We start from the raw sequence: 114,194 nt of genomic DNA, 5'->3' as shown, positions 1-114,194 counted from the left end.
GGCGACGGCTACCGGCTCGAACGTCGGCGCTTCTGGGACATACCGCCCGCGACAACGTCGGATCGGGAGCCCTGAACCCCGGTCAGGGGATGTTGTGTGGATGGTGCGCAAAACCGGCCAGTCGGTTCGGGGGGATCGAGAGCGGCCACCACGGGCCCCCGGTTCGCCTGCAAGCAGGTTCCTACCCCGCCCGCCGCTGTCCGCGATAGACTGCGCGGATGAATCCGTTTGCCTCCGACACCATCCGTCCCGTCCGTTTCACCGATGACCGCCTGTGGCTGCTGGATCAGCGCCGGCTGCCGGACGAGGAGACCTTTCTGCCGCTGGACGATGCCCCGGCAGTGGCCGAGGCGATCCGGGCCATGGTGGTGCGCGGGGCCCCGGCCATTGGCATTACCGCGGCGTTCGGGGTGGTGCTGGCCTGCCGGCAGGCGCTGGAGGCCGGGGACTGGCGCGAGCGCGTGGCCGCGGATATCGCCACCCTGCGGGCGTCGCGCCCCACGGCCGTGAATCTGTTCTGGGCTCTGGATCGCATGCAGGCGCGGGTGGACGCCGCCGCGGATGCGCACGCGGCGCTGGAGACCACACGCGACGCCGCGCGGGCGATGCTGGAGGCCGACATCGCCGGCAATCGCGATCTGGGCGCGCATGGCGCCGCCCTGATCGAACCGGGACGGGCGGTGCTGACCCACTGCAATACCGGCTCGCTGGCGACCGGAGGCTACGGGACCGCGCTGGGGGTGATCCGGGCGGCGTGGGATCGCGGCCGGATCACCGGGGTGTACGCGGACGAGACCCGTCCCTGGCTGCAGGGCAGTCGCCTGACGGCGTGGGAACTGGTGCATGACGGGATCCCGGTCACGCTGCTGTGCGAGGGTGCCGCGGCCCGGCTGCTGCAGAGCGGCGCAGTGAGCTGGGTGGTGGTGGGTGCGGACCGCATCGCCGCGAACGGCGACACCGCGAACAAGATCGGCACCTATGGCCTGGCGCTGATGGCACGCGCCCATGGCGTGCGTTTCATGGTCGCGGCCCCCGTGGCAACCATCGATTTCGCGACCCCCGCCGGCGACGCCATCCCGATCGAGGAGCGCGACGCGGCCGAGGTCCTGACTCTGGGCGGGCAGGCGGTGGCCGCCGCCGGTGCCGGGGCCTACAACCCTGCTTTCGACGTGACCCCGGCCGGGCTGATCGACGCCATCGTGACGGAGCGCGGGGTGGTCGAAAACCCCGATACCGAGCGCCTTGCGGCGTGGCGGCCGGAGGGCGGCACCAACACCGGAACGGCGGGGATCCGCGCCGGATCGTGAGCCTTCCGGAGGGGCCTCTCCGGCGGGTGGATATGCTATGATCGCGGGCTTGTTCTAACGGACGGCGTGACCCATCGATGGCTGAATTCGCCAAGGAAATCTTCCCGGTCAATCTCGAAGACGAGATGCAGCAGTCCTACCTCGATTACGCGATGAGCGTGATCGTGGGACGTGCGCTCCCCGACGTGCGTGACGGTCTCAAGCCGGTCCATCGCCGCGTGCTCTACGCGATGCGCGAGCTGGGCAACGACTGGAACAAGCCGTACAAGAAATCGGCCCGCGTGGTCGGTGACGTGATCGGTAAATACCACCCGCACGGCGACTCGGCCGTCTACGACGCCATCGTCCGCATGGCGCAGTCGTTCTCGATGCGCTACATGCTGGCCGACGGGCAGGGCAACTTCGGCTCGATCGACGGCGACTCGCCGGCCGCGATGCGCTACACCGAAGTGCGCATGGCGCGCATCGCCACCGAGCTGCTGGCCGATATCGACAAGGAAACCGTCGATTTCATCGACAACTACGACGGTTCCGAACAGGAACCCTCGGTCCTGCCCGCGAAGTTCCCCAATCTGCTGGTCAACGGCTCTTCCGGGATCGCCGTCGGCATGGCGACCAACATCCCGCCGCACAACCTGCGCGAGGTCATCAATGCCTGCGTGGCGCTGATCGACCATCCCGACATCGATGTCGACGGCCTGATGCAATACCTGCCGGGCCCGGACTTCCCCACCGCCGGGATCATCAACGGTGTCGAGGGGATCCGCGAGGCCTATCGCACCGGGCGCGGGCGGGCGGTGATCCGCGCGCGCTCGCATGTGGAGCCGCTGGAAGGCGGGCAGCGAGAGGCCATCGTGGTCACCGAGCTGCCGTACCAGGTGAACAAGGCACGCCTGACCGAGAAGATTGCCGATCTGGTCAAGGAAAAGCGCATCGAGGGCATCTCCGAGCTGCGCGACGAGTCCGACAAGGACGGCATGCGCCTGGTCATCGAGCTCAAGCGCGGGGAGATGAGCGAGGTGGTGCTCAACCACCTGTACATGCACACCCAGATGCAGAACGTGTTCGGCATCAATCTCGTGGCGCTGGTCGACGGCCAGCCGAAGGTGCTGGATCTGCGCCAGATCCTCGAGGCGTTCCTGCGCCACCGCCGCGAGGTGGTGACCCGCCGGACCATCTATGACCTGCGCAAGGCGCGCGAACGGGCCCATGTGCTGGAAGGGCTGGCGATCGCGCTGGCCAACATCGACCCGGTGATCGAACTGATCCGCAACGCGCCCAATCCGGCCGAAGCGAAGGCCGAGCTGCTGGCGCGTCGCTGGCCGCCCGGCATGGTCTCGGGGATGCTCGAGCGTGCCGGCGCCGCGGCGTCGCGCCCGGAGGATCTTGGCGCGGAGTTCGGTCTGGGCGAGGACGGCTACCGCCTGTCCGAGACCCAGGCCCAGGCGATCCTCGACCTGCGCCTGCACCGCCTGACCGGGCTGGAACAGGACAAGATCGTCGACGAATACCGTCAGTTGCTGGACACCATCGAGGACCTGCTGGACATCCTCGGTTCGCCCGAGCGCCTGCAGCAGGAGATCCGCGGCGAGCTGCTGGGCGTGGCCGAGCGCTTCGGCGACGACCGCATGAGCGAGATCCGCGAGCAGCAGGCCAACCTGACGCTGGAGGACCTGATCGGCGAAGAAGACGTGGTCGTCACGCTGTCGCATGCCGGCTACGTGAAGTACCAGCCGGTGGCCGACTACCGCGCACAGCGCCGCGGCGGCCGCGGCAAGGCGGCGGCCAGCTTCAAGGAAGAGGACTTCATCGACCGCCTGCTGGTGGCCAACACTCACGACACCGTGCTGTGTTTCTCCAGCCGCGGTCGGGTGTACTGGCTGAAGGTCTACGAGCTGCCGCAGGGCTCGCGCGCCTCGCGCGGCAAGCCCATCGTCAATTTGCTGCCTCTGGAGGCGGACGAGCGGATCAATGCGATCCTTCCGGTGCGCAGCTACGATCCGGATTACTACGTGTTCATGGTTACCGCCCAGGGCACGGTCAAGAAGACCCCGCTGACCGACTTCTCGCGGCGGCGTTCCAGCGGCATCATCGCCGTGGACCTGCGCGAGGGCGACCACCTGGTGGACGTGTCGCTGACCGATGGCAGCCAGGACGTGATGCTGGTGACCACCGCGGGCAAGGCGGTGCGCTTCTCGGAGACCGACGTGCGCGCCATGGGACGCACGGCCTGCGGGGTGCGTGGCGTGCGCATGGAAGACGACCAGCGGGTGATCGCGCTGCTTAACGTGGACGAAGGCGCAGCCCTGTTTGCCACCGGGAACGGCTATGGCAAACGCACCCGGTTCGACGAGTTCCCGGTGCACCGGCGCGGTGGCCAGGGCGTGATCGCGATCCAGACCGAGGGCCGCAACGGCGCGCTGGTCGGTGCCGCTCGGGTGCAGGAAGACGACGAGGCGATGCTGATCACCAACGGCGGGACGCTGGTGCGTACGCCGGTGGAAGAGATCCCGCTGATCGGCCGCAACACCCAGGGCGTGCGCCTGATCCGTCTGGATGCGGGCGAACAGCTGGTGGAACTGGCGCGGGTGGCGCAGTTCGCCGGTGATGAGGAAGAAGGCGACGCCGATCCGGAAACGGAGGCACAGGATGACCGGGCGGGCGCCCCCGAAAACGGCGGGGACGACCGCGAACCCAGCGACAAGGGAGATCAAGAATGAGCCGAATCTGGAACTTCAGCGCGGGTCCGGCGGCACTGCCGCAGGCGGTGCTGGAACGGGCCCGCGACGAGATGCTGGACTTCCACGGTGCCGGCATGTCGGTGATGGAGATGAGCCATCGCGGCAAGCCCTTCATGGAAGTAGCGGAAAAGGCCGAGGCCGATCTGCGCAAGCTGATGGGTATCCCCGACGATTACGCGGTGCTGTTCCTGCAGGGCGGGGCCACCGGCCAGTTCTCCGCGATCCCGATGAACCTGCAGACCGGCGGCCAGCCGATGGACTACATCGACACCGGCGCCTGGTCGGGCAAGGCCATCAAGGAGGCGCAGAAAATCGGTCCGGTGAACATCGTCGCCAGTTCGCAGGCCGATGGCTATGCCTCCATTCCCGAGCGCTCGACCTGGAAACTCGATCCGAACGCCGCCTATGTGCACTACACCCCGAACGAGACCATCGGCGGGGTGGAATTCCACGAGGTTCCCGACGTGGGCGACAAGCCGCTGGTCGCGGACATGTCTTCCACCATCCTGTCGCGGCCGATCGACGTGTCGAAGTTCGGCGTGATCTACGCCGGAGCGCAGAAGAACATCGGCCCGGCAGGTGTGACCGTCGTCATCGTGCGCAAGGATCTGCTGGATCGCGAGAAGAGCGCGGTGCCCGCCGTGCTGGACTGGAAGCTGCAGGCCGACAACGACTCGATGTACAACACCCCGCCGACCTTCGGCTGGTACTTCGCCGGGCTGGTGTTCGAATGGCTGCTGGAGCAGGGCGGTCTGGAGAAGATGGCCGAGATCAACCAGCGCAAGGCGGAGAAGCTCTATCGCTTCATCGACAACTCCGCGTTCTACCGCAATCCGGTCGATCCGAGCGCGCGTTCGTGGATGAACGTGCCGTTCATCCTGGCCGACGATGCGCTGGACGGTCCGTTCCTGAAGGAGGCCGAGGCCGCCGGCCTGTCCTCGCTGAAGGGACACCGTTCGGTGGGCGGCATGCGTGCCAGCATCTACAACGCGGTGCCGGAAGAGGCCGTCGACGCCCTGATCGAATTCATGGCGGACTTCGAGGAACGCCACGCCTGAAAAGGAGGTCGTGATGTACCGCGTCAAGACCTATAACAATATCGCCCTGCGCGGGCTGGAACGCTTCCCGCGCGACAGTTACGAGGTCGCCTCGGGTCTGGAAGACCCGGATGCCATCATGCTGCGCTCGCATGACCTGCACGGTGAGACCATCCCGGATTCGGTGCTGGCCGTCGGGCGCGCCGGCAGCGGGGTGAACAACATCCCGGTGCAGGATCTTACCGAGCGCGGGGTTGCGGTGTTCAATGCCCCCGGGGCCAACGCCAACGCGGTCAAGGAGCTGGTGATCGCGGGGCTGCTGCTGGGGGCGCGCAACCTGGTGCCGGCCGCAGGTTACGTGCAGTCGCTGGACCCGGACGACTCCAGCTTCACCGAGGCGGTGGAGCAGGGCAAGAAACGCTTCAGCGGCTTCGAACTGCCCGGGCGGCGGCTGGCCGTGCTCGGGCTGGGCGCGATCGGGGTCAAGGTCGCCAACGCCGCCCGGTCGATGGGCATGGAGGTGGTCGGCTTCGATCCCAAGATCACGGTCGAGAGTGCCTGGCAGATGGCCTCGGACATCGAGCGGGCGCGTTCGGTGGATGCGGCGCTGGAAGGCGCCGATGCGGTGACCGTGCATGTCCCGCTGACGGAGAACACGCAGAACCTGGTGAACGCCGAACGCATCCGTTCGATGAGCCCCGGTGCGATGGTGCTGAACATGGCCCGTGACGGGATCGTGGACGACGACGCGGTAGGCGAGGCCCTGAACGAGGGACATCTGCACGCGTACGTGACCGACTTCCCGGTACCGGGGCTGCTGGATCATCCGCGGGTGATCACGCTGCCGCATCTGGGGGCCTCGACCACCGAGTCGGAAGAGAACTGCGCGGTGATGATCGCGGACCAGCTGCGCGACTATCTGGAGAACGGCAACGTCGTCAATTCGGTGAACCTGCCGACTCTGGTGCTGGAGCGCAAGGGCCAGGCACGCATTGCGGTGGTCAACCGCAACCTGCCGGACCGGGTGGCGCAGATCTCGCACGTGATCGGTGAATCGGACATCAATATCCTCCATCTGATGAACGATTCGCGAGGTGAGATCGCCTACACCATGCTCGACGTGGACGGGCACCCCAGTTCGACCACGCTGGATGCGCTGTATCGCATCGATGGTGTACTGCGGGCGCGGGTGCTCTAGGCCGTGAGCGAAGGGGAGTCCCTCGCGTCGCTGCGCGCGCGGATCGATGCCATTGACGGGGAACTGCTCGCCCTGCTGAGCGAGCGGGCGCGCTGCGCCGAGTCGGTCGCACGAGTCAAGCGCGAGAACGGGGAAGAGCCTGTCTTCTATCGGCCGGAGCGCGAGGCCGAGATCCTGCGCAGGGTTCGGGCGGAGAACCCGGGGCCGCTGGACGACGATGTGGTGGTGCGGCTGTTCCGCGAGATCATGTCCGAATGCCTGGCCCTGGAGCATCCGCTGACGGTGGCCTATCTTGGACCGGAGGGGACCTTTACCCATCTGGCCGCGCGCAAGCATTTCGGTCATGCGGTCACGACCACGCCGCTGGCCTCCATCGACGCCGTGTTCGGTGCGGTGGAGACCGGGCGCGCGCAGTTTGGTGTGGTTCCCATCGAAAACAGCTCCGAAGGGGTAGTGACTCATACGGTGGACTGCTTCATGGACTCGTCGCTGCAGATCTGCGGCGAGGTCGTGATGCCGGTGCACCACCACCTGCTTTCGCATACTGGCGAGCTCGGCAGCATCCGCCGGGTGCTGGCCCATACCCAGGCGCTGGCGCAGTGCCGCGAATGGCTGGACACCTGGCTGCCGGACGCCGAGCGTCATCCGGTGGCCAGCAACGCGCGTGCGGCGGAACTGGCGTCCGGCGATGCCAGCGTGGCCGCGATCGCGTCGCGGGTGGCTGCGGAGCATTTCGAGGTGCCGATCCAGGTGGAGCACGTGGAAGACCGCGCGGACAACACCACGCGCTTCATGATCATCGGCACCACGGCCGCGGGGCCCAGCGGGGAGGACCGGACCTCGATCATGCTGAGCACGGCCAACCGGCCGGGGTCGCTGTATGCGCTGCTGAAACCGATCGCGGAGGCCGGCATCAGCCTCACGCGCATCGAATCGCGCCCCTCGCGCTGTGTGCAGTGGACCTATGTTTTCTTCCTCGATCTCCTCGGGCACCAGGAAGACCCGGAAATCGCCGGGTGTCTGGAGCAGCTGAGAGAGACCGCCGACACAGTGAAGGTCCTGGGCAGTTATCCCCGCGCCGCAACCTGAAGAGGCATCCATGGCAACCAATCCTTCCGTAACTCCGGCCAGCGCTGCGGGTCCGGCGGACCGGGCCGTATCCGGCGTGCAGGGGCTGCAGCCCTATCAGCCGGGCAAGCCGGTGGCCGAACTGGAGCGCGAGCTGGGCATCCGCGAGGCGACCAAGCTCGCGTCCAACGAGAACCCGCTGGGGCCTTCGCCGCGTGCGGTGGAGGCCGCACGGAACATGCTGGGCGAGGCCCATGTTTATCCCGACGGCAACGGGTTCGAGCTGAAGGCGGCCCTGGCCGCCCGACACGGCGTGGATCCGGCACAGATCACCCTGGGCAATGGCTCCAACGAGGTGCTGGAGCTAATCGCGCGGACCTGGCTGGCGCCGGGGCGGGCCTCGGTATTTTCGGCCCATGCCTTCGCGGTTTATCCGCTGGTGACGCAGGCCACCGGGGCCGAGGCGCGCGTGGTGCCGGCCCTGGCAGCGGATGATGCCCGCCAGCCGTTCGGCCATGACCTGGACGCGATGCGCGCCCGGGTGGATGACGACACCGCGGTGGTGTTCGTGGCGAACCCCAACAATCCGACCGGCACCTGGGTGGATGCACAGGCACTGGAGGCCTTCGTCGCGGCGATGCCGCCGCAGACCCTGGTGGTGATCGACGAGGCCTACGCCGAGTACGTGGAAGAAGACGGCTATCCGGATGCCACGCACTGGCTGGAACGCTACCCCAACGTCGTCGTGACCCGGACCTTTTCCAAGATCCAGGGGCTGGCCGGGCTGCGTCTGGGCTATGCGGTGAGTTCGGCGCCGGTGGCCGACATGCTCAACCGCGTGCGCCAGCCGTTCAACACGAATGCCGTAGCCCAGGCGGCCGGTCTGGCGGCCTTGCAGGACGAGGCGCATATCCGGCGCTCGGTGGCGGTCAACCGCGAGGGTCTGGTGCAGCTGGACCGGGAGCTGAGAGCCATGGGCCTGCGGGTGATCCCGTCGGTCGGCAATTTCGTCACCTTCGATACCGGAACGGACGTCCATGCGGTGCATGACCGGCTGCAACGCCAGGGCGTGATCGCCCGCCCGGTGGAGAACTATGGCCTGCCGCGCCACCTGCGGGTGACGGTTTCCACCACGGAGGACAACGACCGCTTCCTGGCGGCCCTGCGCGAGGCGCTGGCGTGATTGACCGGCTGGTCATCTTCGGGGTGGGCCTGATCGGCGGGTCGCTGGCCCTGGCCCTGCGCGAGGCCGGGGTGGTCGGGCGCATCGTCGGCTGCTCGCGCAACGCCGACAACCTGCGCGAGGCCGAGCAGCTGGGCGTGATCGACGAATGGACCACCGATCCGGCCGAGGCCGCCTGCGGCGCGGACATGGGGGTGCTGGCCGTGCCGCTGGGGGCGATGGAGGGTCTGGCCGCGTCGCTCGCCGATGTCTGGCCGGAGGATGCGCCGCTGACCGATGTGGGAAGCAGCAAGCAGGCGGTGCTGGACGCGCTGACGCGGGGCATCGGCGAGGTGCCGCGGCAGTTCGTGCCCGGCCACCCGATTGCCGGCACCGAGCAGAGCGGGGTGGCGGCGGCCTTTCCCTCGCTGTTTCGCGAACGGCTGGTGATCCTGACGCCAGCGGATGCCACCAGCGTGATGGCCACCAACCGGGTTACGGAGATGTGGCAGGCCACCGGCGCGCGCGTGGAGTTCATGACGCCGGCGCACCACGATCACGTGCTGGCCGCGACCAGCCATCTGCCGCATGTGCTGGCATTCTCGCTGGTGGCCTCGCTGTCGAAGATGAGCGACCGCGACGAGATCTTTCATTATGCCGCCGGCGGCTTTCGTGACTTCACCCGTATCGCGTCCAGCGACCCGGTGGTCTGGCGCGACATTTGTCTCGCCAACGGCCCGGCGATCCTGGAGGTGATCGAGCGCTATCAGACCGATCTGGAGGCCCTGCGCCGGGCGATCGAACAGGGCGATGCACAGGCCCTGGAACGCGAATTCACCCATGCCAAGACCACGAGGGATCGTTTCTGTGATCCCGCCAGAGCTCAACTGGATACCTGAACCCATGGATACCCTGACCGTTCAACCCGGTGGCGTCCTCAGCGGGACCCTGCGCGTGGCCGGCGACAAGTCGATCTCGCATCGGGCGATCATGCTGGGGGCGCTGGCCGAGGGCACGACCCACGTGACCGGCTTTCTCGAAGGCGAGGACTGCCTGGCGACCCTGGAGGCGTTCCGCGCGATGGGGGTTCCCATTCGTCGCGAAGGCCCCGGCGAGGTGGTCATCGAGGGCGTCGGCATGCACGGGCTGCGCGCCCCGGAGGGCCCGCTGGACATGGGCAACTCGGGTACCGCGATGCGCCTGCTGTGCGGGGTGCTCGCGGGCCAGGCATTCGACAGCGAACTGACCGGCGATGCGTCGCTGTCCCGCCGGCCGATGCGCCGGGTGACCGAGCCGCTCGCGCGCATGGGTGCGCGGATCGACACCGCCGAGGGTGGCACCCCGCCCCTGCGGGTGCGCGGCGGGCAGCCGCTGCAGGGCACGCAATACGCGCTGGAGGTGGCCTCCGCCCAGGTCAAGTCCGCACTGCTGCTGGCCGGCCTGTGGGCCGAGGGACAGACCTGCGTGACCGAACCTGCACCCACGCGCGACCACACCGAGCGCATGCTGGAGGGCTTCGGCCTGCAGGTGGAGCGCGACGGGGCCACGGCCTGCGTGGCGGGCGGCGGACAGCTGAACGGCGGGCGCGTGGACGTCCCGGCGGACATCTCGTCGGCGGCCTTCTTCATGGTGGGCGCGTCCATCGCCCCGGGTTCCCACGTGGTCCTGCGGCATGTGGGGGTCAATCCGACCCGGACCGGCGTGATCGAGATCCTGCGCCGCATGGGCGCGGATATCCGTCTGCTGGACCTGCGCGAGGTCAGTGGCGAGCCGGTGGCCGATGTCGAGGTGCTTTCGCACGAACTGCGCGGCATCGAGATCCCGGAGGATCTGGTGCCGCTGGCGATCGACGAGTTTCCGGCGATCTTCATCGCGGCCGCCTGCGCCCACGGCGAGACCGTTCTGACCGGGGCCGAGGAGCTGCGGGTCAAGGAGAGCGACCGCATCCAGGTGATGGCCGACGGCCTCCAGGCGCTGGGCGTCGAATGCGAGGTACGCCCCGACGGGATCCGCATCCAGGGAGGCGACGGCTTCCATGGCGGCGAGATCCAGAGTCACGGGGATCATCGCATCGCGATGGCCTTCGCCATGGCGGGGCTGCGCGCCGATGCACCCGTCACCATTCACGACTGCCGTAACGTAGCGACCTCGTTCCCCGATTTCGCCGACCTCGCACGGCAGAACGGACTGCAGCTGGAGGCCCGATGACCCCGGTACTGACGATCGACGGGCCGGGCGGTGCCGGCAAGGGCACGGTCTGCATGCGGATCGCCGCGGCCATGGGCTGGCACCTGCTGGACAGCGGCGCGCTGTATCGCCTGGTCGGTCTGGCCGCCCGTAAGCAGGGCGTGGAACCCGATGACGCCGCGGCCGTGCCGGCCCTGGCCGAGGCCCTGGACGTACGCTTCGAGGTGGATCGCGACGCGACCCGCGTCACCACGCTGCTGGATGGCGAAGTGGTAAACGAGGCCCTGCGCACCGAACAGGCGGGCAACGATGCCTCGCGCGCCGCCGCGATACCGGCGGTGCGCAACGCGCTGCTGCAGCGCCAGCGCGATTTCGCGGTACCGCCGGGGCTGGTCGCCGACGGCCGCGACATGGGTACCGTGGTGTTTCCCGACGCGGACCTCAAGATCTTCCTCGACGCCAGCGCCGCGGAGCGCGCGCGCCGGCGTCAACTGCAGTTGCTGGAACAAGGACTTAGTGCTAACCTTGACGACCTTCGGGAAGAGATGGAAGAACGCGACCGCCGCGACCGCGAACGCAGTGTGGCGCCGCTCAAGCCGGCCGAGGATGCCTGGGTCCTGGATACGACGGATCTGGACATCGTCACCGTGGTCGATCTCATCCTGGAGCGCCTCCGGGACGTACTCCCGGAAGACCGCCCCCCTGCCGACGAAACCCCGGGCAGCGGGATCGAAAACACTTGAAACCGGTTTCAGGAACTTTCTGTAACCGCATTTAATTTAACAGGTTTTTAAATCCATGAGTGAAAGTTTCGCGCAACTGCTCGAAGAGAGCATGGCCTACACCCAGATGCAGCCGGGTGCCATCCTCAGTGCCACCGTCATTGAGGTGAACCCGGAAGTCGTCGTGGTGAACGCGGGCCTGAAGTCCGAGGGGGTCATCCCCACCGAGCAGTTCATGAACGACGAAGGGGAACTGGAGGTCGCCGTCGGCGATGTCGTGGAAGTTGCCCTGGAAACCCCGGAAGACGGCTTCGGCGAGACCCGCATGTCTCGCGAGAAGGCCAAGCGTGCCAAGGCCTGGGATCGCCTCGAACGGGCGATGGAAGACGAGGAATACGTCACCGGCAAGATTTCCGGCAAGGTCAAGGGCGGCTACACCGTCGAACTGGGCGACATCCGTGCGTTCCTGCCAGGTTCACTCGTGGATGTCCGTCCGGTGCGCGATACCGCGTATCTGGAAGGCAAGGAACTGGAATTCAAGCTGATCAAGCTGGATCGCCGCCGCAACAACGTCGTTGTCTCGCGCCGCGCCGTGGTCGAGCAGGAATACAGCGCCGAGCGCGAAGAACTGCTGAAGAACCTGCAGGAAGGCGCGGTCGTGAAGGGTATCGTCAAGAACCTGACCGACTACGGTGCGTTCCTGGATCTGGGCGGCATCGACGGCCTGCTGCACATCACCGACATGGCCTGGAAGCGCGTCAAGCATCCGTCCGATGTCGTTGAAATCGGCCAGGAAGTCGAAGTCAAGGTGCTCAAGTTCGACCGCGAGCGCATGCGTGTCTCGCTGGGCCTGAAGCAGCTGGGCGAGGATCCGTGGGAGAACATCACCCGCCGTTACCCGACCGGCACCCGCATCTTCGGCAAGGTCACCAACATCACCGACTACGGCTGCTTCGTCGAGATCGAAGACGGCGTGGAAGGTCTGGTGCACGTCTCCGAAATGGACTGGACCAACAAGAACGTGAACCCGGGCAAGGTCGTGGCCATCGGCGACGAGGTCGAGGTGATGATCCTGGACTTGGACGAAGAGCGCCGCCGCATCTCGCTGGGCATGAAGCAGTGCCAGTCCAACCCGTGGGACGACTTCGCCGCCAACCACAACCGTGGCGAGAAGGTCCGTGGCCAGATCAAGTCGATCACCGATTTCGGCGTGTTCGTGGGCCTGGAAGGCGGCATCGACGGCCTGATCCACCTGTCGGATCTGTCCTGGAGCGAGTCGGGCGAAGAGGCCATCCGCAACTTCAAGAAGGGTGACGAGGTCGAGGCCGTGGTCCTGTCCGTGGATCCGGAGCGCGAGCGCATCTCCCTGGGCCTGAAGCAGCTGGACCGCGACCCGTTCGCCAACTTCGTGGCCGAGCACAGCAAGGGCAGCATCGTGAAGGGCACGGTCAAGGAGGTCGACGCCAAGGCCGCGGTGATCGAGCTGGCCGACGGCATCGACGGCATTCTGCGGGCCGCCGACATCTCGCAGGATCGCGTGGAAGACGCGCGCACCGTGCTCAACGTGGGCGACGAGGTCGAGGCCAAGTTCATGGGCGTGGACAAGAAGACCCGCGCGATCAGCCTGTCGATCAAGGCCAAGGACCGCGCCGAGGAGGCCGAAGCCGTGTCCGAGTACGGGCAGGGTGGCGGTGCCACCACTTCGTTGGGCGATCTGCTGAAGGAACAGATGGGCAAGAACGACTAAGCCCCGTTCCATCGCCCGCATCCGCGGATTCGCTGCGGGTGCGGGCCTTTTTTTGTCTTTTCACCCCCTGTCCGCGAGTGCCAGATGACCAAATCGGAATTGATCGAAAGTCTTGCCCGCAAGTCGCCGCACCTGCCGCCGCGTGACGTGGAACTGAGCGTCAAGGCGCTGCTGGAGCGGATGAGCCAGGCTCTGGCGAGCGGGGAACGGGTGGAGATACGGGGTTTCGGCAGTTTTGCGCTGCATTTTCGTCCGCCGCGCATGGGGCGCAATCCGAAGACCGGTGAGGGCGTGGCCCTGCCCGGCAAGTACGTCCCCCACTTCAAGCCCGGCAAGGAACTGCGGGAACGCGTCAACGACGGCGCAGAGCGGGAATCCTGAGGCGGAGGCGACCATATGGCCGAGCGCGGAAAGTCCCGGCTGCGGCACTGGGTCGCATTCACGATCCTGATCGTGGTGTCTTCCATGGTCGGGATCCTGGTGGTGTTCAACGAGGGCGCCGCCACCCTTCATCTTCCTGGCCTCACGATCGAGGCCCCCCTGATTGTGCTGCTGGGTATCAGCGCCCTGATGGGCGTGCTCCTGGCGGCACTGATCTTCATGCTGCGCCTGCGGCGGCTTCAGCAAAAGATTGATCGGTTGCGCGAAGAGAATCGTTCGCTGCGCGTCGAGGTCGAACAGATGCGGACCGCACCCATGCGGGACTTCTACTGAACCGGAATGATTGAGGACTGGTTCTGGCTGCTGTTGCCGGTCGCTGCTGCCAGTGGGTGGTGGGCCGCGCGACGCGGCATCCCCGAAGAAGAAGAGACCCGTGAGCCGGCCCTGGATCGTTATCTCCAGGGGGTGCGCTATCTGCTGGACGATCGTACCGACGACGCCCTGCAGACCTTTATCGAGATGGTGGAGGTCGATCACGAGACCTTCGAGACCCACGTGATACTCGGGCGCCTGTTCCGGCGGCGGGGCGAGGTGGAACGGGCGATCCGCATCCACCAGAATCTGGTCGCGCGCCCGGCTCTGACCGACGGGCAACGGGCCCAGGCGCTGTGCGAGCTGGGACAGGACTTCCTCCAGGCGGGCGTTCTGGACCGTGCCGAGGGTGTCTTCCGCGAGCTGATGGGCTCGTCCAGCCAGGCCCCGATCGCGCTGGAAGGCCTGCGCCACGTCTACGAGACGCAGCGGGAATGGGAAAAGGCGATCGAGGTTGGCAATCGTCTGCGAGCCGAAGGCTCGCCGCAGGAACCGCTGCGGGTCGCGCACTATCACTGCGAACTCGCCACCGAAGCACTGGAGCGCGATGATGTCGCCGAGGCGTCGGATCGTGCGGCGCAGGCCGAGGCCCTGGTCCCGGGACTGTCGCGCGCCCTGCTTCTGAAATCCGAGGTCGCCGCGCACGAAGGTCGTATCCGTGAGGCCATCGATTACGGGGCCGACGCCGTCGCCCGCACCCCGCGGCTGGCGCCTCTGCTGGTGCCACGGCTGGAACGGCTGCATCAGCAATTGCCTGGCGATCATCGGCTGGAGCAGCTTGAACGGATACTGTCCCGCCTGGCCGAAGATCATGCCGTGACCATGGCGCGCATCGCCCTGATGCGGCTGTACCGGCGTACCGGGCGCATGGACCGGGCGCTGAACGAACTCGGGGCGATCCTGGCGCAGCGACCGGTACCCACCTCCGGCCTTCTGGAGGCGGTGCGCTGGATGAAGGTCCTGCCCGCAGTGCAAAGCTACGTCAGCGAGTTCACCGCCTTCGAGAAGGCCCTGTCGGATCAGCTGCGCGGCCAGCATCTCTATCAGTGCACCAACTGCGGCTATCAGGGGCGCGGGCATGTCTGGCAGTGCCCAAGCTGCCGCCGCTGGGATACCCTGCGCGGGCTGGATTTCGACATCGATCAGACCACAGAGGATGCCGAATCGGCCCTCATTCGCGAGGAGAACGCCTGAATGCAACGCCCCATCGACGATACCCGTCAGGCCCCGGAGCCACGTCTGATCGTGGCCCTGGACTTCGATTCCGGCGATGCCGCGCTGGCCTTTGCGCGCGAACTGGATCCGGCGCAATGCGCGGTCAAGGTGGGATTCGAGCTGTTCGTGGTGGCGGGTCCGGGTCTGGTCGAACGCCTGCATGCACTGGGGTTCCGCGTTTTCCTGGATCTCAAGTTCCACGACATCCCCAACACCGTGGCCGCTGCCTGCCGCGCGGCCGCACGCATGGACGTGTGGCTGGTGAATCTGCATGCCAGCGGGGGGCTGGCGATGATGCGCGCCGCGCATGATGCCGTGCGCGAGACGAACGAACGCACCGCACTGCTGGCCGTCACCGTGCTGACCTCCAGTGACCAGAACACGCTGGAGGAGACCGGGGTGCAGGATTCCCCGGATGGTCAGGTGCGGCGCCTGGGGCGTCTTGCGGTGCAGCAGGCGGGGCTGGACGGGCTGGTCTGTTCGGCGCGCGAGGCGGAGATGCTGCGTGGCGAACTGGGGCCGCAGCCTCGACTCGTGACGCCGGGCATTCGCCTGGAGACCGACGGAGGGGATGATCAGAAACGGGTGATGACACCGGAGCGGGCCCTCCGGGCGGGGGCCAGCGCGATCGTGGTGGGTCGCCCGATCACGCGGGCTGCCGACCCGACGCAGGCGATGCGCACCATTGTCGCGAGGATGGAGGGGGTTTCCCCGTCGGAGGGATCGGGCTAGGATCCGGGGTGGGCGTAGGGATTACGTCCGTCACCATTGAAATGACAAGGAGGTTCACCATGATCCGTATTGCATCCATGCTGCGTCCCACCCGTGTGCTGCTGCCCGCAGCGGCGCTGGGCCTGACCCTGGCCCTGCCGGCCGCGGCCGAACAAACGACGATGGTCAACATCAACTCGGCGGCTGCGGAGGAGCTGATGGCCCTGACCAACATCGGTGAAGTGACGGCCCGGGCGATCGTGGAGCATCGCGAGGAACACGGTGAGTTTGCGTCCGTGCAGGCGCTCACCGAGGTCTCGGGCATCGGCGAACGCACGGTGGAGATGAATCTGAATCGGATCGAACTGGAATAGGGAGGGAGGCCGGGGCGGTCCGCGATCGGTGCGGACCGCCTCAAGGCCCGGAGGACACATGAGCGACAACAAGAAGCGCATTCGTACCGCAGTATTTCCGGTGGCCGGCATGGGGACCCGTTTCCTGCCGGCGACCAAGGCCAACCCGAAAGAGATGCTGCCGGTAGTGGACAAGCCGCTGATCCAGTATGCGGCCGAAGAGGCGGTGGCGGCGGGGGTCGATACCCTGGTGTTCGTGACCGGCCGCAACAAGCGCTCCATCCCGGACCATTTCGACAAGGCCTACGAGCTCGAAAGCGAACTCGAGGAACGGGGCAAGACCGAGCTGCTGGAGCAGATCCGCAATATCGTGCCTCCCCGCGTCACCTGCGTCTATGTTCGTCAGGCCGAAGCCCTGGGCCTGGGGCACGCCGTCGCCTGCGCGCGTCCGGTGGTGCGCGACGAGCCGTTCGCGGTGATCCTCGCCGATGACCTGATCGAGGCCGTGGACGGCGGTGCCACCGCGCAGATGGTGGCGCAGTTCGACCAGCACCAGTGCAGTGTGCTGGGCGTGGAAGAGGTCCCCGAGGAGCGTACGCATCAGTACGGGATCATCGACCCGGACCGTACCGGGCCACGCAGCTGGGACGTGAAGGGCATCGTGGAGAAGCCGGATCCGGCGACGGCCCCGTCGAACGTGGCGGTGGTCGGGCGCTATGTCCTGACGCCGCGGATCTTCGAGTTGCTGGAAGAGCAGGAGCCGGGGGCGGGCGGGGAGATCCAGCTGACCGATGCGATCGACCGCCTGCGGCAGGAAGAGCGGGTCACGGCCTGGGAGTTCTCCGGGCGGCGCTTCGATTGCGGCAGCAAGCTGGGCTATCTCGAGGCGACGGTGGAGTTTGCTCTCAACCACCCCGAACTGAAAGACGATTTCCGCGAATACCTGCGCACGCGGAAGGATGCCTGACGCGTCCAGGCCCGGCGGTTACCACCACAGCCTGCGGTGGCGGGGGCGGATCGGCAAGCGCCCGCGCCAGTACTGAATCATCAATAGACCCACCACCATGCCGCCCAGGTGGGCGAAATGGGCGATCCCCGACATGGTCCCGGACACCCCCAGATACAGCTCCAGGATGCCGTAGCCGATCACGAAATACTTGGCCTTGATCGGGATCGGCAGGAAGATCAGGAACAGGCGCTGGTTGGGGAACATCATCCCGAACGCCAGCAGGACCCCGAAGACCCCGCCTGAGGCCCCCACCGTGGGGTAGATCGCATCCCCGTTGCCGCCTGCGGTGACCACCAGCTGCACCAGCCCGGCGCCGATCACGCAGATCAGGAAGTAGGTCGCGAACATCCGCGACCCCCACGCGTTCTCGACCTGCACCCCCAGCATCCACACCACGAACATGTTCACGAACAGGTGGAGCGGGCCACCGTGCAGGAAACCGTAGGTCACCAGCTGCCACAGCTGGAAATCAGGTACCCGCACCATGGAGCCGTCCTGGATCATGGTGGAAGGGGTGCCGATCGGCCACAGCGCGAAATGCGCCATCAGCCAGTTGCCCAGCGCGGGCAGTGCCAGGAACAGCAGGACGTTGGTGACCAGCAGAAAGCCGATCACCGGGGGCATCATGCTGAAGCGCGGCGAACGCGGATCGGGGTGTGTCATGTGGAGGGTATGCCGGACCGATTCAGAAGTCGTCGGTGACGGCACCGCGGCTGGCCGAGCCCACCGTGCGCGCGTATTTGCCGAGCACCCCGCGGGCCACCGGCGGCTCCGGGGCATGCCACGCTGCCCGCCGACGTTCCAGTTCCCCGGGGGCAATGTCGAGATCCAGCTGGTTATGGTCGGCATCGATCACGATCGAGTCACCTTCCTCCACCAGGGCAATCGGGCCACCCGCAGCCGCCTCGGGCGCGACATGACCCACGACCATCCCGTAGGTGCCGCCGGAGAACCGTCCGTCCGTGACGAGGCCCACCGCATCACCCAGACCGGCACCGATCAATGCCGCGGTCGGGGCCAGCATCTCGCGCATCCCGGGCCCGCCGCGCGGACCTTCGTGACGAATGACGATCACGTCCCCTTCACGGATCGAGCCCGCGAGAATCGCGTCCAGGCAGTCCTCCTCGGAGTCGAAGACCCGGGCGGGCCCGCGAATGCTGCGCCGCTTGAGGCCGGTCACCTTGGCCACGCTCCCCTCGGGGGCAAGGCTGCCCTTGAGGATTGCCAGGTGGCCCTGGGGATAAATCGGGTTGCCCGGGGTGCGGACCATTTCGGCGGCTTCCGCCGGCGGGGCGGCGGGCGCATCGCGGAGGGTTTCAGCCAGGGTTTCGCCGGTGATCGTCAGGCAGTCCCCGTGCAGGAGGCCGGCATCCAGCAGCAGGCGCATCACGAGCGGGGTGCCGCCGGCCTGGTGGAAGGCGGTGGTCACGTAACGACCGGAGGGCTTGAGATCGCACAGGACGGGGGTCCGGCGGCGAATCCGTTCCACGTCGTCCAGATCCAGGGGCACCTCGGCCGCATGCGCAATCGCCAGCAGGTGCAGCACCGCGTTGGTGGAACCACCCAGGGCCATGACCACCGCGAGGGCGTTCTCGAAGGCCGGTCGCGTGAGGATGTCGCGTGGCTTGCGATCGGCATGGATCGCGTCCAGAAGGACCTCGCCGGAGCGCGCCGCGGAGTCAGCCTTTTCGGTGTCCTCGGCGGCCTGGGTCGAAGATCCCGGCAGGCTCATTCCGAGTGCCTCGAACGCCGAGGACATGGTGTTGGCCGTGTACATGCCGCCGCAGGAACCGGCACCGGGACAGGCGTTGCGTTCCACCCCGCGCAGATCCTCGTCGGACAGTCGACCGGCGCCGTGCTGACCCACGGCCTCGAAGGCACTGACGATGGTCAGTTCCTGGCCCTTGTAGTGGCCGGGCTTGATCGTGCCGCCATAGACGAAGATCGCCGGCACGTTAAGGCGGGCGAGGGCGATCATCGCCCCGGGCATGTTCTTGTCGCAGCCTCCGGTGGCCAGCACGCCGTCCATGCTCTGGCCGTTGACCACCGTTTCGATCGCGTCGGCGATCACCTCGCGCGAGACCAGCGAGTATTTCATCCCCGGCGTGCCCATGGAGATGCCGTCGGAGATCGTGATAGTGCCGAAGGTCTGGGGCATGCCGCCGCCCTGACGCACCGCCTGTTCAGCGCGTTCGGCAAGCGGGCCAATGCCCATGTTGCAGGGGGTGATCGTGCTGTGCGCGTTGGCGATCCCGACGATCGGACGCTGGAAGTCGTCGTCGCCGAACCCGACGGCGCGCAGCATGGCTCGATTGGGTGTGCGGCGCGGACCTTCGGTGACCGCGCGCGAGCGGCGATTGTCCTGGCTCATGGTGTCCTCAGTGTGTCCGGGTCTGGTTCTCGCGACTGTACCGCCCGTTCATGAAGCGGTCGAAGAACTTGCCCAGCTCCGGGTGTTCAATCTGTTCGCCCGAGGTGTCGCTCTCCAGATGGCGCTCGGCCACGTAGGTGCTGTGGCTGTATCCGTCCACCAGTACGTGGTACCAGGGCTGGTCCTTGGGTGGCCGGCTCTTGGCGACGGTCTCGTACCATTCGTCCGAGCCGTTATAGACCGGATCGACGTCCACGATGACGCCGCGGTAGTCGAACTTGACGTGGTGGACGACCTCGCCCACCGAGAAACGGGTGCCGCTGGCCATGATGAAATCTCTCCTCGCAGGGGTAAAAACAAATTCAAGGGGCGTCCGGTCGCTGCCCGGAGGCGGTCCTGGCCGCCCCGCTGCGCGGACCGTAATGGCGAAACGCTTCGAGGACTCGCTGCATTTCCTCGGCGTCCAGCAGGGTGGGGCCGCCCAGCGAGAGGCTCAGTACGTACTGCCGGGCCAGCAGTTCCACCTCCTCGGTGAGCCACAACGCCCGCGCCAGATCCGGCCCGGTGGCGATCATCCCGTGGTTTGCCAGCAAGCAGGCATAGCGCCCGTCCAGCGCCGCCAGTGCGTTGTGTGACAGCGCCTCGGTGCCGAAGGTGGCATAGGGGGCACAGCGGATCGAGTCCCCGCCGGCCGCCGCGATCATGTAATGCAGCGGCGGGATGTCGTGCCGCTGGATCGCCACTACGCTAGCGTAAACCGAATGCACATGTATCACGGCATGGATGTCATCGCGTTCGCGCAGGATCGCGCGGTGGAAATGCCATTCGCTGGAAGGCTTCTGGTGTGCCGGCCAGCGACCGTCAGCATCCATGTACACCAGATCGTCTGGCGCCAGATCCTCGTAGGCCATACCGGAGGGCGTGATCAGCAGGCCCTCGCCGCAGCGAACGCTGACATTGCCCGAGGTCCCCTGATTGAGCCCGCGCCGGTTGGTTTCCAGCGCCGTCTCGATCACGGCCTCACGCAGCGGTTGCTCGTTCATGCGCCTGCCTTCTTCGCCTCGCTCTCGCCACATTCTGCCTGACGGGGGCACGCGGGGCATACGGCCGCACCGGCTACGTGGTGGCCGAAAAGACCAGCGCGAGTGCCAGCAGCAGGATCATCGTGGTAGCCGTGCGCCCGATTACCGGCCAGCGATGCAGCTGGCGTTCGGTCAGTGCCCACCAGTGGGCCAGCCGGGCCATACCGGGCAGGGGGCGCGGCGCGCCTCGGGTGGGGTGGGATTGCCGCGCCGGGGCCACGCCGACCCCTGGCCACCGGGATCGCAGCCACCATGCCCCGCCCGCCAGCACCCCGGCCAGCACTAGCGGCCAGAGGCCGTCCCCGATGGCCGATGCGGTCAGGGCGGATTCGCGCAGGGAGGTATCCGCCAGCCACCAGGGCAGCAGCAGACCCGGGGTGAGGGTCAGCCACCAGAGACTCATGCCCCGGGTGCCGCCGGTGTCCCCGTTTTGCCCGGTCATTGGCTCTGTTGGGCGGCTGGCCGCGCGCTGCAGGAAATGCAGCATCAGCAGGGCGGTAGCGGTGCCGGTCAGCCCCGCCAGCCAGCCGGGGATTCCGCTCGTAAGGGCGGCCTTGGTCAGGGCGCCGCCCGAGAGCGGGGCGGCCGCGAGCGCGGCCCCGGCAAGCGCCAGACCCATCAGCAAAGTCCTCCGGGTGAAGCGATCCGCGGTCGTGGCCAGCAGCCCGGTTCCGAGGAACAATGCACCCTTGGCCAGACCGTGATGGGCCAGCATCACCGCCAGACCCGCCCAGACCGCAGCCGGCGGCGCTCCCGCCGACGTCCCGGCTGCGGCCATCCCGAGCAGGGCGACCATCAGGCCCATCTGACTGACGCTGGACCAGGCGAGGATGGTCTTGGGTTCGGGCTGACGCAACCCTGCGGCCACGGCATAGAAGGTGCCAGTGAGGCCCAGCGCGGTCAGGATCAGGGCGCCGTGCCCCGGCACTTCAAGACCACCCTCCAGCAGCCGCCAGCCCCCCAGGGCGCCGACCTTGATCATCACCCCGCTCAGTACCGCGCTGGCCGGCACCGGCGCCACCGCGTGGGCCCGGGGCAGCCAGGCATGCAGCCCCGGTGCGCCGAGCTTCAGGCCGAACCCGATCGCGAACAGGAGGGCGGCGGCCGGTTCCATGTCCGCACCCAGCCCGGCGAGGTCCGGCGAATGGCCCGGACCGGCCAGCATGGTGGTCCAGGCCACGGCAGTGAACAGCGCGACCTCGCCGATCAGCATCAGGCCGAGGTAGAGCCGTCCGGCGCTCAGGGCGGTCGCGGATCCGGTGTGGGTGACCAGACCGTAGGCCGCGAAGGTCATCAGCGCGAAGCCGGCATAGAAGGTCAGCAGATCCGCCGCCAGCACCAGCAGCAGGTAGCCGGCCAGGGTCAGCAGCCAGAACACGGCAAACCGCAACGCGTGTGCCAGCAGGTGTCGATGGGCGTACGCCCCGGCAAGCAGCCACAACAGCGCGCCGGGCAACAGAAAGGCACGGGCGGTGCCATCCAGCGCCAGACGGGTCTGATCCAGCAGCCCCGGCAGCACGATCCCGGCATCGGGGTCGGGGCCTGCGAGGGCCAGCAAGAGCGCCGGCAGGGCCGCCAGCGGCAGCAGGAGGGTGGCCCGGCGACGCAGGGCGGGGAGCGCGAGCGCGGTCAGGGCCAGCCATGGCGCCAGCACGGCCAGCAGCAGTGCGAGCTGCGTGGCGTTCATCCGGCCAGCCCCCCGGCCGCAAAGGCCGAGCGCAGCGCCGTGGCGAACAGGCCGCTCGCGATCGCCGCCAGCGCCAGCAGCAGTGCGGCCCAGGGCATGGCGAGCGGAATGGGTAGCGGTGGCCCCTGCGCGGGCACCACGGCCGAGTCAACACTTGTCGCCCGCAATGGATCCCGCAGGATGCGCCACAGGTATCCGGCGGTGATGAACGTCCCGAGCACGATCACTGCCGCCCAGGGCCAGGCGCGCGCGGCCAGCGCGGATTCCAGCAGCCACCACTTGGCGACGAAGCCCCCGCTTGGCGGCAGACCCACCAGACTGGCCGCCGCCAGCGCGATCGCGATCCAGGCCGGCAGGCTGCCGCCGGCCATCGGCGGGCCGATGCGGCGCAGATGGTCGCTGCCCCATTGCCACGCCAGGCAGCCCGCCGCCAGGAACAGGCTGCCCTTGGCCAGGCCATGGGCCAGCAGCAGCATCAGCATGCCCGCGTGGGCCTGATCGGGCAGGGCGTCGGCGGCGGCCAGCGGAAACACCAGCAGGGCGAATCCCAGCTGCGAGACGGTCGAATACGCGATCACCATCTTCAGATGGCGCTGCAGCAGGGCCAGCACGCCGCCCCAGAGCACGGCCGCCGCCCCCAGCAGGCCCAGCAGCTGTGCCGGCAGCCCCGGAAGCATCCCGGCAAACGGGCCGAACCACAGGCGCAGCAGCAGGTAGAACGCCGCGGTCACCACCACCGCCGAGAGCACCGCGCTGACCGCCGCATGGGCCCGGCCATGGGCCGGGGGCAGCCAGAAATGCAGCGGGAAGATCGCCCCCTTCAGCAGCAGCCCCAGGGTGATCATCACTGCGGCCGCCAGCGTGACCAGTTCCTCCTCGGCGCGGCCGGATAGCAGGGAGACATCCAGCGCGCCGTACTGGCCGTAGAGCAGGGCCACCCCCAGCAGATAGAGAGTGGATCCCAGCAGCGTTGCGAGGAAGTAGCGCCATGCCGCGGCCAGCGCCGGCCCGCCGGCGGCGGCGATCAGCGCCACGGCTGCCAGGGACACCATCTCCAGGATCACGTAGAGATTGAACAGATCGGCGGACAGGAACAGCGCATTCAGCCCGCCCCACAGGAACAGCCACAGCGGCCAGAAATACCTTCGGTAGCGGCTGTCTCGGGTCAGGCGTCCTTCCGCCACGCGATAGACCGCCGCGGCCAGCGCCACCAGCGTGGTCAGTGCGAGCAGGGTGAGGGCGAGGGCATCGACCTGCCAGCCGATCCCCAGCGGCGCGGTCCAGCCCCCCAGGTTATGGCGCCAGGGCCCGGTACGCAGGGCTTCCAGGACCAGCACTGCCAAAACCGGCAACAGCAGCAACCCGGTTCCCAGTGCTGCCATGCGGCCCACTCGCGGATGCGCGAAGGCGACGGCCGCCGCCGTCAGTGGCAGTCCCGCCACCAAGGCCGTGGCCAGTGTGATATTCACGAGTTACGCGAGTCCCGGTCCCGGCCGCTCACCGGCCCGCCACGGCGTTCCAGCAGACGGACCATCAGGCCCAGGGCCACCGCGGTGGTGGACACCGTCACCACGATGCCCGTCAGCACCATGGCGTGAGGCACGGGATCCAGTACCTCGGCGGCCTGCGCCAGCACGACCAGCAGCAGGAAGACCGCAGTGGTCAGGACATTCAGCGCGAGGATCTTGCGCATCAGCTGCGCACAGACGAACAGCCCGTGCAGGCCGATGATCAGCAGTGCGACGGCCAGCAACAGGTACAGGGTCATGCCGGCCTCCGGGTTTCCCAGTCGGCCGGAGGTTCACCGCCCAGATACAGCGCGAACAGCAGCAGTGCGATCGACAGCCCCGCAGCCAGTTCCAGCAGCAGGATCAGCCGCCCGGCCAGCTCGACCGGATACTCGAAGAAACCGTGTCCCCCGGTCATCACCGCGAAGGCCACCCCCAGCATCGCGACCATCCCCAGCGCGAGTGCCCAGCGCCACGGGCCGTGTACGTCCCCTGACAGCCAGGGCCGGGCGCCGGCCATCAGCATCAGCACCCCGCCCGCGCCCATGACCGCGCCCGCCGGGAAGGCGCCTCCCGGCGCGTGGCTGCCGCGCCACAGCAGATAGGCCGAGACCAGCACGAATGCCGGGAACAGCACGCGCCCGAGCATCGGCAGGGCGGGCGACACCAGTTCGGGCGAGGAGGGCCAGGGTGTGGGGCCCAGCGACCACAGCGCGACCACGCCCAGCAGCAGGATCGCGATCTCCAGCAGCGTGTCCCAGGCGCGGAAGTTAAGCAGTACGGCGGTGACCGGGTTTTCCACCCCGGAGCGCCCGAGTTCCGCGGCCACCGGTTCGCCCAGCCCCGGGGCCGGGAGCAGCCACGCCGCCCCGCCCAGACCGGCCAGCAGCAACAGGCCCGTCGGCACCCAGAACGCCCGGTCGCGTCCGCGCAGACACTCATCCGTCGCGCGCCCCGCCTCCCAGTCCAGCCGCCCCAGCGCGGACAGCAGCAGCGCACCGGTGATCCCGGCGCCGATCGCCGCCTCGGCCAGAGCGATGTCCGGGGCCTCCAGGCGCACCCAGGCCAGCGCCATCAGCAACCCGAACACCATGAAACTGACCACCGCGCGGAACAGCCCCGCCGCGTGGATCGCCTGCCAGGCGGTCCACAGCAGGGCCGCGCCCAGAATCCCGTCGAATGCCAGCCCCGGGGCGCCCATTCACAGACCCCAAGGCCGAATGCCGCGGCGCAGGGCGGCGCGCGCGATCAGACCCGCCCCCACCGCCGTGGCGACCAGCATCAGCAGCCACACCAGCAGCAGTTTCAGGGTCAGCGACAGACTGCCCGAATACACCCCCAGCCCCAGGCAGATCATGCCCAGCCCGATGTTGTCGGCCTTGGGCTGGGCGTGCAGACGGGTATACACATCCGGGAAACGCAGCAGTCCCAGTGTGCCCAGCAGCAGGAAGAGCACGCCGCCCACCGTCAGGATGCCCCCGATCACGCCCGTCAGGCTCACGGCCGGTCCTCCCCGTCGCTGGACCGGACGCGGCCGGACCAGGCACGGTTCACGAAGGTGACCACCGCCAGCGCCGACAGCAGTGCAAACACCAGTGCCAGGTCCACCAGCGCCTCGCGCTGCGTCAGCACCGCCAGCAGCAGCGCGATGGCGATGGCCGAGGTTGCGAACATTTCCGCGGCCAGCATGCGGTCGGCGGCCGTCGGCCCGCGCAGCACCCGCATCAGCCCCACCACGATGTTGAGCATCAAAAGGATCATCAGGAGCGGGAACAGATCAGTCATTGGGCGCTTCCGGCTGAAACATGTTCATCACATGCCCCTCCAGACGCTCCAGGGTGTCCTGGGTACGGCCGGGACGGGCCAGCACATGCAGCGTAATCGCCTGTTCCGAGATGCGCACGCACAGTGTCCCGGGCATCAGATTCACAAGATTGCCGAACAGCAGGCGCGGGGTCCCCTCCGGCAGTGCCCAGGGATAATCCAGCAGGGCCGGTTCCAGCGGGCAACGGGGATGCACCGCGCGCCAGGCCACATCCAGCGCGCTGCGAAGCGAAAAGAACAGAAACACTGGCACGAAGGCGATGATTCCGCGGATCCGCCAGCCACTCGTCCATCCCGGCGCGAAGGGATTGAACCACGCCGCCGCCAGGATCGCCGGCAGGCCCCACCACCAGGCGCCCGGGTCGCCTTCGGTCAGGATCCACCAGATCCCGGCGTAGCCTGTCAGGCGCAGCACCCGGCCCGACCAGCGCGCACGGGCCACCCCCGCACGGTTTCCCCGCAGCCCGCCGCCGGATCCGTTCATGTTCCATCCCCGCACCACAGTCGCCAGTGCCCGCCAGTTTCCCCCACCCGGGCCGGATCGTGCCAGCGGGAAGGGGTGGACGCCTTGCAGGCGAACAGGTCCGGTCGGCCGGTTACTGCTCCACAGCCCGGGCGTCCACGACACTTCGGCGAGCTCCCGATGCGCCTGGCCGCAACCGTGTGAATCGCAACTTTGAACAGGTGCTTTCCGCCCACAAAAAAGGGCCTGCACGCATGCAGGCCCTCAAGAAATCCTGGCTCCCCGGGACGGGCTCGAACCGCCGACCTAGTGATTAACAGTCACCCGCTCTACCGACTGAGCTACCGGGGAATTAGCCGCGTATCGTATAGCCCGACCCGGGGTCCGTCAAGCGCTGCGGGCGGCGAACTCGCGCAGGCGTTCCAGTGCCTTGTCGAGCATCTCGAGACTGGTGGCGAAGGACACGCGCAGGTGCCCCGGGGCCCCGAACGCGCTGCCGGGAACGAGGGCAACACCGGCCTCGTCGAGGAGGCGTTCGCCGAGGGTCACGTCGCTGTCGATGCCGGCGCGCTGCATCAAGTCGGTGACGCGCGGGAAGCAGTAGAAGGTCCCGTCGGGCATGCGGCATTCGATGCCGTCGATGGCGTTGAGGCCTTCCACCACGTGCCGGGCGCGCTGGCCGAACGCTGAGCACATCTGGCGCACGCAGGTCTGGTCGCCGTTGAGGGCGGCCTCGGCGGCCGCCTGAGCGATGGAGGTGGGGTTGGAGGTACTCTGCGACTGGATCTTCTTCATCGCGCCGATCAGCTCGGCCGGGCCGCCGGCGTAGCCGATGCGCCAGCCGGTCATCGCGTAGGCCTTGGACACGCCGTTGAGCACGACGCTGCGTTCGGCAAGATCCGGTGCGGCGTTGACGATGTTGACGAACTCGGTCTCGTCGAAGCGGATGTGTTCGTACATGTCGTCGGTGGCGATGACGATCTGCGGGTGACGCCGCAGGACCTCGGCGAGGGCCTCCAGTTCACCGCGCGAGTAGGCCGCGCCGGTGGGGTTGGAGGGGCTGTTGAGGAAGATCAGGCGGGTGCGTTCGCTGATGGCCTCCTCGAGTGCACCGGGGCGCAACTTGAAGCCCTGTTCCTGCGAGGCGCTCACGATGACGGGGCGGGCGCCGGCCAGCAGGGCGATGTCCGGGTAGGAGACCCAGTAGGGCGCCGGGACGATCACCTCGTCGCCGGGGTTGAGCAGGGCCTGGCAGAGGTTGAAGATGCTCTGCTTGCCGCCGGAGGAGACCAGGATCTGGCCGGGAGTGAACGTGAGGTCGTTGTCGCGCTCAAACTTGCGGATGATGGCGTCCTTGAGGCCCGCCGTGCCGTCCACGGCAGTGTACTTGGTATCGCCACGGGCAAGGGCATCGATCGCCGCCTGCTTGATATGCTCGGGCGTATCGAAGTCCGGTTCGCCGGCCCCCAGACCCACGATGTCGCGGCCTTCGGCCCGCAGTCGGGCGGCCAGCGCCGTCACGGCCAGGGTGGGGGAGGGCTGGATGCTCTGCACGCGGTCGGATAGCTGGATTTCCAAGGGACTGCCTCGATGTGGATGGGGTCGCGCGGTCGGGCGGGCCGGCCGCATCGCGGCCCGAAATGATACTGAAATCGGACGCGGAGGATAAGCGTTTGGCGGAACATGAAGACCGGGCATTCCGGGTGGTGTCGCAGTACCAGCCGGCGGGTGACCAGCCGCAGGCGATCCGCGAGCTCACTCGGGGCATCGAGGACGGCCTGGCGCATCAGGTGCTGCTGGGGGTGACCGGGTCGGGCAAGACCTTCACCATCGCCAACGTGGTGGAGAACCTGCAGCGCCCGACCATCGTGCTGGCGCCCAACAAGACCCTGGCCGCGCAGCTCTACGGCGAGTTCAAGGAGTTCTTCCCCGACAACGCGGTGGAGTACTTCGTCTCCTACTACGACTACTACCAGCCGGAGGCCTACGTCCCGTCTTCGGATACGTATATCGAGAAGGACGCGTCGATCAACGACCACATCGAGCAGATGCGCCTGTCGGCCACGCGCGCGCTGCTGGAACGGCGCGATGCGATCATCGTCGCCTCGGTCTCGGCGATCTACGGTCTGGGCGACCCGCGCAAGTATCTGTCGATGGTGCTGCACCTCAAGCGGGGCGAGCGCATCGACCAGCGCGATCTGCTGCGCCGCCTGGCGGAGCTGCAGTACACCCGCAACGATACCGAGCTGCGCCGCGCGACCTACCGCGTGCGCGGCGAGGTGATCGACATCCATCCGGCGGAATCCGAGCGCGAGGCGGTGCGGGTCGAGCTGTTCGACGACGAGATCGAGCGGCTGTCGTACTTCGACCCGCTGACCGGCGAGGTGCTGAACACGGTGCCGCGCCTGACGATCTATCCCAAGACCCACTACGTGACCCCGCGCGAGACCCTGCTGGAGGCGGTGGACCAGATCCGCGACGAGCTGAAGGAACGGCTGGACTTCCTGCGCCAGGAGAACCGCCTGGTGGAGGCGCAGCGGCTGGAGCAGCGCACCCAGTTCGATCTGGAGATGATCCTGGAGATCGGCTACTGCAACGGCATCGAGAACTACTCGCGCTATCTTTCCGGACGTGCGCCGGGCGAACCGCCGCCGACGTTTTTCGACTACCTGCCGGAGGATGCGTTGCTGGTGATCGACGAGTCCCACGTGTCGGTGCCGCAGGTGGGCGGGATGTTCAAGGGCGACCGTTCGCGCAAGGAGACCCTGGTGGAGTACGGCTTCCGCCTGCCGTCGGCGCTGGACAACCGCCCGCTGCGCTTCGAGGAATTCGAACAGCTGATGCCGCAGACCATCCACGTCTCGGCCACGCCGGGGCCGTACGAGCGCGAACACGCCGGCGCCATCATCGACCAGGTGGTGCGGCCCACCGGGCTGCTGGATCCGGAACTGGAGGTACGCCCGGTGGCTTCCCAGGTGGACGACTGCCTGTCCGAAATCCGCGACCGGGTGGAGCGCGACGAACGGACCCTGATCACCACGCTGACCAAGCGCATGGCCGAGGACCTGACCGACTACCTGTCGGAACACGGCGTGCGCGTGCGCTACCTGCACTCGGATATCGATACGGTCGAGCGTATGGAGATCATCCGCGACCTGCGTCTGGGCGAATTCGACGTGCTGGTGGGGATCAACCTGCTGCGCGAGGGCCTGGACATGCCCGAGGTCTCGCTGGTGGCGATCTTCGACGCCGACAAGGAGGGCTTCCTGCGTTCCGACCGCTCGCTGATCCAGACCATCGGCCGCGCGGCGCGCAACGTTCGCGGCAAGGCGATCCTGTACGCGGACACCATCACCGGCTCGATGCGCCGCGCGATCGACGAGACCGAGCGCCGCCGTGCCCGGCAGATCGAGCACAACGAGGCTCACGGGATCACCCCCGAGGGCATCCGCAAGAGCGTCGCCGATATCCTGGAGGCGGGTCAGGCCGCGCCCGGCACCCGGCGCAAGTCCGGCGGGCGCAAGGATGCGGACAGGAAGGTGGCCGAGGAGGCCGCCGATTACGTGGATGCGCCGGAGAATGCCGCCCGCGAGATTGAACGCCTGGAACAGGAGATGTTCCAGAAGGCGCGCGATCTGGAGTTCGAGGAGGCCGCGCGCCTGCGCGACCGCATCGAGAAGCTCAAGGCGCTCGCCTTTCTGCCCGAGGCTTCGCTATCCTGACGCGCCTCTGACACCTCTCTGACAAGGGACTGCCCCCTTCATGCGTTACCAGCCCGACCCTCGTCCGCCCGGTCCGGTCATACTCGACGTGACCGGCCCCGAACTGAGCGCGGAAGACCGCGAACGTCTGCAACACCCCGCGACCGGCGGGGTCATCCTGTTCGATCGCAACGTGACCGGCCCCGAACAGGTCGAGGCTCTGACCGCGGACATGCGTCGCCTGCGCCCGGAGCTGCTGATCGCTGTGGATCAGGAAGGGGGGCGGGTGCAGCGCCTGCGCGAGGGCTTCACGCGCTTCCCGCCGATGCGCAGCCTCGGGCACCTGCACGATCAGGTGCCGTCGCGGGCACGCGAGCTGGCGCGCGGGGCGGGCGAGTTGATGGCGCTGGAGCTGCAGGCGGTGGGGATCGATTTCAGCTTCGCCCCGGTCCTCGACCGCGATCTCGAGATCAGCGAGGTGATTGGCGATCGGGCGTTTCATTACGATCCCGCGGTGATCGCCGATCTGGGGCTTGCGTTCGTGCGCGGCCTGACGGTGGCCGGCATGGCCTCGGTGGGCAAGCATTTCCCCGGCCACGGGGCGGTCGCGGCCGATTCGCACGTTGCGGTGCCCGAGGATCCGCGCCCGCTGGCCGAGATCGAGGCCAGCGACATCGAGGCGTTCCGCCCGCTGGCCGGCCATCTCGAGGGCATGATGCCGGCGCACGTGGTGTATCCCGCGGTGGACGACCGACCGGCCGGCTTCTCGCGCATCTGGCTGCAGGACATCCTGCGCGGCCGGATCGGCTTTCAGGGCGCAATCTTTTCCGACGACCTGGCCATGGCCGGTGCCGAACAGATGGGTTCGCCCGCGGAGCGGGCCGACGCGGCGCTGGAGGCCGGCTGTGACATGATCCTGATCTGCAATCGGCCGGAGGAGGCGGACGTCATCCTCGATCATCTCGCCGACTACCGCCAGGACGCCGAAACCCGGGCGCGCCTGCGCCGCATGCACGCGCGTGCGGTATCGGACGACGGGCAGCACCGCACGGCCCTGCATGCCCAGTTGCATGCCTGGCTCAAGGCGGGCAGTGGCGGGACGTGAAGCCCTTCGCAACCCTTTGCCGTGAGCGTCGTTGGCGCCGCGCTTCCGACCCGCCTATAATGCGCCACCGGTTCGACACTGAGCTGCTTAATAATATAGTTATTCAATCCCCCAAAGATGGAGAATCGTCATGGCCGATAAGCTCATGATCGTCATGGTCAACACCGACCCGAACAATCCGTCCGAACTCGGCGCCCCGTTCTTCCAGGCGACCGTGGCCGCCGCCATGGAATACGACGTCGAAGTCGTGATGACCGGCCGGGCCGGTGAACTGGCCAAGAAGGGCGTGGCCGAGAACCTGTTCGTGCAGGAAGGCAGCAGCAAGAGCGTCTACGACTTCATGAAGGACGCCCACGAAGCCGGTGTCGTGATGAAGGTCTGCACGCCGACCCTGGACCTCTGGGGCAACGACCTGATCGAAGAGATCGACGAGACCGTGGGTGGCGCCTACGTGATCTCCGAGGCGATGGACGACGACACCGTCACCTTCACCTACTGAGGCGAAGCGACGGTATCCGTCGATGACCGGCCGGCCATTGTGCCGGCCGGTTCTGTTTTCGGGGCGGGGCAACGGGCCTCGCCCGCGGACCGGGGCCCGTGCCCCGTTTCCGGATGGACCGGGGGAACCGCATGAATCCCGAGAAGGCACGTGCCACGCTCCGCGACGCGGACTGTCTGTTCAGCCGCGATGCGGTGGAAACCGCCATCGACCGCCTCGCCGAACGCACCGCGCGCGAGCTCGCGGACGAGAATCCGCTGGTACTGGGCGTGATGAACGGGGGCGTGGTCCTGCTGGGCGGGCTGCTGACCCGCTGGTCATTCCCCATGCAGGTGGACTACCTGCACGCCACCCGCTATCGCGGGGCGACCCGCGGCGAGGAGCAGTTGCACTGGCTCTCGTTGCCGCACCAGTCCATGCAGGGCCGCACCGTGGTGATCGTGGATGACATCCTCGACGGTGGCATCACCCTGTCCGGCATTCAGGGCTTCTGCCGGGAGCAGGGCGCGCGTCGCGTCGTCACCATCGTGCTGGTGGACAAGGCCAACCCCGAGCGGGACCCCTCGATCACCGTGGACCATGCCGCACTGGAAGCGCCGAACCGCTACCTGTTCGGCTATGGCATGGATTTTCAGGACTATCTGCGCAACGCGCCCGGCATCTTTGCCGTGGCCGACCACTGAGGGAACCGCGCATGAGTACCCCCCGACTGGCGATCATCGGCGGCACCGGCCTGACCCGCCTGAAGGACCTGGAGATCACCCATCGGCGGGTGATGCATACGCCGTACGGCGAACCATCCGGACCGCTGGTGTTCGGGCGGCTCAATGGCATCGAGACCGTCTTTCTCCCGCGCCACGGGGCGCGCCATACCATCCCGCCGCATCAGGTGAACTACCGCGCGAACATCTGGGCGCTGAAAAATACCGGCGTGGAGACCGCGATCGCGGTGGCGGCGGTGGGCGGCATCACCGAATGCATGCAGCCCGGACGGCTGGCCGTTCCGGACCAGATCATCGACTACACCTGGTCGCGCGCGAACACCTATTTTGAGGGCGGGCATCTGGAAGAGGTCACCCACGTGGACATGACCTGGCCATATTGCCCGGAGGTGCGCCAGAAGATCCTCAACGCGGCCCACGAACTGGATCTGCCGATTTGTGAGCAGGGTACCTACGGTGCCACCCAGGGGCCGCGCCTGGAGACCGCCGCGGAGATCGACCGGCTGGAACGCGACGGCTGCGACATTGTAGGCATGACCGGGATGCCGGAAACCGCGCTGGCGCGCGAACTGGGACTCAACTATGCCGCCTGCGCGGTGGTCGCGAATCGCGCCGCCGGCCGCAGTGAGGGCGAGATCACCATGGACGAGATCGCGCGCAATCTGGAAACGGGGATGGAGCAGGTCAAACGCTTGCTGGCGAGGGTGATCGCGACCATTGGGTGAGGTCGCGGTCCAGTGTCGGACCCATGCTTACCCCTTTCCACTATTTAACATAATATTCATTATGCGACGTTATATGGGCAGAGGAACGGACCGGCTGACGTCGGGATACGTTGACGCGATTCGCTGATTGCGCGCCGCGTCGTCAGTCGCGGGTCGCGATGTCGATGCCCTCGGCCATGACTTCCGCGAGGAAGTCGATCTGGTCCTCGGTGATCACGTATGGCGGCATGAGGTAGGAAACGTTGCCCAGCGGGCGTAGCAGCGCCCCGCGGGTCAGACCGTGGCGGTAGATATCCAGACCCCGCCGTTCCTGCCACGGGTACGGGGTCCGGCTGGCCTTGTCCTGCACCAGCTCGACCGCGGCGATCATGCCGTGCTGGCGCACGTCGGCCACGTGCGGGTGATCATTCAGCGGCTCCAGGCGCCGTGCAATGTGCGCGGCCAGCTCGCGATTGCGTTCCAGCACCGGTTCGGAGTCGAAGATGTCCAGCGTCGCCAGCGCGGCCCTGCACGCCAGCGGGTTCCCGGTGTAGGAATGCGAGTGCAGGAACATGTTGAGCTTTTCGTAATCGTCGTAGAACGCCTGATAGACCGTATCGGTGGTCAGCAGCGCCGCCATCGGCAGATAACCGCCGGTCAGGCCCTTGGACAGGCACAGGAAGTCGGGCGTGATCGGCCCCTGCTCACAGGCGAACAGGGTCCCGGTACGGCCGAAGCCCACCGCGATCTCGTCGGCGATCAGGTGCACGCCATGGCGGTCGCAGGCCTCGCGCAGCAGGCGCAGGTATTCCGGGTCGAACATGCGCATGTGACCGGCGCACTGCACCAGCGGCTCGATGATGACCGCAGCCACTTCGTGGGCGTGGCGTTCCAGGGCCCGTTCCATGTGCGCGAACTGGCGGCGGGCCACATCGGCGCAGTCCTCGCCCGGCTCGCGGTGGAAGCAGTCGGGCCCCGGGACATTGATCACGTCCAGCATCAGCGGCTCGTAGGTGTGCCGGTACAGCGGCACGTCACTGACCGAAAGGGCCCCGATGGTCTCTCCGTGATAGGCGTTGGAGACCCCGATGAAGCGGGTCTTCTGCGGCTGGCCGACATTGCGCCAGTAGTGGAAGCTCATCTTGAGCGCGGCTTCCACGCCGGCCGAGCCGTTGTCGGCCAGAAACACCCGGTCGAGCCCTGCCGGCGTGATGTCGATCAGGCGTTCGCTCAGCTCCACCACCGGCTCATGGGTGCAGCCGGCCAGGATCACGTGCTCCAGGCGGCCGACCTGCTCCTTGAGCGCGTCGTTGATGCGCGGATTGGCGTGACCGAACAGGTTCACCCACCAGGAGCTGATCGCGTCGAGGTAACGATTGCCGTCGAAGTCGTACAGCCATACACCCTCACCCCGCTCGATCGGCAGCAGGGGCAGCGTGCCCTCCTCCCCGTAATCCTTCATTTGGGTACAGGGATGCCACAGGGCCCGCAGGTCGCGCCGGCGTACGTCTTCGTTGCTCATGGGTCAGACCCCGTGGCCGGCCTTCATCGCCTCGAATTCGTCCTCGAAGAAGAACTTCTCCTCGCCGAAAGCCGGTTTCAGCTGGTTCAGCCAGGTGGCGTTCTCGTCGCAACGGGCGAAGAACGGGCGCTGCACCCAGTCCGGGTTGCGGCCCTGGATGAAGCGCAGCACGAAGACCTTCTCCCCGTGGATCTCGGTCACGCCCTGGATCTCCACCTTGCCCGGATCGGCGCTCATGGACGGCCCGCGCGCGGTGCGCGCCAGCCCCGATACCTGCTGCATCGCCTCGCGGTAGATCTCCCAGGCGCGCGCCAGCGGCACCTCGAAGTAGCGCCGGGCGCCGGTGTCGCGCTCCACGAACATGTAGTACGGGATGATCCCGAGGCGCACCTGCTCGCGCCACAGATCGGCCCAGGCCTGCGGGTCGTCGTTGATGTGGCGAAGCAGCGGCCCCTGGGCGCGGATCTCGGCGCCGGTGTCACGCACCCGGCGGATCGCCTCGCGGGCGATCGGGGTGCGCAGCTCGTTCGGGTGGTTGTAATGCGCCATCAGGGCCACGTGCTTGCCGCCCTCGACCAGCTGTTCCAGCAACCGCAGCAGGTCATCGGCATCGCCCTCCGTCACGAAACGGTACGGCCAGAAGGACAGCGCCTTGGTTCCGATCCGCACGGTCTGCACATGCTCCAGTCCGGGTTCCAGCAGACCCTCCAGATAGCCACGCAGGTTCCTGGTTTTCATGACCATCGGATCCCCGCCGGTCATGAGCAGATCCGATATAGCGGGATGTTCACGCAGGTACTGATGCAGCAGGCCCGCATCGGTGGAGGCGATGCGCAGATCCTTGTCGCCCACGAACTGCGCCCAGCGGAAGCAGAACGTGCAGTAGGAGTGGCAGGTCTGGCCCTGACTGGGGAAGAACAGGAGGGTCTCGCGATACTTGTGCTGCAGACCGTTGATGACCTCGCCGTCGTCCTCGCTGGGGCGGTTCAGTTCCATCTGGCCGGCAGGGTGCGGGTTCAGCTCCTCGCGCAGTTCCTTCGCCAGCGCGGCGATCTCCCTGCGGTCGGCACCCCGTCGATGCAGCTCGGCCATTCGCTCGAAGGCCTCCGGCGAAAGCATCTCCCGCTGCGGGAAGGTCAGCTGGAACATCGGATCCTGCGGGATGTTGTCCCAATCGATCAATTCGTCGATTACGTATTCATTGACGCGGAAAGGCAGCACGCTGGCCACCACGCGCATGTCAAAACGCATGTCTTCGGGGACACGCTCCAGGGCCTCGATGCGATCCAGGTTGCGATCGTTGTAGACCTGGAACTCGCGCGGCTCGATCGAGCCCGCCTCCGGGTCCTGGTAGAACTTGAGAACGGAGTTCATCCGTACCTCCTGTCGACGGTCGGAACGTCCGCGATGGCCGCTTTCAGCCGTCGCGATCGTCGAAATCATGGTGGCTCCGGCACCGGGTCGGTCGCGCGGCGGGCCTTCGGGGCGAGGGCTGCCCCATCGGGGAAACAGCGATGCGTACGTTATCAAGCGGTTTGCGGGGGAACAAGGGATGGCCCGCGACCACTCAAGTTACCATTTTGCCAGCCCGCTGGGTTACCCTCGCCCCTACTTGCAAGGAGGGCATCATGAATTCGGAGTTTCCCCACGACGACATCATCCACCTGAACCACGCGGCAGTCGGGCCCTGGCCCCGGCGTACCGTCGAAGCGGTGGAGGCCTTCGCGCGCGAGAACCTGCATCGCGGGTCACGGGGCTATGGCCGCTGGCTGGAGACCATCGCGGCTACACGCGAACTGGCGCGCCAGCTGATCGGAGCCCCGGCGGCGGAGGACGTGGCGTTCGTGAAGAACACGTCCGAGGCACTGTCGATGGTGGCGTTCGGACTGCCCTGGAAGGCGGGCCAGAACATCGTGATCCCCGCGGGCGAATTTCCCTCGAACCGCGTGGTGTGGCACGCGGCCGCGGAACGTTTCAACCTGGAAGTGCGCGAGGTCACGGTCGGCGAGGAACCGGAACTCGATCTGCTGCGCGCCTGTGATGGCGACACCGCCCTGCTCTCCACCAGCGCGGTACGCTACGACACCGGCCTGCGCCTGGATGTGCAGTTTCTCGGCAACGAACTGCACAAGCGCGGAGTCCTGTTCTGCGTCGACGCGATCCAGCATCTCGGCGCCCTGCCCTTTGATGCCCCCGGCTGTCAGGCCGATTTCGTGATGGCCGATGCGCACAAATGGATGCTCGCGCCGGAAGGCATCGGCCTGTTCTACGTCGATCCGCAGGCGCGGGATCGGCTGACGCTGAACGAATACGGCTGGCACATGCTGGAACACGCCGGGGATTTCGACAATCCGTCACTGGCGCCCTCGCCCACCGCGCGGCGTTTCGAGCCCGGCAGCCCGAACATGCTGGGGATCCATGCACTGCACGGCAGTCTGTCGCTGCTGCTGGAGACCGGCATGGACCGGGTGGATGAAGAGATTCGGGAACACTGGCTGCACCTGGAAGACCGTCTGCGCTCGCTGGGCTGCGAGATCCTCAGCCCGCGCCAGCGTCGTGCCGGCATCCTGACCTTCCGGCCGTCCCCCGACCTGCTTGACGGGATCTCTCTTGAGGAGGTCTACAAGCGCCTGCAGGAGGCCGGGGTGCTGTGCGCCATGCGCGGTGGAGGCATCCGCTTCTCGCCGCATTTCTACCACGCCACGGCGGACCTGGATCGCGCCGTGGAGCACCTCAGCGAGATTCTGCCGGGCGCCTGACTACCGCTCCGGGGGCCGGAATCAGAAGGTATGCGTCTTGCGATCCGAGTTGAGCATGCCGCCGAGGTGATCCTCGATCCGCCGCCGGGTCTGACCCTTGTCGGAGGAGTTGAACTGCACGCCGATCCCGCGCAGACGGTTGCCCTGGGCCCGCGGCGGCGTGATCCAGATGACCGTGCAGGGCGTTGGCAGGCGGTCGCCATCGTCCAGAAGGGAGAGCAGGAGAAACACCTGGTCCCCCATCTTGTAGGATTTGTCGGTGGGGATGAACAGCCCGCCGTTTTTTACAAAGGGCATGTACGCCGCGTACAGCGCGGGTTTTTCCTTGATTGCCAAGGTCAGCATCCCTTGCCCGGCCATGGGCCCTCCCGGTTCCGATAAAGGTCTTGTGGACGGCGCTCAGTATGCCCCGGAGCGATCCCCGTACGCCACCCGCTGCGGGGTGGTCAGCGGCAGCATCGCCGCGGCCATGTCTTCCATGCGCAATTGCGGGTTCAGCGTGGTACGCAGCTGCCGCTGCCACTGGCGGGACTGCTGTACCAGCGAGGCCATGCCACGGGCTCCCCGCTCGCGCGCGAAGCGCTGCAGGTCTTCGCGCGGGAACTGCGCACCGAACCGGTCCATCTCCCCACTGGCCAGCCAGCGCTGCGCGGACAGCAGCAGCGCCTGCAAGCGCGGGACCAGGGTTTCCGGGTCGCAGCGCATGAGCGCGGGTACCACCGAATGGAGGTCGGTCGCCCGCAACAGCCCAGTCAGGGCATCGCGGTCGCGTTCCCAGGCGGCCTGGCGATCGGGATCGGCGAGCAGCTCGGCCGCGGTCATCGGTCGCCCCAGCGCCGCCGCCCAGGCCGCCTCCACAGCGCCCGGGTCGTCCGTCATGCCGGCCAGCCAGGCACGCGCCTGATCCAGGCTCGGGGTTGCGAGGTGCAGATTCTGGCAGCGGCTGCGGATCGTGGCCGGCAGCGCCGACGGACGGGCGCTTTCAAGGATCGCCAGGGCACCGGAGGGCGGCTCCTCCAGGGTCTTGAGCAGCGCATTCGCAGCACTGGCATTCATCGCCTCGGCAGGATGCAGCCGCAGTACACGCCACGTGGCGGACCCGCTCAGGCCGAGGAATTCGCTGGCCGTGCGGATCGCATCCACCGGGATCTCCTTGCCCGGCTCCGGGGGCATCACCTCGTGCACTTCCGGATGCACCCCGCCCGCAAGGCTGCGACAGCCCCCGCAGTCGCCGCAGGCCGGCTGCAACCCGCTCGCGCGGTCGCAGTACAACCGTTGCAGAAAGGCGGTGACCAGCCAGCCCTTGCCGGTTCCTTCGGCCCCGGTCACCAGCAGCCCGCCGGGGAGCCGGCCCGCCGCCGCCCGCTCCAGCAGCGTCTGCCATGGGCCGAGCAGCCACGGCGCGGGACCGGTGCTCATCGCTGCCGTGTTCACGACATGGCTCCCGTCAAACCGCGCTGCGCGAGACCCGTGCGGATGCGTTGTGCCACCGTGTCGGGATCGGCGGTGGCATCGACCAGCAGATAACGCTCCGGATCCGCTTCCGCCCGGCGGCGATAGGCCTCGCGTGCACGTTGGAAGAAATCCATCGCCTCGCGTTCGATGCGGTCCCGGCGGCCCCGCTGCACAGCGCGCTGCAAGCCCGTCTCCGGGTCGATGTCGAGCAGGATGACCAGATCCGGGCGCAGCTCGCCCTGGACCCATGCCTCCAGCGCGGCGACCCGGGCATCGCCCAGGCCGCGGCCCCCGCCCTGGTAGGCAAAGCTGGCATCCGTGAAGCGGTCGCTGATCACCCACGCTCCGGCATCCAGGGCCGGTTCGATGACCTCGGCGATGTGCTGCGCGCGTGCCGCGAACATCAGCAGTAGCTCGACCTCCGGGATCATCGGCGGCAGGTCCGGGTCCAGCAGCAGTCCGCGCAGGCGTTCCCCGAGACCGGTGCCACCGGGCTCGCGAGTCGTCCGGACCCGGTGGCCGGCGCCCTCCACCTCCGCGACCAGGGCCTCCATCTGGGTGGATTTGCCCGCGCCCTCGATGCCCTCCAGGGTCAGGAAACGTCCGCGCATCAGCGTCCCCTCCGGCCGTAGCGGCTGGCATCGCCATCCAGTTGATAACGAATCACCGCCTCGCGGTGTTCGCGATAGGTCTCGGAAAAATGGTGGCTGCCGTCGTTGCGTGACACGAAATAGAAGTCGCGTGTGTCCGCCGGGCGCGCGGCGGCCTCGATCGCGGCCCGTCCCGGCAGCGCGATGGGCGTCGGCGGGAGCCCGGCACGCGTGTAGGTGTTGTACGGATGGTCGCGTTCCAGCTCCGCGCCGGTCAGCCGCTGTACCCCGGTCTCCTGCACGTACAGCAGTGTGGGGTCGGTCTGCAGGCGCATCCCCTCGCGCAGGCGGTTCACGAACACCGCGGCCACCCGGTCGCGTTCGTCACCGCGGCCGGTCTCGCGTTCCACGATGGAGGCCAGGATCAGCAGCTCGTACGGATCCTCCAGCGGCAGGTCATCGGCACGTCCGGCCCAGGCTGCCTCCAGCGTCGCCTGCATTGCGCGGTGGGCGCGCCGCAGCACATCCAGCGCATCCGTGCCGGAGCCGAAGAAATAGGTGTCCGGCAGGAACCAGCCCTCCGGATGTTCGATTCCCTCCAGTCCCAGCACTTCGACCAGATTGTTCACGCCCACCGACTCCGGCGGCGGTTCCAGTTCGTCGTGGTTGCGCACTGCGTCCAGCGCGTGCCGCGCGGTCCAGCCCTCCGGCAGCGTCAGGCGATGCTGTACCACATCCCCGCTTGCCATGGCCTGCACCAGATCCGCCGGCGTCATCCCGGCATCCACGGCGTACTCGCCGGCCTGCAGTCGGCCCGCGAGCCCCTTGCGCCGAGCGTACACCTCGATCACCCGTGCCGACTCCACCCAGCCACGGCGTTCGAACTCGCGCGCCAGACTGCGCAGGCCGGTACCCGATTCCAGCTCGAAGCGCTGCGGCTCCTCCAGCGCCAGCGGCCGTTCGAGCTGCCCGCGGTACCAGTCCGCCAGCCACAGTGCCCCGGCCGTCGCCAGCAGCAGCCCCGCCAGCCCGGTCACCATCAGGATCTTCCTAATCCGCTTCATGCAATGCCCTCCTGAGCGCCTGCAGTGGCGCCGGCTCGTCGGCCATGATCCCGTTCTCGCCCGGGACGGCGGGCATGAGCCCCAGTCGCGCGTTGCTCACGTACAACCCCTCGGCGGCCTGCAGCCGTTCGAGTGACGGCCATTCGACGACCACACGGACGCCGAATTCCATGGCACGCTCCAGGATCCAGGCCCGCCGGGTCCCGGCTACCCCGGCGGACTCCACCGGCGGCGTCAGCAGCTGCATACCCTCGCGCAGCCACAGGTTGCCCTGGGTGGCACAGGTGATCCGCCCGTTCGCATCCCGCAGGATCGCCTCGTCCTCACCGGCGCGCCAGTGCATGCGTGCCAGAACATGATCCAGCCGCCCCAGGTGCTTGATCCCGGCCAGCGCGGGATTGACGCTGACCGGGATGTCCGCGAACCCGACCCGCAGCGGAACGACCTCGTCCGGCGCCGGCCGCGACAGGGCCGGCCCGGTACTGACGATCCGGGTCACGGCAGGGTGTTCTGGCGGGGCATAGCCGCGCGGTCCGGAACCCCGGGTCAGGGTCAGACGCACCAGCCGCTCCCCGGAGCCGCCTGCCGTTTCCACCTCTGCGCGCAGGTCCTCCATATCCTGCGTCGGGAAGCCGAGGCGTTCCAGCCCGTGCTCCAGGCGTGCCCGGTGCCACGGCCACAGGCAGGCATGACCTTCGCGCACCAGCACGGTCTCGAACAGTCCGTCGCCCAGCAACAGCCCGCGATCATCCGCCGTCACCTGCTCCCGCGGCTCGCCGTTCACCCGGATCATCCGTGCGGCTCCGCGTTGACTCCCAGCGCATCCAGCAAGCCACGGGCCTTGTGGCGGGTCTCGGCCAGTTCCTGATCGGGGTCCGAATCGGCCACGATGCCGGCCCCGGCCCGGAACCGCAGTTCGCGGTCCCGCACCACCAGGGTCCGGATCAGGATGTTGGTGTCCATCCGCCCATGGTCACTGACATAGCCGCAGGAGCCGGTATAGGCGCCACGCGGTACCCGCCCCTCCAGCTCCTGGATCACCTGCATCGAGCGAATCTTGGGGCAGCCGGTGATCGTCCCGCCGGGGAAGGTCGCACGCAGCAGTTCGCGGGCGGGGGTGCCCGGCCGCAGATGCGCGGTGATGCTGGAGACGATGTGATGGACCCGACGATAGCTTTCGATGGTCATGAGCTCCGACACGCGCACGCTGCCGGTACGCGCGACCCGGCCCAGATCGTTGCGCTCCAGGTCCACCAGCATCACGTGCTCGGCCCGTTCCTTGCGGTTGACCTCCAGTTCCCCCGAGAGCCGGCGATCGGCATCCGCGTCGATATCGCGCCGACGGGTGCCGGCGATCGGCCGGGTCTCGGCCACGCCGTCCTGCGCCGAGACCAGGCGTTCCGGCGATGAACTGATGACCTCGCCTCCCGGCAGCCGCAACCAGGCGGCGAACGGTGCGGCATTGGCGCGGCGCAGGCGCCGGTAAAGCTCCGCCGTGTCCAGTGGTGACTGCGCCTGTCCGTGCCATTCCCGCGACAGATTGGCCTGAAACGTGTCGCCGGCCCGGATATATTCCAGCGCGCCCCGCACGGCCCGCCGGTAGTAGTCCGGATCGTCTTCCTGCAGGACCAGGCCGGGCAGAAGACCATCACGGGCCTGCTGCGCCCTCGGCGGGTGTTCCCGCAACCCGGCGAGATCGGTGAACAGGCATTCGCGCCGCGCGGGATCCCCTTCGGCGTCCACCCACCAGGTCACGCCTTCATGGTGGTCATGGATCACCGCGGCGGGGAACCGGGTCGCGAGCGCCGTGGGCAGCCACGGATCCGGCGCGAACTCGCCCAGCGCCGGTTCCAGGTGCCAGGCGAATTCGTAGCCCACGTACAGGAACCAGCCGCCGAGGAACGGCAGATGGGCATGTTCGGGCGCCGGTTGCAACCCGGGCGGCGGTGACGCCAGATCGACATCCGGGGCCGCGAGCAGCGATTCGGGCTCGCTGGCGTCCAGGGTGCGCCCGGGAAAGGCGAAAAGGATGGAGAAACGCGCCGGGGCCTGTCCAATCAGGGCCGACTCCAGCAGATGGGGGTAACGTTCCGGGAAACGCCCCGCCAGGGTCGCAAGATCGACCCCGGAGGGCAGCCTCTCGACGGCCATGCGCCCGCGCGAGGCCGGTATCAGATGGCGCGGAACACCAAGGTTCCGTTGGTGCCGCCAAAGCCGAAGGAGTTGGACAGCGCCACCCGGGCCGTCATGTCGCGCGCCTCGTTGGGCACGTAATCCAGATCACAGCCCTCGCCCGGGTTCTCCAGGTTGATCGTCGGCGGCGAGACCTGGTCACGCAGGGCGAGTGCGGTGAACACGCCCTCGATGCCTCCGGCCGCCCCCAGCAGGTGACCGGTCATGGATTTGGTGGAATTGACCAGGAGCTTCTTCGCATGGTCGCCAAAGGTCCGCTTGAGCCCTTCGGTTTCAGCCAGGTCCCCGGCCGGGGTCGAGGTCCCGTGAGCGTTCACGTAGCTGACTTCTTCCGGCTGCACGCCCGCATCCTTCATGGCCCGGATCATGCACTTGGAGGCACCGCTGCCGTCCTCGACCGGCTGGGTCATGTGGTGGGCATCGGAGTTCCAGGCAAAGCCGGCGATCTCGCAGTAGATCTTCGCGCCGCGGGCCTTCGCGTGCTCGTACTCCTCGAGTACCATGACCCCGGCCCCGTCGCTGAGTACGAAGCCGTCGCGGTCCGCGTCCCAGGGGCGCGAGGCCCGTGCGGGATCGTCGTTGCGCGTGGACAGGGCACGCGCCGCGGCGAAGCCGCCGATTCCCAGCGGAGTGGTGGCCATCTCAGCCCCGCCCGCGACCATCGCGTCGACGTCACCGTAGGCGATCATGCGCGCCGCATCGCCTATGTTGTGGGTGCCGGTCGCGCAGGCGGATACGATCGAGATGTTCGGCCCTTCCAGCCCGCGCATGATGGAAAGATTCCCCGAGACCATGTTGATGATGGCGCTGGGGACGAAGAACGGCGAGATCTTGCGGGCACCACCCTTGAGATAGGCACCGTAGGAGCGCTCGATGTACGGCAGGCCTCCGATACCGGAACCGATCGCGACTCCGATCCGTTCGGGGTCCGAAGTGTCTGCGGACAGACCGGAATCATCCAGCGCTTGCAACCCCGCGGCCAGACCGTAGATGACGAAGGTGTCCATCTTTTTCTGGTCCTTGACGGGGACATAGTCATTGGCTTCGAAGTCCCGGACCGCACCGGAGATCTTTACCGGCATGTCCGAGGCATCGAACACGTCGATGGGCGTGATTCCGCTGTTCCCGGCCTTGATGTTGTCCCAGGCCTTGTCGATGGTGGACCCGACCGGGGACACGATGCCGAGGCCGGTGACCACAACACGTCGCTTAGCCAATGATGTTCTCCCTCGAATGACGGCTGCACGCAGACGACGAAAAGGGGTCCCGCAGCGTGGCGCGGACCCCCTCGCCTTCCATCAGGACCGGTTCAGTCCTTGGCGTGCTCGTTGATGTAATCGATCGCCTGCTGGACGGTAGTGATCTTCTCGGCCTGCTCGTCGGGGATCTCCGTTTCGAATTCCTCCTCGAGCGCCATCACGAGTTCGACGGTATCAAGCGAGTCCGCGCCCAGATCGTCGACGAAAGCCGCGGTGTTCGTGACGTCCTCTTCCTTGACTCCCAGCTGCTCGACAACGATTTTTTTGACGCGTTCTTCAATGCTGCTCATGGTTGAAACATCCCCTTGGATATGAGGCGGGTCCGGTAAAGCTCCGCCATTCTATTGAAAAGCACGGCCATGATCCACAACCGGGACGGGCCGTTTGTTGACCCTGCTCGGTCCCGATCAATGCATGAACATGCCGCCGTTCACGTGCAGGGTCTCCCCCGTAATGTAGCCAGCTTCTTCGGAAGCGAGGAACCCCACCGCGGCCGCCACTTCCTCGGCGTCGCCCAGACGGCCCAGCGGGATCTCGCTCAGCAGGCGTTCGCGGGTGGCCTCGTCCAGCTCCCGCGTCATGTCGGTATCGATAAATCCCGGCGCCACGGTATTGACCGTGATGTTGCGTGCCCCGACCTCGCGGGCCAGGGAGCGGGCGAACCCGGCCAGCCCGGCCTTGGCTGCGGCATAATTGGTCTGGCCGGCGTTGCCGGCGGTGCCGACCACCGAGCCGATCAGCACCACGCGCCCGCGCCGCGCCTTCATCATGCCCTTGATGACCTTCTGGGTCAGGCGCGCGGCGGCGGTCAGGTTGGTGTCGATCACCGCATCCCAGTCCTCGTCCTTCAGCCGCATGAACAGGGCGTCGCGGGTAATCCCCGCATTGTTGACCAGCACCTCAATGCCGCCTTCGGTGGCCTGGATATCGTCCAGGGCGCCCTTGACCGAAGCGGCGTCGGTCACGTCCATGGCCACGCCACGGCCGTTCCACGGCGCCAGCGCCTCGGAGATGCGGGCGGCGCCGGCCTCGCTGGTGGCGGTGCCGATCACCTGCATACCCTGTTCGGCCAGGCGACGGGCAATGGCCGCGCCGATACCGCGGCTCGCACCGGTGACCAGAGCGGTTCGTTGCTGTTCCGACATCAACGGTTTCCTTGCGATTGAGAGTGAGCGCGGATCAGGACGCGGTCAGGCGATCGCGGGCGGCTTCCAGCGTCGCCCGGTCGGCCACGTCCGGATGTACGATCGAACGGTCGATGCGTTTCGCGAGCCCGGTGAGCACCCGACCGGGACCGCATTCCACCTGCAGATCGGCGCCGGCATCGCGCAGCCCATGAACGATTTCCACCCAGCGGACCGGCCGGTACAGCTGCTCCGCCAAACGGGCCTTCAGGGTGTCCACGTCGCTCGCCGGCGCCGCGGTCGCGTTCTGCCACACGGGGATCTGCGGGGCCCGGATTTCCGCGGCGTCCAGCGCCGCCTGCAGACGTTCTGCAGCGGGGCGCATCAGCGCACAGTGGGAGGGCACCGACACCGGCAACTTCAGCGCGCGTTTGGCGCCCGCATCGCGAGCCGCGGACACGGCGCGATCCACGGCCCCGGCCGTGCCGGCGATCACTACCTGTCCCGGCGCGTTGAAATTCACTGCTTCGAGGGTCTCGCCGTCGGCCTGCGCCTCGCACAGGGCGATCACGTCGGCATCCTCCAGACCCAGGATCGCGGCCATCGCTCCCTCGCCCGCCGGTACCGCGTCCTGCATCGCGCGGGCCCGTTCAGCCACCAGGCGCACGGCATCCGCGAACCGCAGGGCGCCGCTGGCCACCAGCGCGCTGTATTCCCCCAGACTGTGACCGGCGACGGCCAGCGGGTCCGGCACGCCCTGCTCGCGCAGCATGCGCCAGCATGCGACCCCGGCGGCCAGCATGGCCGGCTGGGTCCAGCGGGTGTCGTCCAGCTGTTCGGCCGGGCCATGCTGGACCAGGCTCCACAGGTCGGCATCGAGGCAGTCGGAGGCCTCCTGGAAGGTGTCCCGCACGACCGCGAAGTCATCGCCGACGTCCGCCAGCATGCCCACGGACTGGGATCCCTGTCCCGGAAAGACGGCTGCCCAGGAAACTGTCATGTTCGTATCCATACTCGCTGGATGGGAAGGCTGCAGTAGTGTAGGCGTTGAGGAACGCTCCGGCAAACACGGCGCGCACGTTCCGCGTGGTGCCGCTTGAGTTCCTGCCATGCATCCGCATAATGTCGCAACCCTGATTCATTACGCGAGGAACTGCATGGCGAAGGAAGACGAAATCGAGCTCGAAGGAACCGTCGTCGAGACGCTCCCCAACACCACCTTCCGGGTGGAGCTCGAGAACGGGCACACGATCACCGCGCACATCTCCGGGAAGATGCGCAAGCACTATATCCGGATCCTGCGCGGCGACAAGGTCATCGTGCAGATGACGCCCTACGATCTGAGCAAGGGTCGCATCGTCTACCGCAACAAGTAAGCGCGCCACAGTCTCCCCGGCATGCAAAAGGCCGGCGCCCCGAGGGGTGCCGGCCTTTTTCGTGAGGGACACCACAAGCTCGCGGTGTCCCGGTTCGCGGTCGGATCAGGAAGAGACGGCGGGTTCGTGGATGTCCATCTCGAGGCCGTCCTCGCCCAGGCGCACGGTCACTTCGCCACCCTGCGCCAGCTTGCCGAACAGGAGCTCGTCCGCCAGCGGCTTCTTGATGTGCTCCTGGATGGTCCGTCCCATGGGCCGCGCACCCATCTGCGCGTCGTAACCGTGTTCGGCCAGCCAGGCCCGTGCGTCGGAGTCCACCGTCAGGGCGACCTTCTTCTCGTCCAGCTGCGCCTGGAGCTGGGTGAGGAACTTGTCGACCACGTTCAGGATGGTCGCCTCGTCCAGCGGACCAAACTGGATGGTCGCATCCAGCCGGTTGCGGAATTCCGGGGTAAAGGTCCGCTTGATGGCCTCCATCGCGTCGCTCGAATGGTCCTGACGGGTGAAACCCACCGACGGACGTGAAGCCGCCTCTGCCCCGGCGTTGGTGGTCATCACCAGGATCACGTTGCGGAAATCCACTTCCCGCCCGTTGGTGTCGGTCAGCGTGCCGTGATCCATTACCTGCAGCAGCACGTTGAACACGTCGGGATGGGCCTTCTCGATCTCGTCGAGCAGCAGCACCGAATGCGGATGCTTGAGGATGGCATCCGTCAGCAGACCGCCCTCGTCGTAGCCGACATAACCCGGCGGCGCACCGATCAGCCGCGAGACCGTGTGGCGTTCCATGTATTCGGACATGTCGAAGCGCGCCAGGTGGATCCCCATCTGCTGGGCCAGCTGTCGCGTGACCTCGGTCTTGCCGACCCCGGTGGGTCCGGCAAACAGGAACGATCCGATCGGCTTGTCCTGGTCACCCAGGCCGGAGCGCGACATCTTGATGGCGGTGCTCAGCGTGCCGATCGCCTCGTCCTGGCCGAACACCGTCATCTTCAGGTTGCGTTCCAGGTTGCGCAGGGTCTCCTTGTCGGTGCTGGACACCGATTTCGGCGGGATGCGCGCGATCTTGGCCACGATGTTCTCGATGTCCTGCACGCCGATGGTCTTCTTGCGCTGACTCGCCGGCTGCAGCTGACGGCTGGCCCCGGCCTCGTCGATCAGGTCGATCGCCTTGTCCGGGAGGAAACGGTCGGTGATGTAGCGGTCCGACAGTTCGGCCGCTGCCTGCAGGGCCGGCTTGGTGAAGCGCACGTTGTGATGCGTTTCGAAGCGGGACTTGAGGCCGCGCAGGATACGGTAGGTCTCCTCCACCGTGGGTTCCGGGACCTCGATCTTCTGGAAACGGCGCGCCAGCGCACGATCCTTCTCGAAGATCCCGCGATATTCCTGATAGGTGGTTGACCCGATGCACTTGAGCTCGCCGGAGGCGAGCATCGGCTTGATCAGATTGGAGGCGTCCATCACCCCGCCGGAAGCCGCACCGGCTCCAATGATGGTGTGGATCTCGTCGATGAACAGGACCGCGGCGGGTTCCTTCTTCAGCTGCGCCAGCACGCCCTTCAGGCGCTTCTCGAAATCACCGCGATATTTGGTCCCGGCCACCAGCGCACCCAGGTCCAGGGCATAGACCGTGGCTTCTTCGATCGCCTCCGGCACCTGGCCGTCCACCACGCGCCGTGCCAGCCCCTCGGCGATCGCGGTCTTGCCGACCCCGGCCTCGCCGACCAGCAGCGGGTTGTTCTTGCGCCGGCGGCAGAGGATCTGGATGGTGCGTTCGATCTCGTGATCGCGTCCGATCAGCGGGTCGATCTCGTCCTTGCGCGCCTTCTCGTTGAGATTGGTGGCGTACAGCTGCAGGGCATTGGTCTTTTCTTCGGCCACCGTCTCGCCCTGCTGCTCCGCGGACTCCTCGGACTGCTCCTGATGGATCTGGCCCAGCTCGTCTTCCCCCACCTTGGAGATCCCGTGGGAAATGAAGTTGACCACGTCCAGACGCGAGACGTTCTGCTGCCCCAGTACGTACAGTGCCTGGCTGTCCTGCTCGCCGAACAGCGCCACCAGCACGTTGGCGCCCGAGACCTCCTTGCGTCCGCTGGACTGCACGTGGAACACCGCGCGCTGCAGCACCCGCTGGAAGCCCAGGGTGGGCTGGGTCTCGCGGGTGTCGTTCGGCGGGATGCGCGGGGTGTTCTCGTCGATATAGGCCTCCAGCTCCTCGCGGATCCGGTCAAGATCCGCGCCGCAGGCCCGCAGGACGGTGGCCGCACTGGGGTTCTGTGCCAGGGCCATCAGCAGATGTTCCACGGTCACGAACTCGTGGCGCTTTTCGCGGGCCTCCTTGAAGACCAGGTTCAGACTGAATTCGAGTTCCTTGTCGAGCATGGGGGTCAGGCCTCCTCCATCGAGCATAGCAGTGGGTGCTGATGACTCCGGGCGTATTCATTCACCTGGGCCACCTTGGTCTCGGCGACATCTCGAGTGTAGATGCCGCACACGCCCTTGCCCCGGGTATGCACCTGCAGCATCACCCGGGTGGCCTTCTCGCGGTCCATGCCAAAGAAGGTCTCCAGGACCTCCACCACGAACTCCATCGGCGTGTAGTCGTCGTTGTTCAACACGACCTTGTACTGCCGTGGTGGCTTGAGTTCCGGCCTCGATTCGTCGACCGCAACAGATTCGTCGTGATCGGGTTTGCGGGGCTTGTCGTCACTCATGTTGGTCCGGCTCGCACTCGTGGTACCCGTCGGTACCGCGTGTTCATTATAGTTGAGTCCTGACATCATCCATCGGTTCCCGGCGTCGGCCAAGTATCCGCGCCGGATATCCCGGAAGTCCGGCTTCAGCCTTCCATGTGGCGGATCATCGCCTCGCCAAAGGCGGAGCAGGCGATCGGTTCCACCCCGTCCATCAGGCGGGCGAAGTCGTAGGTCACCTCGCCGGCGGCGATCGCGCCTTCCATGCCACGCACCACGAGATCGGCCGCCTCGGTCCAGCCCAGGTGGCGCAGCATCATCTCGGCCGACAGCACCAGCGACCCCGGATTGACCTTGTCCTGGCCGGCGTACTTCGGCGCCGTACCGTGGGTGGCCTCGAACATCGCGGTGGTGTCGGAGATGTTGGCACCGGGCGCGATGCCGATGCCACCGACCTGCGCCGCGAGGGCATCGGAGATGTAGTCCCCGTTCAGATTCAGGGTGGCGATCACCGAGTATTCCTCCGGGCGCAGCAGGATCTGCTGCAGGAAGGCATCGGCGATCACGTCCTTGATCACGATCTCGCGCCCGGTCTTCGGGTTCTTGAACACCTGCCACGGGCCACCGTCGAGGTCCTCGGCCCCGAATTCTTCGCGCGCCAGTTCGTAGCCCCAGGCCTTGAAGGAGCCCTCGGTGAATTTCATGATGTTGCCCTTGTGCACCAGGGTCACCGACGGACGATCGTTGTCGATCGCGTACTGGATGGCCTGGCGCACGAGGCGCTTGGTCCCCTCGCTGGAGACCGGCTTCACGCCGATCCCCGCAGTATCCGGGAAGCGGATCTCGCGCACGCCCATCTCGTCCTGCAGGAAGCCGATCAGCTTCTTCGCCTCGGGCGTGCCGGACTCGAATTCGATGCCCGCGTAGATGTCCTCCGAGTTCTCGCGGAAGATGACCATGTCGGTCTTTTCCGGTTCCTTCAGCGGGCTGGGCGTGCCCTTGTAATAGCGCACCGGACGCAGGCAGACGTACAGGTCCAGTTTCTGCCGCAGCGCCACGTTCAGGGAGCGGAAGCCGCCCCCCACCGGGGTGGTCAGCGGGCCCTTGATCGACACCTTGTAGTCCTTCACCGCCTGCAGGGTCTCGTCCGGCAGGCCCGAGTCGTCGTCATACACCTGCGTCGCCTTCTCGCCGGCGTAGACCTCCATCCACTCGATGGCCTTCTGCCCGCCGTAGGCCTTCTCCACGGCCGCATCCGTCACCCGGCGCATCACCGGGGTGATGTCCACGCCGATGCCGTCCCCCTCGATATAGGGGATCACCGGGTGGTCGGGCACCACCAGGCCGCCGTCCTTGTCCACCTCGATGGGTTGGCCGTTCTCCGGGATGCGAATGTGCTGATACGCCATGAAGACTCCTTTTGCAGCGCGCTGAAGATGGGGTTGGGATTGCGTCCGATTATACATGGCGTCCGTGGCCTTCGCCGCCGGGCGGCGGGTATCATGCGCGCATGAATGACCGCCTGCGCTGCCATATCACCGTGGCCGCCGTGATCGAGGATCGCGGCCGCTTTCTGTTCGTCGAGGAAGAGGATGCCGGCCGGTGCGTGCTCAACCAGCCGGCCGGTCACCTGGACCCCGACGAAGACCTGCTCGGCGCGGTCTGCCGCGAGGTCCGCGAGGAGACGGCGCTGGACTTCGCCCCGCAGTACTCGCTGGGCTGCGATCTGCTGCGCCTGGCCGGTGGTGCCGTGATCCTGCGCGTGGCGTTCAGCGGGTCGGTGACCACCCCGGCCCGCCCCCCGGAGCGTGATCCGGCGATCCTCGCCAATCACTGGCTGGATGCCGCCACCGCCCTGAACGACTGGCCCCTGCGCAGCCCGCTGGTGGCGCGCACCCTGCGGCGCTGGGAATCCGGCCTGCGCCTGCCGCTGGAGTCCGCCGGCGAACTGGTCGACAATCTCCCCTCGCCGTCGCGCGCCGGCTAGCATGGCAGCCTCCGAACGCATCATCGTGGGCCTTTCCGGCGGCGTGGATTCGGCGGTGGCCGCCGCCCGCCTGCTGGAGGCGGGCCATCGCGTGGAAGGCCTGTTCATGAAGAACTGGGAAGACGACGACGCGGACGGTCAGTGTGCGGCCGAGGACGACTACGCGATGGCGCGCGAGGTTGCGGCCACGCTGGAGATCCCGCTGCACAAGGCGAACTTCGCCGAGGACTACCGCCAGCGCGTGTTCCAGCAGTTCCTGCACGAATACCGCGCCGGGCGCACCCCCAACCCGGACATCCTGTGCAACCGCGAGATCAAGTTCCGTTCCTTCCTCGAGCAGGCGCAGGCCCTGGGCGGCGAGGCCATCGCCACGGGGCACTACGCCCGTGCCTGGCACGGTCCCGACCACAGTGAACTGCGGGTGGCCGCGGACGCCAACAAGGATCAGACCTATTTCCTGCACGCCCTGGATCAGGCCCAGCTGCGTCCGGCGCGCTTTCCGCTGGGCGACCTGCCCAAGGAACGGGTGCGCGAGATCGCGCGCGAGCGCGGCCTGCCCAACCATGCGCGCAAGGATTCCACCGGCATCTGTTTCATCGGCGAACGCCCGTTTCGCGAATTCCTGGCTCGTTACCTGGAAGGCAGCGAAGGCGACATCTGTACGCCGGACGGTCGGGCAATCGCGCGGCATCATGGACTGATGTTCTACACCCTGGGCCAGCGCCAGGGGCTGGGCATCGGCGGGGTCGAGGGTGCCGCCGATGCCCCGTGGTACGTGGTCGACAAGGACCTCGCGGGGAATCGTCTGATCGTGGCCCAGGATTCGGCCCATCCGCTGCTGATGAGCCCGGAGCTGATGACCGAACCCGTGCACTGGATCCATCGCGTGCCTGCCGATGGCGAGCGCCTGCAGGCACGTCTGCGTCACCGCCAGCCGCTGCAGGACTGCCGCATCCACCTTGCGGCAGACGGACGCGCCCGGGTGGTCTTCGATCAGCCCCAACGCGCGGCGACACCCGGTCAGTCCGTAGTGTTCTACCACGACGGCACCTGTCTCGGCGGGGGGGTGATCGCCACGCGCCGCACCCTGCCCTCGGACACCCCGGTGGCCGCCGGGGCATGAGTCCGGTGGCCGGTTTCCGGTATAGTGCGAGCCCTGATACTCATACCCGGACGGACACGGCTTGGAGCGCAGCGATCACAACCGCACCCTCGCACTGGCGGCCATCTTCCAGGCCGCAAGCCTGGTCAAGGACCTGGCCTGGCGAGGCTCCTGCGACGAACACGAGCTGGAGGTCCTGATCGGAAGCCTGTTCGCCTTCGACTCGACAACGCCCGAGGAGATCTATCGCGGCGAAGTCAGCCTGCGTACCGGGCTGGAGCGGGTCCGGACCCAGCTGGAAAGCGGCGGCAAGCCGCCGGACATGGAGATCACCCGCTACGCGGTGGGCCTGATCTTCCTCGAGCGCAAGCTGCAGAAGCGCGGCGACATGATGCAGCAGCTCGCCGACGGCCTGCAGGGCGCCCAGCGTCAGGTCGACTATTTCACCCTGACCCACGAGAGCGTGATCTCGCGTCTGGGCGAGATCTACAAGGAGACCATCTCCGAGCTCGGTCCGCGCATCATCGTGCAGGGCGAACAGAACCATCTGTCCAACCCGGACATCGCGGCACGCATTCGTGCCCTGCTGCTGGCCGGCATCCGCGGTGCCGTGCTGTGGCGCCAGGCCGGCGGTTCGCGCTGGAAGCTCCTGTTCGGGCGCAAGCGCCTGATGAACGAGGCCACCCAGATCCTTCAACGACTCAACACCTGATTCGGACGAACCCAAGATGAGCGACGCCATGCCACGGAACACCCGCACCCTGTCCGCCGGCGGACACGACTGCCAGTACGTCCCGATCGCCGATGATGCGCGTGCGCAGACCCTGCCCTACGCGCTCAAGGTGCTGCTGGAAAACCTGATGCGCCACGAGGACGGGCGCACGGTCACCCGCGAGGACATCGAGGGCCTGCTGGACTGGGATCCGGCCGCCGAACCCGCCCGCGAGATCGCGTTTCGTCCGGCACGCGTGCTGCTGCAGGACTTCACCGGGGTTCCCGCGGTGGTCGACCTGGCCGCAATGCGCGATGCGATGGAAGACCTCGGCGGCGATCCGGCGAAGATCGCCCCGCTGCAGCCGGCCGAGCTGGTGATCGACCACTCGGTGCAGGTGGACGAGTACGGCAACCCGAACGCGATGAACCTGAACGCCGAGCTCGAATACTCGCGCAACCGCGAGCGCTACAGCTTTCTCAAGTGGGGCCAGCAGGCGTTCGACACCTTCAAGGTCGTGCCGCCGGACACCGGGATCGTCCATCAGGTGAATCTGGAATACCTCGCCCGCACCGTGTTCCTCGAGGACCGGCCCGACGGCAGCTGCGTCGCCTACCCCGACACCCTGGTCGGGACCGATTCCCACACCACCATGATCAACGGCCTGGGCGTACTCGGCTGGGGCGTGGGCGGGATCGAGGCCGAGGCGGCGATGCTCGGCCAGCCGATCTCCATGCTGATCCCCCAGGTCGTCGGCTTCCGCCTGAAAGGCCGGCTCGCCGAAGGCGCGACCGCCACCGACCTGGTGCTGGTGATCGTCGAGCAGCTGCGCAAGCACGGCGTGGTCGGCAAGTTCGTCGAGTTCTTCGGCGACGGCCTGGCCGATCTGCCGCTGGCCGACCGCGCCACCATCGCCAATATGGCCCCGGAATACGGCGCGACCTGCGGGATCTTCCCAATCGACGACGAGACCCTGGAATACCTGCGTCTGACCGGGCGCGAAGAAGGCCATGTCCAGTTCATCGAGGCCTATGCCCGCGAGCAGGGCCTGTGGCGCGTCGACAGTGCCCCGGACGCACGTTACAGCGACCTGCTGGAGCTCGACCTGTCCACGGTCGAGCCCAGCCTCGCCGGTCCCAAGCGCCCGCAGGACCGCATCCCGCTCGGGCGCGCCGGTACCGTGATCAGCCAGCATCTGGATACGCTGCTGAAGGAGCGGATGTCGGGTGCCGACGAACCGGCCGAAGCCGAACGCTTTGCGGCCGAGGGCGGACATACCGCGGTGGGCGTGGAGCATCAGGCGGAAGAGCCTCACCACACGGCCATCGAGATGGGGGGCGAAACCTTTACCCTGGATCACGGCGACGTGGTGATCGCGGCGATCACCTCCTGCACCAACACCTCCAATCCCTCGGTGATGCTGGGCGCCGGGCTGGTCGCGCGCAAGGCACGCGAGCACGGCCTGCAGGTCAAACCGTGGGTCAAGACGTCGCTGGCCCCCGGCTCGCGCGTGGTCACCGACTACCTGCAGAAGGCCGGCCTGCTGGAGGAACTGGAGGCCCTCGGCTTCCACGTGGTCGGCTACGGTTGCACCACCTGCATCGGCAATTCCGGCCCGCTGCCCGAGCCCATCAGCGAGGCGATCATCAAGGACGACCTGGTGGTCTCCTCGGTACTCTCCGGCAACCGCAATTTCGAGGGACGCATCCACTCCGAGGTGCAAATGAACTTCCTCGCCTCACCCCCGCTGGTGGTTGCCTACGCCCTCGCCGGCCGCGCCAATCTCGACTTGTACAACGATCCGCTGGGCGAGGACGCCCGGGGCAATCCGGTCTATCTCAAGGACATCTGGCCGGATGCCCGAGAAGTACGTGAAGCGGTGGACCAGCACGTGGGTGCCGGCAGCTTCACCAGCGCCTACGGCGATCTTTATACCGGCGAGGAGCGCTGGCGCAGGCTGGAGGCCCCGGCCGGCGACCGCTTCGACTGGCAGGACGATTCCACCTATGTCCGCAAGCCGCCCTACTTCGATGGCATGGGCATGACGCCCCCGCCCACCAGCGACATCGAGGGCGCGCGGGTCCTGGCCCTGCTCGGCGATTCGGTGACCACCGACCACATCTCGCCGGCCGGCTCCATCGCCCCGGACAGCCCGGCGGCCCGCTACCTGGAGGAACAGGGGGTCAAGCCCGCCGACTTCAATTCCTACGGGTCGCGGCGCGGCAACCACGAGGTGATGATGCGCGGGACCTTCGCCAATGTGCGCCTGCGCAACCTGCTGGCGCCGGGTACCCAGGGTGGCGTGACCCGACATCTGCCGGATGGCGAACCGATGTCGATCTACGACGCCTCCATGCGCTATCAGGCGGAGGGTACCCCGCTGGTGGTGATCGCCGGCAAGGAATACGGCACCGGTTCCTCGCGCGACTGGGCGGCCAAGGGCACCCTGCTGCTGGGTGTGCGGGCGGTGATCGTGGAGAGTTTCGAACGCATTCATCGTTCCAACCTGGTGGGCATGGGCGTGCTGCCGCTGCAGTTCCGCGACGGCGAGAACGCCGAATCCCTGGGCCTGACCGGCGAGGAGACCTACGCCATCAGCGGGATCCAGGGCGGCGAGGCGAAAGAAGCCACGGTGACGGCCACCGCCGACGACGGATCAAAGAAGGAATTTCGTGTGCACGTGCGACTCGACACCCCGCAGGAGATCGACTACTACCGGCACGGGGGTATCCTGCCCTACGTGTTGCGTCAGCTCGCGGCACAGGGCTAAGGTTCCGGCATGGCACGCACCGTCCCCACCCCCGAGCTGGAGCCCGGTCTGGTCGTCGCGGCGCCCGTTCACGACCGCTCGGGCCGGCTCCTGGTCCCGGCCGGCATGACTCTGCAGAGCAAGCATCTGCGAATCCTGCGTGCATGGGGAGTGCCCGAGGTCGCGGTGGCCTCCGGACATGGGGGCGCAGCTTCCGAAGATGGTGCCGAAGATGGCGATCCCGATACGTCCGGGTCGGAACTGGACCCGGGCAACGGAGAGGAACCGGACGCGGCGGGCGCCCGGGCGTGTCCGGAGGCCACCGCCGACGAGCTGCTGGCCGAGCGCTTCCGGCATTGCGACACCGGGCAATTCCCGATGGATGGCATCTTCCGCATCGCGCGGCGCGTCCTGCTCGAAGAACTGCAGCGTGCTGACCACCGGGGGCGAAGATGAGTTTCGCCCTCGAGGATTTTCTCCGCGCGGACGACTCACTGTGCAGCTTTTCCGGTGCGTTCCGTGCGATCGTCGAGCGCATCAACGACCCATCGGCCAGTGTCGCGAACGTCAGTGAGGCGATCGAGCTGGACCCCACAGTAGCGGCCAAGACGCTGCGGCTCGCCAACTCTTCGCTTTACGGCTACCCGCACGAGATCGAAACCCTGCATCGGGCGGTGACCATCATCGGTCTCCAGCAGATCCGGCAGATCGTGCTGTCGACGGTGGTGATCGAACACTTCCGTGGTCTGCCGGTCATCGGCGTGGACATGGCTTCCTTCTGGCGTCACAGCCTTGCCACGGCCCTGCTTGCACGCGGGATCGCGCGTTATCGCCGCGAGGCCAACGTGGAACGGCTGTACCTGTTCGGTCTGCTGCACGACATCGGCCGACTGCTGATGTTCCTCTATCTCGGGCGGCACGCGGAAGAACTGATCGACCTGCGGGAACGCGAGGGTGACCTGATGTTCGTGGCCGAACGTCGCTATATGGGGTTTGATCATGCGCAGATCGGCAGTGCCCTGCTGGAACGGTGGGACATGACCCCGGCGCACGTGGAAGCCACCCGCTACCATCACGATCCGCTGGAAGCACCCGCCTTTCCGGTGGAGGCCAGCATCGTGCACGTAGCCGATTCGCTGGCCAATGCCATGCGTCTGGGCTCCTCCGGCGAGCGCATGGTGCCTCCGGTGAGTCGCGAGGCATTTGAACGGATCGGTCTGAACATGGACCAGTGTGAAGAAATGGCCCTCCATGCACGCGAGCAGCTGGACCAGCTGGCTCGCATCCTTCTTGACTGACCCGCCCCGGCGGAAAGGCATGCCGATTCCCATGAGTCCTTCGCACCTGACTCCGGATGACCCCGAACGGCTCCAGGAGCGGATCCAGTATCTCGAACAGGCCCTGGAGAACAGTGCCTATGTGATGGATGTCCTGTCTTCCACCACCGCGATCTTCGGGGACACCGAGGGTAATCGCCGCCCCGAGGTCATTGTGCGCAACACCCTGGAGGCCGCGCGCCGGCTGCTGCCTCTGTCGGAGTCGGCGATCTACCTGCTGGATAACGATGCCTCGTTCTGTCTGGAGCGCCATGACCGGGAACACGGGGCCCCCGGAGACCTGCCCGAGCGGGTGGAACAACTGATCGAGGAGGGTTCGTTTTCCTGGGCCCTGCACGAGAACCATCCTGTCCTGCTGCCTGCCGGGGAAGATGGCGGGGCCGTGCTGCTCCACGTGATCTCCACGCGGACGCGGGTGCGCGGCATGTTCGCGGCGCGTCCGTGCGGAGAGGAACCTGCGCGCCACGAGCTGACGCTCTCGGCCCTGACCCTGATGCTGTTCAACGCCGCCTATGCGCTCGAATCCGCCGACCTCCACCAGCTGATGGAACGGCGCCAGCAAGCTCTGCAGAGGATCACCGAGCGGCAGTCGCGCGAGCTCCTGCATCACATGTCGCACGACTCTCTCACCAACCTGCCCAACCGGATGCTGTTCAGCGACCGGCTTGCGCAGGCCATGGAACGTCATGCGCAGGGTTCCAGCCACGTCGCCCTGATCCTGCTGGATCTGGATAATTTCAAGCGCCTGAACGATGCCCTCGGGCACCGCGCCGGGGACGAGCTGATCCGCAAGGTGGCCGCCGACCTCTCTGCACTGCTGGAGGGTTCCCGCTGGTGCGACGGTCAGGACCTGAATCCCACGCTGTCGCGTCTGGGCGGCGACGAATTCGGCATCCTGATCGAGGGCATCCAGGGTCTCGAGGCCGTGGTGCGGCTGGTCACGGAGATCGTTCGCACCACGGCGGTGGAGCGTACGGTTGCCGAGCACCCGGTGCTGACCTCCTGCTCGGCCGGTATCGCGGTCTTTCCTTACGACGGTAACGAGGCGGATACCCTGCTCACCAACGCGGACGCCGCGATGTACGACGCCAAAGCACGCGGGCGCAACGGCTTTCGTTTCTATACCGAGGATCTCAACTCGCGCACCTTCCGTCATTTCCGCCTGGAAACCGATCTGGGCGGTGCCATCGAAAATGACGAACTGCGGATCTACTACCAGCCAAAGGTGGATCTTGAGAGCGGACGCGTATCCGGGGCGGAGGCCCTGATCCGCTGGGAGCATCCGCACCTGGGCCTGATGCCCCCGGGGCAGTTCATGGAGATCGCCGAGGAGATGACCCTGATCGAGCAAATCGGGGAATGGGTCCTGAAGCAGGTCTGTCGGGATCTGGCGAGCCTGCCGGGTCCGGCCCGTGAACTGCCGAGGGTCGCGGTCAATGTCTCGGCGCGTCAGCTGCGCCAGCCCAATCTGGCCGAGGAGTTCTTCGCCACGACGGAGGAGTTCGGCATCCCCGCCGACCGCATCGAGCTGGAACTGACCGAAAGCGTGATCATGGACGATGCGGATACCGCGGTGCGCGTGTTCCAGCGCCTGCGTGAGGTCGGCATGTCACTGGCGGTGGATGACTTCGGCACCGGGCACGCATCCCTGACCCAGCTCAAGCAGCTACCCGCCGACACCCTCAAGATCGACCGTTCCTTCGTGAAGGATCTGGAAAAGACCGATGAGGACGCGAAGATCGTACGCGCCATTGTGGTGATGGCACGCAGCCTCGGCATGCAATTGGTCGCGGAAGGCGTCGAGACCGTGGAGCAGGCTCGGCTGCTGAAGGATTTTGGCTGCGACTACGCGCAGGGTTTTCTGTATTCCCGACCGGTCCCGTTCGAGCAGCTGCGCGAGATGATCGTCAACGAAGGGCGTATCAGCACCATCACCGACGAGACCTGACGCCTGCGCCCCCGGCCCGGCCGCCGACCGCACGCCCCATCAGCCCTCCTGCGGCCCGGTCAACCCGCGCGGGTCCAGCAGGTGGCGCAGCCGCTCGCGGTCCATGCCGGTGTGCTCGGCGGCGACGTCGATGATTGGCCGGTCGGAGGCGTAGGCCTCCTTGGCGATGCGCGCGCCCGCTTCGTACCCGATCTCGGCGTTCAGCGCGGTGACCAGGATCGGGTTGCGGTCCAGCGCCGCCCGCATCACGTCTTCGTTCACGCTGAATCCCGCGACTGCGTGCTCGCCGAGGTGCTGCGCGGCACGGGCGAGCAGGCCGATCATCTGCAGCAGATTGTCGGCGATCAGCGGCAACCCCACATTGAGCTGGAAGTTGCCCGCACCGCCGGCCGCGGTGACCGCCGTATCCAGGCCGAGCACCTGGCGCGCCGCCATCAGCACCGCCTCGGGGATCACCGGGTTGACCTTGCCGGGCATGATCGAGCTGCCCGGCTGCAGGGCCGGCAGGGCGATCTCGCCGAGCCCGGCCAGCGGCCCGGAGTTCATCCAGCGCAGGTCGTCCGCGATCTTGATCAACGCGGTGGCCACGGTCCGCAGCTGGCCCGAGCATTCCACCGCCGTGTCCTGGCTGGCCAGCGCGGCAAAGCCGTTGGGCTCCCGCCGGAAGGCGAGCCCGGTGCGCTCCGAGAGACGCTCCGCCACCCGCTCGCCGAAGCCCTCGGGGGCATTGATCCCGGTGCCGACCGCGGTGGCCCCGATCGCCAGGCGCCCTAGCCGGTCGCGGGTCGCCTCCAGGCGCTCCACGCCCAGTTCCAGCTGGGTGCGCCAGCCGGACAGTTCCTGGTCCAGGCGGACCGGCATCGCATCCATCAGATGCGTACGCCCGGTCTTCACCTGCCCCTTGAGTTCCGCCTCGCGCCGGGCGATGGTCGCGATCAGTCCGCGCAGGGCCGGCAGCAGTTCGTGCTCCAGCTGGCTCAGGGTGGCCACGTGCAGCGCGGTGGGGATCACGTCATTGGAGCTCTGCGAGCGGTTCACGTGATCATTGGGATGGACCGTGCAGCCCTCCGCCGCGGCCAGGCGGGCGAGCACCTCGTTCATGTTCATGTTGCTGCTGGTGCCCGAACCGGTCTGGTAGACATCCACCGGGAAGGCGTCCGCGTGCTCGCCCAGGGCGACGGCCTCGGCCGCCCGCACGATGGCCGCGGCGGTGTCCGGGTCCAGCTGTTCCAGTGAGCGGTTGGCCTCGGCACAGGCCGCCTTGACCTGCGCCAGGGCACGAATGAAGGCCGCCGGCAGCGGGCGCCCGGCGATCGCGAAGTTTTCGATGGCGCGCTGGGTCTGTGCGCCCCAAAGGGCCTGTTCGGGCACCTCCACGGTGCCCAGGCTGTCGTGTTCCTGACGATGGCCTGGTCGGGTCATTCCGGGCTCCGGCTGTGCACTTGAACGGTGTATTATACTGCGCCGCACAAGCAAGCCCCATCACAAGGCCGACCATGTCCCTGAACGCCCTCACCGCCATCGCCCCGGTCGATGGCCGTTATGCCCGTCACACCCGCGACCTTGCTCCCTGGTTCAGCGAGCAGGGCCTGATGCAGGCCCGCGTGCGCGTCGAGATCGCCTGGCTCAAGGCGCTGGCCGCCGAGCCCGCGATCGCCGAGGTCCCGGCGCTGTCCGCCGAAGGCACCGCCGCGCTGGAGCGCATCGCGGCCGAGTTCGACAATGCCGCCGGCGAACGCGTGAAGGCCATCGAGGCGACCACCAATCATGACGTCAAGGCGATCGAGTACTACATCAAGGAGCAGATGCAGGACCATCCCGAACTCGCCGCGCGCATGGAGTTCGTGCATTTTGCCTGCACCTCCGAGGACATCAACAACCTCGCCTACGGTGTGATGGTGCGCGAGGCGCGCAATGAGGTGATGCTGCCGGCGCTGGACGGCATCCTCGGCCACCTGCGCCAGCTGAGCGGAGAATTCGCCGACCAGCCGATGCTCTCGCGCACCCACGGTCAGCCCGCCTCGCCCAGCACCATGGGCAAGGAGATCGCCAACGTCGTGCATCGCCTGCAGGCCCAGCGCGAGCAGCTGGCCGGCGTGGTCTGCCGGGGCAAGATCAACGGCGCGGTGGGCAACTACAACGCCCACGTGGTGGCCTACCCCGAGGTTGACTGGCCGGCACTGGCGCGGCGCGTGGTCAGTGACCTGGGTCTCGAACCCAGTTCGCACACCACCCAGATCGAGCCGCACGACTACCTCGCCGAGATGTTCCATGCCTTCATGCGCGCCAACACCATCCTGCTGGATGCCTCGCGCGACATCTGGGGCTACATCTCGCTGGGCTACTTCAAGCAGAAGGTCGTGGCCGGCGAAGTCGGCTCCTCGACCATGCCGCACAAGGTCAACCCGATCGACTTCGAGAACGCCGAGGGCAACCTCGGCCTGGCCAATGCGGTGTTCGATCACCTCGCCGGCAAGCTGCCGGTCTCGCGCTTTCAGCGCGACCTGACCGACTCCACCGTGCTGCGCAACATCGGCATGGGTTTCGCCTGGTCGCTGATCGCCTGGAAGGCGTTCGCCCGCGGGCTGGGCAAGCTGGAGATCGAATCCACTCGCATGGACGAGGATCTGGATGCCAACTGGGAAGTCCTCGGCGAAGCGGTGCAGACGGTGATGCGCCGCTACGGCATCGATTCGCCCTATGAGAAGCTCAAGGACTTTACCCGCGGCCGCCGGATCACCCCCGAGGCCCTGCACGAGTTCATCGACGCGCAGGACATCCCCGAGGAGGCGCGCGCGCGCCTGCGCGAGCTGACCCCCGGGCGTTACACCGGTCTGGCGGACCGCCTGGCCCGCGACGTCTGAGTCGACCGTGGCAGCGCCCGACCCGGACACCCCGCTGACCCTGCTGGGCGGACTCACGCCGGCCGCATTCCTGCGGGATTACTGGCAGCAGAAACCCCTGCTGATCCGCGGCGCGATCCCCGGATTCGAGAATCCCATTGAAGCCGACGACCTCGCCGGCCTGGCCACCGATCCCGAGGCCGGCAGCCGGCTGGTCCTTGGCCACCGCGAGCGCAACGACTGGGACGTGGAATACGGCCCGTTCGAGCCGGACCGCCTGGCCCGGCTGCCGGAACGCGACTGGACCCTGCTGGTCAGCGACGTCGAGCGCTTCTGGCCGGGTGGCCCGGGGTTTCTCGCGCAGTTCGATTTCATCCCGCGCTGGCGGCGCGACGACCTGATGATCTCGTACGCCCCGCCCGGCGGCTCGGTGGGCCCGCACATGGATCAGTACGACGTCTTCCTGTTTCAGGCGGCGGGCCGGCGGCGCTGGCAGATTCAGGATCCGCCCGGGAATCCGGAGTGCTTCGAGGACCTGCCGCTGGCGATCCTGCGGGACTTCCGGCCCACCGACAGCTGGGAGCTGGAACCCGGGGACATGCTGTACCTGCCGCCGGGCGTGCCGCATTACGGTGAATCCCTGGATCGCGAATGCATGACCTGGTCCGTCGGCTTCCGCGCCCCGGCCATCCTCGACGTGCTGACCGGCTTTCTCGAGGAACGCGCGAACGTGATCGGGGATCAGGCCCGCTTCGAGGACCCGGGGCGCCCCGCAGATACCTGGCCGGGGGAACTGCCGGCGGGCGATCGGCGCGAACTGCGTGACGCGCTGCGGGCCCTGCTGGCGGCGGACGATGCCGATCTGGATGCCTATCTCGGCCGTTTCCTCACCCGCCCGACGGCCAGTACCGGACTCGCAACCCCGGACGAGGATGCCCCGCCCCCGGACCCCCGGCCGGGCGTTCGCTACCGTATCCATCCGGGCATCCGTCGCGCATGGTTCCGCGGCCCGGACGGCCCGGTGCTGTGCATCGCCGGCCACGATCACCCTGCGCCCGCGCTGGAACCGGATCAGCTGGAGACCTTCTGCACGGTGGAGACGCTCGCCGCGGAAGACTGGGAGGCCGGATTTCCGTCGATTCACCAGGTGCTGGAAGACGGCCTGCGCGAGGGCTGGCTGGAGCCCGACGACTGAGAGCGGGCGGTCATCCAGACCGCCGTCAGTCGGACGTGGCGGGCGCCCCGCCCTGCGCCGCCGGACAGGCCGCGGCCGCGCGCTCGATCAGTTCGGGGCCGGCATCCGGGCGATGGGCGCCCTCGGTCAGGATCCGGCGCCATTGACGCGCACCCGGCTCGCCGTGGAACAGCCCCAGCACATGGCGGGTCAGCCGCGCCAGCGGCACGCCGTCACGGCGCATCGCTTCGGCCATGTCCAGCAGCCCGCGCACCACCTCGGCACGCTCCGGCCGCCAGGCCTCGCCGAAATACAGCCGATCGACCTCCGCCAGGCTCCACGGCCGGTGATAGGCATGGCGCCCGAACATCACCCCGTCCAGCGTGGCCAGGTGTTCCCGCGCGCCGGCCACGTCGTCCAGGCCCCCGTTCAGCACGATCACGCAGTCCGGGAATTCGGCCTTGAGGCGATGGACCCGGGCGTAATCCAGCGGCGGAACATCGCGGTTGTCCTTCGGGCTGAGCCCCTGCAGCCAGGCCTTGCGCGCGTGCACGATGAAATGCCGGCAACCGGCATCCGCCACGGTGCGCACGAAGGCGCGCAGATCGGCGTCCGAGTCCTGGTCGTCGATCCCGATGCGATGCTTGACCGTCACCGGGATGTTCACCGCCGCCTGCATGGCCTCCACGGCCCTGGCGACCCGTTCGGGCGTGGCCATCAGGCTGGCACCAAAATCGCCCGACTGTACCCGGTCCGACGGACAGCCCACGTTCAGATTGATCTCGTCGTAACCGAAGTCCTCACCGATACGCGCGGCCTGCGCCAGGGTGGCGGGTTCGGACCCGCCCAGCTGCAGCGCCACCGGGTGTTCGATGTCGGCGAATCCGAGCAGGTGCCGGCGATCGCCCTGCACCACCGCGTTCGCGTGCAACATCTCGGTGTACAGCAGGGCCCGCCGGGTCAGCAGCCGGTGGAAACGACGGCACCAGCGATCGGTCCAGTCCATCATCGGTGCCACGGAGAAGCGCTGCGGCCCGGGCGGGTGCGTGCCCGCACAGGACCCCTGCCCCTCGGCGGGCACCGGCGCGCGGTAGGTCACGGCAGGAGCTGCGCGCTGACTGGGACGGGCATCGGGCATCCTGGAAACAAGGCTGGGAGCACGCGCATATGGTCCCCCCGGAGTGTTCCGGAGTCCAGCAACGCCGGACCGGGCTTGTGGCAATGCGACACGGGTCAGCGTGACCCGCTGTGTCCGGACGACCCGCGGAACATCGCCGCGAACCATTTCACAGGGGGATGCAGAAACCATTGATATTCGCCCCTTTATGAGCGGACCAGCCATCCTGGCATGGTCACTGCAATCTATTCGGGTGCAGACGCTGGAGATTCCGGGCTCCCGGTTTCCAGCGGGCCTGCAGAGCTTTCAAAACCCAGAGCTTGCAAACCCCAGGAGTTTTTAACGATGAAATATCGCAAGACGGCCATCGCCTTTGCCCTGTCTTCCCTGTTCGCCATCGGTTCGATGGGAACGGCCGGCGCCATGGGTGGCGGCGGAGCCGAGGAAGGCGGTGCCCCGCCGGCCGAAGAAGCTGCCCCTGAGGCGGGTGGTGCTCCCGAAGCAGGCGGCGCCCCCGAAGCGGGCGGTGCTCCCGAAGCGGGTGGCGCCCCCGAAGCGGGTGGTGCGGAAGGCGGCGCCCCGCCGGCCGACGACGGTGCCGCGGCGGGTGGCGCAGCCATGGGCGAGGAAGAAGATGACGACGAGGACGAAGACGACGCGCCGGACTGGTAATCCCGCGCTGACCGGGCCGGCCACGCCGGCCGGCCCGCGGATCGACAGGCCGAAGCGTTCCTGCCGGGCGCTTCGGCCTTTTTTTGCCAGTCGCCCGGCGGCGGCGTGTACAATCACGTCCGTTTTCCGTCACGGACCGCAGCAATGACCCCTCCCGTATCTCCGCAGACCGACGACTTCCAGCAGACCGTGGCGCGCATGGTCGACCGCGCGATGAATTTCCTCGAGATCCCGGAAGGGGCTCGCGAGGGGCTGCAGACCTGTGACTCGGTCATCCAGGTGTCCTTTCCCATCCAGTTCCGCGACCGGGTCGAGGTCTTCCACGGCTGGCGGGCGGTGCACTCGGCCCATCGCCTGCCGGTCAAGGGCGGGATGCGCTTCGCCCCCAACATGGACCAGGCCCATGCCGAGGCCCTGGCCGCGCTGATGTCCTACAAGTGCGCCATCATCGACATCCCCTTTGGGGGTTCCAAGGGCGGACTGCGGATCGATCCGCGCAGGTACAGCGAGTCCGAACTGGAGCGCATTACCCGCCGCTTCGCGCACGAGCTGATCCAGCGTGACTACGTCTCCCCGGCGCAGAACGTGCCCGCCCCCGATGTCGGCACCTCGCAGCGGGAGATGGCGTGGATCGCCGACACCTACCGGCAGCAGCGCCCGGATGACATCAACCACGTCGCCGCCGTCACCGGCAAACCGGTGGATCTGGGCGGCATGCGGGGGCGGCTGGAGGCTACCGGGCGTGGGGTTCAGTATGCGCTGCAGGCCTTCTTCCGGTCGAAGGCCGCGGTGGCCGAGGCGGGTCTTCAGGGCGGTCTGGGCGATCAGCGGGTGATCGTTCAGGGCTTCGGCAACGTGGGCTATCACCTCGCCCATTTCCTGCAGCAGGATGACGGCGCGCGCATCGTCGGCATCATCAAGAGCGACGGCGGGATCTATTCCGAAGAGGGTCTCGACGTCGACGCCGTGCACGACTACATCAACCGTACCGGCACCCTCGACGGCTACCCCGGCGTGCGCTTCGAGCGTGACGGCAACCGGCTGATGGAAGAGGACTGCGACGTGCTGGTCCCGGCCGCGCTGGAGGGGGCGATCCACGAGTACAATGCCCCGCGGATCCGGGCGCGACTGGTCGCGGAGGCCGCCAACGGCCCCTGCACCTTTGAGGGCGACCGCATCCTGCAACAGCGCGGGATCACGGTGCTGCCCGACGTGTTCGTCAATGCCGGCGGCGTGGTGGTGTCCTACTTCGAGTGGGTGCGCAACATCCAGCACATCCGCTTCGGCCGCATGGAGCGCCGCTACGATCAGGCGCAGGGCCAGCACATCGTCAGTGCGATCGAGATGATGACCAACCAGGATGTCCCCGAGTGGCTGCGCGACTCCATCGTGCGCGGCGCCGAGGAGATCGATCTGGTGCGCTCCGGGCTGGACGACACCATGCGCGAGGCCTTCAGCGAGATGCAGGAAGTGCGCGAGGTGGAGAGCAACGGACAGGTACTGGACTACCGCACCGCGGCCTACCTGATCGCACTGCGCAAGATCATCCGCGCGCGCCCCGACCTCAACGTCATCTGACTCGAGGTCATCCGGTCCGGCCGAAGCGCTTCTCCAGCGCGCCGAACAGCGCGCGCAGCCCCAGCGCCTCGCCACCCTTCGGCCGCCCCGGCCGTGCCCTCGTGTTGAAGGCCATGATGTCGAAATGCAGCCAGGGGGTGTCGGCCGGCACGAAGTCCTGCAGGAACAGCGCCGCGGTGATCGCCCCGGCCTGCCCGCCCGCGCTGGCGTTGACGACATCCGCCACGTCGCTCTCCAGCATGTGCCGGTAGGGCGCGTGCAGCGGCAGACGCCAGACCGGATCGTCCCAGCTCGCCGCCGGCTCTTCCAGGGCCCGTGCCCAGTCGTCGTCGGAGGCGAAGAACGCCGCGATCTCGTGCCCCACGGCGACCCGCGCGGCCCCGGTCAGGGTCGCGAAATCGGCCACCAGCGCCGGCTCCAGTTCGCGTGCCCGGTCCAGCAGGTCGGCCAGCACCAGCCGCCCTTCCGCATCGGTATTGTCGATCTCGATGGTCCGGCCGCTGCGCGCGGTGAGCACGTCCCCGGGGCGAAAGGAACGCGACCCCACCGCGTTTTCCACCGCGCCGATCAGTACCGTCAGGCGGACCGCCAGCCCCGTACGCATGATCAGTCCGGCCAGCCCGAGCACGGTCGCGGCCCCGCCCATGTCCTTCTTCATCTGCCGCATCGCGCTGTCGGGCTTGATGTTGAGCCCGCCCGAATCGAAGCAGACGCCCTTGCCCACCAGCACCAGCGACGGAGCATCTTCCGGGCCCCAGCTCAGTTCGATCACCCGCGAGGCATGTTCGCTGGCGCGGCCAACGGCGTGAATGCAGGGCCAGTCGCGCGCCAGGATCTGCGGATCCTCCTCGATCTTCGCCGTACCGCCATGCGCCCGGGCCAGACGCGTCGCCTCGGCGGCCAGTTCTCCCGGCATAAGGTCAGCCGGGGCAGTGTTGATCAGGTCCCGGGTGTGCCCGATGGCCTCCACCATCGCCACGACCCGTTCTCGGTCCACCCCCTCCGGCCACAGCAGGCGCGCCGCCCGGTCTTCCACCTTGTTGTCAGTGCGGTAGCGGCGGAAACGATAACGGCCCAGGCCCCAGCCGACCGCCGCCCGTTCCAGCGTCGGGGCATCCAGACCCTGCGTATCCAGCCGGTAGATCCCGCCCGGCAGGCCCTCTGCCGCCGCGGCCAGCATCCACAGCGGCTCGTCGCTGCGATGGCCGACCAGCACCGCTTCCAGATCTCCCGCCTCGTCCGCAATCCGCAGCAGTTCTCCCGCCTCGGCGGCAAAATCCATCGCGCGCACCCAGCGCCGGTAACGAGCCGGTCGTTCTTCCAGGACCGTCTCCAGCGACTGCGGTGTGACCGGGATCAAATCAACGGCGGCGGGGGCATCGGCAACAAAAACGGATTCCACTGGGGGCTTCCTCATGCTCGCGGGAAAGCCCCCATAATAACGCCACCTGCAGCCGGCACGCCCGGCCCCAACTTCTCGACAGGGAACGCCGCATGACGCCAGCACTGGAAATCCGCGGGCTGCGCAAGACCTACAACAACGGTTTCGAGGCGCTCAAGGGTATCGACCTCGAGGTCTCCCCGGGCAGCTTCTTCGCCCTGCTCGGCCCCAACGGGGCGGGCAAGTCCACCACCATCGGCATCATCACCTCGCTGGTGAACAAGTCCGCCGGCGAGGTCCGGGTGTTCGGCCACGACCTCGACCGCGACCCCCGCGGCGTGAAGCGCTCGATCGGCCTCGTCCCGCAGGAGTTCAACTTCAACCAGTTCGAGCCGGTGGGCGAGATCGTCGTCAACCAGGCCGGCTACTACGGGATCCCGCGGCGCGAAGCCTGGGAGCGTGCGGGCCACTATCTCAACGAACTCGGTCTGTGGGACAAGCGCGAGGACATGGCGCGAATGCTGTCCGGCGGCATGAAGCGGCGTCTGATGATCGCGCGGGCCCTGGTGCACGAACCCCGCCTGCTGATTCTCGACGAACCCACCGCGGGTGTCGACATCGAACTGCGCCGGTCCATGTGGGACTTCCTCCAGGGGATCAACGAGGACGGGCGCAGCATCATCCTGACCACGCATTACCTCGAGGAGGCCGAGTCGCTGTGCCGCAACATCGCGATCATCGACGACGGCCGGATCATCGAAAACACCACCATGAAGCAGCTGCTGGCGAAGCTGGAAACCGAGACCATGGTGCTGGATCTGGCCGAACCACCGCTGGCCGTGCCCGAAGGGGGCCCCATTCCGCTGCGCCGGATCGATGATCTGACCCTGGAGGCCGACATCCATTCCAACCAGAACCTGAATGATCTCTTCCAGCTACTTGATCAGCAAGGAATCCGTGTGCAGAGCATGCGGAACAAGGCCAACCGCCTCGAGGAACTGTTCGTGCGCATGACCCGCAGCGAGACAACCAGCAGCACGCTCACCCCGGGGGGCGGCGGCGCCAGCGACCGGCAGGAGGGTCAGGCATGAATGCGGCGGATCTGCGACTGTGGACTACCGCTCTGCGTACCATCGTCATCAAGGAGATACTGCGCTTTGCCAGAATCTGGGTGCAGACCGTTCTCCCGCCGGTGGTTACCACCGCGCTCTATTTCATCATATTCGGCGGCCTGATCGGCGAGCGGATCGGGGAGATGGAAGGCTACCGCTACATGGACTTCATCGTCCCCGGCCTGATCATGCTCGCCGTTATCACCAACAGCTATTCCAACGTTGTTTCATCATTCTTCGGATCGAAGTTCCAGCGTCATATCGAAGAGATGCTGGTCTCGCCGATGCCGAACGGCATCATCATCCTGGGATTCGTGTTCGGTGGCGTCGCGCGCGGCCTTACCGTCGGGGTTGCGGTTCTGATTGTCTCGATGTTCTTTTCTCCATTGAGCGTTCACAACCCGGTCGTCATGCTGGGGGTTGTCCTGCTGACCTCCATCCTGTTTGCGCTCGCGGGGCTTATCAATGGCGTATTTGCTCGAACTTTCGATGATATATCATTGATTCCTACATTCATTCTCACGCCTCTGACTTATCTTGGGGGCGTGTTCTACTCCATCAGCCTGCTGCCGGACTTCTGGCAGGGCGCGTCCATGCTGAATCCGATCTTTTACATGGTGGATGCCTTCCGCTACGGCAGCCTGGGAACCAGTGACTTTTCCGTCACCGCTTCTTTTGCGATCATCGCCGTGTTCATTGTTTTGCTCTATGGTCTCGCACTGTGGCTTCTGAATCGGGGAACGGGTATCCGCTCATGAAGGCATTCGGCAAACGACACCGCGAGAATCGACGGATCCATGCCACGGGTTCACCGCGCAGCAAATCATGGTATAAAGCCACAAGTCCAAACGGAACGTTGTCCATGAACGGTCAGCGCAGGTTCACCTCTCTCGGCTTCATGGGAACGGCCGGCCTCGCCCTTGCGGTAGGTTCCGGTCTGGTCTTCGCTTCCAAACCCCAGGAAGCGGCCCAGCCCCTCGAAATCTCCACCCTTCCGGTATCCTCGGCGGCGTCCACGGCCAACGGCACCCCGTATGCCGCCGAACAGCCGGTCAGCCTTGCGGCCCTCCCGGTGAATGACCCGGCACCCGCCGGTGGACCGCAGCAAGTAGCCTTCGCGGAGGACGCGCTCCGCGAGGATGCCCCGGTCGACGACCCGGCGGGCGCCGGTACGGGTTTCGACGAGGACGCGACCTCCTACGAGACCTTCGATCTGGACGACGACGGGCCGGACAAGACAGCCGAACTGGGAGAGGAGGAAGACTGGGAGAGCCACACCCTGAGCAGTGACGACCGGCTGAGCAGCCTGTGGGAACGCGAATGGGATCTGCCGCTGGCCACCCTCTACCGCCTGCTGGACGACGACGACAACGCCGAGATCCTCAATCGCATTCGTTCTGGACAGGAGCTCGAGTGGCAGGTTGATGACGAAGGCTATCTGACCCGCCTGCGCCTGTGGGGCCGCAATGGTTCCGGTCACGAATGGGTGCGCGAGGAGGACGGCTGGGACTTCGACCGCCACGAGATCGAGAATGCCCGCGAGACCTCGCACTTGATCATCAGCGCCGAGATCGACGGCTCGATTTCGGCCGCCCTGTCCCGCCAGACCGAACTCTCGCCGCGTGCGGCGGCTGCGATCGCGGCGCTGATGGACCGGCACCTTCCGGTACGTCGGGAGGCGCGTGCCGGGGACGAGTTCACCCTGCTGGTGGAACAGGAAACCATCGAGGGTGATGACACGCCGCGCAACCTGCGCCTGCTCGCCTTCGAATACAACGGTGAACGCATCCAGGAAGAGGCCGCGCGCAACGTCAACGATCGCTTCTACCGCGAGGACGGTGAAAGCCTTCTACCCCCGTTCGACCGGCGCCCGTTCTCCGGCAACTATCGCATCAGTTCGTCGTTTGACCCCCAGCGCCGCCATCCGGTCACCGGACGCGTCGCGCCGCATCACGGCACCGATTTCGCGATGCCCATCGGTACGCCCATTCAGGCCCCGGCGGATGGCCGGGTGACGCGGGTCGAACACGACCAGTACGCTGGCCGCTTCATTGTCATCGAGCACGGTCAGGGCTATTCCACCCGCTATCTGCACCTGGATCGTGCCCTGGTCAGCCCCGGCGACGAAGTCGAACGCGGCGACCGCATCGCACTGTCCGGCAACACCGGACGCAGTACCGGCCCGCACCTCCACTACGAGGTCCACGTGAACCGCCAGCCGAAGGATCCGATGCGGGTGGAGCTTCCGGAAAGCGACGCGCTGGAAGGCGAAGAGCTGGAGCAGTTCCGCGAGATCGGCGAAGTCCTGTTCGCTCAACTGGAGAACGGCCGCAGCGACGATCAGGTGGCCATGCAGCCCTTCAGCGAGCTCGCGGGCCAGTAAACCGCGACGCCCTCCTTGCCCGAGGCACTGCCCTTCGCACGCGTCGAATGGCGGGACGGTCAGCCCGTCTCGCCGGAGTTCGGCGACGGCTACTTCGGCTCCGTCACGCCGCTGGAGGAAGCCCGCGAGGTTTTCCTGGAAGCCAACGACCTCCCGCGTCGCTTCGCCCGGCCGGGAGCCCGGCTCGTCGTGGCCGAGACGGGGTTCGGCACCGGCCTCAACACCCTGCTGACCCTCCGCGAATGGCGGGAACGCGCCCGGCCGGGCGGGTTTCTGTCACTCATCGGTTTCGAATCACGTCCGCTGCACCCGGATGATCTGGCTCTGGCGCATCGCCGGCTGGATCTCGATGGTCCCGAAGCCCGGCGGCTGCGCGAAGCCTATCCGCCGCCGGTGACCGGGGTGCACCGCATTCATTTTCCCGAGGCCCGTGCCGTGCTGACCCTGGTTTTCGGCGATGCGGCGGTCACCCTGCCCCGGCTCCGGGCCCGCGTGGATGCGTGGTACCTGGATGGCTTCGCGCCACGACGCAACCCCGGGTTGTGGAACATCGGGGTGTTCCGGCAGATGGCGCGGATCTCCCGGCCCGGCGCGACCTTCGGTACCTACGCCGCCGCCGGCCAGGTCCGGCGGGATCTGGAGGCCGTCGGCTTCGAGGTGCGCCGCGAGCCGGGTCACGGACGCAAGCGTGAGCGCCTGTGCGGGCACATGCCGGTCTCCGGCTCGACCTCCCCCGGCACCGTGGTCTCCGACCCCGAGGATGGTCCGACGCGCCCGCAGCGGGTCGCGGTCGTAGGTGCCGGGATCGCCGGCCTGGCCGCGGCACTGGCGCTGCAGGATCGCGGTTGCGAGGTCACCCTGTTCGATCCGGCGGGTGCTGCGGGCGGGGCCTCCGGGAACCCGGCCGCTGTACTGCTGCCGCATCTGCTCCCGCACGATCCGGAGATCAACGCGCTGGCGCTGGCCGGCATGCGGCACGCCCATGCCCTGATCGCCCGTGCCACGCCCTCGGAGGATCCTCGCGCTGGCCCGCTACTGGGCCGGGGCGTCGCGTTTCACGGGGTCTCGGAGCACGCCCGCAAGCGGGTGCGTCGTTTGCGCGCCCGGGATCCGGCGGAAAGCGGCTATCTCTTTGACCCCGCGACCCCGTCGGGCGCCGGTGCCGCAGGGCCGGTGCTCGATTATCCCGACGGGGTTGCGGTCGACATGGGGGCCCTTTGCCGGGCCCTGGCGGCCGGTCTCCCGGCGGTTTGCCCACGGGCGGTGGTTGAAATCCGGCCGCAATCCGATGGCATCTGCCTGGAGCTGGAGGCGCCGGGGGATGTGACGGCGACCTACGATGCGGTCGTGGTTGCCAGCGCGGGTGGGGATCCGCAAGCACCTCTGTGCCCGGAACAGGCGCGGCTCTCGACCGTCGGCGGGCAGATGAGCCGCCTGAGCCAGGCCATTCCGGGCTATCAAGGCGGACGGGTCCGCACCGGCCAGGGGTACTGGATCCCGCGCGGCGACGACGACCACTGGATTGGGGCGACCTACCGCCATGACGGGCCGCCGGGATCCCCCCCGCGCCCGCCTCCTCCCACCGCGGAAGATGATCGTCGCAATCTCGAGCATCTGGCCTGGGTGGCGGGCATGCCTTCACCGGAGGAAGCGCGGATCAACGAACGCTGGACCGGGGTGCGTGCGGTGTATCGCGACCGCCTGCCACTGGTGGGCGCGTCACGCCTGGATCCGGAGGGCCGGGTCCTGCTGAGCCTGGGCCACGGTTCGCGCGGGCTGCTGTATGCGCCGGTCAGCGGGGAATTGCTGGCCGACCGGATGCTGGAGCTGCCTGAGTCGCTGGAACGGGATGTCTCCCGCCGCCTGTCACTCCAGCGGCTGGATTGAGCCGCCGGGCTCGTCGACCCAGGCCACCGCATTGCGTCCTTCGCCCTTGACCCGGTACATGGCCTGATCGGCAGCGGCAATCAGCCCTGGCAGCTGTTCCCCGTGCTCGGGGTAGAAGGCCACTCCGATGCTGGCCGTGATCGAGACGCGGACCGACTCGCCTCCCTCCAGTGACAGCTCCCGGTCGGTCTCGAACACCGCATTGAGCCGTTCGATGATCGGTCGCACCTCGCAGGGCGAATCCAGCGGCCCGGTCAGGACCAGGAACTCGTCGCCGCCGAGGCGCACCAGCAGGTCCTCGGCACGCAGACGTGCGCCCAGTTCCGTGGACAGCTTGCGCAGCAGCTGGTCCCCCACCGCATGGCCGTATTCGTCGTTGACCGGCTTGAAACGGTCCAGATCGATGAAGATCAGCGCGAGGTGGCCGCCAGAGCGGCGCGCACGCGAAGCCATCCGCGGGAAGGCGCGCTCCATCGCGGCCCGGTTGGCGGCAGCGGTCAGCGGATCCTGCCAGGCGAGGGTCTGCAGCCGTTCTTCCAGATTGCGCCGGTCGGTTACGTCGAGGGCGTGCCACACCACCGCGCCGCGTCCCTCGAAATGCGCAGCGATCGGACGCACGCGGGCCTCGAACCAGCGTCGTGTGTCCCCGGCGTCAGCGTCGGCGTCGAATACATCCGAGCGGCCGCTCACCGGGTGCAGCACGCCGGCCGGGAGGCAGTATTCCGTGGTTTGCAGCGCCCTTTCCTCCAGCGATTTCGCCACGACGCCGCGGAAGTGCCGCGCCAGATCCTCCGGCAGGAGCTCCTCGATCGCGTGCCCGACCAGGTCGGGTTCACCGGAGGGCTCCGCACCACCACCCTCGGTCATCCGGCCCTCACCGAAGGTGCGGCGCACCACGCCGTCATCGCCGATCACCAGGGCATGTCCGGGCATCGCCTCGAACATCGCCTGCTGCAGATCCCGCGCCTCGGCCAGTGCTTCGAACAGCAGGCGGTTCTCGTGCACATCCACCAGGATCAGCAGAGTTGCCCCGGCCTGCTCCCACGGGATCGGCACCCAGCGCAACAGGTGATAACGCCAGGCCCCGTCCGCCATGCGTACCCGTACCTGGTGGCCGTTCGGGTCCGGATCGTCCTCGGAGAAATCCAGCCCGCGCGGCAGTTGACCACGATCCTCGGGATGGAACAGTCCGAAATCTTCGATCCGCCCCTCAGGCGGCGCCGCCAGCCCGGTCGTGCGGCGAAATGCCGGATTGGTCCACAGCACGCGAGCGCCCCGAACCACGAGGGTCGCATCCTCGAGGTTGTTCACCAGGGAGTGGTACCGGGAGAGGAGTCGATGACGATCCCGCATATGGCCGCTCATGCGCCAGGTCAGCGCGCCCAGGGCGAGGCTGCCGGCCAGACCGAATACCCACCAGGCCGGCGGCCGTGCCAGTTCCTGCGCATCCGGCGTGGTGGTGGCCAGCAGCCCCCACTCGCCACCGGCAAAGCTCACCGTCTGCCGGAAATCCACCGCACCGTCCGCGATCCCGTGCGGGTCATGGAAGACCTCTCCCCCGGGGCCGGTACCGTCCCGCCCCTCCAGGGCAAACTGCAGTTCGTTCGCTTCGCGGTCGAAACCCGCCCGACGCAGGATCTCGTCGAAGTCCAGGGCCACGCTGGACATGGAGTACAAGGACATCGGATGCAGCTGCTGCGAGGCCCGCTCCTCCCCCCGATCTCCGTCGCCGACCGGGCTGCGCACCAGGAGTCCTGTTCCGCCCTGTGCGAGGGTCCAGGGCCCGGCCACCACCGTCTGCCCTTTCTGGCGTACACGATGGAAGGATTCGGCCTGTTGGGGATGGTTGGCCACGTCCAAGCCCAGGGCCTCGACATTGCCTTCCAGCGGGTAGATGAAATGGATGTGTGATCCGGCCAGCAGGGTCAGTGAGCGAAACACCCCGGGGTCGCGGCGGTAGAGGCGCCGGGCAACCCGGGCAAACTCGTCGGCATCCAGCCCGGGACGGGCCTCGGCATAGGCCGACAGCCCGATGGTGGCATGCACCAGACTGTTGATGGTGCTCTCCAGGCGCGTGCGTTTGCTGGCGACCTCGCTGGCCAGGTTGGCATGGTGGCGCTCCGCGAGCTGTCGTTCCCATGCGCGATCCACCAGCAGAAACAAGGCCGCGAAGGCCAGAGTCGCGAGCAAGCCCAGCAGCAACGGCAGACCGGGCCGTCGGTGGCCCTCCCGACGGCCCCGCCCACCGCGCGAACCGGAGTGATCATCGGTTGGTTCATCCATAACCAACATGCCTCCCGCCATCGGGACCCTGCGGTTCCATCATGCCCCGAATCGCCCGAACGGGAAAGCAGCACGCCGGTACCCGGCCGAGCTGGTTGAATTCTGGTGGGGACGGCCGGACTCGAACCGGCACGGCCTTGCGGCCGGCAGATTTTAAGTCTGCTGCGTCTACCTGTTTCGCCACGCCCCCACGAAAGCGCGGATGATAGCGCTTCATTGCGCCGCTGGCATTCCCCGGGAAAACACTGGTCAATGTGCACGCTCGCGCTCGAGTCGCTTTTGCGTGCGAACAGGGCGCGGGGACCGCCGTGCAGTCATTCTGCACAAGGGAGCCGCAACGCCGCGCGCGCCCGTTTTTGATAACAACGGGCGGCCGAGCCACTTCAGGGGTTGGCAATCCGGGTTCCCCGATCCTGCGTTGCGGCCCTTGCCGGTAGAACCACTAACGGCTGCGCACCGCGCCTGGTCTCGGAAAACCCCGAGCACCAACGCGAGCGTGCACATTGATCAGTGTTTCCCTAGCCGGTCTCGGCGAATTCCGCCAGCGGCAGCGGCACATGCATGGAAGCCGCCATCGCACGCAGCAGTTCGACCTCGGCCGTGCGCACCTGCCCGCCATGGGTCACGGTCGTCAGCATCGCGCGGACCAGGCGTTCCTTGTCCGCCATGCGCAGGCCGTCGAGGCTCTCCAGCACCCGATCGAGGACATTCGCCCAGGCCCGGCTGCCCTCGGACTCGGTCCATGCCTCGGGGAAATCCACGGTCGCCGGTTCACGTTCCTCGATGCGGGCGATCCCGGCGGCCAGCGCCGCACGGCCGGCATCCGGATCGCCCGGATGACCGTGACGTGCCAGTACCGCCAGCAGGAAGCGCACCTCGTCGCCGTGGCGCTCCAGCCGCCCGCGCCCGCCTGCCCCGTCATCCCCCGGCTTTTCGACATCCATCAGGTGACGGTTCAGCAGACGCCCGAGGGCGTATTCGAACGCCGACACCCGTCCGTCGGCATGGATCAGCTGCTCGACCAGCTCCTGCAGGGCCTCGCGCTCCTCTCGCGGGTGCCGCCGGAGCACCGGGAAGGCGATCTCCAGCAGCGGGATGCGCAGGTCGTCGCGCAGCTCGGGGACCATGTCCAGCAGCTGGCCCACGCGCCGTTCGCTGTCACCGCCGCGCTTCTCGGCGACCAGCAGACGCTGTTGCTCGCGCACCTCGGGATCGGCGTTCATCAGCAGGTAGAGGATAACCTCGGCGGCCCAGCCGTCGCTGTGTGCAGCCTGTTCCAGCGGACCCGGCATCGCGGCCATCAGCATGCCGGCGCCCAGGATCTGCGCCAGCCCGGGATCGGCGATCCCGTCCGCGAGGTTGTCCGCATCGAGCATCAGCCCGCCGGGACCGCGCCGGGATTCCTCACTGCCCTCTTCCGTTTCGGCGTCGGCCTGTTCCGCCTCCGTCTGCTCGCGCATGCGTCGAGCGATGGTTTCGAACTCCGTCGGATCGAAATTCGGCTCGATGGCACGGATCCGATCCTCCAGCGGCGGGTGCGTGGCGAACATCCGCCCCAGCCCGCCACTGGCGAACAGCATGTGTCCCACTTCTTCGAAATCGGCATCCATGCGCGCATGCCGCGCACCGATCTTCTTCAGTGCCCCGGCAATCCCGTCGGGGTGCCGGGTGAACTGCACCGCCGACGCATCCGCCAGGTATTCGCGCTGGCGCGACACCGAGGCGCGGATCCAGCGGCCGAAGAACAGCCCGATGTAGCCCACGATCAGCAGCGCCAGCCCGGCGGCCAGCAGACCGGCCGCATTGCGGCTGTCGCGCGAGAAGCGCATCGCGACCATCACCCGCTGCCCCACCAGGGCCAGCACCAGGATCCCGTAGAGGATCCCGACCAGACGGATGTTCAGGCGCATGTCCCCGTTGAGGATGTGCCCGAATTCGTGGGCCACTACCCCCTGCAGCTCGTTGCGGTCGAGGGTCTCCAGTGCGCCGCGGGTCACCGCCACCGCGGCATCACCGGTGGAATGCCCCGCGGCGAATGCGTTGATGCCGCTCTCCTGCTCCAGTACGTAGATCTCCGGCACCGGTACGCCGGAGGCGATCGCGATCTCCTCGACGACGTTCACCAGACGCCGCCGCAGCGGATCCCGGGTGTCGGGTTCGATGCGGGTGCCGCCGAGTTCCTGCGCGACCTGCCCCCCGCCACCGCGCAGCGAGGACGCCCGGTACAGGCTGGCCCCGCCGATCAGGACGATGGTGAACAGGGTCACCCAGAACATCAGTTCGAGGTTGTCCTCGAACATGCTGCGGGAGAACAGCGGGTCATCCGGCGCCGCGGTGGCATCGTGCCCGAGGAACAGCAGCGCGAGCAGGTTCATCGCCACCACGATGGCGAGTACCGCCAGCGAGAACAGGCCCAGCAGGACCCGGGTGCGGCGCTGTGCCCGGTCCTGTTGTTCGAAGAAGTTCATGCCCCGGCAGCCTTACTGAAAGCTGACCTCGACCGCTTCGCGACGCTGCGGGTCCTCGATCTCGAGCAGTTCGGCACGACGAAAACCGAAGTTGTTCGCGACCAGGCTGTTGGGAAACATCTCGCGCAGGATGTTGTAACTCATCACTGCGTCGTTGAAGGCCTGCCGCGCATAGGCAATGCGGTTCTCGGTGCTGCTGAGCTCCTCCGAGAGCTGCATCATGTTCTCGTTGGCCTTGAGGTCGGGATAGGCCTCGGACAGCGCGAACAGGCGCCCCAGGGCACCGGAGAGGCCCTGCTCGGACTGCGACAGCTCGCGCATCGCGTCCGGGTTGGAGGGGTCGGCGGCGGCCTTCTGCAGGCTGCTCTGGGCCTGGTTGCGCGCCTGGATCACGGCCTCGAGGGTGTCCTTCTCGTGTGCCATGTAGCGATCCGCGACCTTGACCAGGTTGGGGATCAGGTCATAGCGGCGATTCAGCTGGACATCGATCTGGGCAAACGCGTTCTGATAGCGGTTGCGCGAGGTGACCAGACGGTTGTAGGTCCAGACCCCCCAGATCACCAGCAGAAGCACGATCGCGAGAATTACCCATTCCATGCCGCTTCTCCCTCGCTTGCAATACGGTCTTGGCAGTGTACCCGTTACGCTCCGTTGGCGCGACGCACGGTTGCTTGCGGTTTATCCTTGGCACATGTTCACGCTTTCGCGAAGACCGCGCCCATGAATCTGTCTTCCCTGCTGGGCATGATCGGCGGCATCTTGCTGTTCGTCAGCATCATCGCCTTCACCAGCCAGGATCTCCTGGTGTTTCTCAACCTCCCCGGGCTCGGAATCGTGGTGGGGGGCACGCTGGCGGCCACCCTGCTCAGCTACCCGCTGCACGAGCTGCTGCGGGTCTTCCGCCTGGCCGCCACGGTGATCCGCGACGAACGCTACGACGTCACCCAGGACATGGAGGAGATCGTCGAGGTCTCGCGCCTGTGGTTCGCGCAGAACCTGAGCCGGGTCCAGGAGCGCCTGGAGACCCTGCGCAACCCGTTCCTGCGCACCGGTGTGCAGCTGGTCATTGACGATACCCCGATGGAGGATGTCTCCGACCTGCTGCACTGGCGTCTGGCCCGGCTGCGGGCACGCGAGCTGGCCGAGGCCCAGGTCTACCGCACCATGGCCACCTACGCCCCGGCCTTCGGCATGCTGGGGACCCTGCTGGGCCTGATCAACCTGCTGCTGACCACCGACACCGACGACTTCGCAGTGATCGCGGTCAACCTCGGTATCGCACTGATCACCACCTTCTACGGCATCCTGCTGGCCAATCTGGTGTTCCGGCCGATCGCCATCAAGCTCGAACGCCGCACCGAGGAACGGGTGGTGGTGATGACCATGGTGCTGGAGGGCATCATGCTGATGCGCAAGGGCCGCACGCCTGGCTATATCCGCGAGACCCTGCGCTCGTTCGCCGAAAACCACCACGACGAGATCCGTCAGGCGCCGGTGGCGGCCGCCGACGACCAGCCGGGGACTGGCGGGCACTGAACATGGCCAGCAACGGCGATCCGGTACCGGCCAGCCCCCCGGCCGGGGGAGCCACGGCCGCCCGCGAGGGCGATCACGTACTGCCGCGCGACGCACTGACGGTGGAGACCGGACGCAGCGCAGAGAGCCTGCGCGAGGACGAACACGCCTGGATCCTCACCTATCTCGACGTGCTGACCCTGGTGATCGTGGTATTCGTGATCATGCTGACCTTCGCCGAGCCCCGCGACGAGAGCATCCGCGCGGCCGACGACGATCCGGTGGAACTGGTCTATCGCGACCTGTCGAATCTGGTCGACCCGCGGCTGTTCCGCGTCGCGCCCGAGGCCCCGGAAGTGCCGCCCGGTCCGGTCGAGGATCCGCCCCTGGCCGCCGACCCGCCGACCCCGGTGCCCCTGCCGGAGGACGAAGAAGACGCGCCCGCCGACCCGGAAGCCGTCCGCGACATGCGCGATCGCGCCCCCGAGGGGGTGGACGTCATCGAACAGCCCGGCAGCATCGAGCTGCGCATCCAGGATGACATCCTGTTCGCGACCGCACAGGCGGATCTGGCCGACGACGGGCAGGCCCTGCTGGAAGAGCTCCTGCCTTTGCTGGAGGAACACGACGGCCAGGTCACCATCGAGGGCCATACCGACAACGTGCCGATCGCGACCCCGCGCTTCCCGTCCAACTGGGAGCTGTCGGCCGCGCGGGCCAGTGGCGTGGTGCGCTACCTCACCGACAACGGCGTCGATCCGGACAGCCTGCGGGCCGTGGGCCATGCCGATACCCGGCCGGTGGCCGACAACGACACCGCCGAGGGACGGGCCGAGAATCGCCGCGTCTCCATCGTGCTGGAGACCCCGGCCCCGTAGGCCATATCCGAAGCCTTCCAGCCGACCCGGCCCGGCTCTCAGGCCACCTCGCCAGCTGCATGCCCGGACGCCCAGGCCCACTGGAAGTTGTAGCCGCCCAGATGCCCGGTCACGTCCACCACCTCGCCGATGAAATAAAGACCCGGGAAATCGCGCGCCTCGCAGGTGCGCGACGACAGGGCATGGGTATCCACGCCCCCGGCCATCACCTCCGCGCGGGCATAGCCCTCGGTGCCGGACGGTACGAACCGCCACGGCTGAAGCCGCGCGGCCACCTGCGCCATCTCGTGCTCGGTCAGGCGTTCCAGCGGACGGTCGGCGAGCCCGGCCTCCAGCCAGTGGCGGGTCACTCGACGTGTCAGCCATTCCCCCAGCACCGTGCCCAGCTGGCGTTTCGGGGTCGCATCACGCGCGCTGCGCAGGCGCTGCTCCAGTGAATCCCCGGGGAAGAAATCCACCGCCACCGGCGCGCCCGGCTGCCAGTAGGACGATGCCTGCAGGATGGCCGGGCCGCTTACACCGCGATGCGTGAACAGCACGTTCTCATGGAAACCCGCATCCCCGGCCTCGGCCACCGCATCCAGGGCAATCCCGGAGAGCCCTTCCACCGCCTGGTATGCCTCCCCGTCCAGGGTCAGCGGGACCAGGGCCGGGCGGGTCGGCTGCACCGGGATCCCCAGGCGCGCCGCCAGATCCAGGCCGAACCCGGTGGCGCCCATCCGCGGGATCGGGTAGCCCCCGGTCGCGATCACCAGAGACTCGCTTTCGATGCGCCCGTGAGGGGTATCCAGCTGCCAGCGAGACCCGCTCGCAGTATCGGACGGCGGCTGTCCGTCCGTCTGCACCTCCACCGGCGTGGACGTGCGCAACGCCACCCCGGCCGCCTCGCATTCGTCCAGCAGCATGCGCACGATGTCCTTCGACGAACGGTCACAGAACAGCTGACCGAGCTTCCTTTCGTGCCAGGGGATCCCGTGCGCCTCCACCAGCGCGATGAAATCCCACTGGGTACAGCGCGCCAGCGCGGATTTCACGAAATGCGGGTTGGCGGACAGGAAATGTTCCGGCCCGCAGTCGAGGTTGGTGAAGTTGCAGCGCCCGCCGCCGGACATCAGGATCTTCTTGCCCGGGCGACCGGCATGATCCAGCAGCACGACCCGCCGGCCCCTCCGGCCGGCCACCGCCGCACACATCATGCCGGCGGCACCGGCGCCGATCACCGCGACATCGAAGACCTGGTCCGTATCGTTCATGCGCGCGGATTCTACCCCAGAGTCCGCGGGTCGTTGCCCGCGTCACCGGCCACATGCTCTATAATCACGTCAATACAAACAGTTTCGGGCTCGAGGGCGCTCACTCTGTACCCCCGGCCCGCAGTACGATCAGCGGGAGTTTCCCCATGACCATGATCAACGGTACCGGACCCAACCCCGCCGCCATGGCCAGCCAGACGGCAGCCATGAACGCGGGGAATGCCAATTCGGCTGCCGCGGCACAGAACCCCGCTCAGGCCGCCCAGCAGCCCGGCGCGACCCAGACCGGCCAGGCCTCTCCGCAGGCCAGTGCCGCCGCAGGGGCCCAGGCCGCACAGGCCGTGGACAACCCAACCGCCGCCCGCGGAGTCGAACAGGCCACCGGCAATCCGGAGACCAACTCTCTGGCCGGTGCGACGGCCACCGGCGCCGTCAATGGACCGGAGGCCGGTGCGGCAACCTCCGCGACCGCCGAGGCGCGCGCCGAAGCCGGCGAATCCACGGCGGCCCGCATCACCGACGATGAGGCCGCCCTCGAGGATGGCGATCTCTCCGAGAACGATCTGGCCGCCACCGTAATGCCGGACGGCACCATGGATAATCGCGGCATCAATACCGCCGGATCCACCCTGGACATTCAGGCCTGAGGCTGCGGGCCTGATTCGGACAAACGTCCCGCGCTGTCGTTGACGTCCGCTCTGGCCGATCCACCCCGCCTGAAGGCACCGGGTCATCCCCGGTAGCATCCGTTCATCACCTTCCGTTCGCGCGCCAGACGCGGCAGTTCGGCCGCCGTCCCGCACGGCCCTTCGGCATCGGGCCGGGCCTCGTTTTCTTCTTGGGGGACAGAGACGAGACGACCTGAATCCTCGCCCCAAAAAACCGGTGTTCGGCGCAGCATCAGACGCCCACGGGAAACGGGGAAGGAGACGGGGAAACAGGGAAATGGAGGCTGGGCCCGGAATCGAACCGAGGTACGCGGATTTGCAGTCCGCTGCATCACCACTCTGCCACCCAGCCCGGGGGCATGCCCGGCGGCTGCCGGTTGTGCCGAAACAGAAAGCCCCGGCGGTGCCGGGGCTTCGGGAAATCGTTTGGAGCGGGAAACGAGATTCGAACTCGCGACCCCAACCTTGGCAAGGTTGTGCTCTACCAGCTGAGCTATTCCCGCCCGTCGACAGGTGCGTATTCTACAGGCCGTAACGGCGTCGTCAACACCTCTGGTGAAAATTCACGCCGCCCTTTCACTCAGGCGTCGCGCGCCGCGGCCAGCATGTACTGCACCATCGAGACCAGGGTCAGCAGCGCGGCCAGATACAGCAGCCATTCGCCGATCACGAACAGCGGCAGACCGGCCACCGGCTCCGCCCACAGCAGCAGGAAGATGGCCAGCATCTGCGCACTGGTCTTGACCTTGCCCACCCAGGACACGGCCACCTTCGCGCTGGCGCCGACCTCGGCCATCCATTCGCGCAGGGCCGAGATCGCGATCTCGCGGCCGATGATCACGATCGCCGCCAGGGCCAGTCCCAGCCCCGGGTTGTGATCCACCACCAGCACCAGCGCGGCGGCCACGATCAGCTTGTCCGCCACCGGATCGAGGAAGGCCCCGAAACGGCTGGTCACTGACCAGCGCCGTGCCAGATAGCCATCCAGCCAGTCGGTGATGCCTGCCAGCGCGAAGATGATGGCGGCCGTGATGCCCGCCGCCGGCATCGGCAGCGTGTAAAAGACCCCGATCATCAGCGGGATCATCACGATGCGCGACCAGGTCAGCCAGGTGGGAAGTCGGGGAAACATCTCGGGTCAGGCCTCGTGGAACTGGTCGTATATCGCCTGCGCCAGGCGACGGTTGATCCCGGGCACCTTGGTCAGTTCTTCCACGCCCGCGCGGGATACCCCGCGCAGGCCGCCAAAGTGCTTCAGCAGCGCGCTGCGCCGTCGGGGCCCCAGGCCACGGATCGACTCCAGGGTGGACTCCTTGCGGGTCTTCGCCCGCCGCGCCCGATGGCCGGTAATCGCGAAGCGGTGCGCCTCGTCGCGAATCTGCTGGATCAGGTGCAGCGCACTTGAATGCGCCGGCAGTATAGAAGGCGCCTCCACCCCGCTCAACACCAGGGTTTCCATCCCCGCGCGGCGTTCCTCGCCCTTGGCCACGCCCACCACCCGGATGTGATCCAGCCCGAGATCGGCCAGCACGTTCAGGGCCTGGGTGACCTGCCCCTTGCCCCCGTCGATGAACAGCAGGTCCGGTTCGCGGCCCTCGCCCTTCTTCAGCCGCGCGAAACGCCGGCTGAGCGCCTGATGCATGGCGGCGTAGTCGTCGCCGGGTTCGATCCCTTCGATATTGAACCGTCGGTAATCCGACTTGATCGGCCCGTCGGGACCGAACACCACACAGGAGGCGACGGTGCCCTCCCCGCGGGTGTGGGAGATATCGAAGCACTCCATGCGCTGCGGTGCCTCTTCCAGATCCAGCTCGGTGGTCAGGGCCTGCAGGCGCGCGGCCTGCCCGGCCTGGCTGGCCAGCCGCGTCTTCAGCGCCTGCTCTGCGTTGCGCCGGGCCATGTCCAGCCAGCGGGCGCGTTCGCCGCGCAGCGACCAGGCCAGCTTCACCCGGGCCCCGCGGCGTTCACCGAGCAGGGTTTCCAGGGCCTCGGCCCCTTCGGGTTGGTGCGACAGCAGTACCTGGGGCGGGGGCTCGCGTTCGGCATAGTACTGCGCCAGCACGGCCGCCATGATCTCGTCGTGATCCGCCGCCTCCGGCACGTCCGGGAACAGCTCGCTGTTGCCCAGATTCTGCCCGTTGCGGACAAAGAACACCTCCACCGCGAAGCTCCCGCCGGACTGTGCCAGTGCGATCACGTCGGCATTCCCCTCGCCGCCGGCGACGAACTGCTGCTGCGAGATCTCGCGCAGCCGCCCGATCTGGTCACGCAGGCGCGCCGCCTTTTCGAACTCCAGCGCCGCCGAGGCCGCCTCCATGCGCTCCAGCAGGTCGCCGATCACAGCCTCGCTGTCGCCCTCGAGAAAGCGCACGCTGGCCTCCACGTCGCGGGCATAGTCCTCCGGCGAGATGTAGTCCACGCAGGGTGCGGTGCAGCGTCCGATCTGATACTGCAGGCACGGGCGGCTGCGATGCGCGAACACGCTGTCCTCGCACTGGCGCACCTGAAACAGCTTCTGCAACAGCGCGAGGCTCTCGCGCACCGCCCCGGCCGAGGGATAGGGGCCGAAATAGCGGATCCCCTTCTTCTTCGCCCCGCGATGGAAACCCAGACGCGGATATTCGTGGCCGGAGACAAAGATGTAGGGATAGCTCTTGTCATCCCGCAGCAGCACGTTGTAGCGCGGCCGGTGCTGCTTGATGAGGTTCGCCTCCAGCAGCAGCGCCTCGGACTCGGTGTGGGTGACGACGATGCGGATGTCCGCGATCTGGCGCACCATCGAGCGGATGCGCGGGCCACGGTCGTCACCGCCGCGGAAATAGCTGGTGACGCGACTGCGAAGGTTGCGGGCCTTCCCCACGTAGAGCACCTTCCCTTCCGCATCCAGCATCTGATAAACGCCGGGGGACTGGGTCAGGTTCCTGAGGAAGGGTTCCGGATCGAATCCTGTTTCGGGCGCGCTCATGGCGCAATCAGGATATCCGCTCCCGGATCCGCGCGAACAGCCTCCGGAACATCTCCGGGGTCAGTCGGCCGGTCTGGGTGTTGTAGCGCGAACAGTGGTAGGAATCCACCAGCAGGGTGTCGTCGTCCAGCCGGTGCTCCGCCGCATGGCCGAAGGCATGCCGCGCGAGCGCCAGCCCGCGGGTGCGCAGCACCGCATCGTGCGCCACCTTGCCCAGCGCGAGGATTACCCGCGGGCGCACGGCCGCGATCTCGGTGGCCAGATAGCCGTTGCATTCGCGGATTTCGGCGGTCGTCGGCCGGTTCTGCGGCGGCAGGCATTTCACGGCGTTGGTGATGCGGCAGTCGTACAGCTCCAGCCCGTCGTCCGCGCGTTCGCTGTCGGGGGCGCTGGCGAAGCCGTATTCATGCAGGGTGGCGTACAGCAGGATGCCGGCATAATCGCCGGTGAAGGGCCGACCGGTGGCGTTGGCCCCGTGCATCCCCGGCGCCAGACCGACGATCAGCAAGCCGGCATCCGCCGGCCCGAACGACGGCACCGGTGCGGCATGGTAGCCGGGGTGCCCGGCCCGCACCTCGTCGAGGAACCGCGCCAGGCGGGCACAGCGCCGGCAGTGGGGGTCGAAGCCCGCATCCTTTCCCGCGGCCGATTCCGTACCCGGCCCCGACGCGCTCGCGTTACTCACCCCGCTCCCACTCACGATAGGGGTGGCGCGCCAGTTCGGTGTTGTAGTAGCGCGGGTCGTGCGAGACCTCGGTGCCCAGCCATTCGGGTCGGGGAAACTCGGCGTCCGCGTCGGCCAGCTCCAGCTCCGCGACGATCAGCCCGGCATTCGCGCCGTGGAATTCATCGACCTCGAACACCCATCCCCGGTGATCCACCCAGTGGCGGGTCTTCTCCACCTGCGCACCGGCCAGGGTATCGAGCATCGCGTGCGCCTCTTCTTCGGGGATCGCGAACTGGTACTCGTCGCGTTCCACGCCCAGGGTCGCGCTCTTGATGTTCAGGTTGGCCGAATCGGGTTCGACCCGCACCCGGATGGACGCCCGCTCGTTGCCGCACAGGTAGCCCTGACGCATGTAGCAGGAACGATGCGCCTGCTCGCGCCAGCCATCGCCCGCCAGCAGGAACTTGCGTTCGATCTCGCGTCCCATCCCCGCTTCCCTTACATGCGGATCAGGGCCGAGCCCCAGGTGAAGCCGCCGCCAAACGCCTCGGTGAGGATCAGATCCCCGCGCTTGATGCGCCCGTCCCGCACCGCGGTGTCCAGTGCCAGCGGCACCGAGGCCGCCGAGGTATTCCCGTGACGGTCCACGGTAACCACTACGTGGTCCATGGACATGTTCAATTTCTTCGCGGTGGCCTGGATGATGCGGATGTTCGCCTGATGCGGCACCAGCCAGTCGAGTTCCGACTTGTCGATCCCGTTGTGTTCCAGGGTCTCGTCGACGATCTGGTCCAGGGTGTTCACTGCAACCCGGAAGACCGCCCGGCCCTCCATGCGGATGAAGTCCAGGTCCGGGTTATCATCCGGCTGCGAGATCCCGCCCGGGACCTCCAGCAGCGACCGGTGCTGCCCGTCCGCATGCAGATGGGTGGAGATAATGCCGGGATCGGTCGCCCGCGAGAGCACCACCGCACCGGCGCCGTCGCCCCACAGGATGCAGTTGGAGCGGTCGGTATAGTCGGTGATGCGCGACAGGGTCTCCGCCCCCACCACCAGCACGTGCCGCGGCCCGTCATTGCGCATGAAGCGATCGGCAGTCGCCAGCGCATACACGAACCCGCTGCATACGGCCTGGACGTCGAACGCGGCACAGCCCCCCACCCCCAGTTTGGCCTGCAGGATGCAGGCGGTGCTGGGAAAGATCTGGTCGGGCGTGGTGGTCGCCACCAGGATCAGATCGAGATCGGAGGCCTGCAGACCTGCGGCTTCCAGAGCGCGCTCCGAGGCCTTCAGAGCGAGATCGGAAGTCAGCTCGTTGTCCGCGGCGATGTGGCGTTCGTGGATGCCGGTGCGCTCGCGGATCCATGCGTCGGAGGTGTCCACCATGGCCTCCAGTTCCTCGTTGGTGAGGATGCGCTCCGGGAGGTAGCTCCCGGTTCCGGCGATACGGGCGTGATTCACTCCGGCGTCTCCTGCCGCAGCAGCCGTTCCAGCTGCTTGTCGATACGGGTCGCGATGTTGGCCTCGGCCTCGATCCGGGCAATGCGGATGGCATTGGCGAAGGCCAGCGAATCCGCGCTGCCGTGGCTCTTGATGACGATGCCCTGCAGTCCCAGCAGCGAGGCACCGTTGTAGCGCCGGTGGTCGAACCGGTGACGCAGGCGGCGCAGGACCGGGAGGGCCATCAGTCCGGCCAGGCGCGAGTAAAGCGAGCTCCGGAACTCGGCCTTCATGTTGCTGGTGATCATCTTCGCCACGCCCTCGCTGGTTTTCAGCGCCACGTTGCCGACGAAGCCATCACAGACCACCACGTCCACATCGCCGCAGTAGACGTCGTTGCCCTCGACGAAGCCCACGTAGTTCAGCGACGAGTCCTCGAGCATGCGCCCGGCCTCGCGCACCCGGTCGTTGCCCTTGATCGCCTCCGAACCGATGTTCAGCAGCCCGACACGCGGACTGTCCACGCCATCCACGGCCTTCGCCAAAACCGAGCCCATGACCGCGAACTGGTACAGATGCGCGGCCTCCACGTCGACATTGGCACCCAGATCCAGCATGTGGGTGTGGGCATTCATCGATGGCAGCGCGGTGGCGATGGCCGGCCGGTCGATCCCCGGCAGGGTCTTGAGGACATAGCGCGCTGTGGCCATCAGCCCGCCGGTGTTTCCGGCGCTGACGCAGGCCTGCGCCTCGCCCTTGCGCACCTGTTCGATCGCGACCCGCATCGACGAGTCCCGCTTGGTACGCAGGGCCACCGCCGGCAGCTCCTCCATGCCCACCACCTGCGAGGCATGGACGATCTCCACGCGCTCGCGCTCGGTCGCGGACCAGGCCTGGAGTTCGGGCTCGATCACCGCCTGATCGCCGACCAGCTGCAGCCGGAAATCGCCCTGCCCCTTGAGTGCCCGGCGGGCTGCCGGAATCACCACGGAAGCACCGTGATCGCCGCCCATCACGTCGAGGGCGATGACGTAGCTGCTGCTCATGCCAAGTCCCGTTGTGGCTGCCGCGACCGGGTTCCCCCGGAAACAACGAGGCCACGAAGCCCGTCACCCCGTGGCCCCTGCATCCCGTACAACTCAGTCTTCGTCGTCGTCAACTTCGACCGGCTGCTGCACGACCTGACGGCCACGGTAAAAACCGTCCGGGGTCACATGGTGGCGGCGGTGGATCTCGCCAGTGGTCGGGTCGGTGGACAGGGTCGCGCCCTTCAGCCCGTCGTGGGCACGGCGCATGTCGCGCTTGGAACGGGTCTTGCGGCGTTGCTGAACGGCCATGATGAATCTCCAGATTGAAGCCAGAATATTGAAGCCAGTGGTTGCCCGGTTTCTGCGGGTCACCCGCGTAAGCGGGCGGCAGTATAGCGTTTCGCCGCGCGGAATGCCCGTGCGCGGTACCGGGCCCGGTCCGCGGTCAGTCGTTGCGACCGGGCAGATCGTCCTTCAGGCCGGCGAGCACCGCGAACGGATTCTCGCGCCCCTCACCCGCGGCGAATTCATCCGCCCGGCCGGCGTCGCAGTCCTCGTGCCGCGGCACCAGCGGCCAGGCCAGCAGGATCTCTTCCTCGAGCCATTCATGCGGTCGCAGCAGGCCTTCGGCATCCAGCTCGACGAAGTCATCGCCGGCATCGAGCCTTTCGATGGATCCCTCGAGTGGCACCAGCACCGCATCGGGTGTCAGGTGAAACCGCCAGGCCATCGGCTGCAGGCAGCGCTGGCATTCGTGCCACAGCTCGCCCTCGATCGCCCCGGCCACGCGCAGCTCGCCCAGCGCGCCCCGTCGGATCTCGAAGCGCGCCACGACCCGCAGCGGATGGCCCGCGAGGGATTCGGCCCGCAGACGCGGGAAATCCGTGGCTTCCAGCGGTGCGTCCATGACGAACTCGCGTTGCTGGAAGCGAGGTTGCTGCGGATCGAGGGAAACGGGGACGCGGCTCATAAATCAGAATCTTGTATAAGGAAAACGCGGCTCCACGTGCACGTTCGTGCTCGCGTCGCAGCAGCCCGGGGACCGGCATGGCGGCCGTGGCCCAGTGATCCTCACCAGAGATGCCGCAATGCACAGGTTCGGCTACAGGCGCACCCGCGCGAATGCAGCGTTGCCCGGCGATTCCCGAAGGCGCGGATTATGCGCGCGTGCCGGAAATGCGTCAAACGGAAACAGAAACTTGCGGCCATCCCCCCACCATGTCGATACTGCGGTTTCCAGCCCGGCCCGGGAGCCGTCGTGGTCCGCAAACTCCTGATCGCCAATCGCGGCGAAATCGCCATCCGCATCATCCGCGCATGTCGTGAACTGGGCGTCACGTCCGTGGCCGTGTACACCGACGCCGACCGTCACGCCCTGCACGTGCAGCGCGCCGAGGAAGCCGTGGACCTGGGGCCGGATGCGGAATCCGGGTATCTCGACATCCCGCGGCTGATCCGGGCCGCACTCAGCGCGGGCTGTGATGCGGTGCACCCGGGCTATGGCTTCCTCTCCGAGAACGCCAGTTTTGCCGAGGCCGTCACCGCAGCCAGCCTGACCTGGGTCGGCCCGCCGGCCGCGGTCATCCGGTGCATGGGCGACAAGGTGGCCGCGCGTACCACCATGCAGGCGGCCGGGGTCCCGGTCACCCCGGGTTCCGACGGCAATCTTGCCGATGCCGGCGAGGCCCGCGCGGTGGCCGATCAGATCGGCTATCCGGTGATGCTGAAGGCCACCGGCGGTGGCGGCGGGCGCGGGATCCGGCTGTGCGAAGACGGGGCTGCGGTGGAACAACAGTTCGAGCGGGTGCGCTCGGAGGCTACGCGGGCATTCGGGGACACCGGGATCTTCCTCGAGAAGGCGGTGGTGAACCCCCGCCACATCGAGGTCCAGATCCTCGCCGACGCCGAGGGCCGTGCGGTGCATCTGTACGAGCGCGACTGTTCCATCCAGCGGCGTCATCAGAAACTGCTGGAGATTGCCCCCTCTCCGGCCCTGACGGCCTCCCGGCGCGAGGAGCTCGGGGCGCTCGCGGTGCGCGCCGCCGAGGCCGCGGGGTACCGCAACGCGGGAACGGTCGAGTTCCTCCTCGATCGAGACGGGTCGTTCTATTTCATGGAGATGAACACCCGACTTCAGGTCGAACATCCGGTCACCGAGGCGATCACCGGTGTCGATCTGGTTCAGGCCCAGCTGCGTGTGGCCGCCGGAGAGGCGCCGGGCTTCACCCAGGCGGACATCCGGCCGCACGGCGTGGCCATCGAATTCCGCATCAATGCAGAGGACCCGGCGAACGAGTTCCGCCCCGACACCGGCCGGGTCACCCGCTTCCTGCCGCCGGGCGGCCCCGGGGTCCGCACCGACAGTGCGCTGTACGACGGTTACGTGATCCCGCCGAACTTCGATTCGATGTGCGCCAAGCTGATTGTCCATGCCGATGACTGGACAGCGCTGCTGGCGCGCTGCGAGCGCGCCCTCGACGATCTGGAGCTGCGCGGGGTGCACCATACCGTGCCCTACCATCGGGCGATCCTCGCCGACCCGGATTTCCGCCACGGGGTGTTCGACACCGGCTTCATCCCGGCCCGACCCGGTCTGGCCCGGGTCCCGTCGCACTCCGACCCGTGCCGGCAGGCCGCCCTGGTGGCGGCGGCGGTCGTCGCTCACCACGGGCTGTAGCATCCGCGCCATGGCCGGCCCGTCCCTCATCCAGCCAACCACGGAGCGCCCATGGATCCCGTTCGTCTGACCGACGTGACCCTGCGCGACGGGCATCAGTGCCTGATCGCGACCCGCCTGCGAACCGAGGACATGCTGCCGGCCTGCGCGCAGCTGGACGCCATCGGCTTTCATTCCCTGGAGGTCTGGGGCGGCGCGACCTTCGATGCCTGCCTGCGCTATCTGGGCGAGGACCCGTGGGAACGACTGCACCGCCTGAAGGCCGCCCTGCCGCGCACCCCGCTGCAGATGCTGCTGCGTGGCCAGAACCTGCTGGGGTATCGCCATTACGCCGACGACGTGGTGCGGGCCTTTGTGGCGCGCGCAGTGGCCGGCGGCATCGACATCATCCGGATCTTTGACGCGATGAACGATGCGCGCAACCTGCGTGTGGCGATCGAGGCGACGCGCGAGGCCGGGGCTCATGCGCAGGGGACGCTCTGCTACACCACCGGGCCGGTGCACGACAGCGCCCAGTTCGTGGCGCTGGCCCGCGAGCTGACCGCCATGGGCGCGCAGAGCATCGCGATCAAGGACATGGCCGGCCTGCTCACCCCGCAGGCGACGCGCGAACTGGTTGGCGAGCTGGTGGAGGCCCTGGATGTCCCGGTACATCTGCATGCCCATGCAACCTCGGGTCTGTCCGAGCTGTGCCACTGGGAAGCGATCCGCGCCGGCTGCCGGCACATCGAAACCGCGCTGACCCCGTTCGCCGGCGGCACCAGTCACCCGCCCACCGAGAGCATGGTCGCCGCGCTGGCCGGCACCGAACACGATACCGGCCTCGACCTGGAGGCCCTGCAGGCCGTGGCCCGCCATTTCCACGAGGTACGGCCGAAATACCACCGGTTCGAGAGCCGCTTCACCGGGGTCGACACCCGGGTCCAGGTCAATCAGGTGCCCGGCGGGATGGTCTCCAACCTCGCCAGTCAGCTGCGCGACCAGGGGGCCCTGGAGCACTTCGATGCGGTGCTGGAGGAAGTCCCCCGGGTACGCGAGGATCTCGGCTACCCGCCGCTGGTCACTCCGACCTCGCAGATCGTCGGGACCCAGGCAGTGCTGAATGTGCTGGGCGGCGAACGCTACGCACGCATCACCAACGAGGTGAAGCGCTATCTCGGTGGTCATTACGGGCGGGCACCGGGTCCGGTCAACGAGGACGTGCGGCGCCTGGCCATCGGGGATGAGCCGGTGCTGGAAGAACGCCCCGCCGATCACCTGGAACCCGAGATGGAGCGGCTCACCACCGAGGCCGGCGAGCTGGCCGAATCGTCCGAAGACGTACTGACCTGTGCCCTGTTCCCCGAGATCGGCCGGCGCTTTCTTGCCGACCGCCGGGCCGGCACCCTCATGCCCGAGCCGCTGGAGGAAGCGGGTGATGACCGTCCCGGCTGCCCTGCCCCGCGGCATTTCCGCATGCGCCTGGACGGGCGTGACCACGAGATCGAGGTGCGCGGCAGCGGCACGGCCGGCGACGGCGCCCGCACCCTGTTCCTGAGCGTGGACGGGCGCCCGGAGGAGATCGACCTGCGGGTGCTGGACAGCGTGCACATGAACCCGGCGGCGTCCGGCGGCGGAATTGGCCATGGGCCGGCAGCGGTCGATGCGACGTCCGGGGCCGTGGCCGGGGACGCACCCGGCCCGGCCGACGTGACCACCACCATGCCCGGCACCGTGGTCGACATCCTGGTCGCCCCCGGCGACGCGGTGGCCGCCGGACAGGCGGTGCTGGTGATCGAGGCGATGAAGATGGAGTCGGAGCTGACGGCGCCCGCGGCCGGCACGGTCACCGCCATCCACTGTGAACGCGGTGCGGCGGTGGCGGCCGGGGCATTGCTGGTGGCGATCGACACCGCGGCCGCCCCGGAGACCTGAACCGTGTCGTACGCCGAAGCGCACCCTCGCACCCTGATCCTGGCCTCGGGCTCGCCGTACCGCGCCGAACTGCTGCAGCGGCTCGCAGTCCCGTTCACCACGGCCACCCCCGCGATCGACGAATCGCCGCGTCCCGGCGAGGACCCCGCGACGCTGGTGTGCCGCCTGGCCGAGGCCAAGGCGCGGGCCGCCGGCGCGGCGCACGCCGACGCCCTGATCATCGGCTCCGACCAGAACGCCGCCCACGACGGACAGATCCTCGGCAAGCCGGGAGACGAGGAACGGGCCCGCGCCCAGCTGGGCCGGCTGTCCGGCGGAACCGTGACCTTCCACACCGGGCTGTGCCTGCTGGACACCGCCACCGGCGAGGCGCGGGTCGAGGAGGTACCCTGCCGCGTGACCTTCCGCGACCTGGACCCCGCGGAGATCGCCGCCTACGTGCGCCGGGACCGGCCGCTGGACTGCGCCGGCAGTTTCCGTTCCGAGGGCCTCGGCATCAGCCTCTTCCAGCGCATGGAGACCGATGACCCCACCGCGCTGATCGGCCTGCCGCTGATCCGCCTGGCCGCCCTGCTGCGCGATGCCGGGATAGCGGTGCCCCCGCGGGACTGACCGCAGAACCGCCGCGGAGATTGGTCCGACGCCCGTTTGCGAGTATGATTCGCGCGATTGACCGCAGCCTTCACCCGGTGACCCCTGATGAACTCGTCGCAGGAGCTGCTCGACCATCTGAGCCGCAACAGCGCGCCCTACGAGGATCCTCTCCTGCGAGTGGACTGGGACGCGTTGTCCCTGGATGATTTCTGGATCCCGGAACCGGCCATCTCGCTGTACGGCACACCGGAGTACGATCAGCTGCCCGCGGCCATCAAGCGGCGTCTGTCGCAGTACGAGTTCATCTATTTCATCAGCGGTGCCCTGTGGCTGGAAGGCCTGTTCATGGAACGCATCGCGCGCATCTCCATGCACTCCGCCGACCGCCTCGACCGCCTCAACTACCGCCTGCACGAGCTGCGTGAAGAGGCCGGGCACAGTCTGATGTTCATCGAATTCATGCGCCGCAGCGGGCTGGAACTGCCAGTCCGCCGGTTCCCCAAGCCGCGCATGGCAACCCTGGTGGGCCGTTTTGCCCCGTTCGAATCCGCGATGTTCTGGATCGCGGTGATGATCGGCGAGGAGGTGCCGGACCGCATGAACCGGCTGATCCGCCGGCACCCGGATACGATCAGCCCCACGGTGCATGACGTGGTCACCGCGCACATGATCGACGAGGCGCGGCACATGGCGCATGCGCGTGATACCCTGGAGCAGCACATGGAGGGCCTGCCCGGCTGGCAGAAAGCGCTGTACCGGCCATTGATGCGCCGGGTGTTCCGCCAGTTCGTGCACGCCTTCTACTATCCCACCGCGGACATCTACCAGCTGGCGCGCCTGCCCGAGGGGCCGGACTACCGCCGTATCGCCCGCAACAATCCGCAGCGGGCCGCGTTCATCGATGACTGCGTGGACCCTGCGCTGCAGGTACTGCGGGAACAGGGCCTGGTCCTGCACTGGCGCTGACCCGCCGGCCTTCCGCCGGGCGTGTACTTCCGGGCGAGTTGACCTAAGATCCCGTCCATGCCCTCTCCTCGCCGTCTCCGTCCCGGAATCAACACGCGCCAGCAGATCGAGCTGAGCGTGTTCATCGTGCTGCTGGTGGCCCTGGCCCTGCGGGTCTGGCTCGATCCCGCGCCGGTGGTGGATCAGGTGCAGTTCCGCGAGGAGCTGCGGGTCGCCATCGTGGAACGTGACCTCGGGCGCTCCGACCTCGCCGACCACGGCGGTCGCGAGCAGCTGGAACTGGATCTCCTGGACCGCCTGGCCGCGCGCCTGGGAGTCACCCTGAAGATCCGCCGGGTGGAACGCCCGGAGGATGTCGAGGCCCTGCTGCACGCCGGCCGGGTCGATCTCGGCGCCGGCCTGCTGGTACCCCCGGACGAGGACAACGGACTGCGGGCCGGCCCGGAAATCGTCGACATGCAGCGGGTGCTGGCGTACTGGCAGGGTTCGGAACGGGGCGCGCCCCTGCTGTCGGTGCTGGAGATCCCGTCCGGGAGCCGCGTGGGCGTACCCCGGGGAACGAGCCTGCCGCCGGCCCTGCGCATCCCCGGCGAGTTCCCTGCCGAAGACAAAGAGGCAGATCGAGACGACGAGCGGGAAGCGATCGACCAACCTCCGGAGATCATCCCCCTGTCCGGCCCGGATGCCCTGCGTGAGGCCCTGGCCCGTGGAGAGGTTGACTTCGCGCTCCTGACCTCGCTGGAACACCGGCGCCTGCAGCGCCTGCACCCCGAACTGCGCACGGCCCACCGCATGGCCGAGGCGACCCCGGTGGTCTGGCTGTTTCCCTCACGGGGGGATGCCAGCCTGAAACGGGAGGCGGGCAGGCTGCTGGACGAACTGCGGGGAAACGGTGAGCTGGAACGGGTCCTCGACCGTTATCTCGGTCACCTCGAGACCCATGATCTGGTCGACACCCTCACGTTCGAACGCCGGGTGGACAACCGCCTCGAACGCTTCCGTGAACTGTTCGAGCGGGCCGGCGAGCAGTACGACCTCGACTGGCGGTTCATTGCGGCGGTCGCCTACCAGGAATCCCACTGGAATCCGGACGCCGTCTCGCCGACCGGGGTACGGGGCCTGATGATGCTCACCCGCAACACCGCACAGGATCTCGGGATCCCCGACCGAACCGACCCCGCCGACTCCGTGGACGGCGGCACCCGTTACCTGCTGCAGATGCGCGAACGCCTGTCGGAAAGCATCCCCGAGCCCGACCGCACCTGGATGACCCTGGCGGCCTACAACGTGGGACTGGGACACGTGAACGACGCCCGCGCGCTGGCCGCCGCCAACGGCGACGACCCGGACCGCTGGGTCGACGTGAAGCGCTGGCTGCCACGCCTCGCCGAATCCCGCTGGTACGAACAGACCCGCCATGGCTATGCGCGCGGCTGGGAGCCGGTGAGCTATACCCGGAACATCCGCAGCTACTATGACAAGCTGATGCAGCGGTTCCCGGAGCCCGGTGACCGCAAGGAGCCCGAACCCGAGGGCTACCGGGGCACGCCTCTGGCGCTGTAGCGCGCCAGCAGAGACACGTCGGCCTCGCCCCGGCCGTCGGCACACGCCGCATTCACCGCGTCCACGATACGCCGCACCCCGTCCAGCTCGAGGCCGGTGCGGCGTGCCAGCTCCGCCACGATGGCCGTATCCTTCTGGTACAGTCCCAGCTGGAAGCCGGGGGTGAAGTCATTGTCCAGCAGGCGCTGGCCGTGCACCTCGAGGATGCGCGAACCGGCGAAGCCACCCAGCAGCGCTTCGCGGATGCGGGCGGGATCCACGCCCTGCCCCTCGGCCAGGGCAAAGGCCTCGCCGATCGCCGCCAGGGTCTCGCCCACCACCAGCTGGTTGCAGGCCTTGGCGACCTGTCCGGCCCCGCTGTCGCCCACATGCGTGAGGGTGGAACCCACGGCTTCCAGCAGAGGCCGGACCCGATCGACTGCCTCCGCCGGCCCCCCGATCATCAGGCTCAGGGTCCCGGCTCGAGCGCCGGGCTCGCCGCCGGACACCGGGGCGTCGATGAACACCATGTCGTGCCCGGCCGCCGCCATCGCCAGTTCACGGCTGCGTACGGGTTCGATCGTGCTGTGATCGATCACGATCAGACCCGGGCGACCCCGGTCCAGCACCCCGCCCGGCCCTTCCATCAGGGCCGCGACATCCGGGGTGTCGGAAACATTGAGCACCAGCACGCGGACCCGCTCGAGCAGATCGGCGAAGTTCTCGTGCACCGTAGCACCCTCGGCGGCCAGCGCCCGGGCCTGCTCCGGGCGCCGTGCCCATACATGGACCTCGGAACCGGCCGCCAGCAGGTTGCGGGTCATGGGCGCGCCCATGATGCCCAGGCCGACGCAGCCCACCGGCTGCAGCGCGGCGGGGATCGCCGTCGATGACATCATGAAATCCTCGGACTGGAAGTCCCGGCAAGTTAGCAGAACAAACAAGGAGAGCGCATTGATCCGCAACCTCGGTACGCACGCCACCGGTGCCCTGTTCGCCTTCATCGGCGTGGTGGCCATCAGTTTCGACGGCCTGCTGGTACGTCTGGCCGACACCACCGCCCCGGACATCCTGTTCTGGCGCGGCCTGTTCATGGCCATCACGCTGACCGTGGTGCTGCGTCTGCTGAACGGACGCTGGACCTGGGCCTGCATGCGCCGCGGTGGCAGGGACGCCTGGTGGACCGCAGCCGGATTCGCCACCACCAATTACCTGTTCGTGCTCGCGGTCCTGCATACCACCGTGGCCAATGCGGTGGTGATTCTCGCGGCCTCGCCGCTGTTCGCGGCGCTGTTTTCCGGCCTGATTCTGCGCGAATGGATCCCGCTGCGGACCTGGATGGCCATCCTGGTCAGCCTGGCCGGCATCTTCGGCGTGTTCGCCGGTTCGCTGGAGACCGGCGGCTGGCTGGGGGACCTGTTCGCGCTGGGCGCGGCCATGGTGGTCGGGCTCAAGCTGACCCTGTTGCGCCGTTCGCCGCAGATCGATCGCCTCGCGGTGATCGCCGCCGGGGGCCTGATGGGCGCGGCGGTGGCGGTGTTCTTCGCCACCCCGCTGGCCGTCTCCGCGACCGGTCTGGCCACCCTGCTGCTGATGGGCGTGGTCCAGCTCCCACTGGCACTGGTGATGATCGCGCTTGCGACCCGCTATCTCCCGGCCGGGGAGGTTGCGCTGTTCCTGGTGCTGGAGGCGGTGCTGGGCACGCTGTGGGTATGGCTGCTGCTGGCCGAGGCCCCGGCGACGATGACCCTCATCGCCGGTACCGCGGTGCTCGTCACCCTTGCCCTGCACGCCCTGGCGAGCTGGCGTGACGAAGCGCGCTGAACCATGACCGGAACGGGTGCGCCCGGCCGTTTCAGGCATTAGACTCCCCTTCATGCAGGAACCCTCCGAACACGCCGGGCCACCCGATACCGAACACTTCGTTCACCACGTGACGCAGGTCGGGGAAACCCGTGACGTGCACACCCGCGAGGCGGTCTATAACGCCCACGGGCAAAAGTTGATCGAGGCCGGGCAACGGGTGGATCGGCGTCTGTTCGATCGGCTGACCGCACACAAGCTGCTGCGGCCACTGGATGCCAGTATCGACGTGGCCGCGCCGGTGGATCGTGAGGCCCTGCGCGCCACCGCCGAGCGCCTCGCCGAGGAAGACCCGCTGACACGCGCGCTGCTGGCCGTGACCTCACGCCCGCGTGAGGCAGTGGCCATGCCGGCCTCACTGGCGCTGGACCCCCTGCTGGCGGGCAAACTGTCCATTCTCCAGGAGCGCATGCCCGATGCCTTCGACCATGCGGTTCAGGTCGCGGTAGGCGCCAGTGCGCTGGGGATGGAACTGCGTCCCCCGGACACCGCCTTCGCCCGCGACCTGGCCACGGCCGGGCTGTTCCACGACATCGGCTATCTGCATATCGATCCCGCGATCTTCACCTCGCACGCCCCGCTGAGCGCGGAACAGGAGCGCCAGCTGCGCAGCCACCCGGTGATCGCCTGGCTCACGCTCAAGCGTTTCCCTGCGTGTCATCCGGGGGCCAGTCATGCGGTCCTGCAGCACCACGAACGTCTGGACGGGAGCGGCTACCCGCGCGGTCACGCGGGCGACGCGCTGGAACCGGCGGGTCGCTGCCTCGCAGTGATGGAGCTGGCCACCGCGCTGTGCGGGCGCCAGGACCCGGACGCATTCGCCGCCGTGCTCAAGGGGCACGCGGACCAGCTCGACAGCGCCGCGCTGCGGGTCATGCTGCAGGCCGTGGATCACTGTCCGGTGTATCCGGACGACGGCGCCACGACGCCGCAGGCGGACATTGACTGGTCCGCTCTGCGTGCCGCCATCGATTGCGTGGAAGCGGGCCAGGCGCTGCGTGAGCGGGCCGACCCTTACTGGGATGCCCTGCTGGGACGCCATCTCGATCCCCTGACCCGACTGCTGGACCGCGCCGGCCTGAGCGGCCTGCCGCTGGATCTGATCCGGGAAAGCGTCGCCGGCGACCCTTCCCTGCAGGTCGAGATCGAGGCCCTGCAGAACGATACCCGCTATCGCTTGCGGCTGCTGGCCCGCCAGCTGCATGACCCGGACGCGGCGCTGCCCGACGCAGTGCGCGAATGGTTGCCCAAGCTGCAGGATGCCGCCGGGTAACCGGCCTCAGGAGGTCGGGCGTGGCAGCCGGTGCAGGGTCGCGTATAGCACCGGTACCACTCCCAGGATCAGCACCGTCCCGGCGGCCAGCCCGCTCATCACCGCGATCGCCAGCGGCGCCCAGAAGGGCCCCGACAGTGCCAGCGGGATCATCCCGAGGATGGTGGTCAGCGCGGTCAGCAGAACCGGGCGGAAACGATTGACCGAGGCCTCGATCAGGGCGTCCAGCGGCTCCAGACCGCGGCGGCGCTCCAGCTCGGCCTGTTCCACCAGCACGATGGCGTTGCGCAACAGGATCCCGCCCAGGCTCATCGCGCCCAGCAGCGCGATGAAGCCGAACGGCTGGCGGAACAGCAGCAGCCCCGCGACCACGCCGACCACCGCCAGCGGAACGCTGAGTGCCACCACCAGGGTGTTGCGGAAGCTGTTGAACTGCCACAGCAGCAGGATCAGCATCAGCCCGATGACGATGGGCACCGGCGCCAGCACACTGGCCTGCGCATCGGCGGCAGCCTCGAACTCGCCGCCCCATTCGCGCTCCACCCGTTCGGCGTTGCCGGTTCCCTGCAGCAGCGTGTCGATCACCGGGTTTGCCTCGCGCACGAATCCGCTGGCGGTCGCCCCCGGGGCGAGATCCGCCTGCAGGGTTACCGTCGGCCGTCGGTCATGGCGCCAGATCACCGCCTCGTCGAACACCGGTTCCACCGCGGCCACCTGACCCAGCGGCACCGCCGCGCCGCCGTCACGCGGCCAGATCTCCAGGGTCTGCAGCTGCGCGAGATCGCGGCGCTCGTCTTCCGGGAACCGCCACAGGACCGGCAGGGCCTGATCGCCGTCGCGGAAGATGCCGATCGGCATGCCGCTGACACCGGCCTCCAGGGTCTCGGCCACCTCTGCGCTGGACAGCCCGGCCGCCCGTACCCGGTCCTGATCCACCTGCACGTCCAGCGTCAACGTGCGTTCGCGCCAGTCATGCCGAGGCCGCTCCAGGTCGGGGTGATCTTCCATCCACTCCAGCACGCGGTCGGCGGTGGCGCGCAGTTCGCCCCGGTCCTGCGGCCCGGAGAGGCGCAGCTCCACCGGATAGCGCACCGGTTCGCCCAGCTGCATCGGCCGCACCCGCGGGTCCGCACCGGGGAAACGCCCGTCCATCCATTCGCGGGTCTCGGCGATCACCTCGTGCAGCCGGTCCACGTCCGACACCTGCACCAGGATCTGGGCCAGGGCCGGGTTGGGAAGCTCGGGCATCATCGGCAGATAGAAGCGCGGCGAACCTTCCCCGATGAAGGCCGTATGGCTTTCCACCTCGGGGTGCTGCGACAGCCACGCCTCCAGCCGCGCCACATCGGCCGCGGTGGTCTCGATCCGCGTCCCCTCTCCCCTCCAGTGGTCCACCATGAACTGGGCCCGGTCCGCGGGCGGGAAGAAGATCTGCGGGATCAGGGCCGACGCCCCGACCGCGACCAGCATCAGTCCAGCCACCGCCGCCAGGGTCCGACGGCGATGGCGCAACATGGCCGTCAGCGCCTGACGGTACAGGGCCAGCACCCGGGCACCCGGGCCCGGCTCATCGGTATCGGATGGCTCGTCCCTGCGGGGCTGCGGCAGCCAGCGCCAGGCCAGCAGGGCCGTCAGGGTCACCGCCAGCAGCCAGGACAGGCCCAGCGCGATCGCCACCACCCAGAACAGCGAGCGGGTGAACTCGCCCACCAGAGTGGGCGTCATGCTGATCGGCGAGAACGCCAGGGCGGCGATCAGGGTCCCGATCAGCAGTGGTCCTCCGGTCTCGCTGACCGCCTCGCGCGCCGCCTGCAGTCGCTCGGTGCCGCGCTGGATGCGGGTCATCATCAGCTCGGCGACGACGATGGCGTTGTCCACCAGCATCCCCAGGACCACGATCAGGGCCCCCAGCGAGACCCGGTGCAGCTCGATCCCCGCCACCCACATCACGAAGAAGGTCGCCAGGATGGTCAGCGGGACGCCCATGCCGACGATAAGCCCGGTGCGCCAGCCCAGCGCCACCAGCAGCACCCCCAGCACGATGACCACGGCCGTGGCCAGGTTGCCCCCGAAATCGAGGATGGCCGCACGCACGGTCTCCGGCTGGAAGTTGACCGTGTCGATCTCGATCCCCACCGGACGATCCCCGCGCAACGCCTCGATGCGCTCCAGGACGTCGTCACCCAGGGCAACCACGTTGGTCCCCTCGGTCGGGCTCACCCCCAGCGCCACCGCCGGCTGGCCGTTATAGCGCAACATGCGTTCCGGCGGCTCGGCGTCACCGCGGTGTACTTCGGCCACATCGCGCAGCTGGAAACGCTCCCCGGTTTCGGGGTTGTGGATGGCCAGATTGCGGACGTCATCCACCGATTCGAACACCCCGGAGACGAACAGGCGCACGCGGTCGTCTTCCAGCTCGATCGCCCCGCCGGGCGCCACCACGTTCTGCCGTTCCAGTGCCTGGATGATCTGCCCCGGATGCAGGTCCAGCGCCGCCAGGCGGGCGCGCCGCGTCTCGACGAAGATGCGTTCGCCACGATCGCCGAACACCTCCGCCCGCGCCACCCCGGGCAGGCGCAGCAGTTCGCGCCGCAGTTCATCGGCATAGTCGTGCAGTTCGCGGTGGCTGTAGCCCTCTCCGTGGATCGCCATCAGGGTGCCGAAGACGTCGCCGTAGTCGTCGTCCACAAGCGGGCCGCGGATCCCGTCGGGAAGATCCGGCACCGCCGCACGCACGGTGCGTTCCAGCTCGTCCCAGACCTGACGCTGGGCCTGATCCCCCAGGGCCTCGTCGACGTGGACGAAGATCACCGACTCGCCGTGGCGGCTGACCGACTCGAGTTCATCCAGCTCGTCGAGCTGCTGGATATGGCGCTCCAGCACCTCGGTGACCTCCTCCTCCACCCGGGTGGCCCGGGCCCCGGGGTAGCCGGTCTGCACCAGCGCGGTGGGGACGGTGAACTCGGGATCCTCGAGCTTGCCCATGTCGATGAACGCCCAGGTCCCGCCAAGCACGAGCAGGGCAGTCAGGAAGACCACCAGGCGGGCACGCTGGATCGCCCAGGTCGCGGCATTGAACCCCGTGCCGGCGCTGTCTCCGCCGGGGGGTGTCACCGCGGGTCGCCCCCGTCGTCGGGATGGCGGATGCGCCCGGAGGTCGGGACGTCGTCATTGAAACGGCGGGTGCGTTGCCCCTCGCGCAGTTGCCCCGCACCGGCCGAGACCACCTCGTCTCCCGGTTCCAGATCGCCCTGAACCCGAACCCCGAGGCTGTCGGTGCCCAGCACCTCGACCTGCCGTGGCGCCACCCGCCCGTCTTCCGGGTCACGCACCCACACCGCGTGTCTTCCGTCGTGCTCCACCAGCGCCGAGGGCGGGAGCATGATCCCCTCACCCGACTGCGGTCGGGCACGGAACATCACCTCGGCGGTCATCCCCGGCAACACCCGATCGGGCACAACGGCCGTCGCCGGTAGGGTCAGCGGGTGGGGGGGCTCCAGCCGGACCTTGACCGGGTAGGTCTGACGCCCCGGCAGCACATCCACGCCCACGGAACGGATGTGTGCAGCGAAGCGAGTGCCCCCCAGTGCCGGAATGCGGACTTCCACCGCCTCCAGCCGGTCCCGCCACGCCAGCAGGCCTTCGGGCACCCCCACCTCGACCTCGATGGCATCCAGATCCTCGAACAGGATGACCGGATGATGCGCCTGCACCGGCTCGTGCGGTTCCAGATCCCGCTCGGCGACGAAACCGGTGAACGGGGCCTTCAGCTCGCTGTCCCCCAGGGCATCCCGGGCCTGATCCAGCTGGGCCTGCAGGCGGCTGATCCGGCCGCGCGCCGCCTCGCGCTCCTCCTCGCGACCACCCGCCCGCGCGATGGCCAGGGCCTCCCGCGCCGAACGCCGGTCGGCCGCGGCCTCGCGCAGGGAACGCCGCGCGCGGTCGTATTCCGACTGGCTCACGTGACCGTCTTCGCGCATGCGCGCCACGCGGCGGTATTCGGATTCGGCCTGCTCCTCGCGCGCCTCGGCGGCCTCCAGCGCTGCTTCCAGCTGACGCCGCTCCTCCTCGCGCGCGCCGCGCTCCAGCATCAGCTGTTCCGCGCGCGCCTCCACCAGGGCCCCTTCCAGTTCACGCACGCGGCGTTCGAAATCGCGCGGATCCAGACGTGCCAGACGTTCGCCCTGCTCCACGCGGTCGCCCCGCTCCACGTCCACGGCCTCCACCACGCCGCCCACCCGGAAGGCCAGCCAGGACCGCTCCGCGGCCTGCGTCCGCCCCGAGAAACGCCGCTGGACCAGGGCATCCTGTTCACCCACGGTGACCAGTTTGACCGGGCGTTCCGGTTCCGGACTTTCCCCGGGGTCGTCCGTGCACCCGCCCAGCAACAATGCCATCGGCAATGCCAGCAGCAGGGCACCCGCTACCCGCCGCACCGAGCCGGAGTACCACCCGTTCATGAGTCCGCGGCCCCGGCCAGGGCGGCCTCCACGCGCTGTACATCGGCCGGGGTATCGACACCGGGCGGATGAGCCTCGCCGCGAAGCCCAACCCGGATATAGGCACCCATCGCAAGCGCCCGCAGTTGCTCCAGCTGTTCCAGTTGTTCCAGACGCGAAGGTGCGGTCGCACTCATGCGCCGCAGGAAGCCGGCACGATAGGCATACAGGCCCAGATGACGTACGGCGGCGGACGTATCGGGCGCGCGCCCGGCGCGCTCCGCCTCACGATCGAACGGGATGGGAGCGCGCGAGAAATACAGTGCCCGACCCCGGTCGTCGGTCACCAGCTTGACCTGGTTGGGGTCATGCAGATCCGCCGGGCTTGTCAGTGGTACCCCCAGGGTCGCCATCTCGGCCTCCGGGCTTTCCGCCAGCAGAGCCGCCAGATCGTCCAGCAGGTCTCCGGGCGTCAGGGGTTCGTCTCCCTGCAGATTGACCACCAGAGATTCGTCGCCCCAGCCCTCGGCGGCCGCAACCGCGGCGATGCGGTCGGTCCCCGAGGGCAGGTCCGCGTCGGTGAACACGGCTTCCGCGCCAGCGTCGCGCGCGACCCTCAGCACCCGTTCGTCATCCGCCGCCACGATCACGCGACTCGCCCGACTCTCGCGGGCGCGCTCGACCACGTGCGCGATCAGCGGACGCCCGGCGATCGGGACCAGCGGCTTGTCCGGCAACCGACTGGACGCCAGCCGCGCCGGGATCACGACAACAAACGGATCTGTCCACGGGGCCATGCCGGGCTCACACGTCGCGCCAGCGTTCCTTTTCCTCGTCGGACATGCGTCGGGCCTCGTCCACCAGCATCACCGGGATCTCGTCCCGGATGGGATACGCGAGGCCGGCCTGGACCGAGATCAGTTCCTGATTCTCGCGGTCGTACTTCAGCGGGCCCTTGGTCTCCGGGCAGACGAGGATGTCGAGCAGGCGGTTGTCCATGTTGTACTTACCCCAGGTGGCGGAGCCGGATGCTGGTCGTCAGACGCTGCAGCAGGGCCGGCTCGAAAGTGGCTGGAAGGCTGGCCGCCACGGGCCAGTACCAGTGGCGGGATTGCGCGAACGACCGGCATTTTACGGCATCCTTCTCGGTCATCAGAACCGGCAGATCATCATCGAACTGCAGATCGCGCGCGCGAAAGCGGTGGTGGTCAGGGAACGGGTGACGGATGGCATAGATCCCGCGCTGTTCGAGCATGGAGAAGAAACGCTCCGGATCCGCGATCCCGGCGACCGCGTGCACCTCGCGACCACCCAGCATCCGCGGACGCATGGTCTCGTCGCTGCCGTCCACCCGGCGCAGGCGCGAAGCCGGTACCAGCTGCATCGGGATCTCGCCGCCGGCGGGCTCCCCTCCGGTGCGCACAATGAAATCCGCGCGTTCCCGCGCCGCGCGCGGCTCGCGCAATGGCCCCGCAGGCAGGCACAGACCGTTCCCCAGTCCCCGCCGTCCGTCCACCATCAGCACGGTCAGATCGCGCGGCAGGCGGTGATGCTGCATGCCGTCGTCGGCAATCACCACGTCCGCCCCGCGCTCGGCCAGCGCCCGCGCCCCGCGCACGCGATCGCGATCCACCTGTACCGGAAGCCGGGTCCGGCGGGCCAGCAGGACTGGCTCGTCCCCGACCTCGCGCGGATCGGAGCCCGGATACACCGCCTGTCCGGCATCGCCCCGCCGCCCATAACCACGCGAGACGATCCCCGGCCGATAGCCGGCTTCGGTCAGGCGCCGGCCGAGCCAGTCGGTCATCGGCGTCTTGCCGCTGCCGCCGACCGTCAGATTGCCCACCACGATCACGGCCTTCAGCGGCAGCCGGGTATTGCGTCGCACGTCTTCCAGACGCATGCGGTTGTACTCCGCCAGCCCCGCGTACGCCAGCGACAGCGGATACAGCGCGGCGGCCAAAGGGCCCCGTTGCATCCACTGGCGCCACCACCATTCACTGAGCCAGGCCCCGTTCATCGGCGGACTCCCTTCCCCGTGGATCGATCACGGCCGACGGACGTCACCAGTCCCACACCTCCGCCAGCAGCGTCTCGAAGTGCGCGTCCACGCGCCGGCGCTCGTCCCAGAAACGCCGGCGCGCGGCATCCCCTCGCTGACGGCGCACCGCCGCATCATCGCGCAGCGACGCCCAGCCGGTGAATACCTCCGCCGGGTTGGCATGGACCTCCACCGGCAGCTCGAGCGTACCGTGTTTCCCCACACTGACCGCGGAACCGCCGGCCAGGGCCTGCCACAGCACGCGCGAACCGGGGGCATCCAGATGAACCGCCTGCGCCGCACTGGCGGCCGCGGCAAACCAGCGCGGATCGTCCAGCTGCAACACGTCTCCGGGGGCACGCGGTTCGCGGTCCCATTCGCTGACGCGCAGCGTACGACCGGCAAGCGGTTGTTCCGGATCGTCCTCCACGCTGGCCAGCAGGATGTCTTCGGCGGCGAATCCGGACGCCTGCCAGGCCTCGTGCCAGGCCGGCCAGGCGCCCCGAGTCCCGTGCCACCACCACAGGCGCCGCACTTCGCCCCCCACCAGCGAGCGCAGCACGACATCCGCCTGAGCCTCGACGAATCGTGCCATCGGATCCGCCGGTTCCAGCCAGCGCGGGGACACGGCCTCTCCCGTCGCATCGTTCCAGCGTCGCTGCTCGTCCGGATCACGCGGCCATCCGAGGACCGGACCCCGGGTGGGCGCCGGGTCCGGCGGCGCCGCGTTCACCGCGATCACCGGCGCGGCGGCGGCCTCCAGCAAATGGCGCGGGGCCATCCCGCCCGCAAGGATGATCCCCGCCGGTTGAAAGCGCTCCAGCACTCGGCGCACCACGCGCGGTCGGTCACAGGGTCCGTAGCCCACGCCCACCTTGCGAAATGGCTGCATGTGACGTTCGAACAGCTCCGGCCAGTCACGCTCGAAGGTGAGCACAATGCGCACGTCCTGCCGCTTGTGACGCACGAACCCCAGGAGCTCGATCCCCAGCCGCAGGCTTTCCGCGTCCGCCCCGGCGCGGATCCAGATCAGCCGCCCGCGCTCCTGCGGCGGGGTCAGGAATCCCAGCCGCGCACGCGCACGGGTGCGTTCCCCGCGCCGCCAGTCCCGCGCGACACCGCGCCAGACCCCCAAAAGGCCAGCATCGTATCCGGGCTCCGTCGCGTACATCGCGCTCAGTCGTCCGCGCCGCTGCCGTCGTCGCCCAGAGTGGCGATCGACACCGCACTGATCCCCAAACGCCCCACGACGTCCAGAGCGCGCACAACCGACTGGTGGCTGGCGCTGGCATCGGCGCGGATCACCACGGGGTCGTCCCCGCGGACCTCCAGCACCTCGCCCAGGACCTGCTCCAGGGTCTCGGAGCGGCGGTTGACCAGCTCCTGGCCATCCACGAAATAGTGGCCGTCGGCATCCACCACGATGTCGATCCAGGCGCGGTCGTCCACCTGTTCGGCCTCGCGGTCCGCCGACGGGAGGGTGATGTCGATATCCGCGTGGCGGTCGAACGTGGTGGAGACCATGAAGAAGATCAGCAGCAGGAATACGACGTCAATCAGCGGCGTGAGGTTGACGCCGGGTTCCTCCTCGCGCCGGTTGCGCGGGCGGAAATTCACGCCTGCCCCCCGGCCTCGACGCTGCTGGCGCTGCGTTCGCCGTGCATGATCTCCACCAGTTTGGTGGCCTCCTGCTCCATCTCCAGCACCAGCTCGTCGATCCGGCCGCGGAAATACCGATGGAAGATCAGGGCGGGGATCGCGATGCCGATCCCGGTGGCGGTAGTGATCAGGGCCTGGGAGATGCCGCCGGCCAGATCCCGCGGACTGCCGACACCGATCTCGGTCACCACCGTGAACACCTCGATCATCCCCACCACCGTGCCCAGCAGCCCCAGCAGCGGGGTGATCATCGCGATCGTGCCCAGGGTGTTCATGTAACGCTCGAGTTCATGGGTGACGCGGCGACCCGCCTCCTCGATGCTCTCCTGGGTGATCTGGCGAGTGCGGTCATGGGTCGCCAGACCGGCGGCCAGCACCGCGCCCAGCGGCGAGTTCTCGCGCAGCCGTTCGATGTCCTCCATCGACAGCCCGTGCTCGCGCATCTGTTCCCACACGCGGCCCAGCAGCCCGCGCGGAACCACCCGCCCGCGGCGCAGCGAGATGAAACGCTCCAGCACGATCGCCAGCGCCAGCACCGAACACAGCAGGATCGGCAGCATCAGCCAGCCGCCACTTTTCACGATCTCGAGCATTCACTGCCTCCTTGAAAACCGCCCTCAGGATCGAGCGAAGACGGCCATGGATTCCACATGCGCCGTATGCGGGAACATGTCCATGATCCCGGCGCGCTCCAGCCGGTAGCCATGATGATGTACCAGGCGTTCGGCGTCACGCGCCAGGGTCGCCGGGTTACAGGACACGTAGACCAGACGTTCGATTCGGCGCGGCCCCAGCGCCTCCACTGCAGCTGCGGCGCCGGTACGGGGCGGGTCAAGCAGAACCCGGTCCCAGTCCTCGTGCAGCCAGTCGGCCCGCGTCAGCGCCTCGGCGTCGTCCAGATCGGCGCGTGCATAGCGGGTGTTGCGGATGCCCTGCCCGCGCGCATTGTCCGCCGCCCGCGCGAGCATCGCGTCATCCACCTCGATCCCGGTCACCTCGGCCGCCCGGGTGGCCAGTGGCAGGGTCAGGTTGCCCAGCCCGCAGAACAGGTCCAGCACCCGATGGTCCGGCTCCAGCTCCAGTGCCGCTACCGCCTGGCGCACCATGGCCCGGTTCACCTCGGGATGAACCTGGACGAAATCCATGGGCGTGAAACCGATTTCCACGCCAAAATCCGGGTGCCGGTAGACCAGGGGCATGTCCGGGCCTGCGAGATGCACCACCGTCTCCGGCCCGCCCGACTGCAGGAACACGTCGATGCCTTCCCCCTCGGCCCAGGTCGTCAGGCGCGCCTGATCCGCCTCGTCCAGCGGGTCGAGGTGACGGAACACCAGGGCCACGCGGTCGTCGTCATCCACGCCGACCTCGATCTGCGGGATCCGGTCACGGGCCTGCAGGCCGTCCAGCAACTCCCGCAGCGCACGGATGCGGTGCCCCACCGCCGGATGCAGCACCTCGCAGTGGTCCATCTCCGCCAGATAGGGACTGCCGCGTTCGCGAAATCCGACCAGGGTCCCGCCCTTTTTCGGCACGTGCTTGGCGCCCAGCCGCGCGGTACGCCGATAGCCCAGGGTTGCCCCCGTCAGCGGCTCGAACCGCGCCTCGGGGGTCACGTGCCCGATGCGTTCCAGCGCGTCGAACAGGGCCTGTTCCTTGATCCCGCGCTGCAGCTCGACCGAAGCGTGCTGCAGCTTGCAGCCGCCGCACAGGCCGAAGTATGCACAAGGCGGATCCACCCGACCGGCAGCGGGCTCGAGCACCTCCACCACCTCGGCCAGATCGAAACGGCGCTTGCGCCCGGTCTGCACCGCGCGCACCCGTTCGCCGGCCAGTGCCCCGTGCACGAAGCAGGCCTTGCCGTCGCGACGGATCACACCCTGGCCATCCAGCGTCACGTCCTCGATCACGGCTTCGAATGGGGTGCGGTCGAACTTTTTGCTCATGCCGTCAGCCCCGCCAGGCTTCGAGGAATTCGAGGTGATGTTCGGCCGGGCTGGCGGCCAGGTAATCCGCCAGCTGGTCCTCCCGCGCGTTCAGGGCATCGTCGGTCAGATGGCCACGCATGTGCTGGAACCGCAACCACACCAGATAGGTATTGAGCACGTCGTGTTCCACGTAGTCGTGGATCTCGCCGGCGCGCCCGTCACGCCAGGCCGGCCAGACCATGGATCCGTCCATGCCCAGTTTGCCGGGAAAGCCCAGCAGACTCGCCATGGTGTCCAGGCCGGTCACCGCCCGGCCCTGGAAGCCCGCGAGCACGTCCATCAGGTCGACGTGGCGCCAGTGGAAACGCGAGAGGTAGTTGTTGTAACGGAACTCGCGGTCGTCGTCGCCCTGTTCCCAGTAGCGCGGCGCCTGCACGCCGTTGACCAGCGCGCGGTAATGCAGCACCGGCAGGTCGAAACCACTGCCGTTCCAGCTCACCAGGGTCGGGGTGCGCTGGTCGATCACGCCGAAGAACTGGCGCAGCAGCTCGGCCTCGTCCGGCGTGTGCCCGTCCTCGCCGTCGCGCCCGAAGGCCGACAGCTTGAGCGCGTCCCCGCCCTGATACAGGACGCCGATGGACACGATGCGGTGCAGCGGGTGGCGCAGGAATTCCGAGCCGGTCTGCGCCCGACGCATCGCGAACAGCGCATCGGCGACCTCCCGGTCGGTCAGGCCGTCAAAGTCGTGCAGCCGGCGCGCGCCCTCGATATCGGGCACCGTTTCCAGGTCGAAAACCAGTACGGGAGCGGACATGCCTGCCTCAGTCGGGATAGACGCCGGTGGAGATATAGCGATCACCACGGTCGCAGATGATCGCCACGAAGGTCCCGCCCTCGACCTGCGCGGCCAGGCGCAGGGTCGCCGCCACCGCGCCGCCGGAGGAGACCCCGGCGAAGATGCCCTCCTCGGCCGCCAGCCGGCGCATGGTGGTCTCGGCCTCTTCCTGGGTCACGTCCACCGTGCGGTCCACGCGTGCGGCGTCGAAAATCGTCGGCAGATACGCCTCCGGCCAGCGCCGGATCCCCGGGATCGACGCGCCCTCTCCGGGCTGCACGCCGACGATCTCGATCTCCGGATTGCGTTCCTTCAGGTAGCGCGAGACCCCCATGATGGTCCCCGTGGTGCCCATGGACGACACGAAATGGCTGACCGTACCCTCGGTGTCGCGCCAGATCTCCGGCCCGGTGCCCTGGTAATGGGCATCCGGGTTGTCCGGATTGCCGAACTGGTTGAGCAGGACGCCCTCGCCCGCATCCGCCATGCGCTGCGCCAGGTCCCGCGCCCCTTCCATGCTCTCCTCGCGCGACACCAGCCTGAGCTCCGCGCCATAGGCCTTCATCGATGCACGCCGTTCGGCCGACATATTGTCCGGCATGATCAGGACCATGCGATAGCCCTTGATCGCCGCCGCCATCGCCAGCGCGATCCCGGTATTGCCCGAGGTGGCCTCGATCAGCGTGTCGCCGGGGCGGATGTCGCCACGCTGCTCGGCCGCCCGGATCATGTTGACCGCGGGACGGTCCTTGACCGAGCCGGCGGGGTTGTTGCCCTCGAGCTTGACCAGCACGGTCGACGGCAGATCCGCGGCCAGACGCTGCAGGCGCACCAGCGGCGTGTTGCCGACAAAGTCCTCGAGGGTGGGGAAGGAATCAGGGTGCAGTCGTTTCATGGCCGCAGAGTATAACGGCTCGCGCCGGGCTTGCGGGTCCGCGCCCCGTACGACGGGCACGGTTCACACAAACAAAAAGGCCCCGGAGAATCCTCCGGGGCCCCGACGGCCAACGGGCCGTGGCCTTTACATGAACAGGCAGATGTCGGAATCACCCGCAAATTCGAAGAATGCCGCCGCCCCGGCATATTCCACGCCGTCGATGAAATGACTGGTGTCCATCTCGAACAGGTCGACCGTCATCTGACAGGCGATCATGCGCACCTCGGCCTCCTGGCAAAGCTCGCGCAGATCCTCCAGATCGGAGACCCCCTTCGCCTTCATCTTGTTCTTCATCATCACGGTCATCATCTTCTGCATGCCAGGCAAGGCCTGCAGCAGCACCGGCATGGGCATTGGCATGGGCATGCCCGGATTGCCCAGCGAGGTCACCTGCAGATCCAGCTTCTTCTCCAGCAGCTTGAGACCGTAGAAGGTGAAGAAGATCTCGCATTCGTAACCCAGGGCCGCCGCGGTAGAGGCCAGGATGAACGGGGGATAGCCCCAGTCCAGGCTGCCCTTGGTTGCGATGATGGCCAGTTTCTTCTGTTCGTCGCTCATTGAGTCTTCCTCCTGTTGTTATACATGGCGAGGCCGGGGAGCGCCCCCCTGCGCCCCCCGGCCCCGAACGCCTCTAACTGCGGGTGTCAGTTCCCGGCATTCTGGCGGCCGCGCCGCCAGTCCCGGATGAAGGCGCAACCCGCGCAAATGCCCAGGGCAGCAAGACTGGCCCAAATCGAGATCGGCACCAGAATCATCGCCAGAACAAACATGACCCACGCCAGCACGGTCATCATCGTTCTCCTCCTTCGGTGCGAACGGCGCAGACCGTCCGGGGACCGCATTGTTGTTGTCGGCGGCCTCGGGCAACCGAAGCCTACCGCGTTCCGCTGCTCCCTGCATCACTGCTCTCGCCGGCCGCCTCCGTGGCCGTACCGGGTTCCGACGCTGCCGGCCGTGTGGCCGGTTCCGCCGGGCGATGGACATCGGCCGCCGAGGCCCGGCCACTGCCGGGGTCCACGGGGCTGGCGTCCACGAACTGGTTGTTGAGTTTCTGGATGTAGGCCTCCGCCTGATCACGCAGGCGATGCAGCCGTGCCCGACTCCGCCGCCCCAGACCGCGCGGCCCGCGGGCGAACAGGAAACGCATCGGCCGGGTGCTCTTGAGGAACGCCGCCTGCCAGTTTCCGGCGGCGGATTCCTTGGGCAGTTCCCGCGCAATCCGCCGCGCCAGCCAGTGCCGATTGAAGAAATGGATACCGCCCAGCGCGGCGGCGATCAGCACGGCCCCCAGCGACGTCCAGGCCGGGTTGTCGAGCAGGGTCTGCCACACCCGGCCGTCCAGCCAGGGACCCAGCCCGTCGGTGGCCTGATACGCGGCCACTGCAAGCAGGACGACCAGCAGGCCCATCATGCCGGCGTCGAACTGCAATACCCGCCGACGCCAGCGGTCAAGACTGCGCTTGATGGCCGGGAGTGCGTCCATCTCGATCGATTCGGCGATCGCCTGCAGGGCGCCGATGATGCGATAGGAACGCGAAGAGCTGATCTCCCGGATCTTGGCGTGGATCTCTTCGCGATCCTGGGCCGATTTCTCCTGATAACGGCTGCGTACCTGCGGGTCTTCGATCTCGACGGCGCCACTCTCGTTATAGATGCAGTAGAACCGCCCGGTCGCATTGCCCTGACGCACAACCGCGCGCTGCCACGCGGCCACCACTTCCTCGAGGTTGTCCTCGCGCCAGGTGGTGTCGATCTGGTTGAGGATGAACACCAGCTTGGTGAAGTCGTTGCGTTCGGCCACGCGATTGACCAGGTGCTCGAGGGTGTCTCGCATGGCGCCGGGTTCGGGGTGTCGGGCGTCGAAGAACACCAGCACCAGGTCCGACAGGTCGATGATGTGATCGGTCAGCTGCAGGATGGTGGTGCGCTGCTCGTCGGCATCGAATCCGGGCGAGTCGATCAGGATCCGCCCGCGCAGCTGCTCCGAGCGTGCGGTTTTCATCGCCAGGAAATGATCCACCGTACGGCCGCCACCATCGGTAATGCGTTCGATCTCGTCGGACACCCGATAGAACGGGAATCGCGGGTCCCCGTCCAGCGCCAGCCCGGGTAGCTCCTGAACCCGTTCGCTGCCGCCGTAGGAAATCACGGTGAATTTGTCGTCCACCGCCTGGCTGCCGCTGCGCTGTACCGTATCGCCCACGAACTCGTTGATGAACGTGGACTTGCCGGAGGAGAAGGTTCCCAGCACCGAGATCATCGGCCACCAGGAAATGGTGAAGGCGTAGGACTCCTCTTCCGGGTCCAGCAGACCCGAGGCATATCCGACACGATCCAGTTCCCGAAACGGGTTGACCACACCCTCGAGAACCGGGTTTTCCTCCGCCAGACGATCGCTCAGGAGCTTGAGCTGCTTGCGGACGCGGCTGCCAGGTCGATTGAACATTCCGATCTCCGTATTGATTCGGGTCCGGACCGAACGCCGCTCCCGCTACTGCGGGCCCGGACTCGGACGGTAGTGGCCGCCCGAGCCCGGATATGGGCCGCCCTGCCCCGAGAATGGGTTGAACATGTTCATCATACCCATAGGACCGCCCACGTTGCGATTCAGGCTCCACATGTCACGTTGCATACCGATCACGGAACCGGCCATGACCTCGGTATCCTGGGTCATGGACGAGATATCCGTGCTCATCTTCGCGATGTCTTCGTCGATGGACGCGATTCCCTGCTCCATCCCTCCCATCGTTCCGGCAATCGTCGCCATATGGCCCTCCATCTTCGTCGTACTACCGGAAATCTCCACCATGTGGCCCTCCATTGCATCCATGTGGCGCACAATCGCCGACATGTCACGATCCACCACCCGTGGCACCTCGGCGATCTCGACGGTCAGCTGGGAAACGTCCCGGGTCAGGCTGGTGATCAGCCAGAAACCGTACACCGCCAGCACGGCGAATGCGGCCAGTGAGGCGTAAACGATCAGTTCGAGGCGATGGGCCCGCCTCTGCGCGTCAGTGGCCTCCTCCTTTACTTCGCGATAGTCTTCTTCGTGCTCGAAAGAGTTTTCGTGGTTGTTAGTCATGCGAACTCCCGTGATCGCCGCAGGTAATCGGCCCGCTTCCAGTCACCGATTCGGGCGGAAGCGGTCCAGGTGGGCGGCACCATCGGGATGGTGGCGTCCATAGATCGGGCGCAGGGGTTCGATCCACGCCGGCCGTTCTGACGCGGGGAGCTTTTCCAGCGCCCGGTCCCAGGTTTCCATGGCAGTAGCCACGTCTCCCCCGGCGTATTGCAGATTTCCCAGTTCGCCCAGCACGTCAACGCGCGCCCGGCTGTCCTCGGGCAACTGGTCGAGGCCTTCGCTCAGGATCTCCTGCGCGGCCTCGCGCCCCTCCGCTCTGAAAGCGGCTCGTGCCTCGGCCAGGAGTGTGGCCGGGTCGGCCTCTTCCCGCTCGGCCTCTTCCCGCT

The 114,194-nt window shown here is 67.7% G+C and carries 107 protein-coding genes, 4 tRNA genes and 1 pseudogene (1 of these 112 only partly in view); 49 read left to right on the top strand and 63 right to left on the bottom strand.

Going from position 1 to position 114,194, the window contains the following annotated elements; genetic code table 11:
* The 17 genes from D571_RS0104750 to galU all read left to right on the top strand — a co-directional run.
* On the top strand, nt 1-75 hold the 3' portion of the coding sequence (locus tag D571_RS0104750) for a DNA internalization-related competence protein ComEC/Rec2 (RefSeq protein ID WP_018935528.1). The gene continues 2,256 nt to the left of window position 1, outside the view; the window shows 75 of its 2,331 coding nt (coding positions 2,257-2,331); the start codon falls outside the window, past its left edge; it ends in the stop codon at nt 73-75.
* A 143-nt stretch (nt 76-218) separates the two neighbouring features.
* Complete coding sequence (gene mtnA / locus D571_RS0104745; protein ID WP_018935527.1) at nt 219-1,307, top strand: S-methyl-5-thioribose-1-phosphate isomerase; 1,089 nt, start codon at nt 219-221, stop codon at nt 1,305-1,307.
* Between the two features lie 77 nt (nt 1,308-1,384).
* Nucleotides 1,385-4,027 carry a DNA gyrase subunit A gene (gene gyrA / locus D571_RS0104740; protein WP_018935526.1) on the top strand — a complete coding sequence of 881 codons (2,643 nt, stop codon included), beginning with the start codon at nt 1,385-1,387 and terminating at the stop codon, nt 4,025-4,027.
* The gene (serC, locus tag D571_RS0104735) at nt 4,024-5,106 is read left to right on the top strand and encodes a 3-phosphoserine/phosphohydroxythreonine transaminase (RefSeq protein WP_018935525.1); all 1,083 of its coding nucleotides are present in this window, start codon (nt 4,024-4,026) and stop codon (nt 5,104-5,106) included. The genes gyrA and serC overlap by 4 nt, the downstream gene beginning before the upstream one ends.
* A 13-nt stretch (nt 5,107-5,119) precedes the next feature.
* Nucleotides 5,120-6,283 carry a phosphoglycerate dehydrogenase gene (locus tag D571_RS0104730; protein ID WP_018935524.1) on the top strand — a complete coding sequence of 388 codons (1,164 nt, stop codon included), beginning with the start codon at nt 5,120-5,122 and terminating at the stop codon, nt 6,281-6,283.
* Nucleotides 6,284-6,286: 3 nt separating this feature from the next.
* Nucleotides 6,287-7,372, top strand: coding sequence for a prephenate dehydratase (gene pheA / locus D571_RS0104725; RefSeq protein WP_018935523.1), 1,086 nt, complete (start codon nt 6,287-6,289; stop codon nt 7,370-7,372).
* Between the two features lie 10 nt (nt 7,373-7,382).
* Nucleotides 7,383-8,534: a histidinol-phosphate transaminase gene (gene hisC, locus D571_RS0104720; protein ID WP_018935522.1), complete on the top strand. Its 1,152-nt coding sequence runs from the start codon at nt 7,383-7,385 to the stop codon at nt 8,532-8,534.
* Nucleotides 8,531-9,412, top strand: a complete 882-nt coding sequence (locus D571_RS0104715; RefSeq protein WP_018935521.1) for a prephenate dehydrogenase/arogenate dehydrogenase family protein — start codon at nt 8,531-8,533, stop codon at nt 9,410-9,412. Before hisC ends, D571_RS0104715 begins: the two co-directional genes overlap by 4 nt.
* Nucleotides 9,413-9,416: 4 nt before the next feature.
* Nucleotides 9,417-10,721, top strand: coding sequence for a 3-phosphoshikimate 1-carboxyvinyltransferase (gene aroA, locus D571_RS0104710; protein ID WP_018935520.1), 1,305 nt, complete (start codon nt 9,417-9,419; stop codon nt 10,719-10,721).
* Complete coding sequence (gene cmk / locus D571_RS0104705) at nt 10,718-11,443, top strand: (d)CMP kinase (protein ID WP_018935519.1); 726 nt, start codon at nt 10,718-10,720, stop codon at nt 11,441-11,443. Before aroA ends, cmk begins: the two co-directional genes overlap by 4 nt.
* A 55-nt stretch (nt 11,444-11,498) precedes the next feature.
* Nucleotides 11,499-13,169 (top strand): 30S ribosomal protein S1, encoded by a 1,671-nt coding sequence (rpsA, locus tag D571_RS0104700; protein ID WP_018935518.1) that lies wholly within the window; start codon nt 11,499-11,501, stop codon nt 13,167-13,169.
* 84 nt (nt 13,170-13,253) lie between these two features.
* A complete protein-coding gene (locus D571_RS0104695) occupies nt 13,254-13,550 on the top strand; it encodes an integration host factor subunit beta (RefSeq protein ID WP_018935517.1) in 297 nt (98 codons plus the stop codon).
* 15 nt (nt 13,551-13,565) lie between these two features.
* Complete coding sequence (locus D571_RS0104690) at nt 13,566-13,883, top strand: lipopolysaccharide assembly LapA domain-containing protein (protein ID WP_018935516.1); 318 nt, start codon at nt 13,566-13,568, stop codon at nt 13,881-13,883.
* A 6-nt stretch (nt 13,884-13,889) separates the two neighbouring features.
* A complete protein-coding gene (locus tag D571_RS0104685) occupies nt 13,890-15,116 on the top strand; it encodes a tetratricopeptide repeat protein (protein ID WP_018935515.1) in 1,227 nt (408 codons plus the stop codon).
* Nucleotides 15,117-15,869 (top strand): orotidine-5'-phosphate decarboxylase, encoded by a 753-nt coding sequence (gene pyrF, locus D571_RS0104680; protein ID WP_018935514.1) that lies wholly within the window; start codon nt 15,117-15,119, stop codon nt 15,867-15,869.
* Between the two features lie 77 nt (nt 15,870-15,946).
* Nucleotides 15,947-16,222 carry a ComEA family DNA-binding protein gene (locus tag D571_RS0104675; protein WP_051076158.1) on the top strand — a complete coding sequence of 92 codons (276 nt, stop codon included), beginning with the start codon at nt 15,947-15,949 and terminating at the stop codon, nt 16,220-16,222.
* A gap of 58 nt (nt 16,223-16,280) precedes the next feature.
* On the top strand, nt 16,281-17,168 hold the full coding sequence (gene galU / locus D571_RS0104670; RefSeq protein ID WP_018935512.1) for a UTP--glucose-1-phosphate uridylyltransferase GalU: 888 nt from the start codon (nt 16,281-16,283) through the stop codon (nt 17,166-17,168).
* Nucleotides 17,169-17,186: 18 nt separating this feature from the next.
* Here the strand turns inward: galU and D571_RS0104665 are convergent, their stop codons facing one another.
* The 13 genes from D571_RS0104665 to D571_RS0104605 form a co-directional block, all read right to left on the bottom strand.
* Nucleotides 17,187-17,873, bottom strand: coding sequence for a rhomboid family intramembrane serine protease (locus D571_RS0104665; RefSeq protein WP_018935511.1), 687 nt, complete (start codon nt 17,871-17,873; stop codon nt 17,187-17,189).
* 22 nt (nt 17,874-17,895) lie between these two features.
* Nucleotides 17,896-19,581, bottom strand: a complete 1,686-nt coding sequence (gene ilvD / locus D571_RS0104660) for a dihydroxy-acid dehydratase (protein WP_018935510.1) — start codon at nt 19,579-19,581, stop codon at nt 17,896-17,898.
* A 7-nt stretch (nt 19,582-19,588) separates the two neighbouring features.
* Nucleotides 19,589-19,909 (bottom strand): heat shock protein HspQ, encoded by a 321-nt coding sequence (gene hspQ, locus D571_RS0104655; RefSeq protein WP_018935509.1) that lies wholly within the window; start codon nt 19,907-19,909, stop codon nt 19,589-19,591.
* Nucleotides 19,910-19,943: 34 nt separating this feature from the next.
* Entirely contained in the window at nt 19,944-20,624 is a 681-nt protein-coding gene (locus D571_RS0104650) for a class II aldolase/adducin family protein (protein ID WP_018935508.1), read from the bottom strand.
* Between the two features lie 73 nt (nt 20,625-20,697).
* Nucleotides 20,698-22,350: a proton-conducting transporter membrane subunit gene (locus D571_RS0104645; RefSeq protein ID WP_018935507.1), complete on the bottom strand. Its 1,653-nt coding sequence runs from the start codon at nt 22,348-22,350 to the stop codon at nt 20,698-20,700.
* On the bottom strand, nt 22,347-23,819 hold the full coding sequence (locus D571_RS0104640) for a complex I subunit 5 family protein (RefSeq protein ID WP_018935506.1): 1,473 nt from the start codon (nt 23,817-23,819) through the stop codon (nt 22,347-22,349). The genes D571_RS0104645 and D571_RS0104640 overlap by 4 nt, the downstream gene beginning before the upstream one ends.
* The gene (locus D571_RS0104635; RefSeq protein ID WP_018935505.1) at nt 23,816-24,118 is read right to left on the bottom strand and encodes an NADH-quinone oxidoreductase subunit K; all 303 of its coding nucleotides are present in this window, start codon (nt 24,116-24,118) and stop codon (nt 23,816-23,818) included. The genes D571_RS0104640 and D571_RS0104635 overlap by 4 nt, the downstream gene beginning before the upstream one ends.
* Entirely contained in the window at nt 24,115-25,059 is a 945-nt protein-coding gene (locus tag D571_RS0104630) for a hydrogenase subunit MbhD domain-containing protein (protein WP_018935504.1), read from the bottom strand. Before D571_RS0104630 ends, D571_RS0104635 begins: the two co-directional genes overlap by 4 nt.
* Nucleotides 25,060-25,359, bottom strand: a complete 300-nt coding sequence (mnhG, locus tag D571_RS0104625; protein ID WP_018935503.1) for a monovalent cation/H(+) antiporter subunit G — start codon at nt 25,357-25,359, stop codon at nt 25,060-25,062. It lies immediately after the preceding gene.
* Nucleotides 25,356-25,643: a monovalent cation/H+ antiporter complex subunit F gene (locus D571_RS0104620; protein ID WP_018935502.1), complete on the bottom strand. Its 288-nt coding sequence runs from the start codon at nt 25,641-25,643 to the stop codon at nt 25,356-25,358. The genes mnhG and D571_RS0104620 overlap by 4 nt, the downstream gene beginning before the upstream one ends.
* A complete protein-coding gene (locus D571_RS0104615; RefSeq protein ID WP_018935501.1) occupies nt 25,636-26,166 on the bottom strand; it encodes a Na+/H+ antiporter subunit E in 531 nt (176 codons plus the stop codon). The genes D571_RS0104620 and D571_RS0104615 overlap by 8 nt, the downstream gene beginning before the upstream one ends.
* 254 nt (nt 26,167-26,420) lie before the next feature.
* Nucleotides 26,421-26,496, bottom strand: a tRNA-Asn gene (locus D571_RS0104610).
* A 36-nt stretch (nt 26,497-26,532) separates the two neighbouring features.
* Nucleotides 26,533-27,723 (bottom strand): pyridoxal phosphate-dependent aminotransferase, encoded by a 1,191-nt coding sequence (locus tag D571_RS0104605; RefSeq protein WP_018935500.1) that lies wholly within the window; start codon nt 27,721-27,723, stop codon nt 26,533-26,535.
* Nucleotides 27,724-27,785: 62 nt separating this feature from the next.
* Here D571_RS0104605 and uvrB point away from each other — a divergent pair, with 62 nt between their 5' ends.
* The 5 genes from uvrB to D571_RS0104580 all read left to right on the top strand — a co-directional run bounded on the left by uvrB (nt 27,786) and on the right by D571_RS0104580 (nt 32,897).
* Nucleotides 27,786-29,867 carry an excinuclease ABC subunit UvrB gene (uvrB, locus tag D571_RS0104600; protein WP_018935499.1) on the top strand — a complete coding sequence of 694 codons (2,082 nt, stop codon included), beginning with the start codon at nt 27,786-27,788 and terminating at the stop codon, nt 29,865-29,867.
* A gap of 40 nt (nt 29,868-29,907) precedes the next feature.
* Nucleotides 29,908-30,951 (top strand): beta-N-acetylhexosaminidase, encoded by a 1,044-nt coding sequence (nagZ, locus tag D571_RS0104595; protein WP_018935498.1) that lies wholly within the window; start codon nt 29,908-29,910, stop codon nt 30,949-30,951.
* Nucleotides 30,952-31,081: 130 nt separating this feature from the next.
* Nucleotides 31,082-31,450 (top strand): DsrE family protein, encoded by a 369-nt coding sequence (locus D571_RS0104590; RefSeq protein ID WP_018935497.1) that lies wholly within the window; start codon nt 31,082-31,084, stop codon nt 31,448-31,450.
* A 131-nt stretch (nt 31,451-31,581) separates the two neighbouring features.
* Nucleotides 31,582-32,133, top strand: a complete 552-nt coding sequence (locus D571_RS0104585) for a hypoxanthine-guanine phosphoribosyltransferase (protein WP_018935496.1) — start codon at nt 31,582-31,584, stop codon at nt 32,131-32,133.
* A gap of 11 nt (nt 32,134-32,144) precedes the next feature.
* The gene (locus tag D571_RS0104580; protein ID WP_018935495.1) at nt 32,145-32,897 is read left to right on the top strand and encodes an S-methyl-5'-thioinosine phosphorylase; all 753 of its coding nucleotides are present in this window, start codon (nt 32,145-32,147) and stop codon (nt 32,895-32,897) included.
* Nucleotides 32,898-33,039: 142 nt separating this feature from the next.
* Here the strand turns inward: D571_RS0104580 and D571_RS0104575 are convergent, their stop codons facing one another.
* Together D571_RS0104575 and D571_RS0104570 are read right to left on the bottom strand one after the other, a co-directional pair.
* Nucleotides 33,040-34,398, bottom strand: a complete 1,359-nt coding sequence (locus D571_RS0104575; protein WP_018935494.1) for an adenosylmethionine--8-amino-7-oxononanoate transaminase — start codon at nt 34,396-34,398, stop codon at nt 33,040-33,042.
* A 3-nt stretch (nt 34,399-34,401) separates the two neighbouring features.
* Nucleotides 34,402-35,772, bottom strand: coding sequence for a KamA family radical SAM protein (locus D571_RS0104570; protein WP_018935493.1), 1,371 nt, complete (start codon nt 35,770-35,772; stop codon nt 34,402-34,404).
* Nucleotides 35,773-36,026: 254 nt separating this feature from the next.
* On the opposite strand from D571_RS0104570, the gene D571_RS0104565 reads away from it, so the two are divergent.
* A complete protein-coding gene (locus D571_RS0104565) occupies nt 36,027-37,157 on the top strand; it encodes an aminotransferase class V-fold PLP-dependent enzyme (RefSeq protein WP_018935492.1) in 1,131 nt (376 codons plus the stop codon).
* A 21-nt stretch (nt 37,158-37,178) separates the two neighbouring features.
* Here the strand turns inward: D571_RS0104565 and D571_RS0104560 are convergent, their stop codons facing one another.
* From D571_RS0104560 to fabD, 10 genes are all read right to left on the bottom strand, one after another.
* Entirely contained in the window at nt 37,179-37,517 is a 339-nt protein-coding gene (locus D571_RS0104560; RefSeq protein ID WP_018935491.1) for a PilZ domain-containing protein, read from the bottom strand.
* A gap of 39 nt (nt 37,518-37,556) precedes the next feature.
* On the bottom strand, nt 37,557-38,576 hold the full coding sequence (locus D571_RS0104555; RefSeq protein WP_018935490.1) for a DNA polymerase III subunit delta': 1,020 nt from the start codon (nt 38,574-38,576) through the stop codon (nt 37,557-37,559).
* Nucleotides 38,577-38,587: 11 nt separating this feature from the next.
* The gene (tmk, locus tag D571_RS0104550) at nt 38,588-39,223 is read right to left on the bottom strand and encodes a dTMP kinase (protein ID WP_018935489.1); all 636 of its coding nucleotides are present in this window, start codon (nt 39,221-39,223) and stop codon (nt 38,588-38,590) included.
* Nucleotides 39,223-40,266 (bottom strand): endolytic transglycosylase MltG, encoded by a 1,044-nt coding sequence (gene mltG, locus D571_RS0104545; protein WP_051076155.1) that lies wholly within the window; start codon nt 40,264-40,266, stop codon nt 39,223-39,225. Before mltG ends, tmk begins: the two co-directional genes overlap by 1 nt.
* Nucleotides 40,253-41,059, bottom strand: a complete 807-nt coding sequence (gene pabC / locus D571_RS0104540; protein ID WP_018935487.1) for an aminodeoxychorismate lyase — start codon at nt 41,057-41,059, stop codon at nt 40,253-40,255. Before pabC ends, mltG begins: the two co-directional genes overlap by 14 nt.
* Nucleotides 41,056-42,417: an aminodeoxychorismate synthase component I gene (locus D571_RS0104535; RefSeq protein ID WP_018935486.1), complete on the bottom strand. Its 1,362-nt coding sequence runs from the start codon at nt 42,415-42,417 to the stop codon at nt 41,056-41,058. Before D571_RS0104535 ends, pabC begins: the two co-directional genes overlap by 4 nt.
* A gap of 20 nt (nt 42,418-42,437) precedes the next feature.
* A complete protein-coding gene (gene fabF / locus D571_RS0104530; RefSeq protein WP_018935485.1) occupies nt 42,438-43,658 on the bottom strand; it encodes a beta-ketoacyl-ACP synthase II in 1,221 nt (406 codons plus the stop codon).
* A gap of 110 nt (nt 43,659-43,768) precedes the next feature.
* Nucleotides 43,769-44,008 (bottom strand): acyl carrier protein, encoded by a 240-nt coding sequence (gene acpP / locus D571_RS0104525; RefSeq protein WP_018935484.1) that lies wholly within the window; start codon nt 44,006-44,008, stop codon nt 43,769-43,771.
* 117 nt (nt 44,009-44,125) lie between these two features.
* The gene (gene fabG / locus D571_RS0104520; RefSeq protein ID WP_018935483.1) at nt 44,126-44,863 is read right to left on the bottom strand and encodes a 3-oxoacyl-ACP reductase FabG; all 738 of its coding nucleotides are present in this window, start codon (nt 44,861-44,863) and stop codon (nt 44,126-44,128) included.
* 34 nt (nt 44,864-44,897) lie between these two features.
* Nucleotides 44,898-45,842 carry an ACP S-malonyltransferase gene (gene fabD / locus D571_RS0104515; RefSeq protein ID WP_083916869.1) on the bottom strand — a complete coding sequence of 315 codons (945 nt, stop codon included), beginning with the start codon at nt 45,840-45,842 and terminating at the stop codon, nt 44,898-44,900.
* 157 nt (nt 45,843-45,999) lie between these two features.
* On the opposite strand from fabD, the gene infA reads away from it, so the two are divergent.
* The gene (gene infA, locus D571_RS0104510) at nt 46,000-46,218 is read left to right on the top strand and encodes a translation initiation factor IF-1 (RefSeq protein ID WP_018861401.1); all 219 of its coding nucleotides are present in this window, start codon (nt 46,000-46,002) and stop codon (nt 46,216-46,218) included.
* 105 nt (nt 46,219-46,323) lie between these two features.
* Here the strand turns inward: infA and clpA are convergent, their stop codons facing one another.
* From clpA to icd, 3 genes are all read right to left on the bottom strand, one after another.
* Entirely contained in the window at nt 46,324-48,600 is a 2,277-nt protein-coding gene (gene clpA, locus D571_RS0104505; RefSeq protein ID WP_018935481.1) for an ATP-dependent Clp protease ATP-binding subunit ClpA, read from the bottom strand.
* A 5-nt stretch (nt 48,601-48,605) separates the two neighbouring features.
* The gene (gene clpS, locus D571_RS0104500) at nt 48,606-48,932 is read right to left on the bottom strand and encodes an ATP-dependent Clp protease adapter ClpS (protein ID WP_018935480.1); all 327 of its coding nucleotides are present in this window, start codon (nt 48,930-48,932) and stop codon (nt 48,606-48,608) included.
* 125 nt (nt 48,933-49,057) lie between these two features.
* The gene (gene icd / locus D571_RS0104495; protein ID WP_018935479.1) at nt 49,058-50,320 is read right to left on the bottom strand and encodes an NADP-dependent isocitrate dehydrogenase; all 1,263 of its coding nucleotides are present in this window, start codon (nt 50,318-50,320) and stop codon (nt 49,058-49,060) included.
* A gap of 101 nt (nt 50,321-50,421) precedes the next feature.
* Between icd and D571_RS0104490 the strand changes: the two genes are divergently transcribed.
* The 7 genes from D571_RS0104490 (at nt 50,422) to D571_RS0104460 (ending at nt 58,746) form a co-directional block, all read left to right on the top strand.
* Nucleotides 50,422-50,898: an NUDIX domain-containing protein gene (locus tag D571_RS0104490; protein ID WP_018935478.1), complete on the top strand. Its 477-nt coding sequence runs from the start codon at nt 50,422-50,424 to the stop codon at nt 50,896-50,898.
* Between the two features lies 1 nt (nt 50,899).
* Complete coding sequence (mnmA, locus tag D571_RS0104485; RefSeq protein WP_018935477.1) at nt 50,900-52,021, top strand: tRNA 2-thiouridine(34) synthase MnmA; 1,122 nt, start codon at nt 50,900-50,902, stop codon at nt 52,019-52,021.
* Nucleotides 52,022-52,082: 61 nt separating this feature from the next.
* Nucleotides 52,083-52,712, top strand: a complete 630-nt coding sequence (hflD, locus tag D571_RS0104480) for a high frequency lysogenization protein HflD (protein ID WP_018935476.1) — start codon at nt 52,083-52,085, stop codon at nt 52,710-52,712.
* Between the two features lie 16 nt (nt 52,713-52,728).
* Complete coding sequence (acnA, locus tag D571_RS0104475) at nt 52,729-55,482, top strand: aconitate hydratase AcnA (protein ID WP_018935475.1); 2,754 nt, start codon at nt 52,729-52,731, stop codon at nt 55,480-55,482.
* 9 nt (nt 55,483-55,491) lie between these two features.
* On the top strand, nt 55,492-55,917 hold the full coding sequence (locus D571_RS0104470; protein WP_018935474.1) for a hypothetical protein: 426 nt from the start codon (nt 55,492-55,494) through the stop codon (nt 55,915-55,917).
* Complete coding sequence (locus tag D571_RS0104465) at nt 55,914-56,759, top strand: HDOD domain-containing protein (RefSeq protein WP_018935473.1); 846 nt, start codon at nt 55,914-55,916, stop codon at nt 56,757-56,759. Before D571_RS0104470 ends, D571_RS0104465 begins: the two co-directional genes overlap by 4 nt.
* Nucleotides 56,760-56,790: 31 nt before the next feature.
* Nucleotides 56,791-58,746: a bifunctional diguanylate cyclase/phosphodiesterase gene (locus D571_RS0104460; RefSeq protein WP_026287578.1), complete on the top strand. Its 1,956-nt coding sequence runs from the start codon at nt 56,791-56,793 to the stop codon at nt 58,744-58,746.
* Nucleotides 58,747-58,785: 39 nt separating this feature from the next.
* On the opposite strand, the gene D571_RS0104455 is transcribed toward D571_RS0104460, so the two are convergent.
* Nucleotides 58,786-60,168: a lyase family protein gene (locus D571_RS0104455; protein WP_018935471.1), complete on the bottom strand. Its 1,383-nt coding sequence runs from the start codon at nt 60,166-60,168 to the stop codon at nt 58,786-58,788.
* A gap of 74 nt (nt 60,169-60,242) precedes the next feature.
* On the opposite strand from D571_RS0104455, the gene purB reads away from it, so the two are divergent.
* The gene (gene purB / locus D571_RS0104450; protein ID WP_018935470.1) at nt 60,243-61,610 is read left to right on the top strand and encodes an adenylosuccinate lyase; all 1,368 of its coding nucleotides are present in this window, start codon (nt 60,243-60,245) and stop codon (nt 61,608-61,610) included.
* 7 nt (nt 61,611-61,617) lie between these two features.
* Nucleotides 61,618-62,784, top strand: coding sequence for a cupin domain-containing protein (locus tag D571_RS0104445; protein WP_018935469.1), 1,167 nt, complete (start codon nt 61,618-61,620; stop codon nt 62,782-62,784).
* Between the two features lie 25 nt (nt 62,785-62,809).
* Here D571_RS0104445 and dusA read toward each other — a convergent pair whose 3' ends face one another.
* On the bottom strand, nt 62,810-63,862 hold the full coding sequence (dusA, locus tag D571_RS0104440; RefSeq protein WP_018935468.1) for a tRNA dihydrouridine(20/20a) synthase DusA: 1,053 nt from the start codon (nt 63,860-63,862) through the stop codon (nt 62,810-62,812).
* 363 nt (nt 63,863-64,225) lie between these two features.
* Here dusA and D571_RS0104435 point away from each other — a divergent pair, with 363 nt between their 5' ends.
* Together D571_RS0104435 and D571_RS0104430 are read left to right on the top strand one after the other, a co-directional pair.
* Entirely contained in the window at nt 64,226-64,552 is a 327-nt protein-coding gene (locus D571_RS0104435) for a hypothetical protein (RefSeq protein ID WP_018935467.1), read from the top strand.
* 144 nt (nt 64,553-64,696) lie between these two features.
* Nucleotides 64,697-66,130, top strand: coding sequence for a Glu/Leu/Phe/Val dehydrogenase (locus D571_RS0104430; protein ID WP_018935466.1), 1,434 nt, complete (start codon nt 64,697-64,699; stop codon nt 66,128-66,130).
* Between the two features lie 7 nt (nt 66,131-66,137).
* Here D571_RS0104430 and D571_RS0104425 read toward each other — a convergent pair whose 3' ends face one another.
* Nucleotides 66,138-67,532 carry a M17 family metallopeptidase gene (locus tag D571_RS0104425; RefSeq protein ID WP_018935465.1) on the bottom strand — a complete coding sequence of 465 codons (1,395 nt, stop codon included), beginning with the start codon at nt 67,530-67,532 and terminating at the stop codon, nt 66,138-66,140.
* 92 nt (nt 67,533-67,624) lie between these two features.
* Between D571_RS0104425 and D571_RS0104420 the strand changes: the two genes are divergently transcribed.
* From D571_RS0104420 to mnmD, 4 genes are all read left to right on the top strand, one after another.
* A complete protein-coding gene (locus D571_RS0104420) occupies nt 67,625-68,602 on the top strand; it encodes an ABC transporter ATP-binding protein (RefSeq protein WP_018935464.1) in 978 nt (325 codons plus the stop codon).
* Nucleotides 68,599-69,381 (top strand): ABC transporter permease, encoded by a 783-nt coding sequence (locus D571_RS0104415; RefSeq protein ID WP_018935463.1) that lies wholly within the window; start codon nt 68,599-68,601, stop codon nt 69,379-69,381. The genes D571_RS0104420 and D571_RS0104415 overlap by 4 nt, the downstream gene beginning before the upstream one ends.
* 104 nt (nt 69,382-69,485) lie before the next feature.
* Nucleotides 69,486-71,006, top strand: a complete 1,521-nt coding sequence (locus D571_RS0104410; protein WP_018935462.1) for a peptidoglycan DD-metalloendopeptidase family protein — start codon at nt 69,486-69,488, stop codon at nt 71,004-71,006.
* Nucleotides 71,007-71,021: 15 nt separating this feature from the next.
* Nucleotides 71,022-72,893 (top strand): tRNA (5-methylaminomethyl-2-thiouridine)(34)-methyltransferase MnmD, encoded by a 1,872-nt coding sequence (mnmD, locus tag D571_RS0104405; protein WP_018935461.1) that lies wholly within the window; start codon nt 71,022-71,024, stop codon nt 72,891-72,893.
* Here the strand turns inward: mnmD and D571_RS0104400 are convergent.
* From D571_RS0104400 to D571_RS0104385, 4 genes are all read right to left on the bottom strand, one after another.
* Complete coding sequence (locus tag D571_RS0104400; RefSeq protein ID WP_018935460.1) at nt 72,873-75,176, bottom strand: diguanylate cyclase; 2,304 nt, start codon at nt 75,174-75,176, stop codon at nt 72,873-72,875. The genes mnmD and D571_RS0104400 overlap by 21 nt on opposite strands.
* A 103-nt stretch (nt 75,177-75,279) precedes the next feature.
* Nucleotides 75,280-75,366: transfer RNA gene (locus tag D571_RS0104395), tRNA-Leu, on the bottom strand.
* A gap of 328 nt (nt 75,367-75,694) precedes the next feature.
* Complete coding sequence (locus tag D571_RS0104390) at nt 75,695-77,644, bottom strand: M48 family metallopeptidase (protein WP_018935459.1); 1,950 nt, start codon at nt 77,642-77,644, stop codon at nt 75,695-75,697.
* 12 nt (nt 77,645-77,656) lie between these two features.
* Nucleotides 77,657-78,241, bottom strand: coding sequence for a LemA family protein (locus tag D571_RS0104385; RefSeq protein ID WP_018935458.1), 585 nt, complete (start codon nt 78,239-78,241; stop codon nt 77,657-77,659).
* A 123-nt stretch (nt 78,242-78,364) separates the two neighbouring features.
* Here D571_RS0104385 and D571_RS0104380 point away from each other — a divergent pair, with 123 nt between their 5' ends.
* Nucleotides 78,365-79,180 (top strand): motility protein A, encoded by an 816-nt coding sequence (locus D571_RS0104380; protein WP_018935457.1) that lies wholly within the window; start codon nt 78,365-78,367, stop codon nt 79,178-79,180.
* A gap of 101 nt (nt 79,181-79,281) precedes the next feature.
* Nucleotides 79,282-80,037, top strand: a complete 756-nt coding sequence (locus D571_RS0104375) for an OmpA family protein (protein WP_026287575.1) — start codon at nt 79,282-79,284, stop codon at nt 80,035-80,037.
* 38 nt (nt 80,038-80,075) lie between these two features.
* On the opposite strand, the gene D571_RS0104370 is transcribed toward D571_RS0104375, so the two are convergent.
* The gene (locus D571_RS0104370) at nt 80,076-81,290 is read right to left on the bottom strand and encodes an NAD(P)/FAD-dependent oxidoreductase (protein WP_018935455.1); all 1,215 of its coding nucleotides are present in this window, start codon (nt 81,288-81,290) and stop codon (nt 80,076-80,078) included.
* Nucleotides 81,291-81,436: 146 nt separating this feature from the next.
* On the opposite strand from D571_RS0104370, the gene D571_RS0104365 reads away from it, so the two are divergent.
* Nucleotides 81,437-81,937, top strand: coding sequence for a hypothetical protein (locus D571_RS0104365; RefSeq protein WP_018935454.1), 501 nt, complete (start codon nt 81,437-81,439; stop codon nt 81,935-81,937).
* 299 nt (nt 81,938-82,236) lie between these two features.
* Here the strand turns inward: D571_RS0104365 and D571_RS0104360 are convergent.
* The 10 genes from D571_RS0104360 to D571_RS0104315 all read right to left on the bottom strand — a co-directional run bounded on the left by D571_RS0104360 (nt 82,237) and on the right by D571_RS0104315 (nt 89,028).
* Nucleotides 82,237-82,310: transfer RNA gene (locus D571_RS0104360), tRNA-Cys, on the bottom strand.
* A gap of 75 nt (nt 82,311-82,385) precedes the next feature.
* Nucleotides 82,386-82,461: transfer RNA gene (locus tag D571_RS0104355), tRNA-Gly, on the bottom strand.
* Nucleotides 82,462-82,538: 77 nt separating this feature from the next.
* On the bottom strand, nt 82,539-83,090 hold the full coding sequence (gene pgsA / locus D571_RS0104350; protein WP_018935453.1) for a CDP-diacylglycerol--glycerol-3-phosphate 3-phosphatidyltransferase: 552 nt from the start codon (nt 83,088-83,090) through the stop codon (nt 82,539-82,541).
* 6 nt (nt 83,091-83,096) lie between these two features.
* The gene (gene uvrC / locus D571_RS0104345; RefSeq protein ID WP_026287573.1) at nt 83,097-84,923 is read right to left on the bottom strand and encodes an excinuclease ABC subunit UvrC; all 1,827 of its coding nucleotides are present in this window, start codon (nt 84,921-84,923) and stop codon (nt 83,097-83,099) included.
* 7 nt (nt 84,924-84,930) lie between these two features.
* Nucleotides 84,931-85,518: a uracil-DNA glycosylase gene (locus D571_RS0104340; protein WP_051076156.1), complete on the bottom strand. Its 588-nt coding sequence runs from the start codon at nt 85,516-85,518 to the stop codon at nt 84,931-84,933.
* 82 nt (nt 85,519-85,600) lie between these two features.
* Nucleotides 85,601-86,077 carry a CYTH domain-containing protein gene (locus tag D571_RS0104335; RefSeq protein WP_018935450.1) on the bottom strand — a complete coding sequence of 159 codons (477 nt, stop codon included), beginning with the start codon at nt 86,075-86,077 and terminating at the stop codon, nt 85,601-85,603.
* An 11-nt stretch (nt 86,078-86,088) separates the two neighbouring features.
* A complete protein-coding gene (locus D571_RS0104330) occupies nt 86,089-87,051 on the bottom strand; it encodes a beta-ketoacyl-ACP synthase III (RefSeq protein ID WP_018935449.1) in 963 nt (320 codons plus the stop codon).
* A complete protein-coding gene (gene plsX / locus D571_RS0104325) occupies nt 87,048-88,076 on the bottom strand; it encodes a phosphate acyltransferase PlsX (protein ID WP_018935448.1) in 1,029 nt (342 codons plus the stop codon). Before plsX ends, D571_RS0104330 begins: the two co-directional genes overlap by 4 nt.
* A gap of 93 nt (nt 88,077-88,169) precedes the next feature.
* A complete protein-coding gene (rpmF, locus tag D571_RS0104320; RefSeq protein ID WP_018935447.1) occupies nt 88,170-88,367 on the bottom strand; it encodes a 50S ribosomal protein L32 in 198 nt (65 codons plus the stop codon).
* Nucleotides 88,368-88,503: 136 nt separating this feature from the next.
* On the bottom strand, nt 88,504-89,028 hold the full coding sequence (locus tag D571_RS0104315; protein WP_026287571.1) for a DUF177 domain-containing protein: 525 nt from the start codon (nt 89,026-89,028) through the stop codon (nt 88,504-88,506).
* A gap of 288 nt (nt 89,029-89,316) precedes the next feature.
* Between D571_RS0104315 and D571_RS0104310 the strand changes: the two genes are divergently transcribed.
* The 5 genes from D571_RS0104310 (at nt 89,317) to mltF (ending at nt 95,772) form a co-directional block, all read left to right on the top strand.
* Nucleotides 89,317-90,735 carry an acetyl/propionyl/methylcrotonyl-CoA carboxylase subunit alpha gene (locus tag D571_RS0104310; protein ID WP_018935445.1) on the top strand — a complete coding sequence of 473 codons (1,419 nt, stop codon included), beginning with the start codon at nt 89,317-89,319 and terminating at the stop codon, nt 90,733-90,735.
* 51 nt (nt 90,736-90,786) lie between these two features.
* Nucleotides 90,787-92,649, top strand: coding sequence for a sodium-extruding oxaloacetate decarboxylase subunit alpha (gene oadA / locus D571_RS0104305; protein WP_018935444.1), 1,863 nt, complete (start codon nt 90,787-90,789; stop codon nt 92,647-92,649).
* Between the two features lie 3 nt (nt 92,650-92,652).
* Nucleotides 92,653-93,261 carry a nucleoside triphosphate pyrophosphatase gene (locus D571_RS0104300; protein WP_018935443.1) on the top strand — a complete coding sequence of 203 codons (609 nt, stop codon included), beginning with the start codon at nt 92,653-92,655 and terminating at the stop codon, nt 93,259-93,261.
* A gap of 87 nt (nt 93,262-93,348) precedes the next feature.
* Nucleotides 93,349-94,209 carry a diiron oxygenase gene (locus tag D571_RS0104295; RefSeq protein ID WP_018935442.1) on the top strand — a complete coding sequence of 287 codons (861 nt, stop codon included), beginning with the start codon at nt 93,349-93,351 and terminating at the stop codon, nt 94,207-94,209.
* A 57-nt stretch (nt 94,210-94,266) separates the two neighbouring features.
* Nucleotides 94,267-95,772, top strand: a complete 1,506-nt coding sequence (gene mltF, locus D571_RS0104290; protein ID WP_026287570.1) for a membrane-bound lytic murein transglycosylase MltF — start codon at nt 94,267-94,269, stop codon at nt 95,770-95,772.
* Here mltF and D571_RS0104285 read toward each other — a convergent pair.
* Nucleotides 95,745-96,647, bottom strand: a complete 903-nt coding sequence (locus tag D571_RS0104285; RefSeq protein WP_018935440.1) for an NAD(P)-dependent oxidoreductase — start codon at nt 96,645-96,647, stop codon at nt 95,745-95,747. The two genes, mltF and D571_RS0104285, sit on opposite strands and share 28 nt — an antisense overlap.
* 58 nt (nt 96,648-96,705) lie before the next feature.
* Here D571_RS0104285 and D571_RS0104280 point away from each other — a divergent pair, with 58 nt between their 5' ends.
* The gene (locus D571_RS0104280) at nt 96,706-97,575 is read left to right on the top strand and encodes a DMT family transporter (RefSeq protein WP_018935439.1); all 870 of its coding nucleotides are present in this window, start codon (nt 96,706-96,708) and stop codon (nt 97,573-97,575) included.
* A 52-nt stretch (nt 97,576-97,627) separates the two neighbouring features.
* Nucleotides 97,628-98,887, top strand: coding sequence for an HD-GYP domain-containing protein (locus D571_RS0104275; RefSeq protein WP_018935438.1), 1,260 nt, complete (start codon nt 97,628-97,630; stop codon nt 98,885-98,887).
* A gap of 6 nt (nt 98,888-98,893) precedes the next feature.
* On the opposite strand, the gene D571_RS0104270 is transcribed toward D571_RS0104275, so the two are convergent.
* The 16 genes and pseudogenes from D571_RS0104270 to D571_RS14435 all read right to left on the bottom strand — a co-directional run.
* On the bottom strand, nt 98,894-102,001 hold the full coding sequence (locus D571_RS0104270; RefSeq protein ID WP_018935437.1) for an efflux RND transporter permease subunit: 3,108 nt from the start codon (nt 101,999-102,001) through the stop codon (nt 98,894-98,896).
* Complete coding sequence (locus D571_RS13565; RefSeq protein ID WP_018935436.1) at nt 101,998-103,347, bottom strand: efflux RND transporter periplasmic adaptor subunit; 1,350 nt, start codon at nt 103,345-103,347, stop codon at nt 101,998-102,000. Before D571_RS13565 ends, D571_RS0104270 begins: the two co-directional genes overlap by 4 nt.
* Nucleotides 103,344-104,123 carry a 3-deoxy-manno-octulosonate cytidylyltransferase gene (gene kdsB / locus D571_RS0104260; protein WP_018935435.1) on the bottom strand — a complete coding sequence of 260 codons (780 nt, stop codon included), beginning with the start codon at nt 104,121-104,123 and terminating at the stop codon, nt 103,344-103,346. The genes D571_RS13565 and kdsB overlap by 4 nt, the downstream gene beginning before the upstream one ends.
* A gap of 7 nt (nt 104,124-104,130) precedes the next feature.
* Nucleotides 104,131-104,325: a Trm112 family protein gene (locus D571_RS0104255; protein ID WP_018935434.1), complete on the bottom strand. Its 195-nt coding sequence runs from the start codon at nt 104,323-104,325 to the stop codon at nt 104,131-104,133.
* Between the two features lie 7 nt (nt 104,326-104,332).
* Nucleotides 104,333-105,346: a tetraacyldisaccharide 4'-kinase gene (gene lpxK, locus D571_RS0104250; protein WP_018935433.1), complete on the bottom strand. Its 1,014-nt coding sequence runs from the start codon at nt 105,344-105,346 to the stop codon at nt 104,333-104,335.
* Between the two features lie 43 nt (nt 105,347-105,389).
* Nucleotides 105,390-106,538: a glycosyltransferase N-terminal domain-containing protein gene (locus D571_RS0104245; RefSeq protein WP_026287569.1), complete on the bottom strand. Its 1,149-nt coding sequence runs from the start codon at nt 106,536-106,538 to the stop codon at nt 105,390-105,392.
* Nucleotides 106,539-106,543: 5 nt separating this feature from the next.
* Nucleotides 106,544-106,984: a biopolymer transporter ExbD gene (locus D571_RS0104240; RefSeq protein ID WP_018935431.1), complete on the bottom strand. Its 441-nt coding sequence runs from the start codon at nt 106,982-106,984 to the stop codon at nt 106,544-106,546.
* Complete coding sequence (locus D571_RS0104235) at nt 106,981-107,619, bottom strand: MotA/TolQ/ExbB proton channel family protein (RefSeq protein WP_018935430.1); 639 nt, start codon at nt 107,617-107,619, stop codon at nt 106,981-106,983. Before D571_RS0104235 ends, D571_RS0104240 begins: the two co-directional genes overlap by 4 nt.
* 24 nt (nt 107,620-107,643) lie before the next feature.
* Complete coding sequence (gene rlmD / locus D571_RS0104230; protein ID WP_018935429.1) at nt 107,644-108,969, bottom strand: 23S rRNA (uracil(1939)-C(5))-methyltransferase RlmD; 1,326 nt, start codon at nt 108,967-108,969, stop codon at nt 107,644-107,646.
* 4 nt (nt 108,970-108,973) lie between these two features.
* Nucleotides 108,974-109,765 carry a 3'-5' exonuclease gene (locus D571_RS0104225; RefSeq protein ID WP_018935428.1) on the bottom strand — a complete coding sequence of 264 codons (792 nt, stop codon included), beginning with the start codon at nt 109,763-109,765 and terminating at the stop codon, nt 108,974-108,976.
* 7 nt (nt 109,766-109,772) lie between these two features.
* Complete coding sequence (cysM, locus tag D571_RS0104220) at nt 109,773-110,681, bottom strand: cysteine synthase CysM (protein WP_018935427.1); 909 nt, start codon at nt 110,679-110,681, stop codon at nt 109,773-109,775.
* Nucleotides 110,682-110,807: 126 nt separating this feature from the next.
* Nucleotides 110,808-111,281 (bottom strand): DsrE/DsrF/DrsH-like family protein, encoded by a 474-nt coding sequence (locus D571_RS0104215; protein ID WP_018935426.1) that lies wholly within the window; start codon nt 111,279-111,281, stop codon nt 110,808-110,810.
* A gap of 86 nt (nt 111,282-111,367) precedes the next feature.
* Nucleotides 111,368-111,517 (bottom strand): hypothetical protein, encoded by a 150-nt coding sequence (locus D571_RS14220; protein ID WP_018935425.1) that lies wholly within the window; start codon nt 111,515-111,517, stop codon nt 111,368-111,370.
* 80 nt (nt 111,518-111,597) lie between these two features.
* Entirely contained in the window at nt 111,598-113,169 is a 1,572-nt protein-coding gene (locus D571_RS0104205) for a dynamin family protein (RefSeq protein WP_018935424.1), read from the bottom strand.
* Between the two features lie 45 nt (nt 113,170-113,214).
* Nucleotides 113,215-113,808, bottom strand: a complete 594-nt coding sequence (locus D571_RS0104200; RefSeq protein WP_018935423.1) for a hypothetical protein — start codon at nt 113,806-113,808, stop codon at nt 113,215-113,217.
* Between the two features lie 42 nt (nt 113,809-113,850).
* Nucleotides 113,851-114,194 (bottom strand): annotated as a pseudogene (locus D571_RS14435) (hypothetical protein); the annotation flags it as partial.

Origin of the sequence: Thioalkalivibrio sp. ALJ24, from assembly GCF_000377785.1 — a bacterium.
Lineage (GTDB): Bacteria > Pseudomonadota > Gammaproteobacteria > Ectothiorhodospirales > Ectothiorhodospiraceae > Thioalkalivibrio.
The sequence above is the reverse complement of the archived record's forward strand: the minus strand, read 5'-3'. Positions and strand labels throughout refer to the sequence as shown.

Bases quoted from the DNA above. Each gene is read 5' to 3' on its own strand.
- mtnA (WP_018935527.1), top strand. From the start codon at position 219: ATGAATCCGTTTGCCTCCGACACCATCCGTCCCGTCCGTTTCACCGAT.
- gyrA (WP_018935526.1), top strand. From the start codon at position 1,385: ATGGCTGAATTCGCCAAGGAAATCTTCCCGGTCAATCTCGAAGACGAG.
- serC (WP_018935525.1), top strand. From the start codon at position 4,024: ATGAGCCGAATCTGGAACTTCAGCGCGGGTCCGGCGGCACTGCCGCAG.
- D571_RS0104730 (WP_018935524.1), top strand. From the start codon at position 5,120: ATGTACCGCGTCAAGACCTATAACAATATCGCCCTGCGCGGGCTGGAA.
- hisC (WP_018935522.1), top strand. From the start codon at position 7,383: ATGGCAACCAATCCTTCCGTAACTCCGGCCAGCGCTGCGGGTCCGGCG.
- aroA (WP_018935520.1), top strand. From the start codon at position 9,417: ATGGATACCCTGACCGTTCAACCCGGTGGCGTCCTCAGCGGGACCCTG.
- cmk (WP_018935519.1), top strand. From the start codon at position 10,718: ATGACCCCGGTACTGACGATCGACGGGCCGGGCGGTGCCGGCAAGGGC.
- rpsA (WP_018935518.1), top strand. From the start codon at position 11,499: ATGAGTGAAAGTTTCGCGCAACTGCTCGAAGAGAGCATGGCCTACACC.
- D571_RS0104695 (WP_018935517.1), top strand. From the start codon at position 13,254: ATGACCAAATCGGAATTGATCGAAAGTCTTGCCCGCAAGTCGCCGCAC.
- D571_RS0104690 (WP_018935516.1), top strand. From the start codon at position 13,566: ATGGCCGAGCGCGGAAAGTCCCGGCTGCGGCACTGGGTCGCATTCACG.
- D571_RS0104685 (WP_018935515.1), top strand. From the start codon at position 13,890: ATGATTGAGGACTGGTTCTGGCTGCTGTTGCCGGTCGCTGCTGCCAGT.
- pyrF (WP_018935514.1), top strand. From the start codon at position 15,117: ATGCAACGCCCCATCGACGATACCCGTCAGGCCCCGGAGCCACGTCTG.
- D571_RS0104675 (WP_051076158.1), top strand. From the start codon at position 15,947: ATGCTGCGTCCCACCCGTGTGCTGCTGCCCGCAGCGGCGCTGGGCCTG.
- galU (WP_018935512.1), top strand. From the start codon at position 16,281: ATGAGCGACAACAAGAAGCGCATTCGTACCGCAGTATTTCCGGTGGCC.
- D571_RS0104665 (WP_018935511.1), bottom strand. From the start codon at position 17,873: ATGACACACCCCGATCCGCGTTCGCCGCGCTTCAGCATGATGCCCCCG.
- ilvD (WP_018935510.1), bottom strand. From the start codon at position 19,581: ATGAGCCAGGACAATCGCCGCTCGCGCGCGGTCACCGAAGGTCCGCGC.
- hspQ (WP_018935509.1), bottom strand. From the start codon at position 19,909: ATGGCCAGCGGCACCCGTTTCTCGGTGGGCGAGGTCGTCCACCACGTC.
- D571_RS0104650 (WP_018935508.1), bottom strand. From the start codon at position 20,624: ATGAACGAGCAACCGCTGCGTGAGGCCGTGATCGAGACGGCGCTGGAA.
- D571_RS0104645 (WP_018935507.1), bottom strand. From the start codon at position 22,350: ATGAACGCCACGCAGCTCGCACTGCTGCTGGCCGTGCTGGCGCCATGG.
- D571_RS0104635 (WP_018935505.1), bottom strand. From the start codon at position 24,118: ATGACCCTGTACCTGTTGCTGGCCGTCGCACTGCTGATCATCGGCCTG.
- D571_RS0104630 (WP_018935504.1), bottom strand. From the start codon at position 25,059: ATGGGCGCCCCGGGGCTGGCATTCGACGGGATTCTGGGCGCGGCCCTG.
- D571_RS0104620 (WP_018935502.1), bottom strand. From the start codon at position 25,643: ATGACTGATCTGTTCCCGCTCCTGATGATCCTTTTGATGCTCAACATC.
- D571_RS0104615 (WP_018935501.1), bottom strand. From the start codon at position 26,166: ATGAACGGATCCGGCGGCGGGCTGCGGGGAAACCGTGCGGGGGTGGCC.
- uvrB (WP_018935499.1), top strand. From the start codon at position 27,786: ATGATACTGAAATCGGACGCGGAGGATAAGCGTTTGGCGGAACATGAA.
- nagZ (WP_018935498.1), top strand. From the start codon at position 29,908: ATGCGTTACCAGCCCGACCCTCGTCCGCCCGGTCCGGTCATACTCGAC.
- D571_RS0104590 (WP_018935497.1), top strand. From the start codon at position 31,082: ATGGCCGATAAGCTCATGATCGTCATGGTCAACACCGACCCGAACAAT.
- D571_RS0104585 (WP_018935496.1), top strand. From the start codon at position 31,582: ATGAATCCCGAGAAGGCACGTGCCACGCTCCGCGACGCGGACTGTCTG.
- D571_RS0104580 (WP_018935495.1), top strand. From the start codon at position 32,145: ATGAGTACCCCCCGACTGGCGATCATCGGCGGCACCGGCCTGACCCGC.
- D571_RS0104575 (WP_018935494.1), bottom strand. From the start codon at position 34,398: ATGAGCAACGAAGACGTACGCCGGCGCGACCTGCGGGCCCTGTGGCAT.
- D571_RS0104570 (WP_018935493.1), bottom strand. From the start codon at position 35,772: ATGAACTCCGTTCTCAAGTTCTACCAGGACCCGGAGGCGGGCTCGATC.
- D571_RS0104565 (WP_018935492.1), top strand. From the start codon at position 36,027: ATGAATTCGGAGTTTCCCCACGACGACATCATCCACCTGAACCACGCG.
- D571_RS0104560 (WP_018935491.1), bottom strand. From the start codon at position 37,517: ATGGCCGGGCAAGGGATGCTGACCTTGGCAATCAAGGAAAAACCCGCG.
- D571_RS0104555 (WP_018935490.1), bottom strand. From the start codon at position 38,576: ATGAGCACCGGTCCCGCGCCGTGGCTGCTCGGCCCATGGCAGACGCTG.
- tmk (WP_018935489.1), bottom strand. From the start codon at position 39,223: ATGCGCGGACGTTTCCTGACCCTGGAGGGCATCGAGGGCGCGGGCAAA.
- mltG (WP_051076155.1), bottom strand. From the start codon at position 40,266: ATGAAGCGGATTAGGAAGATCCTGATGGTGACCGGGCTGGCGGGGCTG.
- pabC (WP_018935487.1), bottom strand. From the start codon at position 41,059: ATGATCCGGGTGAACGGCGAGCCGCGGGAGCAGGTGACGGCGGATGAT.
- D571_RS0104535 (WP_018935486.1), bottom strand. From the start codon at position 42,417: ATGGCCGTCGAGAGGCTGCCCTCCGGGGTCGATCTTGCGACCCTGGCG.
- acpP (WP_018935484.1), bottom strand. From the start codon at position 44,008: ATGAGCAGCATTGAAGAACGCGTCAAAAAAATCGTTGTCGAGCAGCTG.
- fabG (WP_018935483.1), bottom strand. From the start codon at position 44,863: ATGTCGGAACAGCAACGAACCGCTCTGGTCACCGGTGCGAGCCGCGGT.
- fabD (WP_083916869.1), bottom strand. From the start codon at position 45,842: ATGACAGTTTCCTGGGCAGCCGTCTTTCCGGGACAGGGATCCCAGTCC.
- infA (WP_018861401.1), top strand. From the start codon at position 46,000: ATGGCGAAGGAAGACGAAATCGAGCTCGAAGGAACCGTCGTCGAGACG.
- clpA (WP_018935481.1), bottom strand. From the start codon at position 48,600: ATGCTCGACAAGGAACTCGAATTCAGTCTGAACCTGGTCTTCAAGGAG.
- clpS (WP_018935480.1), bottom strand. From the start codon at position 48,932: ATGAGTGACGACAAGCCCCGCAAACCCGATCACGACGAATCTGTTGCG.
- icd (WP_018935479.1), bottom strand. From the start codon at position 50,320: ATGGCGTATCAGCACATTCGCATCCCGGAGAACGGCCAACCCATCGAG.
- D571_RS0104490 (WP_018935478.1), top strand. From the start codon at position 50,422: ATGAATGACCGCCTGCGCTGCCATATCACCGTGGCCGCCGTGATCGAG.
- mnmA (WP_018935477.1), top strand. From the start codon at position 50,900: ATGGCAGCCTCCGAACGCATCATCGTGGGCCTTTCCGGCGGCGTGGAT.
- acnA (WP_018935475.1), top strand. From the start codon at position 52,729: ATGAGCGACGCCATGCCACGGAACACCCGCACCCTGTCCGCCGGCGGA.
- D571_RS0104470 (WP_018935474.1), top strand. From the start codon at position 55,492: ATGGCACGCACCGTCCCCACCCCCGAGCTGGAGCCCGGTCTGGTCGTC.
- D571_RS0104465 (WP_018935473.1), top strand. From the start codon at position 55,914: ATGAGTTTCGCCCTCGAGGATTTTCTCCGCGCGGACGACTCACTGTGC.
- D571_RS0104460 (WP_026287578.1), top strand. From the start codon at position 56,791: ATGAGTCCTTCGCACCTGACTCCGGATGACCCCGAACGGCTCCAGGAG.
- D571_RS0104455 (WP_018935471.1), bottom strand. From the start codon at position 60,168: ATGACCCGACCAGGCCATCGTCAGGAACACGACAGCCTGGGCACCGTG.
- purB (WP_018935470.1), top strand. From the start codon at position 60,243: ATGTCCCTGAACGCCCTCACCGCCATCGCCCCGGTCGATGGCCGTTAT.
- D571_RS0104435 (WP_018935467.1), top strand. From the start codon at position 64,226: ATGAAATATCGCAAGACGGCCATCGCCTTTGCCCTGTCTTCCCTGTTC.
- D571_RS0104430 (WP_018935466.1), top strand. From the start codon at position 64,697: ATGACCCCTCCCGTATCTCCGCAGACCGACGACTTCCAGCAGACCGTG.
- D571_RS0104420 (WP_018935464.1), top strand. From the start codon at position 67,625: ATGACGCCAGCACTGGAAATCCGCGGGCTGCGCAAGACCTACAACAAC.
- D571_RS0104415 (WP_018935463.1), top strand. From the start codon at position 68,599: ATGAATGCGGCGGATCTGCGACTGTGGACTACCGCTCTGCGTACCATC.
- D571_RS0104410 (WP_018935462.1), top strand. From the start codon at position 69,486: ATGAACGGTCAGCGCAGGTTCACCTCTCTCGGCTTCATGGGAACGGCC.
- D571_RS0104400 (WP_018935460.1), bottom strand. From the start codon at position 75,176: ATGGATGAACCAACCGATGATCACTCCGGTTCGCGCGGTGGGCGGGGC.
- D571_RS0104390 (WP_018935459.1), bottom strand. From the start codon at position 77,644: ATGAACTTCTTCGAACAACAGGACCGGGCACAGCGCCGCACCCGGGTC.
- D571_RS0104385 (WP_018935458.1), bottom strand. From the start codon at position 78,241: ATGGAATGGGTAATTCTCGCGATCGTGCTTCTGCTGGTGATCTGGGGG.
- D571_RS0104380 (WP_018935457.1), top strand. From the start codon at position 78,365: ATGAATCTGTCTTCCCTGCTGGGCATGATCGGCGGCATCTTGCTGTTC.
- D571_RS0104370 (WP_018935455.1), bottom strand. From the start codon at position 81,290: ATGAACGATACGGACCAGGTCTTCGATGTCGCGGTGATCGGCGCCGGT.
- D571_RS0104365 (WP_018935454.1), top strand. From the start codon at position 81,437: ATGACCATGATCAACGGTACCGGACCCAACCCCGCCGCCATGGCCAGC.
- pgsA (WP_018935453.1), bottom strand. From the start codon at position 83,090: ATGTTTCCCCGACTTCCCACCTGGCTGACCTGGTCGCGCATCGTGATG.
- uvrC (WP_026287573.1), bottom strand. From the start codon at position 84,923: ATGAGCGCGCCCGAAACAGGATTCGATCCGGAACCCTTCCTCAGGAAC.
- D571_RS0104335 (WP_018935450.1), bottom strand. From the start codon at position 86,077: ATGGGACGCGAGATCGAACGCAAGTTCCTGCTGGCGGGCGATGGCTGG.
- plsX (WP_018935448.1), bottom strand. From the start codon at position 88,076: ATGAGCAGCAGCTACGTCATCGCCCTCGACGTGATGGGCGGCGATCAC.
- rpmF (WP_018935447.1), bottom strand. From the start codon at position 88,367: ATGGCCGTTCAGCAACGCCGCAAGACCCGTTCCAAGCGCGACATGCGC.
- D571_RS0104315 (WP_026287571.1), bottom strand. From the start codon at position 89,028: ATGAGCCGCGTCCCCGTTTCCCTCGATCCGCAGCAACCTCGCTTCCAG.
- oadA (WP_018935444.1), top strand. From the start codon at position 90,787: ATGGATCCCGTTCGTCTGACCGACGTGACCCTGCGCGACGGGCATCAG.
- D571_RS0104295 (WP_018935442.1), top strand. From the start codon at position 93,349: ATGAACTCGTCGCAGGAGCTGCTCGACCATCTGAGCCGCAACAGCGCG.
- mltF (WP_026287570.1), top strand. From the start codon at position 94,267: ATGCCCTCTCCTCGCCGTCTCCGTCCCGGAATCAACACGCGCCAGCAG.
- D571_RS0104285 (WP_018935440.1), bottom strand. From the start codon at position 96,647: ATGTCATCGACGGCGATCCCCGCCGCGCTGCAGCCGGTGGGCTGCGTC.
- D571_RS0104275 (WP_018935438.1), top strand. From the start codon at position 97,628: ATGCAGGAACCCTCCGAACACGCCGGGCCACCCGATACCGAACACTTC.
- D571_RS13565 (WP_018935436.1), bottom strand. From the start codon at position 103,347: ATGAACGGGTGGTACTCCGGCTCGGTGCGGCGGGTAGCGGGTGCCCTG.
- kdsB (WP_018935435.1), bottom strand. From the start codon at position 104,123: ATGGCCCCGTGGACAGATCCGTTTGTTGTCGTGATCCCGGCGCGGCTG.
- D571_RS0104255 (WP_018935434.1), bottom strand. From the start codon at position 104,325: ATGGACAACCGCCTGCTCGACATCCTCGTCTGCCCGGAGACCAAGGGC.
- lpxK (WP_018935433.1), bottom strand. From the start codon at position 105,346: ATGAACGGGGCCTGGCTCAGTGAATGGTGGTGGCGCCAGTGGATGCAA.
- D571_RS0104245 (WP_026287569.1), bottom strand. From the start codon at position 106,538: ATGTACGCGACGGAGCCCGGATACGATGCTGGCCTTTTGGGGGTCTGG.
- D571_RS0104235 (WP_018935430.1), bottom strand. From the start codon at position 107,619: ATGCTCGAGATCGTGAAAAGTGGCGGCTGGCTGATGCTGCCGATCCTG.
- rlmD (WP_018935429.1), bottom strand. From the start codon at position 108,969: ATGAGCAAAAAGTTCGACCGCACCCCATTCGAAGCCGTGATCGAGGAC.
- D571_RS0104225 (WP_018935428.1), bottom strand. From the start codon at position 109,765: ATGTCCGCTCCCGTACTGGTTTTCGACCTGGAAACGGTGCCCGATATC.
- cysM (WP_018935427.1), bottom strand. From the start codon at position 110,681: ATGAAACGACTGCACCCTGATTCCTTCCCCACCCTCGAGGACTTTGTC.
- D571_RS0104215 (WP_018935426.1), bottom strand. From the start codon at position 111,281: ATGAGCGACGAACAGAAGAAACTGGCCATCATCGCAACCAAGGGCAGC.
- D571_RS14220 (WP_018935425.1), bottom strand. From the start codon at position 111,517: ATGATGACCGTGCTGGCGTGGGTCATGTTTGTTCTGGCGATGATTCTG.
- D571_RS0104205 (WP_018935424.1), bottom strand. From the start codon at position 113,169: ATGTTCAATCGACCTGGCAGCCGCGTCCGCAAGCAGCTCAAGCTCCTG.
- D571_RS0104200 (WP_018935423.1), bottom strand. From the start codon at position 113,808: ATGACTAACAACCACGAAAACTCTTTCGAGCACGAAGAAGACTATCGC.